Source organism: Microbacterium sp. NPDC012755 (assembly GCF_042901325.1).
GTDB lineage: Bacteria > Actinomycetota > Actinomycetes > Actinomycetales > Microbacteriaceae > Microbacterium > Microbacterium natoriense.
Map to the genome: position 1 here is coordinate 503,439 of NZ_JBIBCT010000001.1, position 114,376 is coordinate 617,814.

The window sequence follows — 114,376 nt, forward strand, 5'->3', positions numbered from 1 at the left end:
GCCTGCACCGCCAGCAGGCACTCGTCGATGAGGCTCGTGATGTGCTCGACCCGGTCGCCGCGGAGCGGGAAGGGCGCGTGCTGCTCCGCTCTGACGACGCCCATCGGGTCGACGAGCGCGACGTGCGCGGCATGGTGGTCGACGTGGACGGCGGCGGCCACGCCGAGTCGGGGATGCAGCGCCACTCTGCTCGCCGCGGGTCCGCGGGTCTCGCGGTCGACACCGGCGGGGACGACGGCGCCCGCACCCTCGAGCATCCGCAGCACCTGGGTGACGGCGGTGCGCGAGAGGCCGGTCGCGGCCATGAGCTCGGCGCGGGTCTGCGGCCCTCTGCGCCCGAGGGTCTCGAGGATGGCCCGCCCGTTGAGCGTGCGGAGCAGAGACTGCGGACCTGCGATCGGCCTGGCCATGGTGATCCCCCGGGAGTCGACTTCGCCCAGCCTGACACATCGCGTCGTACTTGTCGACGGGTGTTGCGCCCGCCCGATCCGGCCTCCATTTAGGGTGGACGGATGACGCAGCTGGTGATCCGCGAGGCTCAGATCGACGACGCCGACGAGGTCGCCGCCGTGCACGTGCGCTCCTGGCAGGTCGCGTACCGAGGGCTCATGCCGCAGGAGCTCCTCGACGGCCTCTCCATCGAGGAGCGAGCGGAGGGATGGCGACGCATCGTCGCCGATCCGCTGCCGACCGGCCTCGGCATCCTCGTCGCCGTCCGCGACGGCGCCGTCATCGGCTGGACCTCGTTCGGCTCGGGGCGCGACGACGATGGGCTGGCCGACGGCGAGGTGTACGGCATCTACGCCGACCCCTCCGCATGGTCGACCGGTGTCGGTCACGCCCTGCTCACCGCCGCGGAGAAGGTCATCGCGGATGCCGGGCACACCCGCGCCTACCTGTGGGTGCTCGACGGCAACGACAGGGCAGACGCCTTCTACGCGGCCCACGGCTGGATCGCCGACGGCGCGACCAAGGTCGACGAGCGTCCGTACGCGTCGTTCGCGGAGCACCGCCGCGTGAAGGACCCGCTGCGCTGAGCGGACGACGCCGGCGTCAGACGACCGGCGTCAGCGGGCTCGTCGCCGCGCGACCTTCTCCGCACGCGCCGCGGAACGGACCTCCGCCGCGGAGAGGCCGAGGTGCGGAGCGGAGCGGATCCACGCGTAGGTCGCGGCCTCCGAGGCGTGATCGCCGAGCGCCGCGAAGCACCCGGCGAGATCGAACGCCGACGCCCTGACGCGCACCATCAGGTCGGCGTCGGCGGTGCCCGCACCGATGTCGAGCACTCGGCGGTGTGCTCCGGCGGCCTCCGCCGTGCGCCCGAGCCCTCCGAAGAGGATCGCCTGGTTGCGGAGCGCCTTCGCACAGCGGAGCCGACCGGATGCCGTGTCGACCGACTGCCCGTGCACGGCGACGACGTGCTCGTAGGCGGCGAGAGCGCCGGCGACGTCGCCGATCTCGTCGATCATGATGGCGCGGTTGTAGACGCCCTGCTGGCGCGTCGTCGCCAGCTCTCCGTCTGTCTCCCCCTCGGCGAGCGCATCGAGCGCCTCGTACGCCGCGATCGCCCCTCGAGGATCCCCGAGAGCGCCGAGCGCCATGCCCAGCCGGAGGTACGCGCGGGCCTGCACGCGCTCGGCGCGGAGGTCGCTCCCTGCCCGGATGACGGTCGCCTGGCGCGCCAGCGTCGCGACCTGCTCCCAGTACTTGGCGTCCTGGAGCCAGCCCGCCCAGGCGTCCAGCGCCGCGAGCCGCAGCATCGCGACATCGACGTCGTCTGTTCCGGCGCTCTCCTCGACGACGCCCCTCCAGAGGCCCTCCGCCTCGGCGACCCGCCCCTTCTCGGCGAGCTCGTCGGCGGCGTAGAGACGATCTCGCAGCGACCGGTACCGTTCGGTCGCCGCATCACCGGACGCGGCATCCGCCCCCGGCAGCAGCGAGAGGATCCGGAGGTTCTCGCGGGCACGGCGGACCGTGTCCTGGATGCCGTCGTCGTCGGCGTCGCCGAAGCGGGCGTCGAGCGCACGGAGCAGGTCGATCGCCGCGCCTGTGCTCCCCTGCTCATGCGACTCCACCGCGTCGCCGAGCATCCTGGTCGCGTCGAGTCGGCGGATCCTCACGTCGGGGTCGTCGGCGAATCGTTCGGCGAAGAGGCGCCGCAGCTCCCTCGATTCGGTCTGCCCTGTGAGATCGGAGCGCCACGCCGACCACAGCGCGTTCGCCGCCCACCGGCGCACGTCGCCGGACGGGTCCGCGGAGAACTCGGCGAGAACCTCGTCGATCGCCTTCCGGGATGCGTCCTGCCGTCCGGCCTCACGGAGGAACCTGCTCTCCCAGTACCCCGCCTGCACGCGCTCCGACCTGGCGATGTCGCGCCCCGTCGCCCGCACGTTCGCGGAGAGTCGGGCGAGCGTCGACAGCGCATCGTCCCGCCCTCCGAGATCGGACTGCCGGAGCGCCCTGTCGAGGAGCAGCGCGGCCATCTTCGGCACCGTCTCGACGTCGTCCCAGAAGGCGGCGAACCTCTCCTCCACGGCGAGGGACGCGGCCACGGCCGCCACGGGGTCTCGCTCGGGAGACGAGGGCTCGCGCGCCGCCGTCGCTCCATCGGGATGGCCGAGCACGCTCGCGATGCGCGCCGCGACGCCGAACCGGGCGAGGGCCGACCGCGGATCATCGTCCGACAGGAACACCCGGTCGGCCTCGCGCAGCAGCGCAAGGCCGGATGCCGTCGCGTACGCGGTGGCGCCGACGTGGCGAAGGAGATCGGAGAGGACGAGGGCGCGCGCATCGGCGTCGGCGTCCGCTGCGTACCGCCCGAGGAGAGCAGACCACTCCTCGGCGGCGACGGCATCCCGATCCGCTCCGTCGAGACGATCGAGGATCTCCTCCAGGTGCCGGGTCTCGCGTCGCGCGCGCTGCACGCCTGGTTCCCCGAGCCCGTCTGCCAGCAGCCGCCTCACGGGGGCGACGGCCTCGAGCGCCGGGGCGCCCTCGGCGATCGCGATGTCGGCGAGGAGCAGCGCGGCGTCGAGGGCGAATCCCGCGGAGCCGGGACCGGAGCGCGCCTCTCGTACGACCAGATCGAGCACCTCGGGAACACCGGAGAGGTCGAGGTCGTTCTCGACGCGCAGCCGCGAGGCGGTGAACATCGCCTCGAGCCTGATCGACGCCGACCGCGGGTCGGCCTCTCCGCCGAGGCGGAGGGCGAGCTCGTCGAGAGCCACGGCGATGGACGAGGGCGACTGCCCCAGCCATTTGCGGATCATCTGCGCGGTGAGCGCGGCCTCGGCGGCTGCCCGCCGGACGCCCGCATGCGGGGAGTCTCGCCAGCGGGCGTCGAGGGCGACGGCGCGCTGGAGCACCTCCACGTGCAGCACCGGATCGACGTCGTCCAAACCGTGCACGAACTCGATCCGCGGGAGCTCCGCGTACGCCAGCGCCTCCGCCGTGCGCTCGTCGTCGACGCCATCGGTGAGAGCGGCCAGGCGTTCCAGGTGACGATCGATCGTCTCCGGCTGCTCGATCTCCACGTCGAGTCCGATGAGCAGCCCCGTCGCCTCGGCGAGAGCGCACGCCTCGTCGGCGCCGGTCGCGGATGTCGCCCCTGCGAGTCCTTCGACCAGCAGGGCGCGCGCCGCCCCCTGCTCGCCCTCGTCGATGCGCGCTCGCGCCTCTTCAAGCAGGCTGAAGATCCCCATGTCGACGCGTCCCCCTCCTCGCCGGCCGGCGGGTGCTCTCGGCCGGCGTTCCGCCACGACCGACAGTCTCGCACGGGCGTCGGTCACGGCGCCCGTGCGAGACTCGTCGGTGCCGTCGGAGCGGGCCTCAGTCGGCCAGCATCCCCTCGTCGGTGTACTCCGGCGCGGGGAGCGCCGACAGCTGAAGGCGCCGCATGATCTCCTTGACCTCGTCCTTCGGGCCGCGGCCGAGGTCGACGACGATGCCCTCCTCGTCGGGCTCGAGCGGCTCCAGGGTCGCGAACTGCGAGCCCAGCAGGCTCTGCGGCATGAAGTGGTCGAAGCGGGTGCTGAGTCTGTTCGCGATCGTCTCGCGCGTGCCGTCGAGATGGACGAAGGCGACGCCCGGTCCGCTGAGCCGGTCCCGGTAGACGCGGCGCAGCGCCGAGCAGGTCACGATCCCGGGGGTTCCGGATGCCGTGTGCAGCTGGATCCACGCGGCGATCCGCTCCAGCCACGGCCACCGGTCCTCGTCTGTGAGGGGCACCCCGGCGGCCATCTTGGCGACGTTCGCCGCGGGGTGGAGATCGTCTCCCTCTTCGAGGTCCCAGCCCAGCCGTCCGGCCAGCATGCCGGCCACGGTGGACTTGCCCGATCCGGAGACCCCCATCACGACCAGCACGATGGGCGGGTCCGGCGGGGTCTGCACGGCGTCCTGTCCGTTCGTCGACGTCATGATCAGACCACCAGATCCAGGAGCAGCACGCCGGCGAGGCCGACGACCGAGATCAGGCACTCCAGCACCGTCCAGGTCTTGAACGTCTGCGGCAGGCTCGTTCCGAGGTACTGCTTGACGAGCCAGAACCCGGCGTCGTTCACGTGCGAGAGGAACACCGAGCCGGAGCCGATCGCGAGCACGAGGAGGGCGACCTCCGGGCCGGGGAGCGTCGACGCGGCCGACGTCATGAGACCGGCCGCCGTGATCGTGGCGATGGTGGCTGAGCCCGTGGCGATGCGCACGAGCACGGCGACGAGCCAGCCGAGCAGCAGCACCGAGACCCCGCTCTCGAGCACGGCCCTGGTGATGACCTCGCCGATGCCGGTGTCGATGAGGACCTGCTTGAAGGCGCCGCCCGCACCCACGATGAGGAGGATGCCGGCGATCGGCGGGAGGCTGCTCTCCAGGGAGTGCGCGACCGTGGTGCGGTTCATCTTCCCGCCGGCGCCGAGCACGAAGATGCCGAAGATCAGCGTGATGAGCAGCGCGATCGCAGGGGTGCCGGCGAAGTCGAGCACGACCTTCCACGCATCCGTCGAATCGGGCGCGATGACCGCGGCGAGCGCCTTGCCCATCATGAGCACGACCGGGAGCAGGATGCTGGAGAGCGCGGCGGCGAACGAGGGGCGCGGGCGCTGCGTGACGTCCTCGCCCTTGTCCTCGGCGGTGAGGAACATGTCGGGCACGGGCACGGGAGCCCACTTCGCGGCGAACCCGCTGAAGACGGGGCCCGCGATGATGATCGTCGGGATCGCGATGATCACGCCGAAGGCGAGGGTGAGGCCGAGGTTCGCGCCGAGGGCGTCGATCGCGATCAGCGGTCCGGGGTGCGGGGGCACGAGGCCGTGCATCGCGGAGAGGCCGGCGAGGGTGGGGATGGCGATCTTCATCAGCGCGACGCCCGAGCGGCGGGCGACGAGGATGATCACCGGGATGAGCAGCACGAGGCCGATCTCGAAGAACATCGGCAGACCGATCACGGCGCCGACGACGCCCATCGTCCACGGCAGTGCCCTCTTGCTCGACCGCGAGACGAGGGTGTCGACGACGCGATCCGCGCCGCCGGAGTCGGCGAGCAGCTTGCCGAACATCGCGCCGAGGGCGATCAGCACGCCGACGCCGCCCATCGTCGAGCCGAAGCCGTTGGAGAAGCTGGTGAGCGCCTGGCCGGTGGCCATACCCGCGCCGATGCCGACACCGAGGGCGCCGATCGTCAGGGCGAGGAAGGGATGCACCTTCAGCCAGGTGATCAGGACGATGATCACGGCGAAGCCGATCAGTGCGGCGGTGATGAGCTGGGCGTCCGAGCCGACGGGGACGATCGGGGCAGGGTCCGCCGTCTTCAGCAGTGTCAAGGGAACCATCATTGTTCCTCCCATGGGGGAAGCACTGTCCGAGAGCCACGGCGCTTCCGTCTGATATTTACGAGTACGGTACCTAAATAATCAGACTATTTCAAGATCTGTGCGGGATTGTCTGCTCCGCTGGCGCGAGCGGATGCAAACATCGGGTCTTTCCCCTACCATGAGGCCATGCCTCAGAACGCTCTGCACGATGTGATCGTCGAGCGCTGGGGTGCGGACATCGGCGCCGAGCGCCGCACCCCCGGCAGCCGGATCATCATGGACGACGCCGTGGCCGAGTTCGGCGCCTCACGCAGCGCGATCCGCGAGGCGGTGCGCGTGCTCGAATCGCTCGGCATGGTCGCGTCGCGCCAGCGCGTCGGCATCATCGTGCAGCCGCCGGAGACGTGGAGCCCCTACGACCAGCGCGTGCTGCGGTGGCGGCTCGACGGACCGCGGCGCGCCGAGCTGCTGCAGAGCCTCAGCGAGCTCCGCAGCGCCGTCGAGCCCGTCGCCGCCCGGCTCGCCGCGTTGCACGCGACCCCGGCGCAGTGCGGTGCGCTGACCGCCGCGGTCATCGGGATGTCGTCGACCTCACGCGCCGCCGACACCGACGAGTACCTCGCCCACGACATCGACTTCCACACCACGCTGCTCCAGGCCTCGCACAACGTCATGCTCAGCAGCCTGTCGCCGATCGTCGTCGCGGTCCTCGAGGGCAGGACGCACCACGACCTGATGCCGGACGTCGCGGATCCGGAGGCGCTGCGCCTGCACGGCGAGGTCGCCGCCGGAGTGCAATCGAGGGATGCCGAGCGCGCCGAGTCGGCCATGCGGGCGATCGTCGCCGAATCCGCGGAGGCGATGGAGCAGACCACCCGCGCACTGCGCCAGTCGTCGAACGACTGACCCGCTCGCACCTCACCGCGTTTCGTCTCGCTCCGCTCGCTCAACGACCCGCGGGGCCACCACACCCGCGGGTCACCGCCGCCCGGTCGGGGTACCGCCACCCGGTCGTTGAGCGAGGACGCGCAGCGACCGAGCGCCGTACTGAGCGAGCGCAGCGAGTCGAAGTGACGAAACGCTTCATGATCCGCACGACTCCAGCCGAAGCCGCGCACACCTCACCCCGTTTCGTCTCGCTCCGCTCGCTCAACGACCCGCGGGCGCGGGATCAGTCGAGCGCGGTCATGACGTGCTTGATGCGCGTGTAGTCGTCGAAGCCGTACTGCGACAGGTCCTTGCCGTAGCCGGAGTGCTTGAAGCCGCCGTGCGGCATGTCCGACACGAACGGGATGTGCGTGTTGATCCACACGCAGCCGAAGTCGAGGTCACGCGAGAACCGCATGGCCCGCGCGTGATCGGTCGTCCACACCGACGACGCGAGCGCGTAGTCCACGCCGTTCGCCAGCGCGAGCGCCTCCTCGTCGGTCTCGAAGGACTGCACCGTCAGCACGGGGCCGAAGATCTCTCCCTGCACGGCCTCGTCGTCCTGCTGCATCCCCGACACGATCGTGGCCTCGAAGAAGTACCCGGCATCCCCCTGCCGCTTGCCGCCGACCTCGATCTTCGCGTGCGCGGGGAGCCGGTCGACGAAGCCCTGCACCTGCGCGAGCTGCGCCGCGCTCGACAGCGGCCCGTAGAGCACGCCCTCCTCGCGCGGACCCCCGGTGCGGGCATCCGTCTTCGTCTTCTCCACCAGGGCGGCGACGAGCTCGTCGTGGATCGACGAGTGCACGAGCACGCGGGTCGCGGCGGTGCAGTCCTGCCCGGCGTTGAAGAAGGCGCCCGTGACGATGCCGGCTGCCGCCTTCGCGATGTCGGCGCCGGGGAACACGATCGCCGGGGCCTTGCCGCCGAGCTCCAGGTGCACGCGCTTGACGTCGTTCGCGGCCGACCGTGCGACGGCCATGCCCGCGCGCACCGAGCCCGTGATCGCGACCATCTGCGGAACAGGATGCTCGACCAGGGCCACACCGGTGTCACGGTCGCCCAGCACGACGTTGAGGGTGCCGCCGGGGGTGTGCATCGCCACGATCTCGGCGAGCAGCAGCGTGGTGAGCGGGGTCGACTCTGCAGGCTTGAGCACGACCGTGTTGCCCGCGGCGAGCGCGGGGGCGATCTTCCACACCGCCATGTTGAGCGGGTAGTTCCACGGGGTGACCTGACCGATCACGCCGACGGGCTCGCGCCGCACGAAGGACGTGTGGCCGGCCATGTACTCCGCGGCGGCGCGCCCCTCGAGGCTGCGGGCCGCTCCGGCGAAGAAGCGCAGCTGGTCGATCGACTGCACGATCTCATCGGCCACGAGGCTCGCGCGCGGCTTGCCGGTGTCCTGCGACTCCAGGTCGGCGAACTCCTCCGCACGTGCCTCCATCTCGTCGGCGATGCGGAACAGCGCCAACTGACGGTCGGCGGGCGTGGTGTCGCGCCAGAGCGGGAAGGCGGCGGATGCCGCGGCGTAGGCCGCATCGACGTCGCTCGCATCCGACAGGGGCAGCTGCCCGTAGACCTCCTCGGTCGCGGGGTCGATGAGCGGCAGGTGACCCGCTCCGTTCACGGGCACGTAGCGGCCGCCGATGAAGTTCTGCAGCGTCGCGGAGTTCTTCTCTGAGGACATGGCGATATCGTACCGGCATCCGTGCGGATTCTGAAGCTCTTTCTCCCTCGAAACAACTGAATCAGTTGCATGGGCGTGTTCAACCTGTCAATATCGACACATGAGCAGCACTCCGAAGCACCCCGCCCTGGACGACGTCTCGAAGAGGATCGTCGAGCTCCTCCAGGAGGACGGCCGCCGCCCCTACGCCGAGATCGGCCGCGCGGTCGGGCTCAGCGAGGCCGCCGCACGCCAGCGGGTGCAGCGGATGACGGAGGCGGGCATCATCCAGATCGTCGCCGTGACCGATCCGATGCAGCTCGGCTTCCACCGCATGTCGATGATCGGCATCCGCGTCGACAAGGATCCGCGGTCGATCGCGCAGGAGCTCACCAAGATCACCGAGCTGGCCTACGTCGTCGTCACGCTCGGCACCTTCGACATCCTCGTCGAGGCCGTGTGCGAGAGCGACGAGGACCTCATCGACCTCATCGCGACCCGCATCCGCACCATCCCCGGCGTCGTGCACACCGAGAGCCTGCTCTACGCGGGCCTCTACAAGGACCTCTACAACTGGGGCACGCGCTGACGCGCGCCCCGATCGCAACGGAGTGATCATGGGAACCACCGTCTTCGAACGCCAGAAGCCCGCCGAGTCGGTCATCGACGCCTCCCTGCGCGACACCGCGCTCGGGGTGTTCTGGCTCGACGACGTCGAACGCGTCGAGCACCCGACGCTCTCCGCCGACATCACGGCCGACCTGGCCATCGTCGGAGGCGGATACGCCGGCCTGTGGACGGCCGTCCGCGCCAAGGAGCGCGATCCCGAGCGGCGCGTGGTGCTGCTGGAGGCCTCGCGCATCGCCTGGGCGGCGTCGGGTCGCAACGGCGGCTTCTGCGAGGCCAGCCTCACCCACGGGCACGAGAACGGCGTGAACCGCTGGCCTGAGGAGATCGACCGGCTCGAGGAGCTGGGGCTCGAGAACCTCGACGCGATCGAGGCCACGGTCGCGAAGTACGACATGAAGGTCGACTTCGAGCGCACGGGGCAGCTCGCCGTCGCGGTCGAGCCGCACCAGGTCGAGTGGTACCGGGAGGAGCATGGATACCTCGACGAGTCCGCGGTGCAGGCCGAGGTGCACTCCCCCACGTTCCTCGCCGGAGACTGGGACCGCGAGGGCTGCGCGATGGTGCACCCCGCGAAGCTCGGGATGGAGCTGGCCCGCGTCGCCGTCGAGCTCGGCGTGGAGATCTACGAGCACTCCATCGTGCGCGGCGTCGAGGGCGACGGAGCTGGTCCGATCACTCTGATCACCCCCGGCGGGCGGGTGACGGCGGATGCCGTGGCGCTCGCGACCAACGTGTTCCCGTCGCTGCTGAAGCGCAACCGCCTCATGACCGTTCCCGTGTACGACTACGTGCTGATGACGGAGCCGCTGAGCGACGAGCAGCTCTCGTCGATCGGCTGGTCGAACCGTCAAGGCCTCGCCGACAGCGCGAACCAGTTCCACTACTACCGGCTCACCGCCGACAACCGCATCCTGTTCGGCGGGTACGACGCGATCTACCACTTCGGCGGCAAGGTGCGCCCGGAGTACGAGGACCGCATGGAGAGCCACCGCAAGCTCGCCTCGCACTTCTTCACGACGTTCCCGCAGCTGGAGGGGCTGACGTTCACGCACCGCTGGGCGGGGGCGATCGACTCGTCCAGCCGCTTCTGCGCGTTCTTCGGCACCGCGCGAAAGGGCCGCGTGGCGTACGCGACCGGCTTCACCGGACTGGGCGTCGGCGCCGCGCGCTTCGCGGCCGACGTCATGCTCGACAAGCTGTCGGGTGAGGAGACCGAGCGCACCGAGCTGAAGATGGTGCACGAGAAGCCGATCCCGTTCCCGCCGGAGCCCGCCGCCGCGATCGGCATCAACCTGGTCCGAGCCGCGATGAACCAGGCCGACCACAACGACGGGAAGCGCAACCTCTTCCTCAAGGCGCTCGACGCCGTGGGCATGGGGTTCGACTCGTGAGCGCGCTCGACGCCGGGTCAGGGATCGACGCGGGGTCCGGGCTCGATGCGCGCGCCGTCGATCTCCCGCACGAGGCGCTGCCCGCGGCGACGGTCGTGTCCGGGGCGCCGACCGCGGCGCTGCTGCCCCTCGCGACCGTCGGGGACACCGAGGTCGGCATCTGGGAGATGACCCCCGGCACGGCATCCGACACCGAGGCCGACGAGGTCTTCGTCGTGCTGTCGGGTCACGCCGTGATCGAGTTCGTGTCGCCTCCTCTGCCGCCGCTGGAGGTGGGCCCCGGCTCTCTCGTGCGTCTGGCCGAGGGCATGCAGACCGTGTGGACCGTGACCGAGACGCTCCGCAAGGTGTACGTGGCCTGAGCCGCCGTGGCGGGCCGGTTGTACTGACCTCGTCCCGGCATCCGTAGTCGTCCTGTCGGCGCGAGACACCGGATGCCGGCGCAGCCCCGGCGCGTCAGCCGGCTCAGCGTCCATGGCGCCGACAAAGTGACGGCCGCGGCCCTGATCCTCACACGACGGGGACGGGCACCGAGTCGATGAGCAGGCGGGTGTACTCATGCTGCGGATCATCGAGCAGCTGCGACGTGGGTCCGGCTTCGACGATGCGCCCGCGCTTCATCACGATCGTCTCGGCGCACACGCGGCGCACCACGGCGAGGTCATGGCTGATGAACAGCAGCGTGAGTCTCTGCTGCTGACGGATGCCGGCGACGAGGTCGAGCACCTGCGCCTGCACCGAGACGTCGAGCGCGCTGGTGGCCTCGTCCATCACGAGCAGCTCCGGCTCCACCGCGAGCGCCCTGGCGATCGCGACGCGCTGGCGCTGGCCCCCGGAGAGGGTGCGGGGTCGCGCGGTCAGGTGCTCCTCGGAGAGCCCGACCGCGACGAGGAGTTCCAGCGCCCGTGCGCGCGCCGAGGCGCCGGTGCGCCCCGTGTGCAGCGTCAGCACGTCTTCGATCGCGCGCCCGGCCGGGATGCGGGGGTCGAGTGACAGGTACGGGTCCTGGAACACCATCTGCACGCTCTTGGCGCGCTCCAGCCGCTCCGCGCGGGTGCGGGGGATGCCGGCCATCGAGCGGCCGCCGATGCGGATCTCCCCGGCATCCGGCTCCTCCAGCCCGACGATCATGCGCGCGAGCGTCGACTTGCCCGAGCCCGACTCGCCCACGACGGCGAGCGAACCGCCTCGGGGGATCACGAGCTCGGCGTCGACCACGGCGGCGACGTCGCTGCGCCCCCGCCGACGATAGGTCTTCCCCACCCCGGTGACCACGAGCTGGGCGTCGGCGGAGGTCTCGGGCGCCACCGTCACCGCGCCGGTGAGCTTCGGCGTCGCCGCGACCAGCCTGCGCGTGTAGTCCGCCGCGGGCGCGGTCAGCACGGATCGGGCCGGGCCCTCCTCCACGACGGCGCCGTCCTTCATCACGACGAGACGGTCGCACAGGGATCCGGCGAGGTTGAGATCGTGGGTGATGAACAGCATCCCCATCCCGGTCTGCGCGCAGAGGTCGCGCAGCACCTGCACGATCTCGGCCTGGGTGGTGACGTCGAGCGCGGTGGTGGGCTCGTCGCACACCAGCAGCTTCGGTGACGCGCTCAGCGCCCCCGCGATCATCACCCGCTGCAGCATGCCTCCGGAGAGCTCGTGGGGATGCTGCTCCAGGTGCTCGCTCGGCGCGGGCAGCCGCACGGCGGTCAGCAGCTCGACGGCGCGGTCGCGCGCCTTCCCCGCGGGCCAGCCCTCGCACAGCCGCAGCGCCTCGGTGACGTGATCGCCGACCGTGCGCATGGGATTGATGCCTGCGCGGGGGTCCTGGAAGACCATCGCCGCCTCGTGCCGACGGATCTCCTGCCGATCGGCCCCTGCCCGGAGCGGCGAGCGGCCGTCGACCGTCACGGAGCCTCCGACCACGGCGCCGTCGGGCAGCAGACCGAGCACGGAGCGCGCGGTGAGGGACTTGCCGGAGCCGGACTCGCCCACGAGTCCGACGGTCTCCCCCGGCGCGACGCTCAGCGAGATGCCGTGGAGCAGGCGGATGCCGTTCGGCAGGTCGAGCGTCAGGTCGCGGATGTCGAGAAGGGTCATGCGAACTCCGATCCGCCGATGCGGTCCGACAGTTCCTCGCCGATGATGTTCACCGCGACGACCACGATCACGACGATCACGGCCGGGGCGATGGCGGGGAGGAACTGTCCTGAGGCGACGCCCGACTGGGCCTCGTTGATCATGCCGCCCCAGTCGGCCGTTGGCGGCTGCACGCCGAGGCCGAGGAAGGAGAGGCCGGCGAGCTCGGCGAGCACGTAGCCGAAGTTCAGCGTCGACTGCGCGCCGACGATGGGGGTGATGTTGGGCAGCACGCGGCGCAGTGCGATCCACGCGCCGCCGAACCCCTGCACCCGATAGGCCGAGACATAGGGTCTGGTGCGCTCGGCGGCGACGAGCGATCGCGTCAGCCGCGCGACGAACGGCGCGTAGGCGATGCTCATCGCGATCACCGGGGCGAGCAGCCCCTTGCCGAACAGCGCGACGGCCATGATCGCGATCAGCAGCGAGGGGAACGCGAAGAGCACGTCGAACACACGGCCGAGGACGGCGTCGATCCACCCGCCGCGCCACCCCGCGAGGAGGCCGAGCAGGATGCCGAGCACCGTGGAGAACAGCACGACGGCGAGCGGGCCGATCAGCGCGGTGCGCCCGCCCCAGATGATGCGGCTGAGGATGTCGCGGCCGAGCGCGTCGGTGCCGAGCCAGTGCGCGGCGGACGGCAGGGCGTAGAACGCGGTGAAGTCGACGGCATCCGGGTCGTAGGGGGAGATCCACGGGGCGAGGACCGCGGCCAGCGTGACGACGACGAGCACGACGGCGCTGATCGCGAAGAGGATCGGCGGCCGGGGAATGCGCGGCGCACGCAGCACGCGCACCGCCAGCGTGGGGGTCGAGGAGGTCATCGGGCACCAGCTCCTGCGGCGGATCGGGGGTCGATCCAGGGTTCGAGGATGTCGACGATCGCGTTGATGACGACGAACGCCGCCACCACCAGCAGCACGATCGCCTGGACGACGGGGAAGTCCAGGCGGTCGACCGACTGGACGAGCAGCGAGCCCACGCCCGAGAGGCCGAACGCGGCCTCCACGATCGAGCTCGCGACGATGAGTCCGGCGACGAGCACGCCGCTGACCGTGAGGATGGGGCCCAGCGCGTTGCGCAGCACGTGTCGGCGTACGACGATCGAGCGCTTCACGCCGCGGCTCGTGGAGACCTCGACGTGCTCCCGGCTCAGCTGCTCGACCATCGCGGAGCGCGTCACCTTTCCGACGAGCACGATAAACACGATCGCCAGCGCGATGGAGGGCAGCACCAGGTGGCGGACGGTGTCGAGGAAGCCCTCCCCCGACCCGAACGAGGGGAACCAGCCGAGCTGCACCGAGAACACCGCGATGAGCATGATTGAGCCGACGAACGACGGGATCGCCCCGAGCACGGTGAGTCCGATCAGTACGACGCGGTCCAGGAGCCGGCCCCTGTTCAGGGCGGCCACGGCTCCGAGCACGAGCCCGACGACCGCGATGATCGCGCCCGCCATCACCACCAGGGTGAGCGTGACGGGCAGCCGCTCCCCGAGCACGACGCTCACGTCCTGCCGGAACTGCAGCGAGCGGCCGAAGTCGCCCCGCACCGCGCCGCCGATCCAGCGGAGGTACTGCTCGATCGGCGAGCGGTCGAGGCCGTACTGGGCGGTGACCTGCGCCACGGCCTCGGGGCTGGGTTTGCGGCCCCGCAGCAGGAAGCTCACGGGATCCCCCGGCACGAGGAAGCGCGAGAAGAAGACGAGCAGCGAGGCGAGGAACAGCGTCAGCAGCAGTCCGCCGAGCTTCCCGGCGACGCGTCGAGCGGCATGCATCGGGTGATCTCCTCAGGGTTCAGGGGTGAAGGGCGTCAGCGTCGGGAGAGGGGTGGATGCCGCGCACCGGGCGATGCGCGGCATCCGACCTCAGCGAGCCCCGACCTCGGCGGCCCAGGGGTAGTAGAGGAAGGCCATCGACGGGGAGATCCCGCTGATGCGCTCGCCCTGGAAGAGCGACAGCGGGCCGGTCGACAGCGGCAGCCACGGCAGCTCGGCATTCGCGATCTGCTGCGCCTTCGCGGTGAGTTCGCTGCGGGCGGCAGGGTCGTCGGTGGCGATCGCCTGGTTCACGACCTCGTCGAACTCGGGGTCGGACCAGCCGCCGTAGTTGCTGAACTCGCCGGTGCGCAGCACCGAGTACATCTCGAGCGCGTCGGGGCTGGAGAGGTACCAGCTCGTGTAGAAGAGGTCGACCCCTTCCCTGGCGCTCGGGTCGGAGAACAGCGCCGTGTACGCGGCGGGGCTCACGGACTCGACCTTCACCTTCAGGCCGATCGACTGCGCGGCCGCGGCCGTGGCCTGCGAGATGACGGCGAAGTCGTTGCCGATCGGCGCCGTGACGTACGTGAGGGTCTCCCCTTCGACTCCCGCTTCGGCGATGAGCTTCTTCGCCTCCTCGAGGTTCTGCTCGTAGTGGGTGATGTCGTCGAAAGCTGTGGTGCGGGCGGCATCCGATCCGTCTCGCCAGACCGACTCGGTGGTCATGACGTCGGTGACCTCGCCCACGCCTCGGGCCGCGGCCTGCACGATGCCCTGGCGGTCCATCGCCAGCAGCAGCGCCTTGCGCACCCTGAGGTCGCCGAGCGGGCCGTCGAGGTCGCTGATCACGATGTTGCCGACGGCGGTGGAGGGGCCGAACAGCACGTCGCCCTTGCCGGAGGCGCGCAGCTGCGGCACGGCCTCCATCGGGATCATCCAGCCGCCGTCGACGCTGCCCGACTTCATCGCGTTCACCCGCGCCGTGGAGTCGCCCATGAAGACGAACGTCACCTCGCCCGAGCGTGCCCGGAGATCCTCGTCCCAGTATCCGTCGTAGCGCGTGAGGGTGATCGACTCCCCCGACTCCCACGTCGTGAAGGAGAACGGCCCGGTGCAGTTGACCCCTCCGGTCGAGTTGCCGTAGTCGGCGCCCTTCTCGGCGAGGGTCGCCGCGGATTCGATCACACCCGCAGAGCCGCCCATCGAGAGGTTGAACTGCGAGTCGGGACCCGACATGGTCACGGTGACCTGGTTCTCGCCCGTCTGCGAGATGTCGACGACATTTTGGTACACCGAGAACCACGACGATCCGACCGCGGGGTCGAGGTGGCGCGACATGGAGGCGACGACGTCGGCGGCGGTCAACGGCGTGCCGTCGTGGAACGTCACGCCCTGGCGGATGGTGTAGACCCACGTCTCCGGCGTCGGGTGGTCGACGGACTCGGCGAGGGCCGGCGTGAGCGAGAAGTCGGGGTTCAGCCGCAGGAGCGACTCGCAGACGTTCGCGAGCACCTGGTTGTCGGAGTAGTCGAAGGCGTAGGCGTAGTCGAGCGAGTACGGCTCGGAGTAGCTCGCGAAGGTGAACGAGTCGATGTCGCCGCTGGGAGCGGCGGTCGTCGAGGTGATCTTCCAGTCGATCGGCTCGTCGGCGCCTCCTCCCCCGGCTGCGGGCGAGCAGGCGGCCAGGGCGGCGACCGAGAGGATGCCGGCGACGGCGACGGCGCCGCCACGGAGGAACATGCGCGACATCAGGACTCCTTGCGGGTGGTGGCGGATTCGGCTTCGTACACGGGCTGCCCCTCGATCCAGGTCGAGGCGACGCGGGTGCGGTGGATCTCGGATGTCGGACCGGCGAACGGGTTCGGGTCGAGCACGACGAGGTTGGCGAGATAGCCCTCGCGGATGCTGCCGGTGTCGCCCTCTCGACGGTTCACGTACGCGGTGCCGGAGGTGTACGCGGCGAGCGCGGTCTCCAGGTCGAGACGCTGGTGCTCGCCGCCGAGTGGGCCGCGGGCGGAGCCGGGCACGGTGCGGTTCACGGCGATGTGGATGGCCGCGATCGGGTCGGCGGTCGACACCGGCCAGTCGCTGCCGGCGGCGAAGCGGACGCCCTCGCGTGCGAAGTCCCCGAACGGGTACTGCCTGGCCTCCTGCCCGTCCTGGAGGAAAGGGAGGGTGAGCTCGTCGAGCTGGTCCTCGTGCGTGGCCCACAGTGCCTGGATGTTCGCGATGGCGTCGAGCTCCGCGAAGCGGGGGACGTCGTCCTCCGCGACGATCTGCAGGTGGGCGAGGTGGTGCCGGCCGTCGGTCGCGCCGTTCACGTCGTGAGCATCCTGGAGGGCGTCGAGCGCCTCGCGCACCGCCCGGTCGCCGAGCGCGTGCATGTGCACCTGCTGCCCTGCGGCATCCAGGGCAGTGACGTAGCGGCGCAGGTTCTCGGGGGCGATGAAGCTGAGGCCGTGGTTGCAGGTGTCGTGCCCCGAGCCGTCGCGGTACGGCGTGAGCATCGCGGCCGTCTGGTTCTCGGCGACGCCGTCGACCATGATCTTCGTGGTGCCGAGATCGAGGCGGCGGTCGGGATGAGCCGCGGCTGCCGCCTCGCGCCGGGCGATCATCCGTTCGACCTGCTCGATGCCTCCGTCGCGCACCCACCACTGGGCTCCGACCACGTGCACCTTGAGGGTTCCCTCCTCGATGGCCCGCTCGTAGGCGCCGAGCGGATCGGCGATGCCGGCGACCCCGGCGCCGACCATCGCGTCCTGCCAGCCGGTGATGCCGAGGGCGATGAGCTCGTCCTGCGCGCGCAGCAGCCCCTGGTAGGCGAGCTCGTCCGAGGTCGCGGGGCGCACGTGGGCGAACAGGTCACCAGCTCCCTCGTGGAAGGTTCCGGCGGGGTACCCGTCGGCTTCGCGGACGATGCGGCCGTCTTCGGGATCCGCCGTCTCGGCGGTTATGCCGGCGCGCTCGATGGCCGCGGTGCTGGCCCAGGTGCTGTGGTGGTCGCGGCTCTGCAACAGCACGGGCCGTCCGCCCGCCGCCTCGTCGAGCAGCTGCCGGGGCGGGTTGCCGCCCGGGTAGTGGTCCATGCCCCAGCCGCCGCCGAGAACCCATTCGACCTCGGGGTTCTCCGCGACGTAGGCGCGGATGAGGGCCGCGGTCTCCTCGGCGTTCTCGGCATCCGTGAGGTTGCACTGCAGCAGCTCGATGCCGCCGCCGACCGGATGGATGTGCGCGTCCTGGAACCCCGGGCTGAGCAGGGCTCCGCGCAGGTCGATGCGGCGGGCATCGGATGCGGCGGCGAGGTCGGCCTCGGGGACCACGGCCGCGATGCGTCCGCCGCGGACGATGACCGCGTGGTTCTCGAGGGGTGCACCGCTTCCGGTGAACACGGGACCTCCGTGGAAGATGATGTCGCTCGTCATCGCGCGCCTTTCTTCGTCGTCGAAGCTGCAGGATCGCGATAAAGCTATCCGCCGTCATCGCCAATGTCAACACTGTTGTCATGGCTGTTGTGCAGCCGTAGTCTGCTGAGGAGATCGCGCCGCGTCATGGCACGATGGAGCGAGGAAGACCGGAGAGACGATGGCGAACGACAAGGCATCAACCCGCGTGCGGCTGGATCGCGCGGTGATCATCGAGGCCGGCATGGAGCTCGCGGCGACCGGGGTCGCGTCGATCTCGGTCCGCGACCTCGGCGCACGGCTCGGTGCGGACCCCACGGCGATCTACCGGCACTTCGCGAGCAAGGAGGCGCTGATGGGCGCGCTCCTCGACGAGCTGAACGGCCGCGCCGCCGCATCCGTCTCCCTGCCCGTCGAGGAGTGGGCCGGCCGCCTGCGCGCACTCGCCGAGGAGACGCTCGCGCTGTACGTCCGCCACCCCGCGATCGGCACCGAGGCGACCACGCTGACCACCCACGGTCCCGGCGAGCTCGCCGCCATCGAGCTCATGCTCGAGGCTCTGCATCAGGCGGGGCTCCGCGGACAGACTCTCGTGCATCACTACGCGCTGCTCGCCTCGCACGTCCTGTCGGTCGCAGCCGGCATCGCCAGGGCGCGCGCGGTCGCCGAGGACGACGGCGCGGACAGCCCGTGGATCGACTCTCCGCTCCTCGCCGATCCGCGGCAGTTCCCGCTGATCGCGGAGCACAGCGTCCTGCTGTCGGACCTGCAGGATCGGGAGCTCTTCCTGCTCGGGGTCGACGTCATCCTCGAGTCCGCCGCCCGCACGGCCGCCCAGGACTGAAGCCCCTCTTGCGCCCAAACTAGTTTTGTTGCAAAACTATCCCCGGCGCCCACGGCGGGCGCGAGAGGGAGAGATCGATGAAGATCATCGTCGTCGGCGCGGGCATCGGCGGGCTCGCCGCCGCGATCAGCCTGCATGAGGCCGGCCTCACGGACGTCACCGTCTACGAGCGCAGCACCGGCATCCGCGGACTCGGGGTCGGCATCAACCTGCTCCCGCATGCGGTGCGCGAGCTCACCGAACTGGGCGTCGCCGAGACGATCGCCGCGCTCGGGGTCGAGCCGCGCACGCTCGCGTACTTCACGCGCTTCGGGCAGGCGATCTGGGACGAGCCGCGCGGCGTCGCCGCCGGGTACCGCTGGCCGCAGCTGTCGGTGCACCGCGGGCGGCTGCAGCTGGCCCTGCGCGATCTCGCCGACGCGCGGCTGGCCGAGCCGAGCCGTCTCGGCCACCGCCTCATCGGCATCCGCTCGAACGCCGACGGCACCGAGACCGCGCGATTCGCGACGGCCGACGGCGAGGTCGAGGCGACGGCCGACGTGGTCGTCGGGGCCGACGGCATCCACTCCGCCCTGCGCGCCCTGCGCTATCCCGCGGAGGGCGCTCCGCCCTGGAGCGGCCTGACGCTGTGGCGGGGGGTCACCCGCATCCCGGCGTTCCTCGACGGTCGCACCATGATCATGGCCGGTGACGGCGAGCAGAAGTTCGTGGCGTACCCGCTGCAGGAGGCGGATGCCGACGGCCGGGTGCTCGTGAACTTCATCGCCGAGAAGCGCGTCGGGGGCTCGGGCGACGCCGACTGGAACCGGGCGATCGACCCGGCGCCGATCGCGGAGCTGTTCCGCGACTGGAGCTTCGACTGGCTCGATGTTCCGGGGGCGATCGCCGCAGCCGAGGAGATCCTGGAGTATCCGATGGTCGACCGCGACGCACTGCCCCGGTGGACCTTCGGCCGCACGACGCTCCTCGGCGACGCCGCGCACGCGATGTACCCGAACGGCTCGAACGGCGGCTCACAGGCGATCCTCGACGCGCGCACCCTCGCGTTCCACCTCGCCACGGCCGACTCGATCGACGTGGCGCTCACCCGCTACGAGGACGACCGCCGCCCCGCGATGACCGCCCTGCTCGCCGGCACCAGGGCCACCGGCCCCGAGCGGGTGATGCTCGTCACCGCCGAGCGCGCGCCCGAGGGTTTCGCCGACATCGACGACGTGGTGCCGCGCGCCGAGCGCGAGCGGATCGCCGCCGACTACAAGACCGCGGCGGGCTTCCTCCCGGAGACGCTCAACGAGCGTCCGTCGCTGAGCGCGAGGGCGGACCGATGAGCGCTCTCGACGCCGCCCGCCTCGCCGGCGTGATCTCCCCGCTGCGGCGGGCACTGCTCGCGGCGACCCGTGCCGAGGCCCGCCTCCCCGAGCTCTCCGAGGCGCAGATCGACGTGCTCCGCACCCTCCCGCGCGGTGTCGCGAAGGGTCCGGCCGAGATCGCGGCGACGCTGCGTCTGAGCCGTCCGACGGTGAGCAACCTGCTCGGAGCCATGCAGGCCGATGGTCTCGTCGAGCGCACACCCGACCCGGCCGACGGTCGCCGCGTCGTCGTCCGCGCCTCGGCGCGCGCGCTCGATCTGTTCGACCGCTTCGACGCCGCCCACTCCGCGCTCGTGGCACGCGCGGCCGATGCCCTCGACGAGGAGGAGCGCGCGGTGCTCTCCGCGGCGGTTCCGGTGCTCGAGAGGCTGTGCACCGTGCTCACCGGAGCGGATGCCGCGGCATCCGCTCCCCACGACCCGAAGGACGACCGATGACCCTGCCCGTCCCCACGCTCACCCCCGCCTTCGACGTCGAGGTCGCGCTCGGCCCGCTGGAGGACCACCTCGGCACCAGCGCCGGCCACCGCAGGGTCGTGCCGATCCTCGGCGGACAGGTGAGCGGAGAGGTCGACGCGGAGGTCCTGCCCGGCGGCGCCGACTGGCAGCTCGTCCGACCCGACGGCACGATCGAGATCGACAGCAGGTACTCGGCGCGCACGGCATCCGGCGACCTCCTGCTGCTCCACGCCCGCGGGCTGCGCACGGGACCACACGAGGTGCTCGCCCGGCTGCGCCGCGGGGAGGACGTCGATCCGGCGCTGTACTCCTTCCGCACGACGGTGACGGTCGAGACCTCGGCCCCGGCGCTCGCCCACCTGCAGCGGAGCCTCTTCCTCGCGTCGGCGCAGCGCCTGGCCAGCGCCGTGCACTACCGCGCGTACCGCGTGGGGTAGCGCCGCGCGGCGCCACCCCACGCCGTACCGGGGCTCAGCGCTCAGCGGCCGAGGAAGGTCGCCTTCCGGGCCCGATCCCGACGCAGCCAGGGCTCGAACGCCCACCAGAGCAGCAGCGCGACCGCCGCGCCTCCGATGAGTCCGGCGAGCGTGTCGCTGAACCAGTGCGCGTTGATGAGCGTGCGCTGCCAGACGATGCCGATCGCGAGCAGCACGCCGACGACCGTCCAGATGCGGCGCATCCACACCGCGGATGCCGGAATCAGCGCGAACACCGTCACGATCACCGTCGCCGTGCTCACGGCGTGCCCCGAGGGGAACGATCCGTGGTCGACCATGACGAGCGGCCCGAAGAGACCCGCGGCCTCGTCGGCGGCGGGGCGGGGTCGATCGACGAGGTTCTTCGTGAGCTGCGAGAGCAGTCCGGGGCCGGCGAGCTGCACGGCGATCACGAAGAGCGCGGAGCGCCAGCGCCCGATCGCGACGAGCGCGAGCGGCAGCACGATCATCATGAGCGCGAAGCCGGGCAGGGCGCCGAGGTTCTGGAACAGCTGGGCCACCGGACCGGCCGGCAGCGCCGACTCCGGCCCTACTCCGAGCAGCGCCCGCCACGCGTCGTCGAGCCCCTGCGTCCACGGAGACGACGGCGAGGCGAGCACGCCGACGCCGAGCAGCACGAACACGACGAACAGGGCGACGGCGATCCACAGCAGCGCACGCGGGCGCGACGGACTGGCGGGAGGGGCCTGCCCCTCCCGCACGGATGCCGCGGTCACGACACCGGTTCCAGCAGCGCACGCACCGACGCGTAGCCGTCGACCACGTCGCTGACCGGCGTGTCCCACACGCGGACGACGCCGCGATCGCCCTCGTGGACGGGCCAACCGGGGTCGCCCGCCTCGATGAACGAGGTCGCGGCCGCGTGCATCTGATCGGCGAGGGCCTGGGGCGGATTCGGGCCGGCGAGCGGCACCATCGCGGGGCCGTCGAGGCAGTCGAAGAAGAAGGGCACGTCGAGGCAGTGCTCGGCGAACCCGAACGTGCCGGACGGCCAGGAGAACCGGTACAGCCAGGTCGGAGCGTCCCCGCGGTCCTCGGCGATGTTCAGCACGGCGGTGCGGAACATCCTGTCGGTGAGCAGACGCCCGGCGATGCCCGCGGTGCCGCGCTCCAGGGCGTCCTGGTTGGCGGCCAGGTAGGGGCGCATCGCGCCCTTCGGCATCCCGAGCCTGTTCAGCAGGAACGCCTTGGGCACCCAGCGCAGCTTCTTCGCGACCCCCGAGAAGGCCATCGTGAACTCGTCGTCGGTCGCGCCCATCACCAGCGGCTTGTCGGCGCCGACGCCCGCCCGCAGCGACTCCCGCGTCGGACGCACGAGAAGGTCGCCGTCGACGGACGGACCCAGTGGGAGCCCCTCTTCGACGATGCTGCCGAGAGAGCTCGGGCCCAGCTCCGTCGCCTTCTTCTGGAGCGCGATCACGCGCTCCTCGTCGAGAGAGGAGAAGCCGGCGACGGTCGGGGCGACCCCGCCGGCCGCGGCCAGCCCTCGGCCGAACTTCTCGGCGCGCTCCGCCGAGACGTCGGCGAGCGCACCCGAGATCGCGTAGACGCCGTGGAACAGGTGCTGCGCCTTCTCCATCCCGAGCAGGGTGAGCACCGCGCCGCCGCCGGCGGACTGCCCGGCGATCGTGACGCGCGAGGGATCGCCGCCGAAGGCCGCGATGTTCTGCTGCACCCACTCCAGGGCGAGCAGCCAGTCGCGGATGCCGCGGTTCGACGGGGCGTCCTCGATCCACCCGAAGCCGTCGAAGCCGAGCCGGTACGAGATCGACACGGTGACCACGCCGTCGCGGTTGAAGTTGCGGCCGTCGTACCAGGCGCTCGCGGGGGACCCGGCGAAGTAGCCTCCGCCGTGGATCCACACGAGCACGGGCAGGCCGGCCGCGTCGGGATCGGGCGTGAAGACGTTCACGTTCAGGGTGGACTCCCCCGGCACGGACGGCTCGGGGATCAGCGTCACACCGGGGTCGCCACGCTGCGCGGTGGCGGCGAACTCGAGCGCGTCGCGCACGCCCTCCCACGGAGCCTTGGGCACGGGCGCCTGGAATCGCAGCGGCCCGACGGGGGCTTCGGCGAACGGGATGCCGAGGAACGCCGCCGACCGCGGCATCCGCCCGGTCCCCGTCGTCGGGCGCCAGCGTCCGCGCACCCGCCCTGCCGCGGTGTCCACCTCTACGAAATCGGTCATGGTCGTATTCTCGGTCATCAGCGGACTCCCTTGATCGGTGCGGTGGCGATGGCGGCGAGGATCACGAAGACGATCGCGAAGCCGAAGAGCATGGCGTAGCCGCCGAAGGACGTGATGATCACCGCGGCGATCGCGGGGCTCATCGCCTGCGGGATGTTGGTCGCGACGTTGAGGATGCCGAGATCCTTGCCCGCCGCGGTGCCCTCGCTCGGCAGGACCTCGGTCATCAGCGCGGCGTCCACCGACATGTACAGACCGAACCCGATGCCGTTCACGACGCTCATGATGATCATGCCCGTCATGTTCGGCAGGAAGATCGGTACGGAGAGCCCCGCCACCATGACGACGGAGGCGACGTAGATGAACACCTTGCGGCGTCCGAGCCTGTCGCTCAGCCACCCGGAGAGCACGATCGCGATCAGCGTCGGCACCAGCGGGATCAGCGTCAGGGTGAGGGTCGCTCCCTGCGCCTCCACGAGCGACATGCCGATGTAGTCGGTGAGCAGGTAGAGCTGGTAGGTCGCGACCACGAAGTAGCCGAGGATGAGGAGGAACCTCGCCCCGAACGCCCAGGCGAAATCGGGGTGCTTGCGCGGGTTGATCCAGAAGCCCTTGAAGAAGGCGCCCCAGCTGAAGGGCTCGACCAGAGCGCTCTTGGACGACCAGTCACGGTTGAGGAGGACGAACAGGACCGTCACCACGATCACCGCGATGCCGAAGGTGGAGTAGCCGATCCCGATCTGCGAGCCGAGTGCGGCCGCGATCATGACGCCGACCGTCATCCCGAGCTGCGTGCCGAGTCCGATCATCGCGCTCGCGCCGCCGCGCTTCGACCGCGGGAACCGGTCGGCGGTGATCGTCGTCAGCGGCGCCTGGAGGAAGTTCAGCGCGACCTGGATGACGACCCAGAACACCGTGATCCACAGGATGTCGGTCAGCGACCCCAGGCCGAAGAGGAAGATGCCTCCGACGATCGCGCCCATGACCATCCACGGCGCTCGGCGGCCGAACCGCGAGCGCGTCCTGTCGCTGAAGGCGCCGGCGAGGGGCTGCGCGAACAGCGTGAAGACGAACGACACGGTCGTGACGATCGCGAGATTCGCGACCTTGTTCTTCTCGTCCAGCAGCGCGATCTGCGAGGGCAGCAGGATCGCGATGAGGCCGCCGTAGGTGGCGAACAGGGTGAGCGACGAGATCAGCATGCTGGGCAGCAGCCGCCGATTCGCGGGCGGACTCGCGGCGGGAGAGCCTGCGGACGGCGGTTCGGTGGCGATGACGCCGGTGGCCGCGATCTCGGCGGCCGGGTCGAGCGGGGAGAGAGACATGGGGGCTCCTCGTTGAGCGGTTTCAGGACCAATACCAAACATCATTCGGTATTCATGAGACATGCTCGCAGATCGGATGTCGACCTCGCAAGCCATTCACGAACTTCGTTCGGTTTTCGCGATCGGCGCCGCCGGTTTACGCTGGGGTCATGGCGACTCGAGGGGCATACGCGAAGGGCGTCATCAAGCGCGAGGAGATCCTCGAAGCGGCGCTGTCCGTCGTCGCGGCGCATGGATACCGCAAGGCGTCGGTGCGGGAGATCGCGGATGCCGCAGGCCTGAGCCCCGCCGGACTCCTGCACTACTTCGGCACCAAGGAGGAGCTGTTCGTGGCCATCCTCCGCGCCCGCGACGAGCGCGACGAGCTGGAGTACGTCGGGGAGGACACCACCGAGGCATTCCTCGCCGTGATCCGACACAACGCCTCGGTGCCCGGCCTGGTCCAGCTCTACTCCCAGCTCGCGGCCGAGGCCGGAGACCCGGAGCACCCGGCGCACGCCTACTTCCGCGCCCGCACCGCCACCGTCGAGAGCGCCGCGATCGCCGGGGTCATCGAGGCGCAGGATGCCGGCGGCATCCGCGCCGACCTCGACCCCGCCTGGGTCGTCCGCTCGCTGCACGCCCTCGCCGACGGCCTCCAGTCCGCGTGGATGCTCGACCCGACGCTCGACATGGCCGCCGACATCGAACGGTTCATCGCGCTGCTGCGCCCGTAGCCCGGTGGCGTCGGCGCAGGCCCCGCCTGCCCTGCCCGCCTGCACTGCCCTGCCCGCTCGCCCCCGCCTGCCTGCCTGCCTACCTACCTACCTACCAGCTCTGCAGGTCGACATGTCGGTGCGAAGTTCGCGCTGCCGGTCGGATCTGCCTGTTTCGGCCGACGAACCGAACTCTCCGCCGGCAGAACGATCGGCCTGACTCAGTCGACCCGCGTCACCTCGGCGTGCGGCATCCGCTCGCTCATGACCCGGATCGCCTCGGGGTTGTCGTCGACGAGCACAGCATCGCGCCCCAGGGCCGACGCCACGGCCCCCGTCGTGCCGGATCCGGCGAAGAGGTCGAGGACCCTGTCTCCCGGACGACTCGACGCCGTCACGATACGGCGCAGGATGCCGGCGGGCTTCTGCGTCGGATACCCGGTCTTCTCTCGCCCCGTCGTCGGCACGATGGTGTGCCACCACACGTCGGTGGGGAGCTTGCCCCGTGCGGCCTTCTCGGCCGTGACCAACCCGGGGGCCATGTACGGCTCCCGGTCGACGTCGTCGGAATTGAACACGTACTCGCGCGGGTTCTTCACGTAGACGAGGATCGTGTCGTGCTTGGTGGGCCAGCGGCGGCGCGACTTCGCGCCGTAGTCGTAGGCCCAGATCAGCTCGTTGAGGAAGCAGTCCCGCCCGAAGACCGCGTCGAGCATCACCTTGGCGTAGTGCGCCTCGCGGTAGTCGAGATGCAGGTAGAGCGTGCCGTCGTCGGCGAGCAGCCGCCAGGCCTCCTCGAGCCGCGGCATGAGGAAGTCGCCGTAGTCGTCGAAGCGGTCGTCGTAGGCGCGGAGCATCCCGCGCACCCGCTCGTACCGGTGACCGTGGAAGCCGTGCCGCACCTCGGTCTCGGGCTCGGGCTCCGGTCTCGCCGGTTCAGAACTCCTCACATCCGCAGCCTCCGCCGGGCCGCCCTCGCGGGATTCCGTGGCACCGTCATCGTCGGCACCGGATTCTTGAGGAGTTGTGGACATCCGCGTGGCGGTCATCACCCGGCGTTCGCGCGTGCGCCCCGTGTTGAACGGCGGATCGAGGTACACGAGCGTGAACGATCCGGAGGGGAGCGTGGCGGCGGCCACCAGATTGTCGCCCTCGATCACGGTCACCGCACCCACGGTCGCCGCACCGTTTTTCGGAGACTGGTCCGTTTTTCGGATGGATGCCGCAGAATCTTCCGAGATTCCTGCATCCGTCCGAATTCCTGGAGCGGCTGCCGCCCCGGGGTCCTCCGAGGGGTCGGTCACGGAACCCTGTGCAGCCACGCGTCCGTCGCGAACTTCGACGCGACGAGGGCCTCGGCGTCGGCGTACTCGTCGGCCGTGATCGCACCGTCCTCCGCGGAGGTGAGCGAGCGGAAGGTGTCCTTGAAGCGCTCGATGATCTCGGCGCGGGGCAGGCCGGTCTGGCTGCGCAGCGGGTCGACGCGCTTGGCGGCGGACGTCGTGCCCTTGTCGCTGAGCTTCTCGCGGCCGATGCGCAGCACCTCGGTCATGACCTGTCCGTCGATGTCGTACGACAGGGTCGCGTGGTGCAGCACCCCGCCGTTGGCGAGGCGCTTCTGCGCGGCGCCGCCGATCTTGCCCGACGAGGAGGCGATGTCGTTGAGGGGCTGGTAGACCGCGTCGATGCCGAGGGAGCGCAGCGCCTGCAGCACCCAGTCGTCGAGGAACGCGTAGGAATCGGCGAAGGTCATCCCGGCGACGAGGGATGCCGGAACGTAGAGCGAGTACGTGATGATCTGCCCGGCGGCCATGAGCATGGCCCCACCGCCGGAGATGCGGCGGACGACGTCGAAGCCGTGCTGAGCCGCACCCTCGGGGTCGACCTCGTTGCGGTACGACTGGAACGAGCCGATCACCACGGCCGACTGGTCCCACTCCCAGATGCGCAGCGTGGGGCGTCGGCGGCCTTCGCCCACGCGCGAGGTGAGCACCTCGTCGAGCGCCAGGTTCATGCGCGGGGAGACGGCCTTCTCGTGCACGATCTCCCAGTCGAAGTCGCGCCATCCGGGGGCCGTGACGAGCGCACGACGCACCGCGGTGCCGACCGCGTCGGGGGTGAACCCGAGCAGCTGCGCGCCGTCGGGCAGCGCGGCGCGGACGGCGGCGGCGATGGCCGTGGCATCCGCCTCTGCGGGGAGGCCGTTCACCGCGGCGTTGATGTCGTCGAGCGCCGAGTCCGGCTCGAGAAAGAAGTCGCCGGCGAGGCGGAATCCCGCGAGCCTGCCGTCCTCTACCTCGACGTCGACGACGACGAGCTTTCCTCCGGGGACCTTGTATTCACCGTGCACCCCTCCAGCTTAAGGCGCGAGGAGCCTCACCGGCCGAGGATCACCGCCCGCTCGCCCGCGCGGATCGATGCCGTGTAGCGGTTGCCGGCCGGGGGCAGCGGGCACACGAACTGGTCGGAGAACGCGCACGGCGGCAGATACGCCCTGTTGAAGTCGATCCAGGCGCTCCCGTCCGCCGCGGGCTCGTCGACCGGCAGGAACCGGAACCGGTACGTCTCGATGCCGTTCGTGGCGTCGGCGAACACGGCGCTGAGCGCCCCCTGCGCCCCGCGCGTCACCGTGAGGGAGAGAGGGATGCCGTCGAGCGTGAAGTGCAGCCGCCCGGCGACGGGAGAATCCTGCTCCTCGCCGTCGACCGCGGTGATCGTGATGCTCTCCCCCGGCGTCTCCTCGAAGACGGCGGGTACCCGCCAGCCCTCCCGCGGCGGGTAGGCGTCGATCGCGCTGAAGCGCTGCCGCTGCGGCCGCTGCGGGTTGAACACCCGGAGGCCGATCGTGCCGTTGCGCTCGAACACGCGCAGCTCGCGCCTGCCGAACCTGATCGTCTCGGTTCCGCGCAGGGTGACGCTGGCCCCCGCCGTTCCGAGGTCGCTGCCCCGGATGCCGCCGTCGCCGGTGAGCGCCCAGAGCCCCGGGACCCCGTCGACCGCGGCGGGTTCGGTGATCAGCCAGTTCGTCGATTCCAGCGCGGACGGCCCGTACTCGGCGCCCGCGTAGCTCTCCCGCGACGCGTGCCAGCTGCGCCAGTCATCCTCGAAGCCCATCGGAGAACCTCCCTCTCGCCGCGAATCTACGGGGAGGCAGAGGGGCGGCGCGCGCGCATCGTCATCCGGTTACACCCGGCGTAACGTCACGACTCCGAGCGAAATGTTTCGGGGCCGAGGGAATGCGCGGCTCAGCGTCGGGCGATGTGCGCGTCGAGCCAGGCGAGGACGTCGGCGCGCACCTCCTCCTGCTGGAGCTCCTTGAAGATCTCGTGCCGGGCGTCGGGGTAGACGAGCGTCGTGACATCGGTCAAACCAGAGCGCGAGCGGTACTCGTCGGCGAGCTTGTGCACGCTGCGGGGGCCGCCGACCGGGTCGTCGCGGCCGACGAGGAGCAGCATCGGGATGTCGCGGCCGAGGTCCTTGCGCGGGCGGCCGTAGAGCTTCGCAGCCTCGATGGGGCCGAACAGCTTCAGCAGCGGGACGTCGGTGGTGAGGGGGTCCTCGTCGAACTCCTTCCAGACCGCGGGGTCGCGGCTGAGCCACTCGAGTCCCGTCGCCCCCTCCCCTGCCCACCGGGCGTTCAGCGGGGCGGCGTTCAGCGAGGTCGGTGTGCGCAGGGCGGAGCCGGAGAGGATGACGGCATCCCACGCCTCCGGGTGGTCGTTGACGAGCATCTGCGCGAGGAACGATCCCCACGAGTGCCCGAGGAGCACGAGGGGGAGATCGGGGTTCTCTTCACGGATGATGCCCGTGAGCTGCCAGATCGCCTCCTTCGTCGCACGGATGCCGCCCTTGCCGAGGTGGCCGAGCCCTGCAGGTCCGTCGTGCTGGCGGATGCCGGTGCGCCCGTGGCCTCGGTGGTCGTCGGCGTAGACGATGAATCCGGCGTCGGTGAGGGCGGCGATCAGCGCGCCGTAGCGGCCCGCGTGCTCGCCGACTCCGTGGAGCAGCTGCACCACCCCTCGCGCGACACCCGCCGCGGGGTGCACGTCGTAGACGATGGCGATGCCGTGGGCATCCGTGAACTCACGCGTATCCGTCACGCCCCCACCCTACCCACGGGGTGCGGGGGCCGCGAGGGCGATGGCTCAGGCGAGAGCGGCGACGAGGGCGCGCGCGGTGGCGAGGTCGGTCACCTCGTAGCCGCCTACGCCGTCGGCCGCCGATCCCATGCGCACGCCGCCGTCTTCGACGACGCTGCGCTTGGCGGAGAAGTGCAGGGCGTCGACTCCGGTGGCGGCGAGCGCTCTGGCGGATGCCGCGGTCACCCCGCTTCCGACCATGATCTCGATCGCCCCCTCAGCCTCGGCGACGAGGGCGCGCAGGGTGTCGATGCCGTCGACGGCCGCCGAGGCGCCGCCGGAGGTGAGCACCCGGCGCAGCCCGAGTTCACGGGCGGCGCGGAGAGTCGCGAGCGGGTCGGGTGTCACGTCGATGGCGCGGTGCAGGGTGACGGATGCTCCGCCCGCGGCGTCGCGCAGCCGCGCCATCGCGTCGAGGTCGAGGACGCCGGACGCGTCGAGGGCGCCGATCACGACGCCGTGCGCCCCCGCGTCGACGGCACGGCGGACGTCGCGCTCGGAGACGGCGAGCTCGTCGGCGTCGTAGTGGAAGCCGCCGGCGCGGGGGCGGATCAGGACGTGCACCTCGGGCCCCGCCTCTCGGGCGGCCTCGATCGAGAGCTCCAGGGTGGCGGGTGACGGCGTGAGTCCGCCGAGGGCGAGGGCCTGGGCGAGCTCGACGCGGGCGGCGCCGACGGCTCCGGCGACGCGCACTCCGGCGGGGTCTTGTACGGCGATCTCGAGGGCGAGGTTCTGCGGCATCCGTCCATTCTCGCGCGCCGAGCCGGCATCCGCGCTTCCCTCCGGCCGAAGAATTACTTAGACTGTCTAAGTAATGTCTGCGTCTGATGAATCCCTCCACCTCACGGCGACAGAACTGCGCATGGCCACGTTCCGGTTGGCGAGGCGCCTGCGGTGCGCTCGCGCGATCGACGCCATGAGCGATGCGCAGCTCGCCGTCCTGTCCACCCTGCGCATGTACGGCCGGCGCACGATCACGTCTCTCGCCGAGCGCGAGCGCGTGACCGCCCCGTCGATGACGAGCATGATCAACGGCCTCGAAGAGCAGGGGTTCGTGACCCGCACCCCCGATGACGAGGACCGCAGACGCGTGCAGGTCGACATCACGGATGCCGGGGTCGAGATCGTCGCCGAGACGATCCAGCGCCGAGACGAGCTGCTGTTCGACGCGATGCGCGAGCTCGAGTTCACGGAGGACGAGCTGAAGATCCTGCACGACGCCAGCGTGCTGATGCGGAGGGTGGCCGAGCGATGAGCGCGATGTTCCGTTCCTTCTCCAATGTCAACTACCGCATCTGGTTCGGCGGGGCTCTCGTCTCGAACGTCGGCGGATGGATGCAGGCCACCGCCCAGGACTGGGTCGTGCTCACCGAGCTGACGAACAATGACGCCGCGGCGATGGGCGCCACGATGGCGCTGCAGTTCGGGCCACCCCTGGTGCTGGTGAGCCTCACCGGCTGGGTCGCCGACCGCTTCGACCGCCGACGCATCCTGCTCACCACCCAGACCGCCCTGCTCGCCCTGGCGGTCGCGGTGGGAACGCTGCTGCTGCTCGGCGTGATGACGCTGCCGATGATGTTCTGCTTCGCGGCGGGGTTCGGTGTCGTGAACGCGTTCGACGCCCCGGCCAGGCAGACCTTCGTGTCCGACATGGTGTCGGCGAGCGAGACCTCCAACGCCGTCGCGCTCAACTCGGCGTCGTTCAACCTGGCGCGCATGATCGGCCCCGCCGTGGGGGGTCTGCTCATCGTCGCGATCGGCTCCGGGTGGGTGTTCATCGTGAACGCCGCCACGTTCCTCGCCATGATCGTCGCGCTGATGCTCATGCGAAGGAGCCAGCTCGCACCGCGCCCCAAGCACCGCAACCGCGGCGGCCTCGCCGCGGGCTTCCGCTACGTGTGGGGGCGCAGCGATCTGCGCGTCGTGTTCGTGACGGTGTTCCTCATCGGCGCCTTCGGCATGAACTTCCCGATCTTCGCGTCGACCATGGCGATCGAGTTCGGCGCGGGCGCCGACGGCTACGGCATCCTGAGCTCGATCCTCGCGATCGGTTCGCTCACCGGTGCGCTGCTGGCCGCACGCCGTGACCGCGCCAGGGTGCGGGTGGTGATCTTCGCCGCCGGCGGGTTCGGCGTGTTCGCGTTCATCTCTGCGGCGATGCCGACGTATGCGGCGTACGCCGTGACGCTCATGTTCACCGGATTCACGATCGTGACCCTGCTCACCACCGCGAACGGCTACGTGCAGACCACCACCGATCCCGCCCTGCGCGGACGGGTGCTCGCGCTGTACATGGCGGTCATCATGGGGGCGACTCCAATCGGCGCGCCGATCGCCGGATGGGTGGCCGACACGTTCGGGCCGCGCACCGCGATCATGCTCGGCGGTGTGGCCGGACTCGTCGCGTGCGCGATCGGGGTGACCTGGGTGCTCACGAGCGGGCGTCTGCACCGCGACGAGAACCGGCGGTTCCTGATGACACTCGACGAGACGCGTCCGCTGAGCGTGATCGACGAGGTCGACCCGGTCGAATTCAGCGACGAGGCGGCGGCGACCACGCCGATCCGCACGGCGAAGAAGTCGAGCTGACCCCGCCGAGCGCGGGCCTCCCTTCGCCGGGTGCGGTCGCCCGGAAGGACTCCGGCGTGATCAGCCGCCCGCGGCATCCACGCGAGAACGCCACTCCTTCCAGAACCGGCGCCATCCTGCGGCATCGGACTCGTCGTCGGGCAGCGCCCGAGGCACGGAACGGGAGTAGAACGCATCGATCTGGCGGGCGAAACCGAGAACAGCTTCCCTCCACTGCGCACGCGTCGTGGTCGCGATCGTCGTGTCCCGCCGGAGCGTGACAGACTCCCCCTCCGTGACCACCGACATGTCGACGCCCATCGGGCAGCCGCTGATGAAGCATCCGCCGCTTCCATCATCGATGACGAGATGCCCACAACAGGGGAAGAGCTGGTTCCCACCCGTGAGCAAATCACCCGGCAGGTGATCTGCGTCCAGCGTCCGCAGCAGGAACAAACCGGCAGCCGAGACCGTGACTTCCTCGTCCTCCGGTCCGACCAGCACGAGGTCCCCCACGTCCAGTCGAACCAGACCGTGCGCGCACTGGTCCTCCCCAGCATCTGCATCTCCAGCGAGCCATCTCAGCCCCGTCGCTTGCAGGGTGACTTCCACGTCCGTTCCTCTCGAGTTCATGTCGCCACTCCGATCAGCTTCCGTACTCATCGCAATCGAGGCTCGCCCCGATGCGGACCAGGAACGGCAGGCTCCAGCCCCCATCCGAGCAACTGATGCTGGCCGGGCAGCTTGGTGAGGATCTCTCCGTCCGGGGTCACGATCTCGTCGAGGACTTCGTCCTCTCCGTCTCTCGCGTTGAAGTCGCGAACGATCTGTAGCCTGGCGGTGACGTCAGTCGTCTCGACGAGAGTGACTATCGGTTCGACCAGCGGGCGGACACGTCCGAGAACACGTTCGATCTGCTCGTCGATCGTGAGGCCCGGCTCGTCGCAGCGCACCTGCCACGAATGCTGGATCGGAATCGGCGGCTCTGATCGTCTGCTCGCCCGCACGGTGAACCGGTCGGGTTCGCTCGCGAACACACCGCTGATGTCTGCTGCGGGCACAGTCTCACTGTCCAGAGCGAAGTACAAGTACACCCACACTCTCGTGGACTCCGATTTGCTTAGATCAAATCGCTCCGAGTCTTCGACTCCAAGCAATCGCATGACATCAATCGCATCTACCGGGGCCTTTTCCGCGAGTCTGGTCAGCATCCGATCAGACACACCAGCTCGCACAGATCTTCGTGCGTACTTCACCGCGCTCGAGGGCGAAACAAGGCCGAGGGCCACGCCCACTCCAAGATCAACGCCAGTTAGAGAAACACCGGACTCGCTCAACCATGTTTGGTCCAGTTCGAATCTCATCGGCCCGTCCTCTTCCTCACCCGTTAGCGCAGCCTAGCGGGTGAGTTATCAACTCAAGTCAAGAAATCCAATTTTGTAAGTCTTCGTGGAACTCATTCGTGATATAGCGAGAAAAGTTGGCCTTTTCTCCCGGCGAATGAATATTCGGAAGGGCCCATTTACCAAGATTGAAAGCAAATTTTGATCGTACCAGACGATCGCCTGCCCTACCGAGGCCTTCTGCATCCAGGAATGCACAAGGAGCCACGCCACGAAGCCTGCTGGAATAAGAATCCACAACAAGACACCACGGATAATCAGCACAAAAAACCATGCCAAACCTTCAAAGAAGATCACGGGGCACCTCCAAGAAATCCTATGATACCTGACGTGAAACTCGGGAGAATGCCCATTACTACATCTCCAGCGAAATTATCTACTGTACTTTCAACGAAAGGCTTCTCTGTCGCCTCGGTGATCTGACCCGCACCTCGAACCGCCCTAAAAAACCCAGTGACTATTTGGTAAGCGCCTATCGCGGCCGCCGGAATTCCAACTTCAGCGCCTGCAATAGTGAGGGTGGCCCCTGTCCCAAGAATCAAAGTTGCGATTCCTGACCCCATCTTCGACGCTCCCCAAACCAAGTTTATAGTCCCAGATATCCATTTCGGGTTTATCAGGTTGTACTTTTGGGTTATCTTCCCAGGCGTGCACTCAATATTCTGCCATGAACAAATAGGCTTACCATGCACTGCGGAAACAAAGTTCTTGGATCGATCCGCGGGCGTGCGAATACCGTCTTTCATCGGAAGGCCGGCGCCCCTTAAGCCTCCTGACGCCCCAATCCTTGCATCCCGCGACGTGTCGGAACGACCTAGCGTATCCGCTTTTGCCTTACCGTTCAGGGCGGACACGATGGTGCTAGCCCGGCTCTTCGCGATCGCCTTGCCCGCGACCGCAGAGCTTCCCCCGTCCGACATCCGCATCGCTTTGATGACGTACCCGAGGTGGTCGCTGAAGGCGACGGGGGTGTTCTCGATGTACGCGTACCGGTTCAAGGACTGGGGCCGCTGGAGCAGGCCCCGCCATTCGTCGGGTTGGACCCAGGTGCCTGTGGTGGTGTCGTAGTCGCGGGCGTAGTAGTTGTCGAGTCCGAGGGTGGGGTCGCCGGGTTGCTGGTCGTTGCCGACCAGGCTGGACCATCCTGTGGATTCGTAGTCCGCGCCGCCGAAGTCGGCGTAGTCGACGAGGTCGGTGATCGCGCCGTCCGCCCCCGCGGTCGCGGTCGCGTTGCGCTGGTCACCGAGAACCCACTCGTTCCCGTACGGGCCGTCCTGGAACGCGACCGCACCATACGGGTCGCGGAACAGGTCGGTCGCCCCGTGCAGGTCACTGGACGTCGCGGCGGGGTCGAATCCGTCCCAGACCGTGCCGGTCGTATTCGACCCGTACTCGGTCTGGTCCGTCACCTGGGTGCGCCGGTCCAGACCGTCATACGCGTACGACGTCGACCGCCCATCCGCCTGGGTGCCGAGGAGGCGTCCGGCGGGGTCGTGGGAGAACGACGTCGACTGCCCGTTCACTGTCTGCGACGACCGGTTCCCCGCCCCGTCGAACGCATACGACGCAGACCCTGCACCAGCACCCGTCGTGGTCGTGCCGGTCAACTGCCCCGCCGCGTTGAACTGCGCCACCAGCTCCGACTCCCCCGCCGGAGTGCCGGAGGTGGTCACACGGGTGCGGTTGCCCGCCGGGTCATACCCGTACTCGTTGACCTCCCCATCCGACGCCGTCGACGACGACAGCCTCCCGACCCGGTCATACGTATACGCATGCTCGAGAACCTCCGGCACCACAGCAGCAGGCGTCGGAACCACCGGAGCCTCCACGGCAGGCACCTCACCCGCCGGAACCTCCGGAGTCACCGGCGTCTCCGGCTCGGCCAGCTCGGGGCCGTCGATGGTGCGGACCGTGTCGGTGACGTTCCCCGCCGGGTCGTACTCGTAGTCGTACTGCAACGACGCACCCGCCGGAACCGGAGACACCGGCTCCGGGAGCGTACGACGGTTCAGATAATCCCACGTCTTCACACACGGCTTCTGCCCACCCGCCGCGGGGATATCCCGATCCTTGTAGTAATCGGATGCCGCGCACTGCTCCGCCGTCATCTGCAACGGCACCACCGGCTCCACCGCCGGCGGGGCCACCGTCGCGGGCTGCGGGGTCTCGTGCCGCACCTGCGTGACCCGACCCGTCACGTCATACGCGACAGACGTCGTCACCTGATTCGGGCGCGTCACACCGGTCAACCGATTCGCGGCATCCCACGCGTACCCCAGGTCCCCATCCGGGGTCGACTGAGTCACCGGGTTCCCCGCCGCATCGAACGTGTACCCCGTCGTCGCCCCATCCGGATACGTCAACGACTCCCGCAACCCCGCCGCCGTATACGTCGAGGTCAGGGTCTGGCCGTGCGTGTCCGTCTGCTCCACCAGCCGGCCGACCTCGTCGTACACCCACCCGGTGGTGCCGGTCGGGTCGTCCATCACGATGGGCTGCTGCTCCCCGTCGTACTCGAACGACACCTCCCCATCCGCCCGCGACAGGGTCGCAACGTCGCTGCGCGCGTCATACGCGTACGCCGCGACAAGACCCGCAGGATTCGTGACCCGAGCCACCCGCCCCGCCGCGTCATACGCGGTCGTCGTGGTGATACCGGTCGGACCCGTCTCCAACGTCGGACGACCCGCCGCGTCATACGCGAACGACGTCACCGCATCCAGCGGATTCGTGATGCTCTCCAGCAGCCCGGTCGGCGTGTACGCGTACGCGGTCTTCACGTTCGTGTCCGCCGACACCGGCTCCCCGGATGCATACCCCTCGATCACGCTCGTGAGCTGACCGGCAGAGTCGTACCCGAAACGCGTGGTCTCCTCCCGCGGATCTGTGACGGACGTCTGCCGCCCCGCCCTGTCGTACGCGAACGACGACACCGCGCCGAGCGCGTCGGTCGCCGACACGACACGCGACGCCCTGTCATACGCATACGTCGTCGTGGCGCCCATCGGGTCGGTCATCGACAGCATCCGCCCCGCCGCGTCATAGGCGTACTCCGTGCGCGCCCCACCCGGAGCAACGATCGCGGTCTCCTGACCGTTGCGGTCGTACTCGATGCCCGTGACTCGTCCGTCGGCATCGGTGATGGAGACGATGCGCCCGGCGGGGTCGTACTCGAAGCTCGTGACCGCCCCGGTCGCATCCGTCTCGGTCAGCACCTGCCCCGCGGCATCCACCTCGTACAGCGTCGGGTTGCCGTTGCGGTCCACCATCCCGATGAGGAACCCGTCCACGTCGTACAGGTACGTGGTCTCGAAGCCGGCCGGGTCGGTGACCTTCGTGACCCGGTCCATCAGGTCGTACGTGTAGGTCGTCTTCCCACCCGCGGCGTCGGTCTCCGACACCACTCGGCCCGCGCTGTCGTACGCCACCTTCGAGGAGGCGCCGGTCGCATCGGTCGTCGTCGTGGGACGGCCGGCATCGTCCACCGCGAACGTCGTGGAGGCGCCGAGCGGGTCGGTCGAGCCGGTCAGGATGCCGGTCGGATCGTAGGTCCGCTTCCACTCCCCGCCGTTGGGGTCGACGACCCCGACCGTGCGGTACGTATCGTCGAGAAGGAACTTCGTCGTCCCGCCCTCCGGGTCGACCGTCCCGGTGAGGTTGTCCTCCGCATCGTAGGAGAACGACGACTCCCCACCCTCAGGGTCGGTGACCGTCACCAGACGTGCCATCGAGTCCCACGCATACGACGTCACCGCACCGGTCGGGTCGGTCGCAGACGTGAGCTGCCCGTTCGCGTCATACGCGTACGCCGTGACCCCGCCCTCGGCATCCGTCGACGCGGTGAGGCGGTCAGCGGCATCCCACGCGAACGAGGTGACACCGCCCGCCGGGTCGGTCACCGACGTGAGCCTGTTGCCCGCGTCGTAGGCGAACGTCGTGACGCGGCCGAGCGGGTCCGTGGACGTGACGAGGTTGCCCCGGGCGTCGTACACGTACGCGGTCGCAGACCCTGAGGGCAGGATGCTGCGGGTCAGGTCACCCGCCGCGTCGTACTCGAACCGCACGGTCGTGCCATCGGCCTGCTGCACCTCGGTCACCAGACCCCGCGCGTCGTACACGGTCGTCTCCGTGCGGTCGCCGTCGAGGTCGGTGACCGTCGCGACATCGCCCTCGGCGGTGTACGTGTACTCCACGACTGCGCCGGTCGGATCGGTCTCCGTGAGGAGGTTCCCGTCGCCGTCGTACGTGTAGGTCCAGGTGCGGCCGGCCTCATCGGTGTGAGACTTCACTTCGCCCGTGGACGTGAACGACCACTTCGCCGTCTCACCGGCGGCATTCGTGATGCCGGTGATGCGGGACTTGTCGTCGAACGCGAAGACCGTGTCCTGGCCCTCGTTGTCGGTGTACGTGGTCTCCCCGTCGCCGTACTCGAACGTGCGGACGTTGCTCTCCGCATCCAGCTGCTTCGTCACGCGACCCGCGTCGTCGTACTCGTTGACGAGGTACGTCACGCCGTTCGGGTCGACGGCGGTCAGCATCCGATGCGCCGCGTCGTACGTGAACGACCGGGTCGTCCCATCCGGGTACGAGAGTGACGTCAGGTCGCCCGCCGCGTTGTACGCCAGCCCCCACGTGCGACCGTCCGGGAGGGTGAACCCTGTCACACGTCCGACGCCGTCGCTGCTGACGGAGACGGTCTGCCCCGCGGCATCCGTGATGGAGGTCAGCGGGGTGAACTGGTGGACGTTCCGGTCCGCCGGCCCATAGGTGAGCGTCGTCGCATTGCCCTGCCGGTCGACATGGCGGACGAGCTCGCCGATGCCCCAGACATCCGCCGCGTCGAACACCCACGTCTCACCCGTGTCACTGTCCAGCCGCAGCTGCCCGGCGCCGGCCTCGGTCAACGTCAGCCCCAGGCCGTCCTCACCCGTGTATCCGCCGTTCCCGTCGGGAGCGAACACGAACGACGCCCCGTCACCGCGCACGACCATGACCGAGTCGTCGTCGAAGCGCTGCGCTCGCGCTCCCAGCCCGAACGTCCACCCCGCCCCGACGCGCGACAGCCGCCCGTCCTGCGAGTTGTAGACCAGCGATGCGCCGATGCTGCTCTCGCCGGGGCCCGTGAGGTCGAAGAGCGGGAAGGACTCGACGAGGTTGCCCGTCGAGAACGACACCGGGTCAGCCCCGTAGGTCTGGTAGTTCTGGTAGCCGAGCTGCCGCCACCGGGCGAGCTCCGCCTGCGACGGCGGCGACGGCCACCCGCCCACCACCGGGTCGGTGCAGTCGAACCCCGCACCCTCCAGATACCCGCCCAGGCTCCGGAACGCCCCGTCGACGATGGACGGGAACCCGTTGTCGATGACCGGGCGGTCGAAGTTGCCGTCCAGGAACAACGTCTCGATGTGCGCGTACGCCCCGGGAAGACCCGCGTACTGAGAGAACGGGAAGTTCGCGTTCGACGGCTCCGCATTCGCCGGCCGACCTGTGTACGTCGGCATGTGCGTCAGGAACGAATCCCGCAGCGCATTGTCCGCAGCCCCTCCTCGGGAGAAGCCCATCGTGCCGCCTTCCGACACCGTCCCCCACGCGTGCCCCTGGTTCGTCGCGAAACCGAACCCCACCGTCGCGACCGGGTTCGCCGCCGCGGCGACCCCCGCACGAGTCGCGCGGGACACGAACGGAACCCCTGCCGGGCGGGTGACGACGACCTGCGCGTTGCACTGGAGGGCCAGGTACGCGCTCAGCCCCTGCACGAGATTCCAGTTGTACGGGAACTCCGTCGCCGGCGACGGAGTCGTGACGATGCCCTCGTCGTTGTCCGGGTCGAGAACGACCACCGGGCCAGGGGGAACGGGGAACGGGGTGCCGATGACGACGAACTGCGACAGGTGATCCGACTCGCCCTTGACCGTCTTCGTCTTCGCGTCGAAGTACGACGGCAGTTCCGTCCACTCCTCATCCGGCGTCGACCGCGTGTAGATCCGCAGCGTCGACGTCGCCACACCGGCATCCTTCACCCGGTCCATGTCGACATCGAACGAGAGGCTGATGCCCGGGATGACGTCCTTGACCACCGGGCCGTGCTCGGGGTCCTCGTCGGGAACGTCGATGAGCTCCGCGGGGAACGACGTGACCTTGTCGCCGTCGCCGTTGCGGGCGATGATCTCCACCGGGTCGCTCACCACGACCCCGGAGGTGTCCACCACGGCCGACCGGCGCGCCTGCGCCTCCGCCGGCGCCTCCGTGAGACTCAGCGTCACCGGCGCCGTCACCTCATGCCCGGAGAACACCGCCTCCACGCCCAGCGCATCGGACGACACCGTCGCCTGCTCACCGGGGCTCAGGTCGGCATCCGTCGCGGCCGCGATCTTCGCGCCTGCCACCGGCACCGACGACAACCCGCCCGGAACAGCGGGCGTCGACTCCGGCTCGGGCGTGGCCGTCGCCTCCGGCTCCCCCTCCGCGTTCAGACCCGCAGCGGCGTAGACACGCTGCAGCACCTCATCGCGCGCAGCCTCCATCAACTCGGCCGCGGTCATCGGAGCAGGCGCGACCGCGCCGACACCGAGCACGAGCACCGCCGCCGTCGAGGCGGCCAGCGAACGGAACCACATCAGAGAACAGCCTCGGTCGAGTCGGCATCCGCCACCTCAGCGGCAGCCCGGCGCCGACGCCACCACCACAGTCCTCCGCCACCACCGAGGAGGACCACCGCGAGGATGATCAGCCCCCAGGCGATCTGCCCGCCCGTGATGGCGAGATCATCGATGCGCACCACGCACGCCGCGAGCTCCGCCGCATCCGAGACGCCGTTGCCGTCGAAGTCCTCACTGCCGTCCGCGCACGTCCGCGTCCCGCAGATCACGAACTCGACCCAGTCGCCGATGCGGTCGCCGTCGGCATCCTCCTTCGACTTCGAACACGTGTCGGTCCCGCACACCAGACGCTCCGCGAAGTCGGGGATGCCGTCCTTGTCACGGTCGGCCGTCACCTTCGCGCACGTCGTCGAATCGCACGACAGCACCTCGGTCCAGTCGGGGATGCCGTCGGTGTCCCGATCCTCGGTGCCCACCGCGCACGTCGCCGTGCCGCACACCTCCCGCTCCACCACGTCGGGGATCGTGTCGCCATCGACATCCTTCTCCGACGCCGCCAGCGGCACCAGCACGCCCGCCGGAGCCGCCAGAGCCTGCACTCCGACCTCCGGACCGGCCGGCAGCACTCCGGCCGACGCCACCTGCGGCACCAGCATCATCGACAGCACAGCCACGACACCGAGCACCATACGAGCCACCGCTCGCCTCACACCACGACCAGCCACAGCGATCCCCCCGGACGCTCACAGGCGCCTCACAGGCGCCGACACTGCCACCCAGAATGGCGGCATACACAGGCCCGCTGCAACCCCGAAGACGGAAAAATCCCCCGTTCAGGGGAACTTCTCACAGTCGCGTAATGAAACCGCCGATACGGTGTCTTGTTAACCTCGAAACCGCGTCCGGGCACGCACGAGCGCGGCGAAGAACAGCCCAGGCGGTCTCTACGCCCCGAGCTCCGGCCACTCGTCGAACCGGTAGACGCGAGCGGGATCGAGCGGCTCCCGGTCTCCGATGGCCTCGCCGATGTCGTAGTCGTAGCCCCACCAGTGCGGGCTCGTGACCTCGACGATGATGTCGTCTCGCACGACCTCGACACGCAGCGTGTATCCCTGCGCGTCGGTCGCCTCGAGGCGGCTTGTCGCCTCGACATCCCAGCCCTGAGCACGCAGCGACTCGACGATCGACTCCAGGTCCGACGCCCCCGACGTCGAGGGGACCGCGAACTCCGCGGCGAACGCGTAGCACTCGGCATCCGCGATGCGGCACGCGTTCGGGGTTCCGGTGAAGCCGCTCGCCCTCACGGTCCACCCGTCCGGAGCGATCAGCTCGCGCACCGCCGATGCCCGCTCCTGCGTCGCGGTGAAGTTCTCCCGCGCGCGATCGGCCTGCTCCCGCAAGGGCATCGCCGCGACCTCCGCGACCGTGAACCCCGCGGAGTCCCGCTGCTGCGGGGTCAGCGAGACGCCGAGCACGATCACCCCGATGAGCAGGGCAGGGACGACGACGGCGGATGCCCACGCCGCGATGCTCCACGTGCGGGTCTGCTGCGACGGGTGCGGCTTCAGCACGCACGCGAGCACGAGGACCACCACCCAGGCGGCCACCGCGGTCAGAACGGCTCCGCCGAAGAGAGTCCCCTCGTAGTCACGCGCCAGCGGGGCCGTGACGAACATCCGGAGCATCGAGGGCAGTGCGCCGTTGTCCCCGGATCCCTCCATCGTGAGGGTGAACGTCACCCACCCCCACCAGTTGAGGAAGAGCAGCGGAACGATGACACCGGGCGCCGTGCGGTGGCCGCGCCTGCGGAGGATGAAGCGGGGCAGGGAGCCGAGGAGTCCGAACGCCGGGACGATCACGGGCGAGCCGACGAGGAGCATCAGCGACTCCCAGCCGCCGACGCTGCCGATGCATCCGTGCAGCACGAGGAACACCGGCAGGATCCAGTTCATCCACGGCCAGACCGCCCAGACGAAGCCGAGGATCCCGGTCGGTCCGCCGCGGCCCGAAGGCGGCGCGGAGAAGGCGTCGATGCCGACGCGCATGTCCGTTCGCTGCTCGATGCGGACCACCCCCTGGATGGTCAGCCTAGCCCGACGCCGCGACTCCGCACGCGAACCGCTCCCCGGTGCTCGGCGGGGAGCGGTTCGATGCGATGGACTACTCGCCGAGCACGAGACGGAGCTGCTCGACCGCCCAGTCGAGCTCCGTCGCGCGGATCACCAGGGGCGGTGCGATGCGGATCGTCTGGCCGTGCGTGTCCTTGACGAGCACGCCGCGGTGCATCAGCTTCTCGGAGATCTTACGCCCCGTTCCGCGAGCGGGGTCGATGTCGACGCCGGCCCACAGGCCCGCGATGCGCACCGCAGTGACGCCGTGCCCGATCAGCGGCTCGAGGGCCTGCGCGAGGTGGGCGCCGAGAGCGCGGGCGCGCTCCTGGAACTCACCCGACTCGAGCATCTCGACGACGCGGAGCCCGACGGCCGCCGCGAGCGGGTTGCCGCCGAAGGTCGAGCCGTGCTCGCCCGGCTGGATGACGCCCAGCACGTCGGCGTTCCCGACGACAGCCGAGACCGGAAGGATGCCGCCGCCGAGCGCCTTGCCGAGCAGGTACAGGTCGGGCACGACCTCCTCGCGGTCGCACGCGAACGTCTCGCCCACGCGGCCGAGACCGGCCTGGATCTCGTCGGCGATGAACAGCACGTTGTTCTCATCGCAGATCTCGCGGATGCGTCGGAGGTAGCCCTCCGGCGGGATGACGACTCCCGCCTCGCCCTGGATCGGCTCGATCAGCACGGCGGCGGTGTCCGGCGTGATCGCGGCGGCCACGGCATCCGCATCTCCGTACGGGACGACGTCGAAGCCGGGCGTGTACGGGCCGAACCCCTCGCGCGCCGACTCGTCGTCGCTGAAGCTCACGATCGTGGTGGTGCGACCGTGGAAGTTGCCCGCCGCGACGATGATCCGGGCCCGCCCGTCGGCGATGCCCTTGACCCGGTAGCCCCAGGCGCGGGCGACCTTGATGCCGGTCTCCACCGCCTCGGCCCCGGTGTTCATCGGCAGGACCATGTCCTTCCCCGCGAGCTTCGCGAGCGCCGCGGCGAACGGCTCGAGCCGATCGCTCATGAACGCGCGGCTCGTGAGCGTGACCCTGCCGAGCTGCTCGGTGAGCGCGGCGACGAGAGCCGGATGCCGGTGCCCGAAGTTCACCGCGGAGTAGGCCGCCAGCAGATCGAGGTAGCGCTTGCCCTCGACGTCCGTCACCCAGGCGCCCTCACCGCGGGCGATGTTGACGGGCAGCGGGTGGTAGTTGTGCGCGACGTGCGGCTCGGCCGCGACGTCGACGCCCGCGGAGGTCACTCGGCACCGCGCAGTTCGAGGGTGCAGCACTTGATGCCGCCGCCGCCGAGCAGCAGCTCGGACAGGTCGATGAGGATCGGGTTGTAGCCGCGCTCGCGCAGCTGCTTCTCGAAGCCCTTCGCCCGCGGCGAGATGACGACGTTGTAGCCGTCGCTGGCCGAGTTCAGCCCGAAGACGGCGCCGTCCTCGTCGGAGACCAGGATGGCGTCGGGGAAGCGCTCGGCGAGCACCTTCTGCGAGGCCTCGTCGAAGGCGTGCGGCAGGTACGCGATACCAGCGGTCCGTCCTTCGTCGACCACGGGGTCGAGCACGGTGAGCGCGGTGTCGAGGTGGTAGAAGCGCGGGTCGACGAGGGTCAGCGTCACGACCTCGCGGCCGAAGACCTCGCTCACCTCGCGGTGGCTGTCGCCGGCGGAGCGGAAGCCGGTGCCGGCGAGGATCACATCGCCCGCGAGCAGGAAGTCGCCCTCGCCCTCGTTGATCTCCTTCGGCATCACGGTGTCGAAGCCGTGCGCGCGGAACCAGTCGGCGAACGCGGGGGACTCGCCCTGACGCTGCTCGTAGTAGAACGAGGGCACGTAGGCACGGCCGTCGATGAGGAAGCCGCCGTTGGCCGTGTAGACCATGTCGGGGTAGCCGGGGAGCGGCTCGATGAGCTCCACCTCGTGGCCGAGCTCGATGTAGAGGTCGTACAGCTTCTGCCACTGCGCGACGGCCTTGGCCGTGTCGGTCGGGTTGGCCGGCTCCATCCACGGGTTGATCGAGTAGTTCACCGTGAAGTGCTCCGGCTTGCACATCAGGTAGCGGCGGTGATGCGCGGTGCGAGTGGACGTGACGGCGGTCTCAGGCGTCGACATGGTGCTCCTTGGGGACACAGGTGCGGCGGACGCTGTCCAGGGGCCCGGCGGTCCTTCGACCCACGCCGCTCTGTCAGAGTCGGCGCCCGGGGAAGATGCGACTCGGGCACGCCAGCATCCATTCTGTCACCGCTGGCTGGGCGTCGCCAGGGATGCCGCGGCCGCCCGCGGCTCAGGAGCCGCGGACCACGAGCTTGCCCACGACGTGCCCCGCTTCGAGCCGCTCCAGCGCCGCACCGGCATCCACGAAGTCGTACTCCTGCGCGATCACGGGCGCGAAGCGTCCGGCGGCCAGCAGTTCGAGCATCTTCGTGAGCACCTCCGGACGGTTGCTCGCCGCGAGCGAGCGGATGCGCGGCCCCGACCCGATCGACAGCAGCGCCGCCCTGATCATGCGCGGGATCGGCCCCATCACGTGACCTCCGTCTCCGGTGACGAGCACGATCACGCCGTCGCGCGCGACGAGCCGCTGCAGGTCGCGCAGGTCGATGCCTCCGGCGATGTCGACGACCGCGTCGAAGTGGCCGCCGGGGATCGCCGAGAGCGGCTCGCGACGGTGATCGAGAGTCCGCACCGCTCCGAGGCCCTGCACGAACGACGCGTTGCGCTCGGAGCAGCTGGCCCACACCTCGGCGCCGCGCAGGGCGGCGAACTGCACGGCGAAGGTGCCGACCCCGCCCGAGGCGCCGATGATCAGCACCCGCGCGGGGCGTTCGCCGAGGCCCACCCCGGCGAGGTCGAGCGCCTGCCACGCGGTGCCACCGGCGACCGGGAGCGTGACCGCGATGCGTTCGTCGATCCCCGGCGGCAGCGGCTGCACCCGGGTGGCCGGAACGCTCACGTACTCCCCCAGCCCTCCGCCGCCCTGCATCTCGCCCAGGACGACATCGCCGACCTCGACGCCGATGACACCGGGGCCCGCCGCGACGACCTCGCCCACGGCATCCATCCCGCGGATCGGATACTTCGGGCGGGTGAGCCCGAACACCGGACGCACCAGGAGCGGATCACCGAGCAGGAGCCGCACGTCGCCCGCGTTGAGGGACGTCGCACGCACACGAAGCAGCACCTCGCCGGCGCCGGGCTCGGGGATCGGCACCTGCTCCAGCGCCACCCCCGCGGCCGGCCCGTACGTCTCACGACGCCAGGCCCTCATCGATTCAGTCATTGCGCACCTCCGGGTACTGGAAGAGTTCGTCGAGCCCGACGCCGAACGCGCGTGCGATCTGGAACGCCAGCTCGAGAGTCGGGGAGTACTTCTGCTGTTCGATCGCGATGAGGGTCTGCCGCGTCACGCCGACCGTGCGGGCGAGCTCGGCCTGCGTGAACCCCGCAGCCTCGCGATGAGAGCGGATGCTGTTGGACACCAGCGTCGGCTTGACCATCAGACGAGCCCCCTGCGGTAGGCGACCACCCTGGCGATGCCGCCGACGAACGCCGCGATCGCGAAGCCCGCGAACATCGTGTTGGCGATCCAGAACACGTCGGCTCCGACCGCGCAGAGGGCGATCACGCCGAGCCCGGCGATCGTGACGAAGCCCTGTTCGACCCGTCCGCCCAGCTGGCTGATGTCGCGGTCGCGGATGTCCGACGCCATCGCCGACTCGCGATCGCCGCGGCTGCCGATGATGCCCCACGCGATCGTGAGCACGATGCTGAGCACGATGCCGCCGCCGATGGTCCACAGCATCAGCGGGAGCCAGTCGACCTGCTCCAGAGGTCCGCCCGCGGCATCCCGCAGCACGAGCACGACATAGGCGACCATCGTGACGACCGAGGTGATGAGCCCCGACCAGGCGAAGCGCTCGTGATAGACCATGTCAGCCTCCATGTAAAAGATTCTTGACACGAGCGTACGCCGCCCCCTCGTCACATGTCAAGAATTCTTTACACTCCCACCGTTGCCTCTCCGCTCAGCCCCGAAGGTGGAGGCTCAGATGACGTCGCTGAACGTGGAGTCGGGGTTGCCGTAGCGGTGCGCGGTGATCGTGATGGACTGCTCGTGCACGAACGTGAGCAGCTCGATGCGACCGGCGGACGTGACCTCGCCGGCGTAGACCGCGAGGTCGGGGTCGCCCTCCACGGCGACGGCCAGCACTCGATGCAGCGCGGCCACCGATGCGCGCTGCCCGACGAGCCGCACGCGGTCGGGCCGCGGCGCCGCGTCGGCGAACGGGTCCGCCTCGGTCGCATCGCGCACCCGCATCCGCTCGATCCACTCCTCGTCGGTCTCCATGAACACGACCGCGCCGAGGTCGCCCAGGGCGTGACGAACGGCCGACGGCAGGCCCACCGGGGTCGACAGGGTGAAGCCGGCCCCCGCACGCACCGCGGCGATGACGACCCGCAGCAGCTCCTGCCATCCGGCATCCCCCGTCGCCCGGATCGCGACGGGCACCGGGCGGTAGCGGAACAGGTTGCGCTCGACGCCGAGCCTCGACACGTCGCGCACCCTGCCGAACTCGCGATCCCAGGCGAGGACGTCGGACAGCGCCGCCCGCCGCAGCCACTCGAAGGCCTCGTAGTCGAGCGACGGCTGGGCGGCCTCGATGAGAGCAGTGATCCGGGCGTCGAGACCGCGGAGGTGGAGTGTGCTCGACACGGCGCCCGCCTGCTGAGCACGCCAGGAGCCGAGGCCGATGAGGTAGTTCGGGCCTCCCGCCTTGGCACCGGGTCCGACCGACGAGCGCTTCCAGCCGCCGAAGGGCTGCCGTTGCACGATCGCGCCGGTGATGCCTCGGTTGACGTAGAGGTTGCCCGCCTCGACCCGGTCCAGCCACAGCGCGAGATCGTCGGGGTCCTGCGTGTGCAGCCCGGCGGTGAGGCCGTAGGCGACCGCGTTCTGCAGCTCGATCGCCTTCTCCAGCGTCGGCGCGTGCATGACGCCGAGCACCGGCCCGAAGAACTCCTCCCGGTAGAAGCGCGAGCCCGGCTGCACGCCGACCCGGATGCCGGGGCTCCACAGCCTCCCGGACGGATCTCCGCCGACCAGCCGGGGGCGGATCAGCCATTCCTCGTCGGCCTCCAGTTCGCTCAGCGCCCAGGCCAGCTTGCCCTGCGGCTTCTCGATCACCGGACCGACCTCGGCGAGCGGGTCGGACGGCCAGCCGACGTGCAGCGACCGCGCGGCATCCGCCAGCTGCCGCGCGAACCGCTTCGACCGCCCCACGGGACCGACGAGGATCGCGAGGGATGCCGCCGAGCACTTCTGCCCCGCGTGCCCGAAGGCGCTGCGGACCAGGTCGGATGCCGCCTGATCGAGATCGGCCGATGGGGTGATGATCATCGCGTTCTTGCCGCTCGTCTCGGCGAGCAGCGGCAGGTCCGGGCGCCACGATCGGAACAGGGCGGCGGTCTCCCACGACCCGGTGAGGATGACGCGGTCGACGGCCTCGTGCGCGATGAGCCGCTGACCGAGACCGTCCTCGTCGATGTCGATGAGGGCGAGCGCGTCGCGCGGCACCCCCACCTGCCACAGCACCTCGGCGATGGCGGCGGCGCAGCGGCGGGCCTGCGGCGCCGGCTTGAAGACGACACCGGAGCCCGCGGCGAGCGCGGCGAGCACTCCCCCGGCCGGGATCGCGAGGGGGAAGTTCCACGGGGGCGTGACGACCGTCACGCGAGCGGGCTCGAAGGCGGCGCCGGAGACGGCATCCAGCTCCCTCGCCTTGGCGGCGTAGTAGCGGGCGAAGTCGACCGCCTCGCTCACCTCGACGTCGCCCTCGGCGAAGACCTTGCCGGTCTCGGATGCCGCGATCTCGATGAGCTCGCCCCGACGCCCCTCCAGAGCGGCCGCGGCACGCAGCAGGACCTCGGCGCGTTCCGCCGCCGACCGCGACCCCCAGCGCGAACCGGCCTCCTGCACCCCGGCGATCACGCGATCGAGCTCATCGGGTCCGCTGATACGAGGAGGAACCGCGTGCTCCGCGGAGCCGATGCGGCCGATCACGGTGCGCGCCCAGTCGCGGTTGGCCGGCAGGGAGGGGTCGCTGTCCGCGGTGTTCACGAAGCCGGGGGCTCCGCCGGCATCCGCACCGACCTCCGCGGCGGCCAGCTCCCGGTCGGAGTAGACGGCGGTCTCGAGGAACGCCTCATCGTCCGAGCCCCGGGTGATGCCGAGCACCGCCTTGGTCAGCTCCTCCTCCTCGCGCGGAGCGGCCGGTGCGGGTCGCGCCGACTCGTGCACGGGAGAGAGTCGGTTCTGCGAGCGCCGCGGGCCGGTCCGCAACGTCGGCGACGTCGAACGGCGCAGCGCATCGAGGAAGCGATCCCGTTCGCGGTCGAAGAGCGCCGGGTCCTCGTCGAGGCGGAACGCGGCGGAGAGGAAGTTGTCCGACGACGCGTTCTCCTCGAGACGGCGGACCAGGTAGCTGATCGCGACGTCGAACTCGGCGGGCTTCACGACGGGGACGTACAGCAGCACCGGTCCGACCTCGCGCGACACGGCCTGCACCTGCCCCTGCGCCATGCCGAGCAGCATCTCGAACTCGACGCCGTCGCGCACGCCGCGCTCCCCCGCGAGCAGCCACGCGTGGGCGATGCCGAAGAGGTTGTGCCCGGCGACGCCGATCCGCACAGCGTGGGTGCGGTCGGGGTGCAGCGCCCAGTCCAGGCAGCGCAGGTAGTTCGCGTCGGTGTCGAGCTTGGTGTCGTAGGTCGCGGGCGTCCAGCCGTGCATGGTCGCGTCCACGCGCTCCATGGCGAGATTGGCGCCCTTCACGAGGCGCACCTTGATGGCCGCGCCGCCGTGCAGCACCCTGTCCTGCGCCCAGGCGCTGAGCTCCTGCAGCGCGGGGAGGGCATCGGGCAGATAGGTCTGCAGGACGATCCCCGCCTCCAGACCCTTCAGGCGCGGGTCCTCCAGGATGCGCGTGAACACCGCGATGGTGAGGTCGAGGTCGCGGTACTCCTCCATGTCGAGATTGATGAACGTGCCGTCGGCGGACGCCGTGAGGTAGAGGGGCAGCAGACGCTCGACCACGCTGTCGACGACCTCGTCGAACGCCCACATGGAGATGTGGCTGATGATCGACGACACCTTCACCGACACGTAGTCCACGTCATCACGACGGATCAGCTCGTGGATGCCGTCGAGCCGCCGCTTCGCCTCCGTCTCGCCGAGCACCGCCTCGCCGAGCAGGTTGAGGTTGAGCCGCGCGCCGGTCTCGCGGATGCGCGCGACCGCGGCCCCGAGTTTCGCCGGCCGGGCGTCCACCACGAGATGACCCACCATGTCGCGCAGCATCCGCCGGGCGATCGGCACCACCGGCGACGGGAGGATCGGAGCGACGCCGCCGCCGACGCGCACGGCTCCGCGCAGATACCAGGGCAGGAACTCGGGCACGAGGGGCGCGATCCGGTGCAGTCGGGATGCCGCGGCGCCGAGGCTCTCCGGCCTCATCACGCCGTCGACGAAGCCGAGGGTGAACGGGAGCCCGTTCGCGTCCTGCAGGACGCCGGCGAGGCGCTCGGCCGCGGGATCGACGTCCGCCGCCGCGGCTTCGGACACCCATCGCCGCGCGAGCTCCACCGCCCGCTCGGCGAGCGTGGGGGAATCGGACGACAACGGCTCTGGCATGGCTTCAGCCTAGGCGCGGCAGGGGCGGCAACCGGGTCGGACGGTGGCGCGTTTCCCGGACGGTCCGGCCGCGTCGAGGCGAGAAACCGCGCGGTCTCCGCAAAGGGACCGCGATCGAGCGCCGATGACCGTTCTATGCTGTCTGCGTGGGGGAAGAGAAGGCGTCAGGAGCCGCCGAGGCGCGCGCGAACGCGAGCGCCAGGGCGAAGGTGCTCGGGTGGGCGCGGCGCACCGTCGACCTCATCCCCACCGGATGGCTGATCACGGGCGCCGGCGCCGTGCTGCTCACCACGACCGCCGCGTTCGGAGGGCTCGCGACCGCGCCCGTCGCCCCCGTTCCCGAACTCGCCGTGGGAGACCCGTACACCGGCTCGGGTCTCGAGCTGTCGGTCGTCGGTGTCGAGCTGCGCGAGGACCAGGGCAATACCGCCATCTACCCCGATCCGGAGAGCGGCGAGAAGGTCCTGGTCGTGACGGTCGATGTCACGAACAGGTTCGAGAAGCCGCGCTTGGCCTCGGGCAGCGAGTTCGACGAGGGGTCTGCGGGCGCCATCCGGGTCGGCGAGCTGGAGGACGCCCCGTTCCTCACCTACGCCGACGACGGCGGCACGGCCACGACGCTGCAGCCCGACGTCCCCGTTCGGCTGCTGCTCGCCTGGAGCGTCGGCCCCGATGACTTCCACGACGGCGACGCCGTGACGCTGACGCTGCCGGCGTCGACGCACCGGGTCGGCGACAACGTGCTGCGCGGAACGGACCTCTGGGAGGACCCCCGCGTCGGCGCGACGATGACGGCGACCGTCGAGCAGGTGAGCGCGCCGTGAGGTCGGATGCCGTGAGGTCGAAGATCCTGCCGTGGCTGCTCACCGCGGTGCTGCTGGCCGGCGCCTGGGTGATCGTGAAGGCCACCCTCCCGGTCGACGCCGCTCAGGAGCCGTTCGTGACCACCGCGACGCTCGGCGAGGCGGCATCCGCCCGCAACCTCGTCACCACGGTCACGGATGTGCACGCCGCACGCTCCGTGACCGATGCCACGGGCTGGTCTGCAGACGGCGACTGGCTCGTGATCGACCTCGAGGCCGCGGCGCAGGTGACCCAGGAGGGGGCGTCGCTCCGCACCGCGACGCTGGTCATCGGGGACCGCACGTTCACCGCGACCGAGCGCGGGACGACGTTCCTCAACCAGGCTCTCGTGACCGGGGTGCCGCGCTCGGGGAGCCTCGCCTTCCAGCTCCCCGACGACGCATGGACGGAGCACGCGACGCTCCGGCTCGGGCTGGGGACCCCCGTTCTCGACGGTGTGATCGAGATGGGCATCGACCTCTCCGACCTGCCCTTCGAGCCCGAGGTCTCCTTCGAAGAGAACGGCTGGGCGCGATGACGATCCCCGAACCGCCCCGACCTTCTTCCTCCTCCGCGAACTCCGGGGCTCCCGCACCGTCGAGCATTCCCCCGGTCCCCACGCCATCCGCGGATCCCGCAGGCGATGCGGCTGGCCCCGTATCGGCGGCGTCGCCCTCGTGGTGGCGGCGCAACCGACTGGGTCTCGCCGCGACCGCGGTGCTCCTGCCCGCGACGCTGTTCGCCGTCGGATGGCAGCACTGGCACCTGATCTACGACTTCGGCGCCCGCCCCGTCGACCCGATCATCGTGGCGGAGGATGACAGCGCCGAGCTGGCGGGCGCGTCCTTCGGCCCCGTGCGCAGCGCGGTCATCGAAGATCTCAGCGGTCTGGACGTCCCCGACGGCACGAGGGTCATCGCCGCGGCTGTCCCCGTCGAGCCCGGTCCGGAGGGGGTGTCGTGTCGGCGCCCCACGCTGACGCAGCAGTCGTCGGGGCGGCAGTGGGCGCTGCAGAGATCGGAGATCGGCGTCCCCTACAACGCCGACGAACCCGAGTTCTGCTCGTCTGACGAGCTCGGCGACTACGAGCTCATCGCGCCGTTCGTCCTCCCCGATGACGTGGAGGGCCCGTTCTGGCTGGACGTCTGGCCTCAGGACTCCGGCGGGACGTTCCTGAGGTTCTCGATCGACCCCTGACCCCCGAGGACGTCGCGGTCGGATGCCGACACGACCGCCGCGGCGACGGCATCCGCAGAACTCGGCAGAAGACCCGCCGCATCCGCCACCGCACGGATCTCCGCCTCCTCCGACGTGGTCCCTTCCGACCGGAGATCCTGCTGCCTGCGGCGCAGCCGGCCCAGCGTGGCGTCGTAGGCCCCGCTGATCACCGCGATCCGCAGCGGCTCGACGATCAGCATCGGGATGAGCGTGACCACCGGCAGCGCGATCGACCAGAAATCGAACTCGTGCGGTCCGATCAGACGGGTGACGCCCAGGTCGAGGTAGGAGCCCAGCGCCTTCACCGCCACGAAGAGAAGCGCATAGGAGGCCACGAGCACGGGGCCCGCCCGCCACATCAACAGGAGAGCGCGGCCGATGGGGCGGAACCGGGCGCCGAGCTCATCGCCCAGATCCTTCAGCCGACGCACCAGCGGGTTGGGGATGACCTTCGCGTGCTCGCGGATGCGGGTGATCAGCTCGCTCTCCACGCGCAGCTTCTCCGCGACGATCGCCTGGCCGAACACGACGCCGGCGATGGTCAGCCACGCGAGCGGCGCGAGCAGCACCGGCCCTGCCTCCGAGAGCATCCAGCCGATGCCGTCCCACAGCCAGCGCAGCGGCGCGACCGCGGCGAGGATCTGCTCGCGCGTGTCGTCGAGGAGCACCATCACGGCGCGGCCGTCCACCCACGCGCGGACGGACTCGAAGAGATCGCCGAGCAGGATCACCGAGAAGAAGACCCAGACGACCTCGAAGTACACCGCGACCGGCGAGAGCCACGCGGCGAGCCGGTCCGACCACTTCGACCAGGCCCAGCGGCCGGCGAAGGCGAGCACGATGATCGAGACGGTCCACACGTTGAACGGGAGGTTCTGCACGGAGTCTTCGCTGCTCAGCGGCCCGTCGCCGTTCGCCGCAGCTATCCAATGGAGGTCCGTGCGCACCTGCAGCGCGCGAGCCGAGTAGTCGATCACGTCGTCCCGCAGCAGCTTCTGCGCCCAGTACACCGCGAAGAAGGGGAGGATGCCGGCGAGCAGCGCCGAGAGGAACGTGCGCCGCCGCTCGGCCGGGGACTCCGGCAGAGGAGCGACCTCCTGCAGATTGCGCAGGCCGTCGCGCAGCACGAGGAACATGGCGACGTAGCTGATGAGCTTCGCGAGGATCGCGACGGGCAGCACGAGGAACCCGACGGTCGCCGTGTAGGCGCCGATGATGCCGGCGAACTGCAGGATGACGTAATGCACGAGGATGCCGCCGAGGTACCACGCGAGCATCGCCGGCCAGTGCCGCCACAGCACCCGGCCGGCGGTCGTCAGAATGTCCCCCACGTCCCCAAAATAGCGCGTCGCACCGACACCGGGCGAGGTCGCGTCGCTGCATCCCCCTCCGGGGCCGAGTGACCCGTTCTCAGGTCCAGAGGCTCGGCGCGCTCTTGCGCACCGGCGGGAGAGCGGATGCCGCGGCCCAGTCGTGCACCCACTCGTCGATCTCCGGCACGCCCTCGGGCTTGCCGACCGCGGCGAACAGCTCCTCGTTGCTGACCGTGCCGCCGGAGCGACGCAGCATCCGGGCCCTCACGATCGCCCTCGCGTAGATCTCGCCGTCGACGACGGCGCGGTGCTCCATGAACACGGCCTTGTCGTCGTGGCCGATGAAGCGCGACTGCACCTCGAACCGCTGCCACAGCTGCAGCGACTTGCGGAAGGTGATCGTCTCGCTCGACACGACGGCGTACCAGCCGCGCTCCTTCATGGCGTCGAAGAGGCCGGTGCGGATCAGCTGGTCCCAGCGTCCGAGGTCGAACAGCGACAGGTAACGGCCGTTGTTCATGTGGCGGAGGATGTCGATGTCGGTCGGCAGCGTCGTCAGACGGATGGTGCCGACGGCGGACGGTTCGAGGGCCTTGCCCTGCCGCACGCGGCGGCGGGCGCCGAGGATCACGAGGAGGGTGCGCCAGATCACGTTCACGATGTCCGATCGTAGCCATTCGCGAACGATCCGCGAACATCGTTGTACGGATCCTCCATCGGCGTCGGATGCCCTGTTGACGACATCCACTCGATTTCCGGTTCGCCGACGCCGCGCGTAGAGTCGCGGCATGAGCGCCGAAGCCCAGCCCCAGATCTCCGTTCGTCCGGTCCGCGACGTGGATGCGGAAGCCCTAGGCCGCGTGCACGCGCAGTGCTGGCACGAGACCTACGACCACCTGATCAGCAAGGCCGCCCTCGAGAAGGTGTCGCCCCGCCGCATGGCCGAGCTGTGGACGCACTGGGCCTCGCAGGGGCCGGAGTTCAAGATGAACGCGGCCCTCGTCGATGGCGAGATCGTCGGCTTCGTCGGTTCGGGTCCCGCCCGCGACAAGGATGCTCCGGCGTTCCGCGAGCTCTACTTCATCTACCTGCTCGACGCGTACCACGGCACCGGCATCGGTCAGAAGCTGTTCGACGCCGCCGTCGAGAAGGACGAGCCGCTGTACCTCTGGGTCGCCGAGGACAACCCCCGCGCGCACCGCTTCTACACCCGCAACGGCTTCACCCTCGACGGCGCCAGCCACACCGAGCCGTTCCTCGGCGAGACGCTGACCGAGGTCCGCTTCACGCGCTGAGCCCTCCCGCTTCGCCCGAGCCGCTTCGCCCGAGCTGAGCCGCTCGAGCTGAGCCGCTCCGGCTGAACCGCCCCCTCGGGCTGAGCCGCTCGTTTCGGCTCCAGAACTCCGGAGAAGAGGTCGCCATCCACGGATGGCGGCCTCTTCTGCATCCGCACGCGGCAGATCTCCGGGATTCTGGAGCACGGCCGAGCAGCACCGCGTTCACAACTCCGCACAGATCGGCCCACGAGCCGCCCACACGGCCGGATCTGCGCCGGATCTGCGGCGGATCACCCGGTTTATGAGGAGTTGTGAACGTAGAACCCTCGCCTCAGGGTTCGGCGGCACGGGGACCGCACGAGTCAGGGGGCGGCGCGGAGCCCGCGCGACCCAGCGGGCGATGCGGAGCCCGCGCGACTCAGCGGCCGGAGACGGTCCCGAAGAGCTTGGCGATCGGGGCGATCACCAGCGGGCGGGCGGCGGCCCAGCCGGCGGCGATCACGGCGACGGCCGCGACGAACACCCAGAAACCCGTCCACGTGACCGCGTCAGAAGACGCGAACATGTGGTTGAGGTTCGCGAGGAAGCCGGTGAGGAACACCAGTGCGACGTGCGCGATGATGAACAGCACGAAGTACAGCATCACCGGGAAGTGCACGGCGCGGGCCCACTCGATCGGGTAGGCCTTCGACAGCCGCTCCGCCTTCTTCGGCCACAGCCCCGACATCCGGAACCCGGTGACCGCGGCCAGCGGCGCCGCGAGGAAAACGGTGACGAAGTAGGCCAGCTGCTGCAGGCTGTTGTAGTTGTTCCAGCCGTTCTCGTGCGGCCAGTTGAACGAGACGTACTGCAGAGCCGCCGACAGCGCGTTCGGGAAGACCTCCCAGCTCGTCGGCACGATCCGCGCCCAGTGCCCGGTGACGAACAGCAGGACGACGAAGATCACGCCGTTGACGAGCCACAGGATGTCGAGTGCCTGGTGGAACCAGATCGTCAGGCTGACCTTGCCCTTCGGGTTGTTCTTGGGCGTCCAGAACGCGGTCGGCCGCTTCTCGCGCCGGATGGTGAGCCCCGATCGGATGATCAGCACCATCAGGAACATGTTGAAGAAGTGCTGCCATCCGATCCATGGCGCGAAGCCCGGCTCCACGTGCACCGCGGGCGCATACTCCCCGGGGAAGGCCGCGAGGAAGTCCTGCAGCGGATCCAGGCTCAACAGCGTCCGGACGAGGGCGACGGCGGCACCGGCCAGCACTCCGAGACCGGCGGCGGCCATGAGCGCGGCGATCCCCTGCGTCCACGTCGGACGACGGCGGTCGGATGCCGGTGCGGCAGGGAGATGCCGGGGCGCACTGCCGTTCCACACCGTGCGCGCGCCCCGCAGGGGGACGCTGAGGTCGGCGCCAGGCACGACGGCGGATGCCGCGAACGGAGCGACAGCGGATGCCGCGGAGACGGTGCCCCCGTCGCCGAGGGCGGATGCCGCAGAGACGGATGCCGCCGCAGATGCGGAGTCGACGCCCAGACCGCCGGGGGCAGACGGCGCGGCGGTCGCCCGGTCATCGGGCGAGGATGGCGCCCCGGCCTGAGTCGTCGCTCCGACCGGCGACACGGCTGCCGGCACGAGTCCCGCCGGCGGCCAGGGCTCGCCACCCGCGGTTCTCGGAAGTCCTCGGCGCATGACGCCGTCGGCAGTCGCGCCCTCGCTCTGCGCGGACGGCCCCGTCGATGCGCGCGCTCCGTCGGGCGCCGACTCGGACGACTGCGCCCGCTCCGGTGCTGCGACCGCGCTCGGGACGGTGGTCGGCGCGACGGACGAGACGGACGACGGCGCGACAGACGAGGAGTCCATCGGCGCGACGGTTGAGGCGGTAGACGAAGTGTTCGGCGCGACATCCGCCGGGGGCCACGGCTCACCGCCCGGCACACGCGGGAGTCCGCGACGGATGCGAACCGCAGCGGCGGAGGCAGCAGCGGCGACAGAGGCAGCGGCGGCCGAATTGGCAGCGCGCGCCTCGTCTCGTTCTACGCGCTCGACCGACGCAACAGCAGAAACACCGGAACCGACAGCCGCATCTCCCGAAGCGGCCGCCGCGTCTCCCGATGCGCCCGCGGCGGCGCCCGAAACACTCGCCTGCGCCGCAGCTCCGGACTCCGCACCCGGATCCGTCGCAGCATCCGCCATCGCCTCCGCATCGGCGCCGTCGCTCACACCCGCGGGAGGCCAGGGCTCTCCGCCCGGTACCCGCGGGAGTCCGCGTCGCAGCGTGGCCATGCCTACTTCTTCCGCGCCTCGAGAGCGGCGATGACCTGCGGCACGATGGTGAACAGGTCGCCCACGATGCCGAAGTCGGCGACGTCGAAGATGGGAGCCTCGGCGTCCTTGTTGATCGCGACGATCGTCTTCGAGGTCTGCATGCCCGCGCGGTGCTGGATGGCGCCGGAGATGCCGAGCGCGACGTAGAGCTGCGGCGACACCGAGACGCCGGTCTGGCCGACCTGGTGCGACTGCGGGATGTACCCCGCATCGACGGCGGCCCTGGATGCGCCCACGGCTGCACCGAGCGCATCGGCGAGCTCTTCGACGAGCACGAACTTCTCCTTCGACGCGAGCCCGCGTCCGCCCGACACGACGCGTGCGGCGCCGCGGAGTTCCGGGCGCGAGGACGCCTGCTCGACGGCGTCGATCGTCCCGGCGGTCGCGGCGACTCCGCTCACCGGGAATGCTCCGGTGGCCCCCGTGAACACGGCGTCGTCGATGCGCTCCGCGCGTGCGTCGATCGCGCCCTGCCGCACGGTGATGACAGGAGTCCCGAAGGTCGGGGCGGAGTCGGTCAGGTAGGCGCCGCCGTAGACGGAGTGGTGTGCGACGATGCCCTCGTCGTCACGGGAGACGCCGACCGCGTCGACTGAGAGCGCGAGCTTCGCACGCACGGCGAAACGGCCGGCGACATCGCGGCCGGCGATCGAGTTCGAGATGAGCACGGCATCCGGCCGCACCCGCTCGTATGCCCGCTGGAGCGCGTCGACGATCGGCACGGTGAGCAGCGCGGCGTCGCCCTCCTCGGAGATGATCTCCGCCGCGCCGGCCTGGGCGGCCTGCTCCGCGGCATCCGCAGAGCCGCCGACGATCAGCGCGACCGGCCTGCCGATGGTCGATGCCGCGCCGATCAGCGCAGCGGTGCTGGACGCGACGTCTCCTGCGGGGTCGACGTCCACGAGGACGAGGATCGGGTTCTCGGACGAGCTCATCTCACACCAGCCTGTTCTGCACGAGGTACTCCACCAGCTTGTCGGCGGCGTCTCCCTCATCGACGATCTTCACGCCCGCTGCGCGCGGGGGCTTCTCCGCGACCGTCGTCATGATGGTCCGCGGCGCGAGGGACGGGTCGGCGGAGACGCCGAGGTCTGCGAGGGAGAGCACCTCGAGCGGCTTCTTCTTCGCCGCCATGATGCCCTTGAAGTTCGGGAAGCGCGCATCCGGCAGTGCTTCCGTGATCGAGATCACCGCCGGCAGGCTCGCCGACACCGGCTGGGATCCCGCGTCGGCCGCCCGCGTGCCCGCGATGGCATCCGCGCTGATCTCCACCGAGGAGAGCGCGGTCGCCTGCGCCCAGCCCAGGTGCTCCGCGAGCATCGCCGGGATCACACCGCCCGAGCCGTCGGTCGAGAGGTTGCCGGTGATGACGAGGTCGGGCTCTCCGCGACGGATCGCGGCGGCCAGCACCTCGGCGGTCAAGGTGAGGTCGGCGCCGGCGAGCTGCTCGTCGGCGACGTGCACGGCGGATGCGGCACCGATCGCGAGCGCGCGACGGACGGATGCCGTGGACCCCTCGGGCGCCATCGAGAGGGCGACCACCTCGGTGCCCTCGTTCTTGTCGGCGTAGCTCAGTGCGACCTCGAGCGCGCGCTCCGTGATCTCATCGAGCACCACGTCTCCGGCGGCGCGGTCGGCCAGACCCGTCTCGAGATTCAGCTTGCGATCGCCATAGGTGTCCGGCACCTCTTTGACCAGGACGAAGATCTTCATCGATTGCTCCTCACGACTGGCTCGATTCTAGTCCCTTGAAACTGAGTGCCAACTTTTCTGCAACTGAGACTCAGAGCATCCGATGGCCTACCGTAGAACCTGTGACCCCGTCCCGCCCGTTGCCCGTGGATCCGCTCGCCGAGGCGAAGCGGCAGTGGCTCGCGCACGGGTGGTCGGATGCCGCAGACGGGATGACCGTCGTCACCTCGGTGATGCGTGCGCAGCAGTTGCTGCTCGCCCGCGTCGACGCCGCGCTCAAGCCCTTCTCGCTGTCCTTCGCGCGCTACGAGGTGCTGCGGCTGCTCGCGTTCAGCCGCGCAGGGCGTCTGCCGCTGTCGAGCGTGGTGGCCCGTCTCCAGGTGCACGCGACGACGATCACGAGCACGTCCGAGCGTCTGGTCCGCGACGGTCTCGTGATCCGCGAGCCGCATCCGCACGACGGCAGGGCCGCGCTCCTCGCGCTCACGCCGGCCGGGCGCGACCTCGTCGATCGCGCGACCACTGCCCTGAACGCCGACGTGTTCGCGAACCCCGGCCTCAGCGCCGACGACGCCGCGGAGCTCGTCGCGATCGTCGCGCGCATGCGCAAGGCCGCGGGCGACTTCACCGACCCGCGCCCCCAGCCCGAACCGCTCTGACATGGCGGCGTTCGTGCTCGAACGGGTGATCGCGGCGCCGCCGTCTGCCGTGTTCGCGGCCTCCCTCGACCCCGGCCTGCACGTGCGCTCGATGGCGCGATACGGGGAGACGATGGTCGAGGCGCCCGCGGGCGGAGCCTTCACCGAGGGATCGACGGTCACCTGGCGGGCGCGGCACTTCGGCATCCCTTTCCGGCTGCGATCCGTCGTGTTCGACATCGACCCTCCGCATGGCTTCAGCGACCGACAGCTGTCGGGGCCCTTCAGGGACTTCCTCCACGAGCATGTGTTCGAGCCGGAGTGACGGCCGCCCGGGGCACGGGGCGCGGTGCACCCGATGCCGAGGTCCGGACGACCCCGCACCGGGGCTGCCTCGGCGTGACCGCGCGCACCGCCCGGGCGTACGCTGTCGGGATGACCGAACTGCACCTGCACACCGTCCTCGCGGGGTCCGGGCCCGCGGCTGCCATCGTGCTCACCGATGAGCAGGTCGCCGCCTTCGGCGCGGGCAAGGCTTTCCCCGTCGCCGTCACGATCGGCGGGCGGACCGCCCGTCTGCGTCTCTCCCGCATGGGCGGGAAGAACATGATCGGCTTCAGCAAGGCCACGCGCGCCGAGCTCGGCGTCGAGATCGACCAGGAGGTCGACGCCGTCATCGCCGTGGACACCGCCGAGCGCACGGTCGAAGAGCCTCCCGAGCTCACGGCCGCCCTCGACGCGGAGCCCGCCCTGCGCGCCGCCTTCGAGAAGCTCCCCTACACGCACCGCAAGGAGCATGCCCGCTCCGTCGCCGAGGCGAAGCAGGAGGCCACGCGCGACCGCCGCATCGCCAAGGTCGTCGAGGCGATGCGCGGCTGAGAGCTCACCTGTTCCGGAAGTCGGGCGCACGCTTCTCCCGGAAGGCCGACATGCCCTCCTTCTGGTCCTCCGTGTCGAACAGCGCGGCGAACGCGGCCTTCTCGTGCGCGAGTCCTTCGGCGAGTGTCGTCTCCATCGCGGCGTCCAGGGCGGCCTTCGCGGCGTAGACCGATGGCAGCGACTTCGACGCGATGGTCTCGGCCAGCTTCTCGGCCTCGGTGAGCAGGTCGGATGCCGGCACGACGCGCGACACGAGACCGGAGCGCTCCGCCTCCTCGGCGCCCATGAAGCGCCCGGTGAGCACGAGCTCCGCCGCCTTGTAGTAGCCGACCGCGCGGATGAGCCGCTGCGTGCCGCCCATGCCGGGGATGACGCCGAGATTGATCTCGGGCTGACCGAACTTCGCGGTGTCGGCGGCGAGGATGATGTCGCACATCATCGCCAGCTCGCAGCCCCCGCCCAGGGCGAAGCCGGACACCGCGGCGATCACCGGGGTGCGCACCGCGGCGAAGTCGTACCAGATGCCGAAGTGGTCGGTCTCGAGCATCTCGGCGGCCGACATCGCCTCCATCTCCTTGATGTCGGCTCCGGCGGCGAACGCCTTCTCGGAGCCGGTCAGGACGATGGCGCCCACGCCCTCGTCGGCGTCGAAGGCGACGGCCGCCGCCGTGACCTCCTCGGCGATGCGGCTGTTCAGAGCGTTGAGCGCCTGCGGGCGGTTCAGCGTGATCCAGCCGACCCTTCCGCGCTGCTCGACCAGGATCGTCTCGTACTCGGTCATCGTGAAGGCCCTCTCCGTCGTGGTCTTCTCAGTATGTCCCGCGTCCTCAGACGCGACCGTCGCGGATGTCGGTGATGATGCCGGAGAAGTCGCGCGTCGCGCCGTCTCCCTCGGCGAAGGCCGCGTACAGCTGCTGCGCGAGCCTGCCCATCTTCGCGTCGGTGGATGTCTGCTCGATGGCCTGCAGCGCGAGCCCGAGGTCCTTGGCCATGAGCGCCCCCGCGAACCCCGGCTGATAGTCGCGGTTGGCGGGGCTCGTCGGAACCGGGCCCGGCACGGGGCAGTTGGTCGTGATCGACCAGCACTGGCCGGAGGCCTGGGAGACCACGTCGAACAGGGCCTGATGCTCGAGGCCCAGCCGCTCGCCCAGCACGAAGGACTCCGCCACGGCGATCTGCGAGACCGCGAGGACCATGTTGTTGCACACCTTCGCGGCCTGGCCGAGTCCCGGCCCTCCGCAGTGCACGATCCGCCTGCCCATCGCCTCGAGCAGAGGGAGCGCCGTAGCGAAGTCCTCGTCGGCCCCTCCCACCATGAAGGCGAGGGTGCCGTTCTCTGCGCCGACCACTCCGCCCGACACGGGCGCGTCGACGTTGCGGTGCCCCGCGGCGATCGCGAGCTCGTGGGCTGTGCGGGCCTCGTCGACGGCGATCGTCGAGGACTCGATGAACAGTGTGCCGGGGCGCGCCGCGGCCAGCAGCTCGTCCTGGTAGGCGGAGATCACGTGGCGTCCGGCGGGGAACATCGTGATGACGACATCCGCATCGGCGACGGCATCCGATCCGCTCGCGGCGACCGGGATGCCGGCGGCCCGCGCGGCGTCGATGGCCGCAGGCACCAGGTCGAAGCCGTGCACCTCGTGCCCGGCCTTCACGAGGTTGACGGCCATCGGGAGGCCCATGTGCCCCAGCCCGAGGAAGGCGACCCTGCTCATGACGCGCTCCGCGTCTGGCTTCCGCCGCTGCGCTGAAGCGAGGCCGACCCTGCGGGGCGCAGCATCTCCCGCCCGACGATGAGTCTCATGATCTCGTTCGTCCCTTCCAGGATCTGGTGCACCCGCAGATCACGGACGACCTTCTCGATCCCGTAGTCCTGAAGGTACCCGTACCCGCCGTGCAGTTGAAGGGCCCTGTTGGCGACGTCGAAGCCGGCGTCGGTGGCGAAGCGCTTGGCCATGGCGCAGCGCATCGTGGCGTCGGGCGCGTGCTCGTCGACGGCCTGAGCTCCGTCGCGGACCATGAGCCGCGCGGCCTGCAGGTCGGTGCGCATGTCGGCGATGGCGAAGAGGATCGACTGCTTCTCGGCGAGCGGCTCGCCGAACGCCACACGCTCGTGCACGTACTGCACAGCCCGGTCGAGCGCCCACTGCGCTCCGCCGAGGGAGCAGGCGGCGATGTTCAGCCGACCTCCGTTGAGGGCGGACATCGCGATCGCGAAGCCCTTGCCCTCGTCGCCCAGCATGGCCGAGGCCGGCACCCGCACCCCGTCGAAGATGACCTGGCGCGTGGGCTGCGCGTGCCAGCCCATCTTCTTCTCGGGTGCGCCGAAGCTCAGTCCTTCGGCGTCGCCCGCCACGAGGAAGGCGCTGATGCCGCGGGCCCCGGGTTCGCCGGTGCGCGCCATGACGACGTACACGCCCGCCTCGCCTGCTCCGGAGATGAACTGCTTGACGCCGGTGAGCACGTAGGCGTCGCCGTCGCGGACCGCGCTGGTGGCGATGTTCGCGGCATCCGATCCCGCTCCCGGCTCGGTGAGGCAGTACCCGCCGAACTGCTCCATCGCGGTGAGCGCGGGAAGCCACTCGCCCCTCTGGGCGTCGTCGCCGTAGGTGTCGATCATCCAGACGACCATGTTGTGGATCGAGATGTAGGCCGCGACCGCGGGATCGGCCTTCGCGAGCTCCTCGAAGATCGCGACGGTGTCGGTGCGGCTGAGCCCCGTGCCGCCGAACTCCTCGCGCACGTAGATGCCGCCGAGTCCGAGCTCGCCGGCGCGGCCGAGGCTCTCACGCGGGAACAGGTGCTTCTCGTCCCGCTCGAGGGCGTACGGGGCCAGCTCGGTGTCGGCGAACTCGCGGACGGCGTCGAGGATCGCCTCGCGCTCCTCGGCGGTGGTGGTGACGGTGGTGAGTGTCATGGGGATTCCTTGTGGGATGGAGGCAGTCGCTGCTCAGTGCATGGTGGGGTAGTCGCTGCTCAGTGCATGATGGGGATGACGAAGCTCGCACCCTCTGCTGGTTGTTCGGCGCCCGACTGGCGGATCCCGCTGGGCCAGCGGCTCGTCACCGTCTTGGTCTTCGTGTAGAAGCGGAACGCATCGGCGCCGTGCTGGTTGAGATCTCCGAAGCCGCTGCGCTTCCAGCCGCCGAACGTGAAGTAGGCGATCGGCACGGGGATCGGCACGTTGACGCCGACCATGCCGACGTCGACTCGCGCCGCGAAGTCACGCGCGGAATCGCCGTCGCGCGTGAAGATCGCGACGCCGTTGCCGTACTCGTGCTCGTTCGCCATGCGGAGCGCCTCCTCATAGTCCGCCGCACGGGCGATCACGAGCACGGGGCCGAAGATCTCCTCGCGGTAGATCGCCATGTCGGTCGTGACGTGGTCGAACAGGGTCGGACCGAGGTAGAAGCCCTCCTCGTGGCCGGGGACCGTGAAGCCACGACCGTCGGCGAGGAGCGTGGCGCCCTCGTCGACGCCCTGCTGGATGTAGCCCTCGACCCGTTCGACCGCGGCCCGCGTGACGAGCGGGCCGTAGTCGACGTCGGCGGCGAGGGAGGGGCCGATGCGGAGCTGTGCGACGCGTTCGGTGAGCTTCGCGGCGAGAGCATCCGCGGTCTCCTGCCCCACGGGCACCGCGACGGAGATCGCCATGCAGCGCTCGCCCGCGGAGCCGTACCCCGCGCCGATCAGCGCGTCGACGGCCTGATCGAGGTCGGCATCCGGCATCACGATCATGTGGTTCTTCGCTCCGCCGAAGCACTGGGCCCTCTTGCCGTGGGCGGCGGCGGTCGCGTAGATGTACTCGGCGATCGGCGTCGAGCCGACGAAGCCGACGGCACGGATGCGGTCATCGGTCAGCAGCGTGTCGACCGCCTCCTTGTCGCCGTGGACGACGTTGAGGACTCCGGCGGGGAGACCCGCCTCCAGGAACAGCTCGGCGAGACGCACCGGCACGGACGGGTCGCGCTCGCTGGGCTTGAGGACGACGGCGTTGCCTGCGGCGAGGGCGGGACCCGCCTTCCACAGCGGGATCATCGCGGGGAAGTTGAACGGAGTGATCGCGGCCACGACGCCGAGGGGCTGACGCATCGAGTACACGTCGATCCCCGCGCCGGCGCCCGCGGAGTACTCGCCCTTCAGGAGGTGCGGCGCCCCTGCGGCGAACTCGATGACCTCGAGTCCGCGCTGGATGTCGCCCTTCGCGTCGTCGACCGTCTTGCCGTGCTCGCTGGCGAGCAGCTCCGCGAGCGACTGCATCTCGCGCTGCACGAGGTCGAGGAAGCGCAGCAGCACGCGGGCGCGCTTCTGCGGATTCGTCGCCGCCCATCCGACCTGAGCAGCCTCAGCATCGGCGATCACGTTGCGCACCTCGTCGGCGGAGGCGAGCGGCACCCTGGCCTGCACTGCTCCCGTGCTCGGATCGAACACGTCGGCGAAGCGCCCGTCTTCAGGGGTGAGAAGCGATCCGCCTACAAAATGCGGAATGGTACGAGTCATTGTGTGACATCCCTTCGCGCCTTCGTTGGCACATTGTCGATGTTACTCGGGTCTCCGGATATTTACTAGGACGCCCTTGTATCTGTCGGCTCACAGGATATCGTCGAGGTGGAGCAGACGCACTCCCCGGTCGTGCAGGATGAACTGCGCACGCAGCGGCACCCTGAGCGCGAACGCCGCATCGCGCATCGCCCTTGCCCACTCGCGGTCGTCGACGCCAACGACCGGCGGGCCGATACGTTCCCAGACGATGACGACGGACTCGCTGGAGGTCACCTCGCGCAGGAGGTCCGCGCGCTGCACGAGCAGCTGGGCCTCGGTGAGCTCGCCGAGATCCTCCGTGCGCGTCAGCGCGTTCGGATCTTCGGGATACCCCTCCATCGGGATGAGCGGCTCACCGAGGCATCCGCGCGCATCGATGAACATGAGCCACACCTGGCGCCGACTGGCGCGTTCGAGCGTTCTTTCGAGGAGGGCGCGGAGGTCGTCGTCATCGCGCAGCGGGCGGTCGTTCTTGGGGGTGTTCTGATCGGTCATGCCCCTGATGCTGGCGCGATCGCCACCCCTCGTTCCGCGGCATCCCCCGGACTTCCGCGACACCGTGGACAACTTCTCCCCCACCATCCCCTGGGGACGAACAGAGGGCCGGCCGCCGAGTGCACCGCATCGCGCCGAGTGCACGGGTCGTCGACGTGGACGACCCGTGCACTCGGCGACAACCCGTGCGCTCGGCGGCGGGGCGGGCCGCCAGGACTCAGTAGGCGATCACGGGGAGCGGGAGCCAGGAACGTGAGTCCGTGTACGGCTCGGTCCCCTCGAACCGCGCCGTGATCAAGTGGATGCCGCGGGTCACCTGGGGCACGGTCACCGTGACCCTGCCCCGATCGGCGGTGGTCAGCTCGACCGTCGCGACGACCTTGCCGTTGTCGCGCACCGTGACGGTGCCGACGGCGGCGCTGCGGTCGTCGGCGGCGACCGTGACCTTCACGATCGCGTTCCGGCCCGCCTTCACGACGACGTCGGACGAGCTCAGCCGCACGGACGTGTCGATCGGCTGCACCTGGTCGTCGACCAGCACGGCGACCGACCGCGCGGGCACCGTGACCGTGCCGCTCGCGGCATCCCACGTCGTGCTCTTGACCACCGCATCCGCTCCGTTCGCCTGCGCGGGCGTCAGAGCGAACGAGCGACCGGCGAGCCCCGCCACCGTCTGCGTGACGGGTGCGGGCGACGCGTTGAACACCACCAGGGCTCCGTCGAGCTCGGGGTCGACGTCGGCCCCGACCAGATCGTCGATCTGCATGAGGATCACACCGGGCGCGGCCTCCGCTCCGCTGTTCGGGAACGTCACCTTCTGCTCGATGAGATCCGCCGAGCCGAGCCGCAGCAGGTCGACCTCGTCACGCACCCGCAGCAGATCGAGGGCGGATGCCTCGGCCGACGCCATGTCGGAGGCTCCGGGCTTGAGCGCCGGATTCTCCAGCAGCGGCGCCATGAGCGGCCACTTCTCCTGGTTGTCCGCCGCGGTCGGCAGGCCGGAGCCGAAGGTCGACTCCTGGCCTGTCCAGTCGATGCGGTTGAACCAGTCGCCCGAGTTGTAGCTGTTGCGGTCGAGCGACTTCGAGCGCAGCAGCTCGGTGCCCGCGTGCCAGAACGACGGCGACTGCGAGAGCGTCACGGTCGCCAGTTCGAGCGTGTTCATGCGCACCCGGTCGGCCATCGACGTGCCCACCGGCAGCTTGAACACCGACAGGTCGTACAGCGTCTCGTTGTCGTGGGCGTCGACGTAGTTGATGACCTCGTCCGGCTCCTGGGCATAGCCTGCGGCCGAGCCGCGGTAGTCGATGCCGGAACCGGCGGTGACCTTCCCGTCGCTCGTCACGAACGTGAAGTCGCGCAGGTTGCCCGCGAGCCCCAGCTTGACGAGATCCGTCTCATGGCCGAGGTCTGTGAGCGCCTGCTCGGTCGTGCCGTTGATCGGGTTCCCGTTCGGGTCCGTGCCGAGACCGGTGCCGAAGCCCTGTCGGAACGTCGAGGAGCCGTCGACCGGGCTGCCGCCGTGCACGGCATCCCGCAGCCTGTCGTTGAACGTGCCGATGCCGGTGCCGCCGAGCTGGCCCTGCGTCGCCTGCTCGAACAGCGCGTTGTTCGCGACCTCGCCGAAGTTCCAGCCCTCGCCGTAGAGGTAGATCGCCGTGCCGTCGACGCCGTCCTTCTTGAGGGTCAGCGCGTCGAGCGCATCGCGGATCGCCCGCATGTTGGTCGTGGAGTGGTGCCCCATCAGGTCGAACCGGAAGCCGTCGACCCTGTAGTCGCGCGCCCACGTCACGATCGAGTCGACCATGAGCTTCTGCGCGGCGAGATGCTCGGTCGCGACGTTCTGGCAGCAGGTCGAGGTCTCGACCGCTCCCGCCGCGTTCAGCCGCTGGTAGTAGCCGGGCACGACCTGATCGAGCACCGATGTGCCCGCCTGACCGGATGCCGCGGTGTGGTTGAACACCTGGTCGAGCACGACCTGCAGCCCCATGTCGTGGAGCGAGCCGACCATGGTGCGGAACTCGCCCACGCGCGCCCCGCCGTTCGCATCGACCGCGTACGAGCCCTCGGGCGTCGAGAAGTGGTACGGGTCATAGCCCCAGTTGAAGCCGTCCGCATCGGCCACGGCCTGCACGCACGCCTGCTGCTGATCGGACGCCGGGCCGAACGATGCGAGGTCGCAGTCCGGCACGGCCTGGGCCGCGCGGTCCTCCTCGATCGTGGCGAGATCGAACGACGGCAGCAGGTGCACGGTGTTGATGCCGGCATCCGCGAGCTGGCGGAGCTGATCGGTGCCCGCGCTCTTCTCGTCGAAGGCGAGGTAGGTGCCCCGTTCTTCCGCGGGCACGGTCTCGTCGCTGATCGAGAAGTCGCGGATGTGCAGCTCGTAGATCGCGCGATCGACCGACTTCTCCACGACGGGGGACTTCGTCTTCTGCCAGATCTTGGGCTGCCATGCCTTGTCGTCGAGGTCGATCGCGACGGAGCGCTCCGAGTTCAGCGTGAGGGCCGTCGAGTACGGATCGGTGACCAGGTTGGTCTCGATCTTCCCCGTGGTCGGCGCGTAGACCTTCACCTCCCACAGGAATTCATCGCCCTTGAGGTCTTTGCCGCCCTTCACGGTCCAGGTGCCGGATGCCGCGTCCCATGCCGCGTCGTGACGCACGGGATCGCCGCTCGCCCCGGCGTTCCAGGTCAGGAGGGCCGCGCTCTGCGCCGTCGGCGCCCACAGCCGGAAGGTCGGCTTCTTGCCGCTGAAGGTGACACCGAGGTCGACCTCGTCGAGTGCTGCGGCGTAGAGGTCGTCGAGCACCCCGGGGATCTGCACGCCCGTGAAAGCGGTGAGGGCGCCTGCCGTGTCGCGCTGGGCGACGGCGAGCTGCGTGCGCACGAGCGCCGCGGCATCCGCATCCTTCACCCTCAGCGCGAGGTAGCCCTGGAGAGCGGGGAAGCGCGCGAGCTGAGCGTCGGTGAGACCGCCGTCGATCACGGTCAGGGCGATCGGATCCGCACCCGAGACGTCGCCGTCGGCCACGGCGAGCGCGGCGTCGGATGCCGAGTACAGCTGGTACGCGGCCCTGTCGGGCCTCCCGAGCGTCGCGGGCCACGCGATGGTCGTCGCGTCGGTCCAGTACGCACGCAGTTCGCCCGTGCCGGGGAGCGGCGGGTCGACGCTCACGACCTCGAGGATGTGCGTGGCGAGCGTGTAGCGGAAGGTCGTGACCTTGCCCTCGGTGGCGCTGAACGAGATGTTCGCCCCTCCAGGCGCTCCGTCCGCTCCGTAGTTCTCCGTCCAGCTCAGGCCGTGCGCGACCTTCAGCTCATAGGCGCCGGTCGGCAGCTCGTCCGTCGCGAACTCGTAGACGCCGTCGCGGTCGCCGTCGGCCATGAGGGTCGCGAGGCAGTCGGGCGACCAGTCGGCCGCACAGCCGAGCTCCGACTGCTGCGAGCCGGGGAGCGTGACGATGGGGCCCTCCGACGTGGACTGCACGATGTTCGTGCGCGGATCGAAGTAGAACGTGATCGGTCCGCCCGCGTGGTGCACGGCGATGTTCGAGCCGTCGGGTGCGCCGTTGGCGCCGTAGTTGATCGCCCAGCTGCCGTTGATCGCCGCCTTGTACTCGTAGTCGCCGGCGGGGAGGTCGAACGTACCGGCCCACACCCCGTCTGCACGGAGCGTGAGCGCGGCCTTCTCGCACGCCGGATCCCAGTCGCCCGCGCATCCCATCTCGGAGTTGACGCTGCCGGGGACGGTCACCATGTCGATCGGGGACTCCGGCTCCTCGGCCTGCTCGAGCGTCACGGCGTTGCCGACCGAGGCGTAGGTGGATGCCGCGGAGTGGTGGCCTGCGGCATCCGTCGTCACCGCCCGGTACTCGACCAGCGTTCCCTTCGCCAGGCCCCGGATGTCGTGGAAGACGCGGGGATCGGTGTCCTCCGCCGTGCCGAGCGCGTGCCACTCGTCGGACCCGACGACGCGGTACGCGAAGCTCGTCTGCGCCCACTGGTCGGCGATGGTCGCCTGCACGGCGGACTGCCCGGCGAGGCCGGCGCCCGCGGCGGGAACGCTCAGGGTGACCGGCGCGGCCTCGGCGGGAGCGGTGACCTTGCGATCCGCCTTCCACACCACCGCAGACAGTGCGGGCACCGTGATGCTCGTCGCCGCACCGGCATCCGTCGTCAGCGCCGCGCCGTCGCCGTAGACGGCGCTGTAGCCGGCGTCGGCGGTGAGCGTCTTCAGGTCGACGGTCTGCGCCGAGGAGGCGTTGTTGACGGCGACGAGGTACTCGACCCTGTCGTCGGCATCCACCCGGGAGAACGCATACACGCCCGCACCGGATGCCGTGTACCGCTCGATCTGCGCGCCGTCGACGAGCGCGGGGTGGGCCCCGCGGAGATCGGACAGCGCCGCGATGCTGCGGTACAGCTCGCCGTCGGTGCCGTAGCGGTCCGTGGAGCCGACCTGCTCTCCCGTGATGAGGTTCTGGTTCGCGTACTCCGCCACCTGCGTGGCGAAGAGCGACTGGCGTGCGTCCTTGTCGCCGCCGGTGCCGGCGAAGCCCTGCTCGTCGCCGTAGTAGACGACGGGCTGCCCGCGGGTGAGGAACATCAGCTCGTGCGCGAGCTCGTCGCGCTGCACCGCGGAGTCCGTGTTCCGCAGGAAGCTCCCCACCCGGCCCATGTCGTGGTTGCCGAGGAAGGTCGGCAGTGCCGTGGCCGAGGAGTCGGAGGTCGTGTAGCGGTCATCGCCAGCGAACAGCGACTGCAGCCCCTTCGCGGAGTTGCCCGAGGCGTAGCTGACGGCCGAGGACTGGAATGTGAAGTCGAGGATCGAGTTCATGTCGGTGTCGCGCACGTAGGGGGCGAGCTTCACCGGATCGGCGTCGTAGACCTCGCCGAACATGAAGAAGTCCTTCTTGCCCTTCGCATGGGCGTAGTCGAGCACGTCCGTCGTGAACCGCTGCCAGAACTCGAAGTTCACGTGCTTGACGGTGTCGATGCGGAATCCGTCGATGCCGAGGTCGATCCACTTGTCGTAGACCTGCACGAAGCCGTTGACGACGGTCGGATGCTCGGTCATGAGGTCGTCGAGGCCGCTGAAGTCCCCGTAGGTCACGGACTCCCCGGACCAGGTCGAGTCTCCGCGGTTGTGGTACAGCGTGGGGTCGTTGAGCCAGGACGGGACCTTCACGTCCTTCTCGGCATCCGCCACCACGGGCGTGTACGGGAAGCTCGTGGCGGGGTCCAGGGCGGGGAAGTCGCCGGTGCCGGCATAGTCGCCGGGGTCGAACGCCTTTCCGTCGGCGTCCCGGTACGGGCTCGTCGCCTGGTCGATGTAGTCGTACTTCTGCTGCGTGTAGTCGATGACGTCGGCGGTGTGGTTGGTGATGATGTCGAAGTAGACCTTGATGCCGCGATCGTGCGCCTCGGCGATCAGCGCCTGCAACTCCTCGTTCGTGCCGAGATGCGGATCGATGCGGGTGAAGTCGGTGACCCAGTAGCCGTGATAGCCGGCGCTCGCGTTCGCCCCCTCTCCCTGCACGGGCTTGTTCGCGAAGCTGGGGGTGAGCCAGATCGCGGTGGTCCCCAGTCCCTCGATGTAGTCGAGCTCGTTCCGGATGCCGGCGATGTCGCCGCCCTGGTAGAAGCCCTTATCGGTGGGGTCGAATCCGGTCGTGAGCCGGTCGCCGTCCAGACCGCCCCTGTCGTTCGACGGATCGCCGTTCGCGAAGCGGTCCGTCATCACGAAGTAGAACTGCTCCCCCGCGCCCGGCTGCCGCACCGGTGCCGCGATGAGCGCATCGTCGTCGCTCGTGTAGCCGCCGCGAAGGTCTTCGACCTCGACGCCGATGCGGTGGCGGGTGTCGTCGTAGGTGAACCGGAGGGTCGCCGGGCCCGCGACCGTCAGCGGGATGTTGTCCCCTCCGCCGTCGAGTCCGTACGCCTCATCCCACCCGTCGTTGAGAGCGACCTTGTACTCGTAACTGCCGGCGGGCACCTCGAACTCGGCGCTGTAGATGCCCGGCGCACCCGTGGGGGTGAGCTCGGTCGCGGCGCAGTCGGGCGCCCAGTCGGCGGCGCAGCCGAGCTCGGACTGCAGGTCACCCACGAGCGCCGCGGTGCGCTCTGCGGCGGATGCCGCGGGTGCGGCCACGGCCGCGAGCCCCGCGGTGATGAGCGCGGTGACGGCGAGGAGTGCGGTACGGCGTGCGGTGGTCGTCTTCGACACGGATGCTCCCTGGGGATGGAGAGGACACGACGGCGTGCCCGGATGCTGTGCGTGCGAAGCTATCAGTCCGCTGGGAGAAACTGCAAGCGCTTCCAGCACTTCTGTCGCGTAATATTCCAGCCTCGTCCGGCCGAAGAAGCCGATAACGCAAGCGCTTTCAGGAGACGCCCCTCCCCCGATCCGCGAGTTCTCCCCTCGTTCACCGTCCGGTCACCTCCACCGGCTACAACTGCAGATGCGCGGACAGAGACTCAGACCGGATCGGGTAGTCACAGCTTCCGCGCCAACGGTGAGCGTCTGCTCCCGTCGCGGTGCCCACACCGCGAAAGACCCCCGCCGAATCGGGTCGGCGGGGGTCTTCTCCGTTCTGCGGCGCGCTCCGGAACGGGTCGCCGCGGCTACAGCCTCTCGATGATCGTGGCGTTGGCCATGCCGCCGCCCTCGCACATCGTCTGCAGTCCGTAGCGCCCGCCGACGGCGTCGAGATGATCGACGAGGGTGCCGAGCAGCCTCGTGCCGGACGAGCCGAGCGCGTGCCCGAGGGCGATCGCCCCGCCGCGCGGGTTGAGCCTGGCGGCATCCGCCCCGACCTCGGCAGCCCAGGCGAGCGGCACCGAGGCGAATGCTTCGTTGACCTCGTAGGCGTCGAGGTCGTCGATGCCGAGGCCCGACCGTTCGAGGATGCGACGGGTGGCCGGGATGGGCCCGGTGAGCATGAGGAGCGGGTCGTCGCCCACAGCGGCGAACGCATGGAACCGTGCGCGCGGCGTCAGCCCGAGCGCGGCGGCACGGTCGGCGCTCATGATCAGCGCGGCGGAGGCGCCGTCGGTCAGAGGAGACGAGTTGCCCGGTGTGATCCGCCACCCGAGCTCGGGGAAGCGCGCGGCGAGCGCGTCCGTGCGGAACGCCGGATTCAGGCCGGCCAGCCCCTCGGCCGTCGTCCCCGGCCGGACGGTCTCATCGGTCACCGCATCCGGCGCCTCGTCGACCGCGACGATCGTCCTGTCGAAGAAGCCCTCCGACCAGGCGGATGCCGCACGCCGATGCGACTCCGCGGCATAGGCGTCGAGCGCGTCGCGGTCGAGGCCCCAGCGCTGTGCGATGAGCTCGGCGCTCACGCCCTGGTTGACCAGACCCTCCGGGTAGCGTGCGCGCAACCGCGGCGACATCGGCGATCCTCCGGCGAGTGCGGCGCCGAGCGGCACTCGGCTCATCGACTCGACCCCGCCGACGATCACGGCGTCGTAGGCCCCCGCCATCACGCCCTGCGCCGCGAAGTGCACCGCCTGCTGACTGGATCCGCACTGCCGATCGATGGTGGCCCCTGGTACCGACTCATCGAATCCGGCGGCGAGGAGAGCCTGGCGCGCGATGTTCGACGACTGATCTCCGACCTGACTCACGCAGCCGAGCAGCACATCGTCGATCTGCGCGGACTCCAGCCCGGTGCGCTCCAGGAGCGCGGAGAGGACGCCGGCGGCGAGGTCGACCGGGTGCACGCCCGAGAGCGCTCCCCCTGGCTTGCCCCGGCCGACGGGAGTGCGGACGACATCGATCAGGACGGCTTCGCTGCGCGTGCTCATGGCTCCATTCTCTCCCCGCGATGGCCGCCACGGCGCGGGTCAGGACTCGGACTGGACGAGCCCGTCTTCCACCGCGCGGCGGAAGAGGTCGACCTTCGTCGGCGCGGGACGTCCTGCCGCGGCGTACTTCGCACGAATCCGGCGGATATGGTCGAGCACGGTGGCGCGCGAGACGTAGAGACCCTGGGCGACGCTCTCGGCCGTGTTGCCCGCCGCGTAGAGCGCGAGCACCTCGGCCTCTCGCACGGAGAGACCGGCATCGGCCACCTCGGGCACCGCGCGGCTCATCTCCGCCAACCACTCGGCCCCGGCGACGACCTGCCCGCGGGCGGCCGCGCGGATCGTGGCGATGATCTGCGGGGCGTCAGCCGACTTCCTGATCAGTCCGACGGCGCCCGCCCGCGCCGCCTGTCTCAGCATCGGCGGCGGCTCCTCGGCGACGAAGGCCAGGATCCGCGCTCCCGTGCGCGACAGCGCCGCCATGTTCTGCGACGGCGTCGACCCGTCTGACAGCGTGAGGTCGAGCAGGATGACGTCCATGCGCTGCTGGAGCGCCAGCAGCTCGGCCACGGTCGTCCCCACCGCGACCACGTGCAGGCCCGGATGCCCGTTGATGATCGCCGTCGTTCCGAGCTGCATGACCCGATGATCGTCCACAATCCCCACGCGAACGATCGAGTTCACTCCGGTCCCCACTAATTCACACCACTTTCCTCGGCGCGAGTCCCCAGTAGATGCGCCGACACCCCGTTTCACGCTGCAGTACAGCTGCGGGGGTGACGTCGCCCCCGCAGCTTGAGAGGGACTCTGGGGAGGAGAGTCACCTCGTGGCGGACGAACCGCTTCTCTAGGGTTGCCGGTAGTCCCTCCGCTCACAAGGAACGGGACGTCTTTCCCCCGTAAGTGGGGGACGCGTCATGCGTCGGCACGCGAGAACTCCTCTCGCTGCACGCTGCCGTCCCCCCGCTCACGCACCACCGTCACCACGGAACCGCCGTCGCGATGCACCTCCCTGACGGTGACCGCGACCGCCCCCTTCTCCGCGACCAGTCGCGCGATCGACGTGGCGAGCTCACCGGGAAGGCGGTGCCTCATCGCCGTCTCCTCGCCGAGCAGCAGCACATGCACGCCTCTCCGGCGTGCGCCATCCACCGCCGCGACCAGTGCCGGGTGGTGCAGGCCGGGAGCGCGGATGCGGTCGCGGATGCTCCCCTCAGCCGCGGCGAGCTCCCCGATGAGCGCGTCGTCGATGTCGGCGCCCGAGGCGAGCGCGGTGAGCAGGGGCTGGGCGGTCCTGCGGATGCCGGACAGCTCCCGCCGTGACGACCACCGCTCGGCTGCGGCGAAGACGGTCGCCGATGCGGCCTCGACAGCGGCGGCGCGGACGCCGTACTCGCGCACGGAAATCCTGCTGACGCCGATGAACCACGTGACGCCGACCAGCAGGGAGACCACGGTCGGCGTCGCCATGGCCACGACCCCGATGGCGGGCTGGCCGGTCGCGGATCCCCACGCGGCGACGAGCCCGACGAGCAGGACGGCGCCGACGCAGCCGGCGGCCGGATTGCCGCGCGCCGCCACGAGAGCGACGAGGTAAGAGGCGAAGGTCAGCAGCCACACCTCGCCGGCGGGAGCGTCGAAGATGTCGGCGTAGGCGAGCACGCACAGCGCGACGATGACCGCGCATCCGATGACCGCCGCCGCCTCCGCGCCGCGCAGCCTGCCGGGATGCTGCGCCGTGACCATCAGGGCGCCGAGAAGGGCCACCAGATAGCATCCGATGCCGACGGCGGGGTTCGGAACGGGAAAGAGATCGATCAACAGGCTCTGCACGATCCCCGTCACCCACAGCGTGGCGACCGCGACCCGTGCGATCCGAGTGGACAGTCCGGAGTCGATCACCCTCGCCGCAGCGCGCCGCCATCCCAGCTCGACGCGTGTGCCGCCCGCGCCCGAGGTCACGTCCGCCGTGCCGCCGGGGAGGTCGCGCATGCGTTGCAGGATGCTGTTGCGCAGCCCCATCCGCTCGGGAGCCACGTCATCCGGATCGAAGCCCGGTCCTCGGTCGGAGACCACGAGCGTGAGTTCGTCTCCCCCGACGTCGACCGAGACGGCCGGGCCCCCGTTCCGCGCGTGGAGGACGCTGTTGCGGAGCGCCTCCCCCAGCGCGAGCGACGAGCGCTCCAGCACTGCGGCAGGGACCGTGCCCGCCCTCATCGCGATGCTCAGATCCGCGTCGGCGGCGATGCCGTGCGCCACTCGGGCCAGAGCCTGTCCGGCGTCCTCGGCCTCCAGCTCCCGCTCGACGTCGATCTGGGTTCCGGGGTGCATGCGCATGGCGGTGCGGAGCGCCTCCAGCCCCGCCGACGCCGCCTGCCGCACCTCCGGGAGCGCCGGCCCGGGAAGACGCATCGCCGCGGTCAGCACCGACAGCACCTCGTCGTGGACGATCCTGGCCACCGCGCGCTGGCTCCTCAGCCGCTCCTGCGCCCTGTCGCGCCGCGACTCGAGACGCCGGGTCGACTCCTCGGCGCGCTCCAGGCGGAGCAGTCGCGCCCGCGCGCCCATCACCGCCGCGAGCACGGCGATGTTGCCGACGTGGATCGGGGTCATCGCGAGCGCCGTCGCGGGCACGACTCCGAGGAACACGAGTCCCGACAGCACCATCGCGAAGGGGATCACCGCCGCGAGCGCGACGGCGGCGACGGCGGAGCGCACGAGCAGCGGCATCAGGCACACGGCGATCGGGCCGAGAACGCCGATCCACGGACGCAGTCCGTCGGGGTCATCGCCACGGTAGCCGAGGAAGACCGTCACCTGAGCGGCCGTGACCGAGAGGATCGTCGTCGCCCAGAGCACGCGGCACGCGGTCGCCGAGAGCGTGGCTCCCGCGACCGCGAGGACCACGATCACGAGCACGGGCACGGCGGCGAGGAGGGTCCACCAGGGGGCGAACTCGGGCATCTGCGGGAGGATGCGAGACCATGCGGCGACGGTGCTCAGGATGCCGCACCACGCGATGATCCGGCCCAGGCGTCGATCGACGAGCGTCAGCTCGTCGCGCAGCGAGGTCATTGATCCGGCGCGACGAGCCCGTCCTCGATGGCGCGACGGAACAGGTCGACCTTCGTGGGAGCGGCGCGGTCGACGGCCGCGTACTTCGCGCGGATCCGACGGATGTGATCGAGCACCGTCTCCCGCGACAGGAACAGGGACTGCGCCACGCGGTCGGCGGTCTCCCCCGACGCATAGAGGGAGAGCACCTCCGACTCCCGCGGGCTCAGCCTCGCCGACACGAACTCGCGGTCGGCGTCGAGCGCCGCCGCCCAGTCGGGGGACGCGATGACCTCGCCCCGGGCTGCGCGACGCACCGACTCGACGATCACCTCCATGCGCTCGGACTTGCGGATCATCCCGGAGGCGCCGGCGCGCGCGGCCTCGCGGACGAGACGCGACTGCTCACCGGAGGTGTAGGCGATGATCTGCGCTCCGAGCGGCGCCAGGGTGCGGATGTTCTCCGTCGGAGAAGAGCCGTCGGAGAGCGCCAGATCGAGCATGACGACGTCGAGCTTCGACGCCTTGGAGAGGAGGTCCGGAGCGCGCGATCCCGTCGCGGCGACGACGATGTCAGCGTGCTTCCGGAGTATCGCCACGGTGCCGAGCACCGTGGCAGGGTGATCCTCGACGATTCCGACGAGAATGGGCATGAAGAAATCTCCCTCGGGTGGGCTCTCCCCACAGCTGAGCATAGCGCTCGTGCAGTATTCCGGTCACTCCATCGGAACGTCGTCTGAGATCTGCGGATCGGTACGCTGAGTGCTCCATTCCGTCAGGCGGTGCGTCAGCGGCGGGGATGGCCCGCATCCCCGCCGCCTCGTGCGCCCGCCGCCATGCACCCCTGCATCAGCAGGCGCACGGGCCCGGGGCGGCGACACTCCAGTCCCGCCCCGGGGTCTTGTGGATCACGACTTCGCGATCAGGCCTCCTCAACACATGTCGCATCGAGAAGACCTTTCTGGGGGACCGAGCTCGTGGCGCAGCCTATGCCCCCGCGTGCACGATTCCGTCCTCGATGGCCCTGCGGAAGAGATCGACCTTCGTCACGGCTGGGCGACCCGCCGCGGCGTACTTCGTGCGGATCCTCCTGATGTGATCCAGGACCGTCTCGCGTGTGATGAACAGCAGGCCGGCAACCGTCTCTGCAGTCTCACCTGAGGCATACAGACCGAGCACCTCAGCCTCTCGTGCCGACAACTCCACGTCGCGGGCGGAGTCGGGAACGGAAGCGGATGCCGACGCTCGGTGAACGGCCGCGCGGATCCTCGTCGCCAGGTGAGACCCGTCGTCTGATCGGCGCACCGCTCCTGAGACGCCGGCCGGCAGAGCGCGCACGCGTCCGCCGGGTATCGTCTCGTCGACGAGCAGCAGCACACGCGCGCCGATGGCGATGAGCGATGAGACATCGGCTTCCACGGGCGCCCCGAGCGATGACTTCGCATCGAGGAGGACGATGTCCATCCGTCGCGACACCATCATGAGCTCGGCGACGGTACGGCCCGCGGCCACCACGTGGAACCCCTCGCGGGCGTTGATCATGGCGGCCATCCCCACGAGGATCGTGCGATGCGTATCGACGATCCCCACTCTGAGCACAGTCCCCCGAGTGCCGCGCATCGCCCCACCTTCCGTTCCACTCATCTCGATACGGTGTCGGAGAACGCACCCCCTTGCGCTCTCCGACACCTCCGTGCGTGCTCTCCCCCTCAGACAGGCTCCCCAGCACTGTTCCAGAACACACAACCCGGAGCGCGACGCCGTTGCCGCGCACCGAGGCCTCGAGGGTGCAGGTTCTCCCCTGGCCACTCACTGTCATACGGTAAGAGACCGGTCGCGGGCCTGATCCTCACGCGACATCACTCAGAACCCCTAGAACTGAGGGGCGGCAAGGAATCCGTCGTTGCAGATGCCCGTTTCACCTGTTGCTGCTCAGCAACGCAGTGTCAGCGGGGTCCGCTGGTCGGAGACACGTCATTCGCCTCGTGTCTCCGACCACTGGGGCGTCCCGCCCACCAGGCGTACACCGCGATGGCGACGAGCGCCGCCCCGTAGGCGACCGCCCACCAGGGGAAGCCCGCCCCTTCCGCGTCCTGCGCGGCGTCATGCATCGCCGCTGGCGGCGCGGGGGTCTCCCGCTGGCCCGTCACGAGGATCCGGTGAGAGTTGACGCCCAGAGGAGTGCAGGTCACCAGGGTGACCAGATCCTCACCCTCCACCTGCCTCAGGGTCTCCGTGTCCTCCGGAGCCACGACCTTGCGCTCAACGATCCGGTAGGTGAGAACTTCGCCGAACGTCGTGATCGTGAATACGTCTCCGATCTCGAGGCGGTCGAGGTCGGTGAAGAGCGTCGCCGTCGGCAGTCCACGATGCCCGGTGAGCACGGAGTGGGTGCTCGCACCGCCGACCGGCAACGAGGTTCCCTCCAGGTGGCCGATCCCCATCTCCAGCGTCGCCTCGCTCGTACCGTGGTAGATAGGGAGATCGAGATTGATGTCGGGGATCTGCAATCGCGCCATGACCCCTGTCGACGTCTTCAGCATTCCGAAGTAGTCGAATCCGCCGTCGGATGCCGACATCCCCTCCGGAACATTCGCGTTCGCGGCGAGCAGCGCGCCGGACGAAAGCGCGGAGTTGTACGCGCGCGCCTCCCTGATCTGCTCGGCCGCACTGGGTTCGGCGTCGTTGACCGATATCGCGTAGTCGTTGACGACCTGGGACTGGTTGAGAGCCGAGATCCAGCTGGCCGCGCTCGAGTACGTGAGCACGGTGACCCCGACGACGGCGCCGACGACGGTGAGCATCAGCAGGAGATTGGGAGTCCAGCGACGGCCACGAGCAACGGGCTTCACTTCCACTGACCGTACCCGGCGGTCGCTCCTGGTCACCATTCGTGTTCCTCCTCAAAAAGGCCTCCCGAGCGGTCACCCGCCCGGGAGGCCTTGCCCGAGATTACTCAGGCGTCGATGGACTGCCGACGCCGGCGAGCGACGAGGACGCCACCGACCGAGAGAAGGACGAGCGCACCGCCCACGACCGTCAGAGCCCGGGCGCCGTCTGCACCGGTCAGCGGCAGTCCGGGAACGAGCTGCTGGTCGTTCCGGACCGAGAACGACGGCACGGTGACCGCCGAGTCCGCCTGGACGTTGACCGCGGTGAGCGCGGCGTCACCCGCAGGAAGAACGTAACCCGCAGGCGCGACGATCTCCTTCAGGATGTAGCAACGGTTCGATACCGGAGCATTGGTGTCGCCGACCCAGAGGCCCGGAACGACGATCGTGCCGTCGGGCTGCGACGTCACCGTCGTCACCGCAGCGCCCACAGCGGTCGTCGCGGGAATCGCGCACGTCCCGTCGGTGTCGGCAGTGAAGTACACCTCGAATTCAGCGCCACCCAGGTTGGCGTTGCCGTCGCGATCGGTCTTGAGACCCAGGACGTTGCCCCACCGCGTCACCGTGGGGTTGGTGGGGGTGCCGGGTTCGCCAGGCGTGACGTTGAGGTCGTTGACGTTCACGTACGCGGTGTTGGAGATGACACCGGTGGCGTTCGCCTTCGCGGTGAAGTCCACGGTGAGCACGTCATCGGCCTGGAGCGCGCCTCGGGCGGTGGCGCCGAGCGTCACGGTGATCACGTCACCGGTGGTGCTGAGAGTGTAGTCGGAGATCGTCGTGCCGTTGACCCTGACCACGACGGTCCCCGCCACGAGGTCGAGCTTCGCATCGAGCGTGTCGGTCACGACGACCTTGCTGTAGGTCTGTCCCGTCTGCAGTGCGGGGATCACCTGGCGGATCGTGTAGTCGATGTCATCGCCGAGCACGACGCCGTTGGTCGGCTGGTCACCGAGAGTCTTGGTGGGCGCCGAGTTCCTCGTGTTCTTGGGGTACACGTTCACGTCGTACTCCCAGTCGCCGGTGTTCGCGGCGCCGCCGGTCGTGTCGGCCGGGGTAGGCACGGTCACGATGAAAGGCGCACCCGCCGTGACGCCGGCTGGCACCACGGTCTCGTGCACCCAGTAGGCGCCGACGGGGAGGTTCGTGATCGCCGGAGCGGTGCCGTTGGCGGCTGTCGTCACCGTCGTGCAGCTGCTGAGAGGGAAGGTCGTCGTCCCGTCGACGCCGTTGGTCGTGCCCGTGAGCGGCGTGCTCGGGCTCGCCGAAGACGTCGCGCTGAGGCCGTTCACCTGCGCCCAGCCGAGGTTGCTGGTGTTGCCGAGGGAGGTGACGTTGTTGATCCGGCAGACCTCGAAGGCGACTCCGCCGATCGGGTTCGTCGGATCAGTGCCGGTGCCGGAGGGATTCTGCGATCCGTCGGCCGGATAGGCGTACTTGTGGATCGTGAGCGAACCCATCCGGGTGTCGTCGACCGGGCCGGGGACGGGCGCGGCATTCGCCGCCGTCGCCGCGATCGTCGCTCCGAGGAGGCCCAGCGACAGGGCGGCGATCGCCGCCACTGCGCGGCGGCCACTGGCCGGCGTCGAATTCTTGCGGAGCATTGGACTTCTCTTTCTGTAAGTCACGTCGAGAGCGACGCGAACGGGTGTGTGCGACCGGGAACCCGGCGACGCGGAATCATGACCGAGAGGCTCCCGGTTCATGTGAATCTCCGCCGTCGGCGCTGCCAGAGGGCGAAGCCGACGGTGAGGAGGAGGACGGAGGCACCAGCGATCAACAGATGATCGCGCCCGATCCCTCCGGTGAGCGGGATGGTGGGAACGGCCTGTTGCCGGTTGGCGATGGCGCCGAGCGACACGGTGAGCGAAGCCGGCGCGGTGACTCCGACCTGGAATGCGCGGGGCGTCGCGTCGAGCACGTACCCGGCCGGCGCCTTGGTCTCGACGAGGGAATAGCTCCCCCAGTCGAGGCCGGTCACGCTCAGATAGCCGGGACGCGCATCGGTGTCCGCCCCTGTGCAGGTGGCGACGATGCAGTCATCGACCGTCCGCACGGCGCCTGAAGCCCCGGGGCCTGTGATCGTCCAGCTCGAACCCTTCAGCCGGGTGCCGTCGCCATCGACCTTCCCCCACGTGACGGTTCCGGGCTGCGGCCTGTTGACGAAGGTGCACGCGACGGAGTCACCGGGCGCAATCCCCGTGAGGGTCGTCCCGGCCGCACTTGCGATCACCTGATCGCGCACGGCGCCTGTCAACGAGGTGACCCTGCAGGTGCCGCTCACGAACGTCCAGCCGGGCTGCTGCGTCTCCGACACGGATACAGAGGCCCGCGAAGCCCCGGTACCGAAGCCGACCGTCCACGGCGCCGTGCCGTTCGCTGGGGTCACCTGCGTGGCCGCGGCCGGACTGGCCGTGGCGGTGCCGGCCGTCGCGGTCGCGGTCATGCCCACGGTCCATCCCTGGCCTGCGCGCTCGTTCTGACCGCTCACGTCCTGCACGCGCTTCGACACCGACACGGATGCCGGCGGGATGGTCTGGTTGTACACGACGCACTCGAGCGCGACCCCTGCGGTCGCCGTCGCCGTGAAGCCGGGATTGCTCGACGCTGTGGTCCCGACGTTCGTGACGTTCACGCGTGTTCCTGTGTTCGCGTCCTCGCAGTAGGCGTTCTGTCCGCCCGCCTGGATGAGGAGGTGCCCCGCCTGTTGCCGCTCCGCGATGGTGACTGCCCCTGATGTGGCGGGTTCTGCGAAGGCGAGCGGGACCACGACGGAACCGTCGGCACCGGTGGTGAACACGGTCGTGCCACCGGGAATCGACGTCGGGGAGGTCGCCGACGCATCGAAGGTCCAGTTCGGCGCGAGAGTGGAGTTCGCGTCGAGCTGCGCCTTCGTCGCTCCGGCCGTGTCGAACCCCGGGTTGACCACGCGCTTCTTGAGCACGACGCTACTCTGGCAGTTGTCATTGGCGAACTCCGCCAACTGCTGAGCCGCCGCAGTGTAGTCGGCGGAGATGAAGAAGTCACTACCGAGGGTGGGCCCGGAGATCAGACGCAGGTTGTTCTGCAGATTGACCGTCGGGGCAGTTCCGACGAAGAACGGTACGACCCTCGCCCCCTCTGCTTTCACGGCGTTGGCCGAGAACGTGGACGCCTCAAGGCTGCGTGTCGTGACGTAATTGCCCCAGGTGCCCGTATCGGTCCACTCGCCGTCGGAGTGGATGGTCGGATTCCCATCGGTGATGAAGACGACCACGTCATACCGGGGCGACGCCGCCGCGACTTCGGCAAGCGCTTGGTCCCAGTTCGTCGAACCGAAGATCTGCCAACCTGCGTAGATGGCCTTGACGACGGCGGCCTCGGCGGCTGTCCGGACCGGCATGAGGGTCGGATAGTTACTGAGCGTTCCTCCGGCGGTAAGCGCGGGACTGTTGGTGTTGAAGTTGAAAAGCGCGACGTTGCTCGGCGTGCCCCCGAGGCTGTTGATGAGCGTATCCAGTGCTCCCTTCGCTGCGGGGAGCTGGGCGCCGATCGACGACGAGAGATCCATCACGACGGCGACATCGAGGCCACACGACTCCACCATCGGCGGATTGTCTCTCACGACCATCCAGCGCCCATTCGATGACGTCACTTGGCTGCCTACGGGGTCCGCCGAAGCCTTCATGAAGGGCGAGAATGTGGTCGAACGATAGGTACTCCCGGCAGTGACGGTGGTTGCTAGACGGAAGACGTACGACGTCGTGGTTACGCCGGTGACGTAGAGCGGAACGGGTGCGAGGTGCCAGCCGGAAGTGTTCTCGCTGATCTGATGCACATAGGGCTGCTGATTGACGTTCATCCCCGCGGCCGAGGTTGCGCCGGCCTGCACCGGAACCACGAAGTTGCAGTCACCCTGGGCATCGGAGACGCACGTCGCCCATCCGAACGCACTCCACGTGTTCGGCGCGGAGGCCGCATTGGACAGTCGCAACGTCACCCCAGCGACTCCCGTGGCGTCCACGTCGCTCATGCCGCCACCAGGCAGGCGGTCTCCACCGACCTTCACGCTGATCACGATCTGGTTCGGCCCAGGCACCGGCACGCTCATCGGCGTGATTCCGGCATCGATCGCCTCGGCCCGGGTGATCGTGCCGTCGATCTGGCCCTCCACTGCGGGCTCGACGGCCTCCGCAGACGTGCCCACGGCACCGTCTGCCGACTCCGCGTCAGCCGTCGCCGGGTCGGTCTCGCCGCCCGCTGCATTCTCCTCAGAGGCCGAGTCGGGTGTCGTCACCGCTCCGACTTGCGCGAGCACCGGCGCCGTCGACTGCATCGCAGTGAACGCCAACAGCGACAGCACCGCTGCGAACGCCAGCACGCCGATGCGTGCTCTCCGCCGTCTGCGTCGGGCAGCCTTGCGCCCGCGATAGGGCGCGCTCTGCTCATGCGACATCTTCCACCACCATGCTCTCGAAGTCCGTACGATCACGCAGCGAGCTTCACCAGGCGCGCAGAACGTGTCACCCTAGAGAATCGCGTGGGGGCACTTTCATCACGGTCTAACCGGCATATCCCTCACAAGTGGGGGTCCCAACCCGTCGATACGGCGGCCCTATGAGAGTCCGACGTGAAATCGAAGCGAGCCGTCTGCTCAGGAGATCGGAACTGGGGGAGCATCCCGCTCCCCCAGTTCGCGCAGCGCGCGGAACATCGCGGTTTCAGAGCCGAAGCCGACCGCGCGGACGACGGCCGTGGCCGACATATGGGGCTGAGACCGCCTGAGCGCCCTGGCCGAGCGCGCGCGGATGTCGCGCAGCATCCCCCTGACGGTGAGCTCCTCCTTGGCGAACGCCGCCTGCAGGGTGCGCGGCGACACGTCCAGCCGGTCGGCGAGGGATGCCGTCGTCAGCCTCGGATCGTCCGACTCCGCGAGCATGATGTCCGTCGCCCTCGTCACGATGCAGCGTCGATCGGTGAGGCTGCCGCCGACCAGCTCGATCATGCTCCGAGCGACGCTCCGTGCCGCCGCGTGCAGCGGCGACGCGTCGAGGTGCTCGGCGTCGTCGACCGCGGTGACCCCGTCGATGAAGCCGATGAACGGGCGCAGCGCATCCAGGCTGATCGCGGGAGACGCCGGCCGCGCGCCCGCCGTCGTCAGCATCCCCGGGTCGGGCACCGACATCGCGAAGAACTCGTTGCGTGAGGCCGTGAAACGGATCCGCGACTCCGCCGTGGCGGCGGGGATCACGACGACGCGCGTGCTGCTCCGCCCCGCAGGGAACACGGGCTCGACCATCATCCGCCCTGAGACGCACATCACGAAGAGGAGCCGGGTCGTCGGAGCGGGAGACGGCCACTGCATCTCGATCTCCGGGGAGGCGACGTGCCAGAACCGGATGTCGCCGACCCGGGCGACCCGCGCCCTCAGCGGGGCGCCGTCGTCGACCCCGATCACCCTGGTGTCCACGCGGCGGAGGTACTCCCCGGTGACCTCGCACCCTTCGAGCGACCGGATGCTCGGAATCGGGAAGTGCACGCGGCGCACGGAGGTGTTGCCGCTGCGGGCTGCGCTCGTGCTGGTGCCGGGCATCCGTGTGCTCCTTCCCCGTTGCTGCGGGCCGAGCATCGCCGACGACGCCGACCGGAGGAGACCGGGGGCCGTGCGATGTCACGTCACACAGTAACGCCGGCAGAACCCGGATGGGGCTCCGGGTCCTGCCGACCGGCGACGGGTGGGGGCCGCCGCCAGGGCCGGAGGGGACCGGCCTCTCCGCGCTGGGGGCGCGGACTCCGACTCCCCGCGAGAACCGCGGGAGATCGGGTGCTTCATCCATCACACCAGGCGAGGCAGCGGCCGCGTCGGGTTCTGCGGGAACCGGCTGCCGCTCTTCGTTCTCCGGCAGCGGACGCCCGCGCGACGCCTCCCCTCGGCATCCGAAATAGAATCGACGAGGCGCCGCCACCCTGGCGCATCCCCCTTCCGACGTGCCCGCGATCCGGGCCGCGCACCCCTCCGAGGACCCACCATGTCCAGCGAACCCATCACCGTGTCCATCCGCCGCGAGGTCGACCCCGACCACGTCGCCGAAGCGACGGCCTGGGCGCAGACCGGTGTGAACCTCGCGCACAGGTATCCGGGGTTCCTCGGGTCGGGCTGGGTGCGCGACGGCGAGGACTCGAACGTCTGGCACATGCTCTACCGCTTCGCCGACGAGGAGACCCTCGTCGCGTGGGAGCGCTCGGGGGAACGCGAGTGGTGGCGCTCGGCCGGGGAGGGCTTCGTGCGCAGCGAGCGCGCGAAGCGGCGCACCGGCATCGAGGGATGGTTCGACGACCCGAGCACCGACACCATCACCATCCCCCGCGCCGACGGCACCACGGCGACCGTCTCGGTGGTGCGCACCCCGCCGCGGTGGAAGCAGGCCGTGTCGATCTGGCTCGGGTTCTTCCCCGCGAACGTCGCCTTCGCCTACGCGCTCAGCCCGGTGCCGGGGTGGAACGAGCTGCCGATCTGGCTGCGAGTGCTGTGCACGACCGTCGTGCTCACGCCGATCATGACGTACTGGGTGCTGCCGTGGGTGACGAGGACGCTGCGGGGCTGGCTCGCCCGCTGAGGCTCAGAAGCCGGAGACGGCGGCGCGCAGAGCAGCCTCGACCGTGGCCGCGTGCGGGGACAGCGCACCGGGGCGACGCACCAGGAACAGGGTGTTGATGGGCGGATCGTCGGTCGGCCGGAGCACGATCAGTCGCCCGTCCGCGAGCTCGTCGGCGATCAGATAGCTCGGCAGCACCGTCACGCCCGCTCCCCCGACGGCGGCGGCTGCGAGCGCCCGCAGATCGGGCACGACCAGCGCCGGATCGCGCTCCAGTCGGATGCCGAACACATGCCGCCAGTACCGCCGCAGGATCGGCAGGTCGTGCGCGTAGGCGAGCAGCGGGATGTCTGCGAGCTCGGCGGCCGACAGCTCGGCGGAGGGAGCGATCCCGCGCGACGGCGACGCGACGAGGACGAACTCCTCGTCGCACAGCGCTGACGCCGCCACCGACCTCCCGCGAGGGCGCACGGCGGAGACGACGAGGTCGAGCGATCCTGTGCGCACGGCGTCGAGGAGGTCGTCGGCCAGGCCCGCGGTGACGGAGAGACGGAGACCCGCGGCGACGGCGGGCGCGAGCGCGGGGAGCGCCACCCTGGCGAGGAACTCGGCCGCCCCGCCGAGCCGCAGCACGGGCGCCGCGGCGGTCGAGTCCTGCCCCACCGCTGAGGCGAGCGCGTCGAGCGGGGCCGCGAGCCGCGCGGCGAGCTCGTCGGCGCGAGGGGTCGGACGGATGCCGCGTGCGAAGCGCTCGAACAGGGGCTCTCCGGTGCTCCTCTCGAGGGCCTGGAGCTGAGCGGTCACCGTCGACTGCGCGAGTCCGAGCGTGCGCGCCGCGGCGGAGACCGAACCGGCCCGGTAGGCGGCGAGGAACGTGCGCCACAGCGGGAGGTCGCGCAGACCATCGACATTCCGATCGCTCATATCGAGAATGTATCGGAATCACGCACCATCGGCATCCGTTCCCCCCTGATGCACCCCGATCACTTCGACCGCATTGGAGACACCATGTCCACCGTCCTCTTCGTCGTCACCGGCGCCCGCACCTGGACCCTCGCCGACGGCACGGCGCACCCCACCGGCTTCTGGGCCGAAGAGCTGCTGACGCCCTACCGCCTGCTCACCGCGGCCGGTCATTCCGTCGCGTTCGCGACCCCCGGCGGGGTGACGCCGGTCGCCGACGTGGCGAGCCTCGGAGAAGGCGATGTCGACGCTTTCGCCGCGATCCCCGGCCTCTCGTCCCCGCTGGTGCTCGCCGATGTCGAGCCCGCGGCCTACGACGCCGTCTACTACCCCGGAGGGCACGGGCCGATGCAGGACCTCGCGACCGATGCCGCCTCCGCCGCGCTGATCACGGCGACGGTGGCGGGCGGACGCCCGCTCGCGGCGGTGTGCCACGGGCTCGCGGCTCTGCTCCCCGCACGCACCGCCGACGGACGGCCGATCGTGGCCGGCCGTCGCATCACGGGGTTCTCCGACGAGGAGGAGCGCCTCGACGGTCTCGCCGATCGCGCGCCCTTCCTGCTGGAGACCTCGCTGCGGGAGCTCGGAGCCGATGTCGACGTGGCGCAGCCTTGGAGCGATCACACCGTGGTCGACGGGCTCCTGATCACCGGGCAGAACCCGCAGTCATCGGCATCCGCCGCCGAGGCCCTGGTCTCAGCGCTGTCCTGACCGGCGCATCGCGCCGGGCCCGTCACAGCGCGCGGATCCGCCAGGATGCCGCGTGCTCCGCGCCCGGCGCGAGCACGACGAGATCGACGCCAGAGGTGAAGGCGTCGGGCGGGCACGTCATCGGCTCGACCGCGAGGCCGATGCGATGGATGCCGTCGACGCCGGGGTTGTCTGCGGTGTGCACCTGCACCCACGGACAGCGCTCGTCCCAGGTCATCGCGACGCCCGTGCCGCCGGGCGCCGTCAGACGCACCTCGGCCACGCCGCCTGCACGGGTGAGGCCGGTGAACGCGTGGTCGATGAACACGTCGCCGATAGGTCGCGGTGCCCGGAAGTCCCACTCGGGGTGCGCGGACACGGGTTCCACGGCCACGGGGCTCAGCCGATCGGGCGTGACCGTGAGCACCTCGGACGCGGGAAGCGTCAGGGTCCACTCGTCGACGCTCCGCTCAGGGCCGGCCACGAGGTACGGGTGCGGACCGGTGCCCCAGGGGGCGGCATCCGTCCCGAGGTTGCGGGCGGTGACCGTCTGGGCGAGACCGTCGGCGTCGAGCCGGTACTCGACCTCGACCTCGATGCGGAACGGATAGCCGGACTGCGGTTCGATCACGGCGGCGAGCACGATGCGGTCGTCGAGCACGAGCCGGTCGTCGAACTCGGTCCAGCACAGCAGTCCGTGCAGCGCCTGCCCTCGCGACGGCTCCGTCAGCGGGAGCTGGTGCTCGACGCCGGCGAAGACGTAGCGTCCGTCGACGATGCGGTTGGGCCAGGGGGCGAGGGTCGCGCCGCGGTAGCCGGGGCGCACCTCGTCGGCCTCGAAGGGCACCACGAGGTCGCGCCCGTCCTTCTGCAGCGTTCGCAGGGATGCGCCGACGCTCGCGATCACGGCCTCGTATCCGCCGCTCGCGATGCGCAGCTGCCTGCCCGACCTCGGAATGCTCATCACGCCTCTATCTTCACAGGCCCTGCGCGAGGCGGTAGTACGCCTGGTTCCAGCGCACCTGCTTCTGGAACTCGGGAAGCGTGGTCTCCTCGTCGATAACGAGCAGCTCGACCTCGGCCATCTCGGCGAAGTCGCGGAACGCCTCGATCCCGACCGCCGTCGACATCACCGTGTGGTGCGCGGCACCGGCCGTGAGCCACGCGGCCGCGGAGGTCGTGAAGTCTGGCGCGGGCTTCCACACCGCGCGGCCCACCGGCAGCTTCGGCAGCGACGCCCGCGGCGGCACGTTCTCGACGACGTTCGCGGTGAGGCGGAACCGGTCGCGCATGTCGCTGAGCGCCACCACGACGGCGGGTCCGGGGTCGGCGGTGAAGACCAGGCGCACCGGGTCGTCCTTGCCGCCGATGCCGAGGGGGTGGATCTCGAGCGTGGGCTTCGCGGTGGTCAGCGAAGGCGAGACCTCCAGCATGTGCGCGCCGAGGATCAGCTCGTCGCCGGGAGTCATGTCGTAGGTGTAGTCCTCCATGAGGCTCGCGCCTCCGGGGAGGCCCGAGCCCATCACGTTCGCGATGCGCACGAGCACGGCCGTCTTCCAGTCGCCCTCCGCGCCGAAGCCGTAGCCCTCGGCCATCAGACGCTGCACGGCGAGGCCGGGGAGCTGCGTCAGCGCACCCAGGTCCTCGAACGAGGTCGTGAAGGCGCCGAAGCCGCCCTCCTCCAGGAACGAGCGCAGGCCGATCTCGATCGCGGCGCCGTCGCGCAGCGAGGAGTGCCGGTCGCCGCCGCGACGCAGCTCGGGGGCGACCTCGTACAGCTCCTCGTACTCGGCGACCAGCGCGTCGATGTCGGACGCGGACGCCGCGGCCACGGCGTCCGCCAGCTCGTTGACGCCCCACGTGTTGACCTGCACGCCGAAACGCAGCTCGGCCTCGGTCTTGTCGCCCTCGGTGACCGCGACGAAGCGCATGTTGTCGCCGAAGCGCGCCAGCTTCAGCGAACGCGCGGCGGCGAGACCGGCGGCGGCGCGCTGCCACGTGCCGAGCTCGCGGCGCACGCGCGGGTCGCTCGCGTGGCCGACGATCGTCTTGCGCGGCACGCCGAGCCTGGTCTGGATGTAGCCGAACTCGCGGTCGCCGTGCGCGGCCTGGTTGAGGTTCATGAAGTCGAAGTCGATGTCGGCCCACGGGAGCTCGACGTTGGCCTGCGTGTGCAGGTGCGCGAGCGGCTTCTGCAGCGCGTCGAGACCGGCGATCCACATCTTCGCGGGGCTGAACGTGTGCATCCACGCGATCAGTCCGATCACCCTGTCGTCGGCGTTCGCCTCGAGGGCGGTCCTCTTGATGGAGGCCGCGTCGGTGAGGACCGGCTTCCAGACGATCTTCACCGGAACCTCGCCCGCCTCGTCGAGGATGCGGGCGATCTCCTGCGACTGCTCCGCGACCTGCGCGAGAGTCTCGGGGCCGTAGAGGTGCTGGCTGCCGGTGAGGAACCAGACCTCGAAGCCGTCGAGGGAGGTGGTGAGCGTGGGCATTTCTGGCCTTTCTGTTTCCGTTCGTTGAGCGAGGAGCGAAGCGACGAGACGAAACGTGGTGTCCGACGGGAAGCTGCGTTTCGTCTCGCTCCGCTCGCTCAACGACCGGGAGGGAGTGCGGTGATGGCGGCGGACTCGATGGCGAGGCCGGCGCGGTAACGGTCGAGGTAGGCGGCGAAGCCCGCGACGTCCTCCGGATCGGGGGCGACGGTGCGGAGGGATGCCGTGGCGAACACGCTCTCGTCGAGATACGCGTCGAGGGCGAGGTCGTCGGCGTGAGCGAGGTACGACGCGAGCACCGCGATGCCCCACGCCCCGCCCTCGGAGGCGAGATCGCCCACGGCGACCGGGGCGCCGAGCGCGCCGGCGAGGAACCGCTGCGCGACGCCCGCGGTGCGGAACATGCCGCCGTGCGCGAACATCCGGTCGAGCCCGACGCCCTCGGCGGCGAGCACCTGCATGCCCAGCGCCAGGGTTCCGAACACGCCGTACAGCTGCGCGCGCATGAAGTTCGCGAGCGTGAAGGCGCTGTCCGGGGTGCGCACGACGAGCGGTCGGCCTGCGGTGAGCCCCGCCAGCGGCTCACCCGCCAGATGGTTGTAGGCGAGGATGCCGCCGGCATCCGCCTCCCCTCCGAGCGCCTCGCGGAAGAGCGCGTCGAACGCCGCATCGTCTCCGACGGGGTGGCCGGCGGATGCGGCGAAGCGGATGAAGAGCCCCGCCCAGGCCGCGAGCTCGCTGGCGCCGTTGTTGCAGTGCACCATCGCCACGGCGTCTCCGACCGGGGTCGTCACGAGATCGAGCTCGTGGTGCACCTCGGCGAGCGGACGCTCGAGGACGACCATCGCGAAGATGCTCGTACCCGCGCTGACGTTGCCCGTGCGCGGTGACACCGAGTTCGTGGCGACCATTCCCGTGCCCGCATCGCCCTCCGGCGGGCACAGCGGGATGCCGGCGGGCGTCGCACCCGTGGGGTCGAGCAGCAGCGCACCCTCTGCGGTGAGTGATCCGGCCGGGGCCCCCGCGGGGAGCACGGCCGGGAGCAGCGCGCCGAGCGCCGAGGGGAGGCGGTCGCCCGCGAGCGCGTCGTAGGCCTGCAGCATCCTCTCGTCGTAGCCGCCGGTCGCCGAGTCGATGGGGAACATGCCCGAGGCGTCGCCGACGCCCAGCACGCGGGCGCCCGTGAGCCGCCAGTGCACGTAGCCGGCGAGGGTCGTGATGAAGCCGATGCCCGGCACGTGGGGCTCGCCGTCGACGACCGCCTGATGCAGGTGCGCGATCGACCAGCGCAGCGGGATGTTGACCCCGAGCAGCGCGGTCAGCTCGGCCGCCGCCGCACCGGTGTTCGTGTTGCGCCACGTGCGGAACGGCACCAGCAGCTCGCCGTCCTCATCGAAGGCGAGGTAGCCGTGCATCATCGCCGAGACGCCGATCGCGCCGAAGGTCGCCGGTCGCACTCCGTAGCGGTCGTGGGCATCGGCCACGAGGTCGGCGAACGCCGACTGGAGCCCCGCCCACACCTCGTCGAGCCCGTACGTCCACAGTCCGTCCTCGAGCCGGTTCTCCCAGGAGAACGAGCCGGTGGCGAGCACCTCGGAGGCGTCGGCGCCGATCAGACACGCCTTGATGCGGGTGGAGCCGAACTCGATGCCGAGGCTCGTGCGTCCGTGGGCGATGTCGTCGCGACCGCTCATCGGCGGGCGTCCGCGCTCTGGCCGTACACGTTCTGGTACCGGTCGTAGAGCCGGTCGATGGCCTCCTGCGGCAGCGGGATCAGCGGACCCGCCTCCCTGGCGTGGTGCACCGTGCGGGCGACGTCCTCGACCATGACGGCGGCCTTCACGGCATCCTTCGCGTCGACGCCGATCGTGAACGGGCCGTGGTTCTGCATGAGCACGGCACGGCTGCGGTGACCGCGGAGGGTCTCCACGATGCCGCGGCCGATTGAGTCGTCGCCGATGATCGCGAAGGGGCCGACCGGGATCGGCCCGCCGAACTCGTCTGCCATCGCCGTGATCACGCAGGGGATCTCCTCGCCGCGCGCGGCCCAGGCGACGGCGAACGTCGAGTGGGTGTGCACCACGCCGCCGATCTCCGGCATGTTCCGGTACACGTAGGCGTGCGCCGCCGTGTCGCTGGAGGGGCTCCGGTCGCTGCCGGGGGTGCCGGGCACGACCGTGCCGTCGAGGTCGCAGAGGATCATGTTCTCGGGCGTCAGGTCGTCGTAGGAGACGCCGGACGGCTTGATCACGAACAGGTCGGCGCCCGGGACCCTGCCCGACACGTTGCCGCCGGTCCAGACGATCAGGTCGTAGCGCACGAGCTCGGCGTGCAGGCGGGCGACGTCCGCGCGGACGGCGCGGATGGACGCCTCGACCTCGGGGGTGAATGCGGTCATCGGCTATTCCTTCTTGCGGGTGACGGCGCGCTGCAGGAGCACGAAGACGAGGAGGATCGCACCGGTGATGATCGTCGTCATCTCGGGCGGGATCTTGCCGTCGCGGGTGATGAGCACGTTCATGAGGCCGAGCACGAGCGCGCCGACCACCGAGCCGAGCACGTAGCCGTAGGCGCCGGTGAGCACGGTGCCGCCGATCACGGCCGCCGCGATCGCGTCGAGCTCCCAGCCGATGCCGGTGATGTTCTGCGCGGTGCCGAGACGCCCCGTGTAGAGCACGGCGGCGATGCCGGCGAGCGTGCCGCTGATCACGTACACGAGCACCTTGGTGCGCGGCACCGAGAGGCCCATGAGCGCCGCCGAGTTCTCGGAGCCGCCGATCGCGTACACGGTGCGGCCGGTGCGCGTGCGGTGCAGGACGAAGAACGCGACGATCACGACGAGCAGAGCCACGATCACGGCCGGGGTGATGACGAGGTCGTTGACCTTCGGCCCGTCGACGACCTTGATCTGCGTGCCGATCCAGCGCAGCGGGGAGTCCTCGCCGAGCCGCTCGGGGACCGTGCTGAGCAGTGACGCGAGACCACGACCCAGGAACATCATCGCCAGCGTCGCGATGAACGGCTGCACGTTGAAGTACCGGATCAGGATGCCGGAGACCAGGCCGAACAGGGAGCCGGAGCCGATCATCACCACCAGCACGGCGAGCGGATGCCACCCCGCGTTCGACAGCATGACGCCGGCGACCGAGGAGAACGCGATGATCGACCCCACCGACAGGTCGATCCCGCCGGTGAGGATGACGAAGGTCAGCGCCACCGCGAGCACGATGAGGTGCGTGTTGTTGATGAGCAGGTTCGACAGCGTGTTGGCCTGCACGATGCGGCCGTACGCGATCTCCCCGTAGACGACCATCGCGATCAGGATGGCGACGGCGGCGACGGTGGGCAGGGTCGACGGGTTGGTCGACACGAGCCGGCGGATGCGGGTCATGACGCCGGTCGCGGCATCCGTACGGGCCGGAGCCTCGGTCAGGACGGTCATGCCGTCACCTCCTCTTTGCGGGCTTCGACTCTCGGCGCGGTCGGGAACACGGCCTTCGGGCGGCGGGTGAACCAGCCGCGTACGCGGTCGGACTGCAGCAGGCACAGGACGACGATCACGATCGCCTTGAAGGCGGGGGTGGCCGACGAGGAGATGCCGAGGAACACGACGGTCTTGTCGAGCGTCGCGATGAGCAGGGCGCCGACGAAGGCGCCGCTGAGCGAGAACTTGCCGCCGGCGAGCGAGGCCCCGCCGATCACGACCGCGAGGATCGCGTCGAGCTCCAGCTGATACCCGGTGCGCGAGATGTCGACCGTCATGACGGTGCCGACGGACATGATGCCGGCGACCCCGGCGAGCAGACCGCTGAGGATGTACGTGGTCAGCAGGAGGCCGCGCGGCTTGATGCCGGCCATCCGGCTGGCCTTGGGGTTGATGCCGATCGCCTCGATCATGAGCCCGAGCGCGCTGCGCCGCACGACGGCGGCGACGACCAGCACGATCAGCACGGCGAACAGGAAGACCACGGGGATGCCGACGACGTAGCCGTTCGCGATCCAGCGGTACGGGTCGCTGGACGCGGCCGTGTTCTGGCCGCCCGTGATGACCTTCGCGATGCCGCGGCCCGCGAGCATGAGCACGAGGGTGGCGATGAACGGCTGGAGTCCGACGTAGGCGACGAGGATGCCGTTGACGGCGCCGAGGACGCCGGTGATCAGCAGCGTGAGCCCTATCGCGGCCAGTGCGACGCCGACGGAGGTGGAGTCTCCCGCCGCCTTCAGGAACTCCATCGACACGGCGCCGCCGACCGCCATGAGCGATCCGACGGAGAGGTCGATGCCCGCGGTGGCGATGACGAGAGACATGCCGAGCGCGATCATCATGACGGGGGCCGCGGCCTTGAGGATGTCGACCAGGTTGCCGACGAGGTTGCCGTTGTTCGGGTTGACCGAGATGGCGAGGTACGTGGGGTCCTTCAGCACGTTGAGCGCGAGCAGTGCCACGAGGGCGACGATCCCCCAGAACCACGGCTTGCGGATCACCTCCCTCAGCCAGGCGGTGGGGCGGGATGCTGCGGCGCTCATCGCGTCTCCTCTTCTGCGTCTGCGTCGACGGGCTGGGCTTCTCCGCCCGGCGCCTCGTCGAGGCTCTCCGCGGCGCTCTCCACGCCGTGGGCGGCGATCACGTCGACGACCGACTGGGCGGTGACGTCGGGGCCGTTCTGGATCTCGCCGATCTTCTGGTGGTCCTTGAGCACGACGATGCGCTCGGACAGGCGGACGACCTCCTCCAGCTCGGAGGAGATGAACACCACCGACATCCCCTCTTCGGCGAGCTGCGCCACGGCCTCCTGGATGTCGGCCTTGGCTCCGACGTCGATGCCGCGGGTGGGCTCGTCGAGGATCAGCAGCTCGGGCTCGGTGGCGAGCCAGCGTCCGAGGAGGACCTTCTGCTGGTTGCCTCCGGAGAGGTTCTTGATCGGGCGGTTCGGGTCGGCGGGGCGGACGTTGAGCTCGGCGATGTACCTGTCGACAATCTCGTCCTGCTCCTTCTTGGGGATCGGCCGCGCCCAGCCGCGCTCCGCCTGGAGGGCGAGGATCATGTTCTCGCGCACCGTGAGGTCGGCGATGATGCCCTCGTCGCGGCGGTTCTCGGTCGAGAACGCGATGCGCTTCGCGAGGGCGTCGGCCGGGGACTTGATGTCGCCGACGACGCCGTTCAGCTCGACCGTGCCCTCGTCGGCGCGATCGGCGCCGTAGAGCAGGCGGGCGAGCTCGGTGCGCCCTGAGCCCAGGAGGCCGGCGAAGCCGACGACCTCTCCGCGGCGGATGTCGAGGTCGGTGGGCTGCACGGATCCGCGGCGTCCGAGTCCGCGGGCGGACACGACGGGGGCCTCATCGGCGGTGCGGGCGTCGGTGCGGCGGTTGCCGCCGAGCGCCGAGAGCGCGTCGAGGTCCTTGCCGATCATCTTCGAGATGAGGGCATGGCGGTCGAGCTCGCGTGTGAGGTACTCGCCGACGTACTGCCCGTTGCGCAGCACCGTGAGACGGTCGCTGATCGCGTAGATCTGGTCGAGGAAGTGCGAGACGAAGAGGATCGCGACGCCCTGGTCGCGAAGGGTCCGCATGACGCGGAAGAGGCCGTCGACCTCGGCGGCGTCGAGGCTCGAGGTGGGCTCGTCGAGGATGAGCACCTTGGCCTTGATGGCCATCGCCCGGCTGATCGCGACGAGCTGCTGCATCGCGATCGACAGGCTCGACAGCGGCTGATGGGTGTCGAGGTCCTCCAGGCCGAGACGGGTGAGGGCCTCGGTGGCCGCACGGTGGGTGGCGCGCCAGTTGATGCCGAAGGGGCCGCGCACCTCGTGCCCCAGCATGACGTTCTCGCCGATGGAGAGGTTCGTGACCAGGTTGACCTCCTGGTACACGGTCGAGATGCCCGCGGCCTGCGCGTCGCTCGTCCCGCGGAAGCTGCGCTCCTGGCCGGCGACGACGATCGAGCCGGAGTCGATGCCGTAGACGCCGGTGAGGGCCTTGATGAGGGTCGACTTGCCGGCGCCGTTCTCGCCCATCAGCGCGTGCACCTCGCCCTGGAAGAGCCGGAAGTCCACGCCGTCGAGCGCCTTCACGCCGGGGAACTCGATCGAGATCCCCCGCATCTGGACGATGGGCAGTTCTTCGTTCATTGCTCTGACTTCCGGTCTCTGTGTCTCTCTGCGGAGGGTGCCCGGGCGGCGCTCGGCGCGCCGCCCGGGCGGGTGGTTCAGTACTTGCGGTCGGGCAGAGCGGCCTTGGCGGCCTCGGCGGAGTCGAACGCCTTGCTCGGGACGACGATGTACGAGTCGACCTTGTCGCCGTCGAGCGCCTTCTTGACGACGTCGAGAGCGGTCTCGCCGAAGAGCGGGTTGTACTCGTGGACGTAGCTGAGCTTGCCGTCGGCGAGCGCCTGGATGGCGTTCTTGGTGCCGTCGATCGTCGCGATCTTGACGTCGGTGCCGACGGTCAGACCGGCCTCTTCGACTGCCTGGGATGCGCCGAGGCCCATCTCGTCGTTCTGGGCGAAGATGAACTGGATGTCGTTGTTGTTCGACTTGAGCAGGGTCTCCGTGACGCTCTTGCCCTCTTCGGTGGACCAGTTCGCGGTCTGCGCCGCGACCTTGACCAGCGAGGAGTCGCCGAGGCCCTCTTCGAAGCCCTTATTGCGCTCGTTCACGACGCCGACGCCGGCCGGGCCCTCGAGGACGATGTAGTTGCCGCCGTCGGGGAACTCGGCTGCGGCCCAGGTGCCGACCTCCTTCGCGACCTCGACGTTGTCGGGCGCGATGCGGGTGACGTAGAGGCTGGTGTCGTCGGGCTCGATGCCGCGGTCGAGGAGGATGACGGGGATCTCCGCCTCCTGCGCGCGCTTGAGCGAGTCCTCCCAGCCGGTGGCCTCGGTGGCCGAGAGCAGGATGACGTCGACGCCCTCGTCGACGAACGACGTGAAGTTGTCGATCTGCGACTTCTGGTCGAGGTTCGCGGCCGGCGCGTACTTCAGGTCGTAGCCGGCATCCTCGGTGAAGGTGTCCTGGATGTTCTTCTCGTTGGCCTGACGCCAGCCGCCCTCGGGGCCGACGGCGACGAAGCCGACCGTGATGAGGTCGCCGGAGCCGGAGCCCGCGTCGGATCCGCCCTTGTCGTCCCCGCCGCCGCTGCAGCCCGTCAGGCCCAGCGCGAGAGCGCCGGCGACGCCGAGTCCGATCATTCCGAGCAGTCGCTTGGATGTAGCCATTGTTGTCTCCTCCTTGAGTGCCTCCGGCGGTTCGCCGTCGGGTAACGCGTCCGCCGTGGACGACGTGTGTGGTGCTGTGCTCACCCAATTGTGCGCGGTAACAAAACTTTGCGCAAGTCCGGATTCCCCGTCGTTACGCCGTCGTGACGAGAGGGGCGCCGAGGACGGTCTCCCGGCCTCGACGCCCCTCCGTCGGCGATGGGTCAGCGCGCCGCGCCGCACCCGCCTGCCGGAAGGACGGTCTGCAGGGTGCGCTCATGGTGCACCCCGTCGACATCAGCCCTCAGCACGATCTGCGCGCTCCCCGCCGGGACGACGGCGAGCCTCGTCGACTGCGCTGCGGACGCGCTCGCCTGCGGGGAGAGCCCCGAGAACGCCCTCGAGCCGTACGGCGTCGTGACGGTCACGTCGGTCGCGACGTCTCCGGTGTTGGTCACCGTGAGGACGAGCTGCGCCTTGCCCGCCACGCAGCGCACGCTGCCGACCAGCGTCGCATCGAGCGTCGGGCCGACCCTGTCGACGAAGGCGACATCGTAGGTGCGGGACGCGCCGGAGGGCGCCGTGACGAGCACCGTGGTGGCGACCCCGGAGTCACCGGCCTGCGTGACCGCGACGGCAGCCGCGCCGTCGGTCGCGACCGCGCGCAGCACCGGACGCTGCTCGCCCGCGGGCCACGGCACCTCGTACGCGGTCGTCGCCGATGCGAAGCCCTGCAGCGGCACGCCGTCCAGGGTGATCGCGGAGAGCGTGTCCACCGAGGAGACGCCGGGGGCGGATGCCTGCAGCTCGACCTCCGACACGATCATGTGGGTGGCGGCGCGGGCGTTCATGACCACCCTCACGGCATCGGCCTGCACGGAGCCCAGCGGCACGTCGACCACAGGAGCGGAGCCGTCCGCCGGGACGGGGACGTCGACGAGGGATCCGACCGTCGTCCAGGCGCCGGCGCCGAGGCGGTACTGCACGGAGAGCGACTGCGGCCAGCTGTTCGACGAGCCGTCCTTGTAGAAGAAGATCCTGGCGCTCTTCATCGTCTCGGTGCGGGTCAGCGCGTAGGTCAGCGTGTCCTGCGTGTTCTTCGTGCCCGACCTCCAGTTCGACCATCCCTTGTCCGTGGTGAGGCCGTTCTTCGTGCGGTCGGCGCCGTAGCTGGAGCTCTCGGTGAAGGTCGCGGATGCCGTGCTCGCCGGGGCGACGTTCCGCGTCGACGGGACGGTCACGATCACCGACAGGGTCGCCGTGAGCGCTCCCCCGCCCGGCGCGCGTGCCGACCCCGGCACGGTGACGACGCCGGGAGTGGCGAACGAGGAGTCGGCGACTCCACTCCAGTCCCAGGTGACGTCGACGGGCAGCCGCTGGTCGGTGGCTCCGATCACGGCGGGCGCCGTCGCCGGCGCCGCGGCTCGCACCGAGGACAGCGGTGCACCCGCGTACGTCGTGACGGACACCGGATCGGTGATCGTCACGGACCCGACCTCGACGATCGCCGTGGCCGTGAAGGCCGCGCCGAAGAGGTCGACGCCCGTCCCGTCGATCGTCCTGGTGCCGGGCGCCGACCAGTCAGCCCCCGCCGTGTTCCACGTGACAGCGGCGGTGCGCTCGACACCACCCCGGTAGGTCAGCGCCACCGTGGAAGGAAGTGCCGGGGCCGTGCCCTGCACCGCACCCGTCGTGACCTTCTGCACCTCGACCAGTTCGGTGTCGGCGAGCGTCCAGCGCTGGTTCGCCCCGTCGTTCGAGGTCCACAGCCCCACGCTCGCGCCATCGGCGGAGCTCTGCCCGTTCACGTCGAGCACGCGCTCGCCCGAGACGCTGAGCAGCGAGAACGTCGAGCCGTCGGCGGTGGACGAGATCCACTGCAGGGCGGGATCGGATGCCGCCTGCTCCGGCGTGGCGGAGACCACGGTCGCCCCTCCGCCGGACTCGGCGAGGAATCTGCCGTCACCCGACTGCAGGGCGAAGCGGTGCCGATCGGTCCCTTCTCCCGACAGGGTCCGCACGGTCCAGGTCTGGGCGGTCGCGGCATCCGCGGTGGTGGCGGGGGTGCGGATGACCGCCGCCGTGCCGTTCGCGGCGAGCGCTTTGCCGCTCTGCACGCCGAACAGCTGGTAGCTGTGGCCGTCGCGCAGCGAGGCGGCCTCGTCGGCGACGCCGGAGACCCCGGAGATCACGAGCGTCGTCACCGACTTCGCGGGGACGGTGATCTTCGCGGTGCGGGTGGCCGCGTCGACCGCGACGGGCGCTCCCGCCACGAGCGCGTTGCTCGTGGGGTTCGCGGCCGTCGACTGCGTGGTCACGATCGGCGTCACGGTCGCCCCTGCCGCCACGGCGCCGAAGCGCGAGAGGTCGAGCGTGAGCTCACGCGCCGAGGACTCCGTGTTCACGTGCACGAGGGTCGCGGCGTCGCCGGAGGCCGAGACGGCCGCGGTGGTCTGCGCGTCGCCCGACGGGATGAGGGCATCCCCCGGACGGATGTAGTGCGTGAAGTTGCGCACGGTGTTGAACTTCGCGTTGGTCTGCACGCGGCAGCTCGGGTCGGCCTCGCCGTCGGCGATGCGCCGCACGGAGTCGCCGTCGGCGTTGCAGTCGAAGTCGACGAACACCGATCCCCAGTTCTTGTTCTCGACCTTCTGCATGTTGTAGGTGTCTTCGACCGGCTGCCAGAACACCCAGGCGCTCGGCTCCAACTCGCGCAGGTCGTCGACGATGCGACCGGCCATCCCGAGGCCGTTCTCGATGTTGGTGAGGTTGTAGCCGGTGCCGTCCCAGTCACCCTCGACCTCGCTCATCCACAGCGGCTTGTCGGCGCTCTTCGCGATGTCCCTCACCACGAGCCGCCCTGAAGTGCCGTAGGTGTGCACGTTCAGCTGGTCGACCTCGGACTTGGACTCGTCGCTCCACGCATTCCAGTTGGTCGCGAAGATCGACGGGTTCGTCTCGTCCATCGCCGAGATCGGCACGTCGGTGGCGGTGCCGGGCTCCGCCAGGCGGTCGGCGAGGACCTTGATCATCGCGTCCTGGGCGGCCGGTCCGATGTGCGCGCCCTCCTGCCTGCTCGCCGAGGTGGGCCAGCCGTCGGGTCCGAGAGTGGTGGACCAGTAGTTCGTGTTGGGCTCGTTGAACGGATCGAGGCTGGCGAAGTCGATGCCGTGCTCCTGCTCGAGGCGCTCGACGACCGTCACGAGGTAGTCCGCATACGCGTCCATGTCGGCGGCGGACAGCTGCTCCGCGTTGCCGTTGCCGATGCCGCCCGACACGTAGCCGCTCTGGGTGAGGAAGTAGGGCGGCGAGTTGCTGAACGCCTCCCAGTGCGTGATGCGGTCCTTCAGGGCGTCGATCCACCAGCGCTGGGTCTCATCGGCGTCGAAGTCGTAGCTCACCGGGTCGTCGCCGTCCCAGGCCGCACGGTACTCCGCGCGGTCGGCGTACGTCGAGCTCGCGAGATCGGGGTTCCACCAGCCCTCCACGGCGCCGCCGGGGCGCAGGTACCCCGGCACGTCGGTCGCGTTGCCTCCGCCGATGTTGTACCGGGCGATGTTGAGGTTGAGCCCGTCCTCGCCGAAGACCTTGTCGAGCAGATCCTGCCGGACGTCATCGGGGTAGCCGCCCGTCGCGTTCGCGAACCAGACGAGGCTGGTCCCCCATCCCTCGAACGGGGATGACGCGTAGCCGGGGTTGGGGGTGATGGTGAGCGGGATCGCAGCCGCCTGCGCCGCGGGGGCGCCGGTCACGAGCGCGCCGGCGCCGAGGGCGCAGATCCCGAGCGCGGCAATGGTTCTCTTCGACTTCATCGTCTGTCCTCAGAGTATGTGTTGACGTCAACAGTGAGCGGTAACAGTGAGCATAGGGACACCCCGCTCCCACGTCAACAGGCGCGTCGCCTCAGGGGACACCCCGGGCCGTCGCCGAATGGCCGCACCGCGATCCGGCGCCTCGATGAGCGCGAGAGGAGTCGGCTCAGCTCCGCGGAGCGGCGGTCGACGCGCGCAGCTTGAGCTCGGGCTGGATCAGCTCGCGCTCCTCCGTCTCGCCGCCCTCGATCGCCGAGAGCAGCTCTCCGATGACGAGCCTGCCGAGCAGCGCGAAGTCCTGACGAACCGTCGTGAGCGGGGGCAGGTAGTGCCGAGCATCCGGCACGTCGTCGAAGCCGACGACACTCACGTCGTCTGGCACCCGGATGCCGCGCTCGGCGAGGCCGTGCATGAGCCCGAGGGCCATCTGGTCGTTCGCGACGAAGACGGCCGTGGCGTCGCCGAGCTCGACGCTCGTGCCGAACGCGTACCCCGAATCCGACGACCAGTCGCCGATCATCGGCTCGGCCACGGGAAGACCGGCCTCCTCGAGCACCGCGCGCCAGGCCTCGGTCCGCGCCTTGGCGTCGAACCAGTCCGGCGGACCGGCGACGTGCAGGATCGAGCGGTGTCCGAGATCGATCAGGTGGCGCACCGCCGCCGTCGCGCCCGCGCGCTGATCGACGGATGCCGTGTGCATCTCCTCGTCGGGCTCCTCCTTGACGACCAGCGTCGGCACGCCGATCGACTGACGTCGCAGCAGGTCGAGGGACGAGGCGCGGGGGGCGATGACGCACAGGGCGTCGACGCCCTGGGTGATGAGCTCCATGACCCCGGCGTCGACGCGGCGGTCCTCCCCGTCACCCACGGAGAACGAGCTCACTGCGTAGCCGTACTCGCGCGCGGCGACCTCGATCGCGCGCAGGGTGCTGCTGGGTCCGAAGTAGCCGGGGTTGTCGATCAGGGCGCCGATGCGCATGGTGCGGTTGGTGGCGAGGGCCCTGGCGATCGAGCTGCGCGTGTAGCTCATCTCGGCGATCGCGTTCATCACCTTCTCCCGCGTGGATGCGCGGATGTTCGGGTGCCCGTTGAGCACGCGCGAGACGGTCATGTGCGACACTCCGGCGCGATCCGCCACATCGTAGATGCTCGGCTTGCGCGGCCCGCCTCCGTCTGTGCTCACGCTTTCCCCCTGACCATGTGACCGGCAACAACACGACATTACTGCGCGGGGCGCAGAAACACGGAGTTTCCGCCCGCGGGTCACCCCGCGGGCGGAGACTCCGTCGGTCCTGCCGGTGTCAGCCGCAGCTGCGCGCGACGTACCCGGCCGTCGCCGCGACCGAGCGCCCGTCGACGGTCGCGGTGACCGACACCGTCCCGGCGGGGATGCCGGCGAGACGGGTCGACAGCGTCTGCGAGGTCGACGCGTCGACGGCCACGGATTCGACCGCCCGCGTGCCGTAGGCCGTGGCGAGTTCGAGGGCGACGGGGGTCTCCCCCGTGTTCTTCACCTGCACGACGAGCGTCACCTTGCCTGCGGTGCACCGCGTGGTCGCCACCACCGACACCTCCGGCATCGGCGCCTGCGGTTCGATCAGCTGCGGAGCGACGCTCTCCAGCGTCGGCACCACCGCCGTGATCAGGCCGTCGGCTCCGAACTCCACCCTGTCGATCGTGGTCTCGCGGTTGTTGCCGTTTCCGCCGGGGATGGCGAAGCGGTGATAGGCGATGTACCAGTCGTCGGTCCCCGGCACGTTGATGATCGAGCTGTGGCCTGGGCCCTTGATGCCGAGGGAGAGGTCCTTCTGCAGGATCACTCCGCGGTACGTCCACGGTCCGGTCATGCTCGTCGCCGTGGCGTAGCCGACGCGGTAGTTCTCCGAGCCGGTGTCGTCGATCGCGTACGTCAGGTGGTACAGACCGTTGCGATAGTTGAAAAAGACGCCCTCGCGGAAGTCCGTCAGTCCGCTGATCCGCTGATAGGTGCCGGCCTTGATGGAGATCATGTCGTCGTTCAGCTCTGCGAGCACCGGGGAGCCGTTGCCCCATCCGAGGTACCACTTGCCCGTCACGGGATCGTGGAACGCCGCAGGGTCGATAGCCTGCCCCGAGGTGACGGCCTCGTTGTTGAGGATCATCGCCTGCGGCTGCGCGACGAACGGCCCGTACGGGCTGTCGGCGACGGCGACGCCGATCGTCTTGCGGTTCAGGGCCGCGTTGTGGCCGCTGAAGTAGAAGTAGTACTTCCCCTCCCGCTCGATGATCGTCGGAGCCCACGCGTTGCCCGTGGCCCACGGCACGTCGCCGTTCGCCCCGTCGAGAGTGAGGAAGGGCTCGTCGGAGCGCGTCCAGTCGACCAGGTTCTTCGAGCTCCAGACGTAGAACTCCTTGCCGCCCCAGCCGGCGTAGCCGTCGGAGGTCGCGTAGATGAAGTACGTGTCGCCGAACACCGCGATGTTCGGGTCGGCGTACAGCCCCGGCAGCACCGGGCTGTTCACGACGGTCGCCGTGATCGTCCACGTCGTGGTCGCTCCCCCTGGTGCGGTGAGCGTGTACGTCTTCGGCGTGCGCAGGTCGACGACCGTGCCGGATGCCGGAGACACCGTCACCCCGGCCGCCGTGCCGAACGTCGGAGCGAGGGCGGCGAGGTCCGTCCCCTTGACGACCGGAAGCGTCGCGGTGTGCGCGGTTCCGTCCACCAGCGGCGCGACCTTGAGGGCGGCGGGGTCGGCGAGGGACACGTTGATGAGCTGATCGGTGACCCCCGCGTTCCCGAGGATCTCGGTGTCGCTCAGCGCGCGGTTGTAGATGCGCACGTCGTCGAACCATCCCTTGAAGTACTCGTCGGCCCCGTAGAAGGATCTGCCGAGGTAGCCGGAGAGGTTCGAGCCGAGCTGCTGCACGGTCGCCCCGAGCGTCGAGTTCTCGCCCAGCTTGACCCCGTCGGAGTACACCTTCATCGTCGTTCCGTCGAAGACCACGTCGATCCGGTGCCACTGGCCGGCCGAGACCGTCCCGGTGACGGCCGACTCGTTCTGCCAGGAGCTCTGGGTGATGGCGCTGCGGACGTCTCCTCCGCGTACGCGGAGGAAGTGGTACCTGGTGGTGTCCGCCCCCATCGCGAAGGTGAAGAAGTTGCCGCTGGTCTTCTCCGACTTCACGTCCATCGACACCGTCATGGTGCTGCGGCCGTCGAAGAAGCCCGTGGGGAAGGCGGCGTATCCGCCGGAGCTGCCGTCCAGGCGGAGCGCCTTGCCCTTGACGGCATCCGTCGCCACCGCCGCGGTGCCGAAGGCGGTGAGGTCCGCCGTCCCGGCGGAGTCCTTCAGGGTGCCGTCGTCGAAGGTGTACTCCGCGATGGGCTGCTCCTGCGGCTCCTCCGGCTCGACGCGATCGGGGCCGTAGGCCGCGAGCAGCCTCTCCTCCTCGGCCTGTGAGAGGCGGATGACGGAGCCGTGACGGAACTTCTGGTCGAAGGAGTACTGGTTCGCGCCGGCGCCGCTGCTCAGCTGGGTGAACTGCAGGCTCGCGAGCGTGTCGGCGGTGTGGCCGTAGTACGCGTTCTGGTCGCCCATGACCGACCAGCGTCCGTCGGGCAGCTGATAGACCGTGAGCCCCTCCATCGACGCCCGCAGGCCGTGGGACGCCGCCTGCCCCGAGGCGATCACGGTGGTCCACGGGCCGTCGAGACTCGTGGCCGTGTCGACCACGGTGTTCCAGTCCGAGGTGGAGAACCGGTAGTAGGTGTCGCCCTCCTTGGCGATCGTGGAGTCGATGATGTTCGGTCCTGTCGCACCGTCGCCGCGGGCGTTCAGGGAGGCCCAGATCTCGGGCTCGGTGAAGGTCACGAAGTCCCGGGTCTTGGTGAGGTAGACGCGCAGCGCCCAGTCGTTCGTGCCGTCGTCGCGCTGATCGCGGGCAGACCAGTACACGTAGTACTCGCCTGTGGCGTCGTTGTAGATCGCCTCCGGCGCCCAGACGCACCCCGCCTTGTCGAAGCCGGCGAAGACGATGCGCTGATCGCTCCAGGTGACGAGGTCGGTCGACTCCCAGACGACGATGCTCTGGCTCGCGGTGAGCTGGTTCCAGCCCGAGCCGCCCGCGCCGCCGCCCTCGGCGTGCAGATCGGTGCCGATGATCCAGTACTTGTCGCCCTCGGGAGCGCGCACCAGGTGCGGATCGCGCACGCCGAGGTCACCCGCGAGGTTCGCGAGGATGGACTTGTCGTCGTTCAGCTTCGACCAGTGCAGGCCGTCGTCGCTGTGACCGAAGAAGATCTTCTCGTAGCCGCCCTCCGTCGCGAAGTGCGTCCAGAGATAGCCCGCCGTGTAGTCCCGGTCGAGCACTGCGGGGGCCGCGGTGACGGTCACCGCGAGCGAGCGCTGCGCCGTCGTCCCCGGCACCGTCGCGGTGAGGGTGACCGCGGTGTCGGCGCTCCCCCTGGTCACGACGCCCGGCGCCCTGCCGTCCTGCGCGGTCGTGGAGATGACGCCCTGAGGCGACGCGGACCACACGATGCTGCTGCCGTTGACCGCGCCCGTCGACGGGAGGGTGATGTTGCCGCGGATGTCGTCGGCGTTCGGGATCGTGATGCCGTCGAGGTCCGCCTGAGCGAGGGCGTCGCCGCCGGGCAGGGGGAGCACCGTGGCGTCGAACGTGCGCGTCGTGGTGGAGGCCCCGCGGACCACCGTCGCGGTGAGGACGACGTGCGCCGACGCGCTGCCGGCCGCCGGGCGGGTGACGACGCCGCTCGCGCTGATGCGCGCGGCGTCGCTCGACGCCCACGAGATCGTCGACCCGTTCGCCCCCGTGCTCGGAAGAGCCAGGTCGGCTGCGACCTGCGAGAGGTCGCCGAGGGAGAGCCCCGCGGCATCCCGCTGCATCCTGATCGCGTCGGTAGGGACGAGAGCGGCGACATCTCCCGCGCTCAGCGCGCTGCTGTAGATGCGCACGTCGCGGAGGCTGCCCGCGAGGGTCCTGTCGGCGTTGTACACCGATCGACCGAGGTAGTTCGCGGTCGTCACGCCGCCCCCGATCGCCGCGGGGGTCAGCGTCACCGCGGTGTTCTGCGCGACCTGCACCCCGTCGAGGTAGATGCGGGCGGTGTCGGTGGCGTCGTCGAGCGTGTAGGTCAGGGTCTTCCAGACGTCGCGCTGCAGGTTCGCGCCGGATCCGCCGACCGTCTGCTCCGTCGACCAGTTGCCGCTCGCGATGGAGGCCTTGTACGGGTTGCCCGTGGAGTAGAGGTAGCCGTTGCCGACCCCGGAGGCGTCGGTGTTGCCGAAGCCGTAGATGAAGTACGGGGTCGCCTGGGCCTGCCGCACCAGGACCTCCGCGCTCACCGTGATCGAGGTGAGTCCGGCGAGGAGGTTGTCGGGGAGCTTCACATGGTCGTCGACCCCGTCGAGGCGGACGCCCTCTCCCCCCGCGAGCGTCGGCGCGCCGACGTAGGTCGCGTTCCGACCGGAACCGGAGGCGTCGGCCGCGACGGTGCCCGTCGTCTCGCTGAGCGGGTAGTAGGCGACGAGGGTGTCGGCCGCGGATGCCGGCGAGGCGGCGACCACGGCGCCGCCGATGCCGAGAACGAGGGTCGCCAGGCCTGCGACGGCCCTGGCGGCGAAGCGTTGCGTCATTGCATCTCCTTCTGTGCGGCCGTCGTCGGCCATGGTCTACGGGGCGGTCGGCGTCGGCCGCCCCCTGTGAGGTCAGTCGCCGTGACGGCGACGGCGGACGAGGAGTCGAGCGATGAGGAGGGCGATGCCGATCCCGACGAGCAGCGCGCCGACGAGCAGGATCGCGCCGGGCACGTCGGCGCCGGTGCCGGAGAGCTGACCGCCGACGCAGGCGCCGACGCAGTCGAGCGGAGAGATGTCGACGTGGATCTGCACGCCGCGCACGCCGTCGGCTGCCGAGTCGCCCTCGGCATCGACGGCCGCTGCGGCGCCCGCGACCCCGGCGAGGATCGATGCGATCACCGCACGGCCTCCTCTCGGCGGGCCTCGTCGAGCGCCTCTTCGCGTCCGCGCTCCCGCGCGGTGCTGAGGAGCGCCTCCATGCGGCGCCGGGAGCGGATGCGGTTCCAGAGGAGCGCGAGGACCAGCAGGGCCGCACCGGCCACGAGGCCGAGCTGCGGCCACGGCATCGCCCAGACCGTGACGGACGTGGTCGAGGCGTCGACCGCGAGGGGGTCGCCGTCGAGCGTCGACGACGACGGGGTGATCCGCAGGTCTCCGCCGACGGCGACGAGCGGCCACACGTCCGGCACCGTGATCGTGAAGGTGCGGCTCTCGCCGGGAAGGATCTCCTGGCGGCGCTCCCCCTCGGCGGGGAACGCGATGGTCTGTCCGGCGATGCTGAGCTCGCCCGCGGCATCCAGTCGGGTGTTGCCGGTGTTGGCCACGTCGAACGACACGGTGGCCGACCCCGCTCTGAACGGATTCCAGGTCATCTCGTAGTCGGCGCTGAGGTTGCGGACCGCGAACGCCGGGGCGATCTCGCCGGTGACGCGGGTCATCACCTTGATCCCGACGCGGCTCTCGACGCCGACCCCGGTGCCGCCGGCGTCGTCCTTCTGGATCGACAGCACGGATGCCGCGACTCCCGCCGCGTGGTCGCCGGGTTCGGCGTCGTCGGGCACCTCGACCGTGAACGGCACCACGACGGCGCCGCCCGCGGGGACGGAGACCTCGTCGGGGAGCGTGATCCAGGTACCTGCGGCTACGGACTCCTGGTCGGAGGGCAGCATGTCGAACCGGCCGGCGGGCGTGTAGTAGCCGTCTGCCGCGGCGAGGTGGAAGACGACGTCGGCCGAGCCGAGGTTGCGCACGACGATGTGGTCGTCGACGCTCTCGCCGGGGTCGAGCTCGTGCTCGACCGAGGTGCGGCCGTCAGGACCCGATTCGTCCGCCGGTGACACCGACCACGAGACCGCGTCGCTCGGCGCCTCCTCGGCCTGGGCGACCGAGGGGACTCCGAGCACGCCGAACGCGGCCACGAGGACGGCGGCGCACAGTGCGAGCGGGGTGGGGGTGGGAGAGGTCATGGCGTCACCGGCAGACGATGGGGGGATCAGTACGCGTCTTCGAAGAGGGACAGCGTGAGCAGCGAGGTGTACGACCCGGGTGCCACGGTGACCGGGGTCTTCAGCACGAGGTTGGCGTTCGCGGTCCACTGCCCGGAGACGGCCTTGGCGTCGGCGGAGTCGAGAGCCAGGTAGAGCAGCTCCTGACCGGCGAGGCCGACCGCGTTCTGACCGGAGTCGAGCGAGGTGTCGACGACGTCGCCGGGTGCGACCTCGCCGTCGTTGGCCGTGACGACGGCCGGAGCCCAGCCGAGGTGGTCGGGGGTGATGTTCGGCTGGCCGGCGGTGCCGACGAAGTCCCCTGCCTGACCGACGACGTACCAAGCGACCCCGGCGGGGACGTCGGTGCGGGTGTCGGTGACGGTCACGTTCGGCAGGGCGCCGGTGAACTGGCGGAAGGATGCCGTCGTCCCGCTCTCGGTGAGAGTGGTCTCGGTGTTCGCGACGGTGAGGCTGAGCGCGCCGTTCGCGGTGGGGGCGATGTCGACCTTGACGTCGACGCCGTCGGTGTCCTCGGCGTCGGGGAACTCGGCGAAGGCGGCCGAGCCGACGCCGACGAGCAGCAGCCCGCCCAGGATTCCGGCTGCGCAGCGTGCTGCGGTGCCCTTCTTCATCATCTTCGTTTCTCCAGTTCCTCGGCCGGCGGATGCCGCACCGAATCGGCGATCAGCCGAGGAGCTGTCGGGTGCGCTCCTCGGATTCGGGCAGGAACTGCATGGGCGTCCTTGCCGCTTCCACTCCCAGCAGTGGGCGTGGCGTCTACCGATCACTGTCTGTTACCGGTAACGGGCCGACTGTAGCATACGGTCGTGCGCGCACGCCAGCATCGGATTCCCCGGTCGCAACCATTTCGTCGACCCCTGTCTTTTCGGTGTTGTGTCCGCTAACATTCCCCGAGGAAGCCCACCCGAGGGCTCACCAGGCGCAGCCGGAGCCCTGCCGCACGCCCGTCAACGACGACAAGGAGTACCGCCCATGAGCGCACCCACCCGACCACCTCGACGCCGCCGGATGCTCGCCGCCGGCGTGATCGGCTCGCTGGCGGCATCCGTCTGCGCGTTCGCGCCCTCGGCGGCGTTCGCGGCCGACGTGCCCGCACCGGCCGCGCACTACGACATGTCGCACTCTGGCCAGGCGCTGATCGACGTGTCGGGCAACGGCCGCAACGCCGCGCTCACCGGATTCACCGACGCGTCGTTCGTCGACGCGTCGGGCGACGCCGTGCTGAGGTTCAAGAAGGACGGGTACGCGAGCCTCCCCCAGGGGCTCGTCACCGGCGCCGACAACGACTTCACCGTCGAGTACACCGTGGCGACGCAGACCGCGACCAACCAGTTCGGATGGGTCATCGGCGACGGCGTCGGCGCGTGGAACACCACCCAGCTCGGCAACCACGTGTTCGTGAACCCCCGCTCCGCGGAGGGCTCCTACGCGAACCAGGTGCTCTCCGGCATCCGCGTGAAGTCGGGAAGCAGCAACGGCGAGGTGCGCCTGCCCGCCGGCGGCGGGCTGAACCCCGGCTTCACCACCCTCACCATGGTCGGCAGCGGCAGCACGCTCACCCTGTACCGCGACGGCCAGGTCATCTCGACCGCCACGCACGCGTACAACCTCAGCTCGATCGTCCCCACAGGCAGCACGCTCGGCTACCTCGGACGCTCGCTCTACACGGGCGACGCGCTGCTGCAGGCCGACGTCACCGACGTGAAGTTCTGGGACACCTCGCTCACGGCCGCGCAGGTCGCGGCGAGCATGCCCACGTCCGGCCAGAAGGCCGCCACCACGCAGGGCCTGCTCCGCTCCGATCTGCTGCCGATCATCGTCGGCGCGAACAGCTCCCTCGACGCCGTGCGCAGCAACCTCGTGCTTCCGGCATCCTCCAACGGCGTCGCGCTCACCTGGTCGTCCTCGGCCCCCGCGGTGATCTCGAACACCGGCGTGGTGTCCCGCTCCGTCACCTCCGACACCGCCGTGACCCTCACCGCGACCCCCGCCCAGGGCTCGCCGATCACGTTCTCCGTGACCGTCGCCGCGGCATCCGCCTCCGCCGACCTCGACGCGCTCTCGATCGCCCCGCGCACCACCGAGAACCTCCCGCTCGTCACGAAGGGCGCCGTCGACGGATCGACCATCACGTGGACGTCGTCCGACGCCGCCCTGGTCACCCCCACCGACCCCGCCTACGCGGCCCCCGCCGTCGGCATGGCCGACCCGTACCGCGGCGGCGGCCTCGTCGAGCGCCCTGCATACGGCGCCGGCGACCGCGAGGTCACCCTCACCGCGCACGCGACCCTGAACGGCACGACCGTGCAGCGCGAGTTCGCCGTGACGGTCGCCGAGCACGGCCGCACCGCACCGGATGCCGGCTACGCCAGCGCCTACTTCAAGTCCGACAGCGACGAGAAGATCTACCAGGCGGCGACCAGCGGCAACGACTTCTTCACGTTCTCCCCCGTCAACGGCGGCAACCCCGTGATCGCCTCCACCGCAGACACCAAGGGTCTGCGCGACCCGTACATCCTGCGCTCGCACGACGGCGACAAGTACTACATGATCGCCACCGACCTCTGCATCGGCTGCGGAACCGGCTGGGGCCCCGCGCAGTCGCAGGGCAGCCTCAAGGTCGAGGTCTGGGAATCGACCGACCTCGTGCACTGGGACCGCACCAACGGCGAGAACACCGGCATCACGATCAACCAGCCCGAGGCCGGCATGACCTGGGCCCCCGAGGCGTACTGGGACGACGACCTGCAGTCCTACGTCGTGTTCTTCGCCTCGCGCCTGTACTCCGACGCCTCCCACACGAACACGGACAAGCTCTACGCCCGCATGTTCGCCGTGCTCACCCGCGACTTCCAGACGTTCACCTCGCCGCCCGCGAGCTGGCAGGACACCGGGTACGCGCGCATCGACTCGACCGTCACGAAGATCGGCGACTACTACTACCGCTTCACGAAGAACGAGGAGTCCGGCGCCGCCGGCACCCTCGAGGCGGGCAAGGACATCTTCCTGGAGCGCTCGAAGGTCCTCACCGCGCCGACCACCTCGTCGAGCTGGAGCGCCGACCCGACCCAGACCTGGCAGCTCACCGACACCCGCATGACGAGCCTCGAGACCGGACAGGCCGGAGAGGGCCCCGAGATCATCAAGCTCAACGAGGGCGACCCGAACAACACGAGCGGCGACGGCTACGTCTTCCTCGTCGACAACTACGGCGCCGGCGGCTACCGCGCGTTCGTGACCACGGGCGACGAGATCGCCTCGAGCAGCCAGTCGAACCGCCTCTCGCAGCGGTCCACCTGGAACGTGCGACCCCAGGGCGGACTCCCCGCGAGCCCGCGGCACGGCGCGTTCGTCAGCGTCCCGCAGACCGTGCTCACCGCGATGCACGACTGGACGTCGATCGCGGCCGTCTCCTCGTCGACGGCTCTCACGGTGAACGGTCGGCAGGCGACGGCATCCGTCACCGCCGCAGACGGCGGAGACGTCGCCGGCGCCGTGACCTTCGCCGGCGGATCCTGGAGCACCACGGTCGCGCTGAGCGACGGCACGGCGACGGTCACCGTGCCCGCCGGGGTGACCAGCGTCACCGCGACGTACGACGGCTACCGCGACGGGCTCGTCTCGACCTCCGCCTCGGCCGCCGCCCCCGTGGACGGCCTGACGATCACCGCGAACGCCACGCTCCGCTGCGTCGCCGGCAAGGCGCAGGTCGTCGTCGCCGTGCACAACGCCTCGGCGGTCCGCGCCGACGTGGCCGTCGCGACCCCGTACGGCTCGAAGACGGTCTCGCTCGCGGCAGGCGCCTCGACGTCGGCGTCGTTCGCGAGCCGCCTGGCCACGGTCCCCGCCGGAACGGTCGCCGTGACCGCCACGGGCGCGGACGGGCAGACCTACGGAGCCACCACCCCCACCCCCGCCGGCGCCTGCGGCTGATCGGAGAAGAGAACATGACGACCCTGCTCTCCAGGAGCATCAGGAAGACGGCGGCCATCGTCGCCGCCACGGCGACCATCGTGGCGATCGGAGCGGTGTCCACGCACACCACCTCGGTCGCCGCGGGCGGTCCCGCGCCGCTCATCCACTACACGTTCGACTCCGCCACCGGCGGCACCGTCGGCGACGCATCGGGCAACGGCTACGACGGCGTGATCAAGCAGACCGGCGCCACCGTGCAGAACGGGCAGCTCACGCTGCCCGGAGGCGCCAGGGCCACCGCGGGATATCTCGAGATCCCGACGGCCGGGCTCGTCGGGGCGCAGCAGCTGACCGTGTCGACCTGGCTCACCGGCCGGTCGGGGGCCGCCAACACCGCGGCGGCCTTCATCGGCGCCCCCGTCGCCTCCGGTGCGAGCTACTCCAGCGGATACTGGCTGCTGAACCCGACGAATCCGAACGGCTACGTGAAGTCGGTCGTGACGAACGCGACGAACGCCTCGGCGCCCTGGGGCACCGAGCTCGGAGCCGGCGCCACGAACGCGGCGAGCAGCGGCATCCGCACACCCTCGGGCCCTGCGCTGTACACGACCGTGATCGACGGCGCCGCCGGCACGCTCACGACGTACGTCAACGGCGCGCAGATCTCGTCCGTGCCGATCGCGCGCTCCGTGGCGTCGTTCGGATCGTCGCTCGTGTCGTACCTCGGCCGTTCGACCTACAACGACAACGGGTGGGCGGGCGATGTCGACGACTTCGCCGTCTACTCCACCGCTCTCAGCGCGGCGCAGGTGCAGCAGGTCTTCTCCGACCAGGCGCTCGACCGGGCCGTCGCAGCGGTCTCGGTGCCTGGCACGGCGACCGCGTCCTTCACCCTGCCGACGAGCAGCAGCGGTGTGGCGATCTCGTGGGCGTCCGACGACGCCGCCGTGCAGGTGTCGGGCGGATCCGCCACCGTGACGCGACCGGCTCCGGGCTCAGCCGATGCCGTCGCCACCCTCACCGCGACCTTCACGCTGGGCGGGGCCACGACGACCCGCACGTTCTCCGTGACGGTCCCGGCCGAGCTGTCGGCGCAGGCGAAGGCGGATGCCGACATCGCCGCCGTCTCGATCGCCGGTCAGGACGACGTCCGCACGTCGTTCTCGGTTCCGACGAGCGGGGCCCACGGATCGACCCTGGACTGGACCGTCGTGTCCGGTGGTGCCGCGGCGACCCTCCGCGAGGGCGTCAAGGCCGGCGTCGCGACCGTGTCGATCACGCGCCCCGCAGCCGATGCCGCCGCCGCGACCGTCGTGCTGTCCGCGACGGCGACGAGCGGAGCAGCCACCGCGAGCCGCCAGTTCACGCTGACCGTGCGCCCGCAGCCGGCGGACGCCGGAGACCCCGAGGCGTACGTGTGGGCGTTCTTCACGGGTGAGGGGGCGGGCGCCGAGCGCGTCAGCCTCGCCGCCTCGAAGGGCGACGACGCGCTGCGCTGGAACACCCTGAACGACGGGGAGCCGATCTTCGCGTCCTCGCAGGGCACGCAGGGCCTGCGCGATCCGTTCATCATCCGCTCGCACGAGGGCGACAAGTTCTACATGCTCGCCACCGACCTGAAGATCGACGGCCTCGCCGGCGGCTTCACGACCGCGCAGATCTCCGGGTCGCTGTTCATCGAGGTGTGGGAGTCCACCGACCTCGTGAACTGGTCGGCGCAGCGCCACGTGCAGGTGTCGTCTGCCTACGCCGGCAACACCTGGGCGCCCGAGGCGTACTGGGACGATGAGCTCGGCCGCTACGTGGTCTTCTGGGCGTCGAACCTGTACCCGACGACCGACGCCGCGAGCCGCACAGCGGTGACCTACAACCGCATGATGTACGCGACCACCGACGACTTCGTGACCTTCTCGGAGCCGCAGGTGTGGTCGGACGTGCCGCGTGGCACGGGCAAGGGCCTGATCGACTCCACGGTCGCGAAGCAGGACGGCGTGTACTACCGCTTCACGAAGGACGAGGCGTCGATGACCCTCCGCGAGGAGAAGTCGACCGACCTGCTCGCGACCATCACCGGTGCGCTGCCCGGAACCTCCGGCGCCGCAGACCAGTGGACGCTGGTCAAGGAGCAGATCGCGACCGGACTGCCGAACGGCGAGCCGGGAGGCACGTACTCCAGCGGCGAGGGACCGAGCATCTTCCCCGCCAACCCGGGAGACGTGAACGGCTTCGAGTGGTACCTGTTCATCGATCAGCCGAACTACCACGGCGGGCCGAACCACTACATCCCGTTCGGGTCGGACGACATCGCGAACGGATCGTCGTGGCAGCCGCTCGGGTCCATCCTGCGCGCGAACCTGCCGCAGAACAGCGACGGAGGAAAGCCGCGCCACGGCACGGTGATCCCGGTCACCCGCGCCGAGTACCAGACGGTGCTCGAGGGCTTCGCGCCGGAGATCGCGGTGACCGAGGTCGCCCCGATCACGGCATCCACCACCGCCGGTCGCGCACCCTCGCTGCCGAAGGCCGTGCTGACGACCGCGAGCGGCGCGACCTCCACGGTCGACGTCGCCTGGGCGGGAGTGGACCCGGCCGACTACGCGTCCCCCGGCGCCTTCACGGTGCGCGGCATCGCGCAGGACGATTCGCGGATGCCGGTCACGGCCACCGTCACGGTCACGCCGGGCGTCGGTCTCGACGTGTCGTCCCGCTGCGTCGCCGGCAGGGTCGTCGTGACCGCGAAGGTGACGAACGCGGCGGCCTCCCCCGTCGAGGTCGCCCTGGCCTCGCCCTACGGCGAGCGCATCGTGGACGTCGCCGGAGGCAAGAGCACGACCGTGACCTACACGACCAGGGCGGCCTCGATCGCGGCCGGTCAGGTGCAGGCCTCGGTCGGCGGCGTCGCCGCGGCATCCGCCTCGTTCGCCGGGCGCACCTGCTGACGCCGTCGCACTCGCGGGCGTGAGCCTCGTCGGGGGGGGGGGGGGGGGGGGCCCCCCCCCCCCCCGCGGGGGGGGGGGGCGCCGCGGGGGGGCCCCCCCCCCCCCCGCCCCCGGGCGCCCGGCGCCCAGGCGGGCGCGGGCCGCGGGCCCGCGC

87 protein-coding genes (1 of these 87 running past the window's edge) are annotated in these 114,376 nt (G+C 70.1%); 23 read left to right on the forward strand and 64 right to left on the reverse strand.

Annotation, left to right across the window (positions count from 1 at the left end; translation table 11 throughout):
- Positions 1-410, reverse strand: partial view of an ROK family protein gene (locus tag ACFY5A_RS02495; RefSeq protein ID WP_387231590.1) — the 5' end (the start) only. Its footprint begins 724 nt before the window's first position; the window shows 410 of its 1,134 coding nt (coding positions 1-410); it begins with the start codon at positions 408-410; its stop codon lies off the left edge, out of view.
- 102 nt (positions 411-512) lie between these two features.
- Here ACFY5A_RS02495 and ACFY5A_RS02500 point away from each other — a divergent pair, with 102 nt between their 5' ends.
- Positions 513-1,037 (forward strand): GNAT family N-acetyltransferase, encoded by a 525-nt coding sequence (locus ACFY5A_RS02500; protein WP_341941240.1) that lies wholly within the window; start codon positions 513-515, stop codon positions 1,035-1,037.
- A gap of 30 nt (positions 1,038-1,067) precedes the next feature.
- On the opposite strand, the gene ACFY5A_RS02505 is transcribed toward ACFY5A_RS02500, so the two are convergent.
- From ACFY5A_RS02505 to ACFY5A_RS02515, 3 genes are all read right to left on the reverse strand, one after another.
- Entirely contained in the window at positions 1,068-3,701 is a 2,634-nt protein-coding gene (locus ACFY5A_RS02505; RefSeq protein WP_387231592.1) for a hypothetical protein, read from the reverse strand.
- A 127-nt stretch (positions 3,702-3,828) separates the two neighbouring features.
- A complete protein-coding gene (locus tag ACFY5A_RS02510) occupies positions 3,829-4,416 on the reverse strand; it encodes a gluconokinase (protein WP_341941238.1) in 588 nt (195 codons plus the stop codon).
- 2 nt (positions 4,417-4,418) lie between these two features.
- Positions 4,419-5,822 carry a gluconate:H+ symporter gene (locus ACFY5A_RS02515; protein ID WP_341941237.1) on the reverse strand — a complete coding sequence of 468 codons (1,404 nt, stop codon included), beginning with the start codon at positions 5,820-5,822 and terminating at the stop codon, positions 4,419-4,421.
- 168 nt (positions 5,823-5,990) lie between these two features.
- Between ACFY5A_RS02515 and ACFY5A_RS02520 the strand changes: the two genes are divergently transcribed.
- The gene (locus ACFY5A_RS02520; RefSeq protein WP_341941236.1) at positions 5,991-6,710 is read left to right on the forward strand and encodes an FCD domain-containing protein; all 720 of its coding nucleotides are present in this window, start codon (positions 5,991-5,993) and stop codon (positions 6,708-6,710) included.
- Between the two features lie 265 nt (positions 6,711-6,975).
- Here the strand turns inward: ACFY5A_RS02520 and ACFY5A_RS02525 are convergent, their stop codons facing one another.
- The gene (locus tag ACFY5A_RS02525) at positions 6,976-8,421 is read right to left on the reverse strand and encodes a gamma-aminobutyraldehyde dehydrogenase (RefSeq protein WP_341941235.1); all 1,446 of its coding nucleotides are present in this window, start codon (positions 8,419-8,421) and stop codon (positions 6,976-6,978) included.
- 100 nt (positions 8,422-8,521) lie between these two features.
- Here ACFY5A_RS02525 and ACFY5A_RS02530 point away from each other — a divergent pair, with 100 nt between their 5' ends.
- The 3 genes from ACFY5A_RS02530 to ACFY5A_RS02540 are packed head-to-tail and all read left to right on the forward strand — an operon-like array spanning position 8,522 to position 10,783.
- Entirely contained in the window at positions 8,522-8,989 is a 468-nt protein-coding gene (locus ACFY5A_RS02530) for an Lrp/AsnC family transcriptional regulator (protein ID WP_105675177.1), read from the forward strand.
- Positions 8,990-9,017: 28 nt separating this feature from the next.
- Entirely contained in the window at positions 9,018-10,421 is a 1,404-nt protein-coding gene (locus ACFY5A_RS02535; RefSeq protein ID WP_341941234.1) for an FAD-dependent oxidoreductase, read from the forward strand.
- On the forward strand, positions 10,418-10,783 hold the full coding sequence (locus ACFY5A_RS02540; RefSeq protein ID WP_341941233.1) for a cupin domain-containing protein: 366 nt from the start codon (positions 10,418-10,420) through the stop codon (positions 10,781-10,783). The genes ACFY5A_RS02535 and ACFY5A_RS02540 overlap by 4 nt, the downstream gene beginning before the upstream one ends.
- Before the next feature lie 148 nt (positions 10,784-10,931).
- Here the strand turns inward: ACFY5A_RS02540 and ACFY5A_RS02545 are convergent, their stop codons facing one another.
- From ACFY5A_RS02545 to ACFY5A_RS02565, 5 genes are all read right to left on the reverse strand, one after another.
- Entirely contained in the window at positions 10,932-12,509 is a 1,578-nt protein-coding gene (locus tag ACFY5A_RS02545) for an ABC transporter ATP-binding protein (RefSeq protein WP_341941232.1), read from the reverse strand.
- The gene (locus tag ACFY5A_RS02550) at positions 12,506-13,372 is read right to left on the reverse strand and encodes an ABC transporter permease (protein ID WP_387231596.1); all 867 of its coding nucleotides are present in this window, start codon (positions 13,370-13,372) and stop codon (positions 12,506-12,508) included. Before ACFY5A_RS02550 ends, ACFY5A_RS02545 begins: the two co-directional genes overlap by 4 nt.
- Positions 13,369-14,325, reverse strand: coding sequence for an ABC transporter permease (locus ACFY5A_RS02555; protein ID WP_387231598.1), 957 nt, complete (start codon positions 14,323-14,325; stop codon positions 13,369-13,371). The genes ACFY5A_RS02550 and ACFY5A_RS02555 overlap by 4 nt, the downstream gene beginning before the upstream one ends.
- 90 nt (positions 14,326-14,415) lie before the next feature.
- Complete coding sequence (locus tag ACFY5A_RS02560) at positions 14,416-16,056, reverse strand: ABC transporter substrate-binding protein (protein WP_105675167.1); 1,641 nt, start codon at positions 16,054-16,056, stop codon at positions 14,416-14,418.
- Positions 16,056-17,729: an amidohydrolase gene (locus ACFY5A_RS02565; protein WP_341941229.1), complete on the reverse strand. Its 1,674-nt coding sequence runs from the start codon at positions 17,727-17,729 to the stop codon at positions 16,056-16,058. The genes ACFY5A_RS02560 and ACFY5A_RS02565 overlap by 1 nt, the downstream gene beginning before the upstream one ends.
- Before the next feature lie 160 nt (positions 17,730-17,889).
- Here ACFY5A_RS02565 and ACFY5A_RS02570 point away from each other — a divergent pair, with 160 nt between their 5' ends.
- The 4 genes from ACFY5A_RS02570 to ACFY5A_RS02585 all read left to right on the forward strand — a co-directional run bounded on the left by ACFY5A_RS02570 (position 17,890) and on the right by ACFY5A_RS02585 (position 20,817).
- Complete coding sequence (locus ACFY5A_RS02570) at positions 17,890-18,552, forward strand: helix-turn-helix domain-containing protein (RefSeq protein ID WP_341941228.1); 663 nt, start codon at positions 17,890-17,892, stop codon at positions 18,550-18,552.
- A gap of 77 nt (positions 18,553-18,629) precedes the next feature.
- Positions 18,630-19,880, forward strand: a complete 1,251-nt coding sequence (locus tag ACFY5A_RS02575) for a flavin-dependent oxidoreductase (RefSeq protein ID WP_387231601.1) — start codon at positions 18,630-18,632, stop codon at positions 19,878-19,880.
- Positions 19,877-20,359: a MarR family winged helix-turn-helix transcriptional regulator gene (locus ACFY5A_RS02580; RefSeq protein WP_387231603.1), complete on the forward strand. Its 483-nt coding sequence runs from the start codon at positions 19,877-19,879 to the stop codon at positions 20,357-20,359. The genes ACFY5A_RS02575 and ACFY5A_RS02580 overlap by 4 nt, the downstream gene beginning before the upstream one ends.
- Complete coding sequence (locus ACFY5A_RS02585; RefSeq protein WP_387231605.1) at positions 20,356-20,817, forward strand: DUF3237 domain-containing protein; 462 nt, start codon at positions 20,356-20,358, stop codon at positions 20,815-20,817. Before ACFY5A_RS02580 ends, ACFY5A_RS02585 begins: the two co-directional genes overlap by 4 nt.
- A 41-nt stretch (positions 20,818-20,858) precedes the next feature.
- On the opposite strand, the gene ACFY5A_RS02590 is transcribed toward ACFY5A_RS02585, so the two are convergent.
- Genes ACFY5A_RS02590 through ACFY5A_RS02600 form a run of 3 tightly spaced genes read right to left on the reverse strand, consistent with a single transcriptional unit; the run spans position 20,859 to position 24,390 of the window.
- Positions 20,859-21,593: a phosphatase PAP2 family protein gene (locus ACFY5A_RS02590; protein ID WP_387231607.1), complete on the reverse strand. Its 735-nt coding sequence runs from the start codon at positions 21,591-21,593 to the stop codon at positions 20,859-20,861.
- A complete protein-coding gene (locus ACFY5A_RS02595; protein WP_387231609.1) occupies positions 21,590-23,065 on the reverse strand; it encodes a carboxylesterase/lipase family protein in 1,476 nt (491 codons plus the stop codon). Before ACFY5A_RS02595 ends, ACFY5A_RS02590 begins: the two co-directional genes overlap by 4 nt.
- A 17-nt stretch (positions 23,066-23,082) precedes the next feature.
- Positions 23,083-24,390, reverse strand: a complete 1,308-nt coding sequence (locus ACFY5A_RS02600; protein ID WP_387231611.1) for an MFS transporter — start codon at positions 24,388-24,390, stop codon at positions 23,083-23,085.
- 149 nt (positions 24,391-24,539) lie between these two features.
- Here ACFY5A_RS02600 and ACFY5A_RS02605 point away from each other — a divergent pair, with 149 nt between their 5' ends.
- On the forward strand, positions 24,540-25,106 hold the full coding sequence (locus ACFY5A_RS02605; RefSeq protein ID WP_105675149.1) for a TetR/AcrR family transcriptional regulator: 567 nt from the start codon (positions 24,540-24,542) through the stop codon (positions 25,104-25,106).
- 200 nt (positions 25,107-25,306) lie between these two features.
- On the opposite strand, the gene ACFY5A_RS02610 is transcribed toward ACFY5A_RS02605, so the two are convergent.
- The 5 genes from ACFY5A_RS02610 to ACFY5A_RS02630 form a co-directional block, all read right to left on the reverse strand.
- Entirely contained in the window at positions 25,307-26,251 is a 945-nt protein-coding gene (locus tag ACFY5A_RS02610) for a site-specific DNA-methyltransferase (RefSeq protein ID WP_341941220.1), read from the reverse strand.
- A gap of 134 nt (positions 26,252-26,385) precedes the next feature.
- Entirely contained in the window at positions 26,386-27,435 is a 1,050-nt protein-coding gene (locus tag ACFY5A_RS02615; protein ID WP_105675148.1) for a biotin/lipoate A/B protein ligase family protein, read from the reverse strand.
- A gap of 26 nt (positions 27,436-27,461) precedes the next feature.
- Positions 27,462-28,199 carry a DUF1684 domain-containing protein gene (locus ACFY5A_RS02620; RefSeq protein ID WP_387231614.1) on the reverse strand — a complete coding sequence of 246 codons (738 nt, stop codon included), beginning with the start codon at positions 28,197-28,199 and terminating at the stop codon, positions 27,462-27,464.
- Between the two features lie 131 nt (positions 28,200-28,330).
- Positions 28,331-29,185 carry an alpha/beta fold hydrolase gene (locus ACFY5A_RS02625; RefSeq protein WP_105675144.1) on the reverse strand — a complete coding sequence of 285 codons (855 nt, stop codon included), beginning with the start codon at positions 29,183-29,185 and terminating at the stop codon, positions 28,331-28,333.
- A gap of 45 nt (positions 29,186-29,230) precedes the next feature.
- Positions 29,231-29,965, reverse strand: a complete 735-nt coding sequence (locus ACFY5A_RS02630) for a copper homeostasis protein CutC (RefSeq protein ID WP_387231616.1) — start codon at positions 29,963-29,965, stop codon at positions 29,231-29,233.
- Between the two features lie 73 nt (positions 29,966-30,038).
- Here ACFY5A_RS02630 and ACFY5A_RS02635 point away from each other — a divergent pair, with 73 nt between their 5' ends.
- Positions 30,039-30,479, forward strand: coding sequence for a MarR family winged helix-turn-helix transcriptional regulator (locus ACFY5A_RS02635; protein WP_105675140.1), 441 nt, complete (start codon positions 30,039-30,041; stop codon positions 30,477-30,479).
- Between the two features lie 5 nt (positions 30,480-30,484).
- Entirely contained in the window at positions 30,485-31,813 is a 1,329-nt protein-coding gene (locus tag ACFY5A_RS02640) for an MFS transporter (protein WP_387235871.1), read from the forward strand.
- A 60-nt stretch (positions 31,814-31,873) separates the two neighbouring features.
- Here ACFY5A_RS02640 and ACFY5A_RS02645 read toward each other — a convergent pair whose 3' ends face one another.
- The 11 genes from ACFY5A_RS02645 to ACFY5A_RS02695 all read right to left on the reverse strand — a co-directional run bounded on the left by ACFY5A_RS02645 (position 31,874) and on the right by ACFY5A_RS02695 (position 49,586).
- Positions 31,874-32,308, reverse strand: coding sequence for a hypothetical protein (locus tag ACFY5A_RS02645; RefSeq protein WP_387231618.1), 435 nt, complete (start codon positions 32,306-32,308; stop codon positions 31,874-31,876).
- A gap of 143 nt (positions 32,309-32,451) precedes the next feature.
- The gene (locus tag ACFY5A_RS02650; RefSeq protein ID WP_387231620.1) at positions 32,452-32,853 is read right to left on the reverse strand and encodes a DUF4279 domain-containing protein; all 402 of its coding nucleotides are present in this window, start codon (positions 32,851-32,853) and stop codon (positions 32,452-32,454) included.
- A 635-nt stretch (positions 32,854-33,488) separates the two neighbouring features.
- Positions 33,489-39,809: a DUF6531 domain-containing protein gene (locus ACFY5A_RS02655; RefSeq protein WP_387231622.1), complete on the reverse strand. Its 6,321-nt coding sequence runs from the start codon at positions 39,807-39,809 to the stop codon at positions 33,489-33,491.
- Positions 39,809-40,489, reverse strand: a complete 681-nt coding sequence (locus ACFY5A_RS02660; RefSeq protein WP_387231623.1) for an LPXTG cell wall anchor domain-containing protein — start codon at positions 40,487-40,489, stop codon at positions 39,809-39,811. Before ACFY5A_RS02660 ends, ACFY5A_RS02655 begins: the two co-directional genes overlap by 1 nt.
- Before the next feature lie 246 nt (positions 40,490-40,735).
- A complete protein-coding gene (locus ACFY5A_RS02665; protein ID WP_387231625.1) occupies positions 40,736-41,863 on the reverse strand; it encodes a hypothetical protein in 1,128 nt (375 codons plus the stop codon).
- Between the two features lie 88 nt (positions 41,864-41,951).
- A complete protein-coding gene (rocD, locus tag ACFY5A_RS02670; RefSeq protein WP_387231627.1) occupies positions 41,952-43,151 on the reverse strand; it encodes an ornithine--oxo-acid transaminase in 1,200 nt (399 codons plus the stop codon).
- The gene (gene ddaH, locus ACFY5A_RS02675) at positions 43,148-44,008 is read right to left on the reverse strand and encodes a dimethylargininase (protein ID WP_387231629.1); all 861 of its coding nucleotides are present in this window, start codon (positions 44,006-44,008) and stop codon (positions 43,148-43,150) included. Before ddaH ends, rocD begins: the two co-directional genes overlap by 4 nt.
- A gap of 172 nt (positions 44,009-44,180) precedes the next feature.
- Positions 44,181-45,176 carry an NAD(P)-dependent alcohol dehydrogenase gene (locus tag ACFY5A_RS02680; protein WP_387231631.1) on the reverse strand — a complete coding sequence of 332 codons (996 nt, stop codon included), beginning with the start codon at positions 45,174-45,176 and terminating at the stop codon, positions 44,181-44,183.
- Positions 45,169-45,393, reverse strand: a complete 225-nt coding sequence (locus ACFY5A_RS02685; RefSeq protein ID WP_105675110.1) for a helix-turn-helix transcriptional regulator — start codon at positions 45,391-45,393, stop codon at positions 45,169-45,171. Before ACFY5A_RS02685 ends, ACFY5A_RS02680 begins: the two co-directional genes overlap by 8 nt.
- A complete protein-coding gene (locus ACFY5A_RS02690; protein ID WP_223585812.1) occupies positions 45,393-45,839 on the reverse strand; it encodes a hypothetical protein in 447 nt (148 codons plus the stop codon). Before ACFY5A_RS02690 ends, ACFY5A_RS02685 begins: the two co-directional genes overlap by 1 nt.
- Before the next feature lie 102 nt (positions 45,840-45,941).
- The gene (locus tag ACFY5A_RS02695) at positions 45,942-49,586 is read right to left on the reverse strand and encodes a proline dehydrogenase family protein (protein ID WP_387231633.1); all 3,645 of its coding nucleotides are present in this window, start codon (positions 49,584-49,586) and stop codon (positions 45,942-45,944) included.
- 146 nt (positions 49,587-49,732) lie between these two features.
- Here ACFY5A_RS02695 and ACFY5A_RS02700 point away from each other — a divergent pair, with 146 nt between their 5' ends.
- Genes ACFY5A_RS02700 through ACFY5A_RS02710 form a run of 3 tightly spaced genes read left to right on the forward strand, consistent with a single transcriptional unit; the run spans position 49,733 to position 51,626 of the window.
- Positions 49,733-50,410 carry a hypothetical protein gene (locus ACFY5A_RS02700; protein ID WP_223585810.1) on the forward strand — a complete coding sequence of 226 codons (678 nt, stop codon included), beginning with the start codon at positions 49,733-49,735 and terminating at the stop codon, positions 50,408-50,410.
- An 11-nt stretch (positions 50,411-50,421) separates the two neighbouring features.
- Positions 50,422-50,967, forward strand: a complete 546-nt coding sequence (locus ACFY5A_RS02705) for a hypothetical protein (RefSeq protein ID WP_387231636.1) — start codon at positions 50,422-50,424, stop codon at positions 50,965-50,967.
- Positions 50,964-51,626 (forward strand): hypothetical protein, encoded by a 663-nt coding sequence (locus ACFY5A_RS02710; RefSeq protein ID WP_387231638.1) that lies wholly within the window; start codon positions 50,964-50,966, stop codon positions 51,624-51,626. Before ACFY5A_RS02705 ends, ACFY5A_RS02710 begins: the two co-directional genes overlap by 4 nt.
- Here the strand turns inward: ACFY5A_RS02710 and ACFY5A_RS02715 are convergent.
- Positions 51,581-52,978: a hypothetical protein gene (locus ACFY5A_RS02715; RefSeq protein WP_387231640.1), complete on the reverse strand. Its 1,398-nt coding sequence runs from the start codon at positions 52,976-52,978 to the stop codon at positions 51,581-51,583. The genes ACFY5A_RS02710 and ACFY5A_RS02715 overlap by 46 nt on opposite strands.
- Before the next feature lie 79 nt (positions 52,979-53,057).
- Entirely contained in the window at positions 53,058-53,618 is a 561-nt protein-coding gene (locus ACFY5A_RS02720) for an acyl-CoA thioesterase (RefSeq protein ID WP_105675096.1), read from the reverse strand.
- A 130-nt stretch (positions 53,619-53,748) separates the two neighbouring features.
- Between ACFY5A_RS02720 and ACFY5A_RS02725 the strand changes: the two genes are divergently transcribed.
- Positions 53,749-54,255: a GNAT family N-acetyltransferase gene (locus tag ACFY5A_RS02725; protein WP_341941198.1), complete on the forward strand. Its 507-nt coding sequence runs from the start codon at positions 53,749-53,751 to the stop codon at positions 54,253-54,255.
- Positions 54,256-54,655: 400 nt separating this feature from the next.
- Here ACFY5A_RS02725 and ACFY5A_RS02730 read toward each other — a convergent pair whose 3' ends face one another.
- The 3 genes from ACFY5A_RS02730 to ACFY5A_RS02740 all read right to left on the reverse strand — a co-directional run bounded on the left by ACFY5A_RS02730 (position 54,656) and on the right by ACFY5A_RS02740 (position 58,267).
- Positions 54,656-56,089 (reverse strand): cytochrome b/b6 domain-containing protein, encoded by a 1,434-nt coding sequence (locus tag ACFY5A_RS02730; protein ID WP_341941197.1) that lies wholly within the window; start codon positions 56,087-56,089, stop codon positions 54,656-54,658.
- A 425-nt stretch (positions 56,090-56,514) separates the two neighbouring features.
- Positions 56,515-57,489, reverse strand: coding sequence for an electron transfer flavoprotein subunit alpha/FixB family protein (locus ACFY5A_RS02735; protein WP_105675092.1), 975 nt, complete (start codon positions 57,487-57,489; stop codon positions 56,515-56,517).
- Position 57,490: 1 nt separating this feature from the next.
- Positions 57,491-58,267: an electron transfer flavoprotein subunit beta/FixA family protein gene (locus ACFY5A_RS02740; protein WP_387231643.1), complete on the reverse strand. Its 777-nt coding sequence runs from the start codon at positions 58,265-58,267 to the stop codon at positions 57,491-57,493.
- Between the two features lie 101 nt (positions 58,268-58,368).
- Between ACFY5A_RS02740 and ACFY5A_RS02745 the strand changes: the two genes are divergently transcribed.
- The 3 genes from ACFY5A_RS02745 to ACFY5A_RS02755 all read left to right on the forward strand — a co-directional run bounded on the left by ACFY5A_RS02745 (position 58,369) and on the right by ACFY5A_RS02755 (position 59,763).
- A complete protein-coding gene (locus ACFY5A_RS02745; protein ID WP_105675088.1) occupies positions 58,369-58,905 on the forward strand; it encodes a MarR family winged helix-turn-helix transcriptional regulator in 537 nt (178 codons plus the stop codon).
- 1 nt (position 58,906) lies between these two features.
- Positions 58,907-59,209: a hypothetical protein gene (locus ACFY5A_RS02750; RefSeq protein ID WP_387231645.1), complete on the forward strand. Its 303-nt coding sequence runs from the start codon at positions 58,907-58,909 to the stop codon at positions 59,207-59,209.
- A gap of 110 nt (positions 59,210-59,319) precedes the next feature.
- Positions 59,320-59,763 (forward strand): YdeI/OmpD-associated family protein, encoded by a 444-nt coding sequence (locus ACFY5A_RS02755; RefSeq protein WP_105675209.1) that lies wholly within the window; start codon positions 59,320-59,322, stop codon positions 59,761-59,763.
- A 4-nt stretch (positions 59,764-59,767) separates the two neighbouring features.
- Here the strand turns inward: ACFY5A_RS02755 and ACFY5A_RS02760 are convergent, their stop codons facing one another.
- The 15 genes from ACFY5A_RS02760 to ACFY5A_RS02830 all read right to left on the reverse strand — a co-directional run bounded on the left by ACFY5A_RS02760 (position 59,768) and on the right by ACFY5A_RS02830 (position 84,126).
- A complete protein-coding gene (locus ACFY5A_RS02760; RefSeq protein ID WP_387231647.1) occupies positions 59,768-60,544 on the reverse strand; it encodes an enoyl-CoA hydratase in 777 nt (258 codons plus the stop codon).
- 46 nt (positions 60,545-60,590) lie between these two features.
- Positions 60,591-61,478 carry a 3-hydroxyisobutyrate dehydrogenase gene (gene mmsB / locus ACFY5A_RS02765; RefSeq protein ID WP_387231649.1) on the reverse strand — a complete coding sequence of 296 codons (888 nt, stop codon included), beginning with the start codon at positions 61,476-61,478 and terminating at the stop codon, positions 60,591-60,593.
- On the reverse strand, positions 61,475-62,680 hold the full coding sequence (locus tag ACFY5A_RS02770) for an acyl-CoA dehydrogenase family protein (RefSeq protein ID WP_341941193.1): 1,206 nt from the start codon (positions 62,678-62,680) through the stop codon (positions 61,475-61,477). Before ACFY5A_RS02770 ends, mmsB begins: the two co-directional genes overlap by 4 nt.
- A gap of 59 nt (positions 62,681-62,739) precedes the next feature.
- Positions 62,740-64,263, reverse strand: a complete 1,524-nt coding sequence (locus ACFY5A_RS02775; protein WP_387231651.1) for a CoA-acylating methylmalonate-semialdehyde dehydrogenase — start codon at positions 64,261-64,263, stop codon at positions 62,740-62,742.
- A 90-nt stretch (positions 64,264-64,353) separates the two neighbouring features.
- Complete coding sequence (locus tag ACFY5A_RS02780) at positions 64,354-64,800, reverse strand: hypothetical protein (RefSeq protein ID WP_341941191.1); 447 nt, start codon at positions 64,798-64,800, stop codon at positions 64,354-64,356.
- Positions 64,801-65,017: 217 nt separating this feature from the next.
- A complete protein-coding gene (pulA, locus tag ACFY5A_RS02785) occupies positions 65,018-71,029 on the reverse strand; it encodes a pullulanase-type alpha-1,6-glucosidase (RefSeq protein ID WP_387231653.1) in 6,012 nt (2,003 codons plus the stop codon).
- A 398-nt stretch (positions 71,030-71,427) separates the two neighbouring features.
- Positions 71,428-72,612: a thiolase family protein gene (locus ACFY5A_RS02790; RefSeq protein ID WP_344012972.1), complete on the reverse strand. Its 1,185-nt coding sequence runs from the start codon at positions 72,610-72,612 to the stop codon at positions 71,428-71,430.
- Positions 72,613-72,651: 39 nt separating this feature from the next.
- Positions 72,652-73,488, reverse strand: a complete 837-nt coding sequence (locus ACFY5A_RS02795; protein ID WP_387231655.1) for a response regulator — start codon at positions 73,486-73,488, stop codon at positions 72,652-72,654.
- Between the two features lie 39 nt (positions 73,489-73,527).
- Entirely contained in the window at positions 73,528-75,687 is a 2,160-nt protein-coding gene (locus tag ACFY5A_RS02800) for a sensor histidine kinase (RefSeq protein WP_387231657.1), read from the reverse strand.
- Positions 75,684-76,319: a response regulator transcription factor gene (locus ACFY5A_RS02805; RefSeq protein WP_341941187.1), complete on the reverse strand. Its 636-nt coding sequence runs from the start codon at positions 76,317-76,319 to the stop codon at positions 75,684-75,686. The genes ACFY5A_RS02800 and ACFY5A_RS02805 overlap by 4 nt, the downstream gene beginning before the upstream one ends.
- A gap of 334 nt (positions 76,320-76,653) precedes the next feature.
- Entirely contained in the window at positions 76,654-77,256 is a 603-nt protein-coding gene (locus ACFY5A_RS02810; protein WP_341941186.1) for a LuxR C-terminal-related transcriptional regulator, read from the reverse strand.
- A gap of 356 nt (positions 77,257-77,612) precedes the next feature.
- On the reverse strand, positions 77,613-78,470 hold the full coding sequence (locus tag ACFY5A_RS02815) for a class C sortase (protein WP_341941185.1): 858 nt from the start codon (positions 78,468-78,470) through the stop codon (positions 77,613-77,615).
- Between the two features lie 152 nt (positions 78,471-78,622).
- Positions 78,623-80,158, reverse strand: a complete 1,536-nt coding sequence (locus ACFY5A_RS02820) for a SpaH/EbpB family LPXTG-anchored major pilin (protein WP_341941184.1) — start codon at positions 80,156-80,158, stop codon at positions 78,623-78,625.
- Between the two features lie 98 nt (positions 80,159-80,256).
- Positions 80,257-82,989: a VWA domain-containing protein gene (locus tag ACFY5A_RS02825; protein ID WP_341941183.1), complete on the reverse strand. Its 2,733-nt coding sequence runs from the start codon at positions 82,987-82,989 to the stop codon at positions 80,257-80,259.
- A 198-nt stretch (positions 82,990-83,187) separates the two neighbouring features.
- On the reverse strand, positions 83,188-84,126 hold the full coding sequence (locus tag ACFY5A_RS02830; RefSeq protein WP_387231661.1) for a helix-turn-helix domain-containing protein: 939 nt from the start codon (positions 84,124-84,126) through the stop codon (positions 83,188-83,190).
- A gap of 436 nt (positions 84,127-84,562) precedes the next feature.
- Here ACFY5A_RS02830 and ACFY5A_RS02835 point away from each other — a divergent pair, with 436 nt between their 5' ends.
- Entirely contained in the window at positions 84,563-85,150 is a 588-nt protein-coding gene (locus ACFY5A_RS02835; RefSeq protein ID WP_105676822.1) for an antibiotic biosynthesis monooxygenase, read from the forward strand.
- Positions 85,151-85,153: 3 nt separating this feature from the next.
- Here ACFY5A_RS02835 and ACFY5A_RS02840 read toward each other — a convergent pair whose 3' ends face one another.
- Positions 85,154-86,053, reverse strand: a complete 900-nt coding sequence (locus ACFY5A_RS02840; RefSeq protein ID WP_387231663.1) for a LysR family transcriptional regulator — start codon at positions 86,051-86,053, stop codon at positions 85,154-85,156.
- A gap of 84 nt (positions 86,054-86,137) precedes the next feature.
- Here ACFY5A_RS02840 and ACFY5A_RS02845 point away from each other — a divergent pair, with 84 nt between their 5' ends.
- On the forward strand, positions 86,138-86,803 hold the full coding sequence (locus tag ACFY5A_RS02845; protein ID WP_387231665.1) for a type 1 glutamine amidotransferase domain-containing protein: 666 nt from the start codon (positions 86,138-86,140) through the stop codon (positions 86,801-86,803).
- Positions 86,804-86,825: 22 nt separating this feature from the next.
- Here ACFY5A_RS02845 and ACFY5A_RS02850 read toward each other — a convergent pair whose 3' ends face one another.
- From ACFY5A_RS02850 to ACFY5A_RS02915, 14 genes are all read right to left on the reverse strand, one after another.
- The gene (locus tag ACFY5A_RS02850; RefSeq protein ID WP_387231667.1) at positions 86,826-87,746 is read right to left on the reverse strand and encodes an aldose 1-epimerase family protein; all 921 of its coding nucleotides are present in this window, start codon (positions 87,744-87,746) and stop codon (positions 86,826-86,828) included.
- A 13-nt stretch (positions 87,747-87,759) separates the two neighbouring features.
- Positions 87,760-89,277, reverse strand: a complete 1,518-nt coding sequence (gene araA / locus ACFY5A_RS02855; RefSeq protein WP_105676817.1) for an L-arabinose isomerase — start codon at positions 89,275-89,277, stop codon at positions 87,760-87,762.
- Positions 89,278-89,375: 98 nt separating this feature from the next.
- The gene (locus ACFY5A_RS02860; protein WP_387231669.1) at positions 89,376-90,971 is read right to left on the reverse strand and encodes a xylulokinase; all 1,596 of its coding nucleotides are present in this window, start codon (positions 90,969-90,971) and stop codon (positions 89,376-89,378) included.
- Entirely contained in the window at positions 90,968-91,675 is a 708-nt protein-coding gene (locus ACFY5A_RS02865; RefSeq protein WP_341941176.1) for an L-ribulose-5-phosphate 4-epimerase, read from the reverse strand. The genes ACFY5A_RS02860 and ACFY5A_RS02865 overlap by 4 nt, the downstream gene beginning before the upstream one ends.
- 3 nt (positions 91,676-91,678) lie before the next feature.
- Complete coding sequence (locus ACFY5A_RS02870) at positions 91,679-92,668, reverse strand: ABC transporter permease (protein ID WP_387235874.1); 990 nt, start codon at positions 92,666-92,668, stop codon at positions 91,679-91,681.
- Between the two features lie 47 nt (positions 92,669-92,715).
- Complete coding sequence (locus tag ACFY5A_RS02875; RefSeq protein WP_341941174.1) at positions 92,716-93,804, reverse strand: ABC transporter permease; 1,089 nt, start codon at positions 93,802-93,804, stop codon at positions 92,716-92,718.
- On the reverse strand, positions 93,801-95,405 hold the full coding sequence (locus ACFY5A_RS02880) for a sugar ABC transporter ATP-binding protein (RefSeq protein WP_341941173.1): 1,605 nt from the start codon (positions 95,403-95,405) through the stop codon (positions 93,801-93,803). The genes ACFY5A_RS02875 and ACFY5A_RS02880 overlap by 4 nt, the downstream gene beginning before the upstream one ends.
- 77 nt (positions 95,406-95,482) lie before the next feature.
- A complete protein-coding gene (locus ACFY5A_RS02885; protein ID WP_105676806.1) occupies positions 95,483-96,490 on the reverse strand; it encodes an ABC transporter substrate-binding protein in 1,008 nt (335 codons plus the stop codon).
- Between the two features lie 203 nt (positions 96,491-96,693).
- Positions 96,694-100,281, reverse strand: coding sequence for a glycoside hydrolase (locus tag ACFY5A_RS02890; protein ID WP_387231672.1), 3,588 nt, complete (start codon positions 100,279-100,281; stop codon positions 96,694-96,696).
- 166 nt (positions 100,282-100,447) lie between these two features.
- Positions 100,448-101,464: a LacI family DNA-binding transcriptional regulator gene (locus ACFY5A_RS02895; protein WP_386950516.1), complete on the reverse strand. Its 1,017-nt coding sequence runs from the start codon at positions 101,462-101,464 to the stop codon at positions 100,448-100,450.
- A gap of 118 nt (positions 101,465-101,582) precedes the next feature.
- A complete protein-coding gene (locus tag ACFY5A_RS02900) occupies positions 101,583-105,917 on the reverse strand; it encodes a family 43 glycosylhydrolase (protein WP_387231674.1) in 4,335 nt (1,444 codons plus the stop codon).
- Positions 105,918-105,989: 72 nt separating this feature from the next.
- Entirely contained in the window at positions 105,990-106,259 is a 270-nt protein-coding gene (locus tag ACFY5A_RS02905) for a hypothetical protein (protein ID WP_387231676.1), read from the reverse strand.
- Positions 106,256-107,326 (reverse strand): hypothetical protein, encoded by a 1,071-nt coding sequence (locus tag ACFY5A_RS02910; RefSeq protein ID WP_387231678.1) that lies wholly within the window; start codon positions 107,324-107,326, stop codon positions 106,256-106,258. The genes ACFY5A_RS02905 and ACFY5A_RS02910 overlap by 4 nt, the downstream gene beginning before the upstream one ends.
- 26 nt (positions 107,327-107,352) lie before the next feature.
- Complete coding sequence (locus ACFY5A_RS02915; RefSeq protein ID WP_105677078.1) at positions 107,353-107,982, reverse strand: hypothetical protein; 630 nt, start codon at positions 107,980-107,982, stop codon at positions 107,353-107,355.
- 358 nt (positions 107,983-108,340) lie between these two features.
- Here ACFY5A_RS02915 and ACFY5A_RS02920 point away from each other — a divergent pair, with 358 nt between their 5' ends.
- A complete protein-coding gene (locus tag ACFY5A_RS02920; RefSeq protein WP_387231680.1) occupies positions 108,341-111,301 on the forward strand; it encodes an immunoglobulin-like domain-containing protein in 2,961 nt (986 codons plus the stop codon).
- A gap of 14 nt (positions 111,302-111,315) precedes the next feature.
- Complete coding sequence (locus tag ACFY5A_RS02925) at positions 111,316-114,222, forward strand: immunoglobulin-like domain-containing protein (protein ID WP_387231682.1); 2,907 nt, start codon at positions 111,316-111,318, stop codon at positions 114,220-114,222.
- Positions 114,223-114,376 lie beyond the last annotated feature (154 nt).

Bases quoted from the DNA above. Each gene is read 5' to 3' on its own strand.
- ACFY5A_RS02755 (WP_105675209.1), top strand. From the start codon at position 59,320: ATGACCGAACTGCACCTGCACACCGTCCTCGCGGGGTCCGGGCCCGCG.
- ACFY5A_RS02535 (WP_341941234.1), top strand. From the start codon at position 9,018: ATGGGAACCACCGTCTTCGAACGCCAGAAGCCCGCCGAGTCGGTCATC.
- ACFY5A_RS02870 (WP_387235874.1), bottom strand. From the start codon at position 92,668: ATGACCCGCATCCGCCGGCTCGTGTCGACCAACCCGTCGACCCTGCCC.
- ACFY5A_RS02740 (WP_387231643.1), bottom strand. From the start codon at position 58,267: ATGAAGATCTTCGTCCTGGTCAAAGAGGTGCCGGACACCTATGGCGAT.
- ACFY5A_RS02530 (WP_105675177.1), top strand. From the start codon at position 8,522: ATGAGCAGCACTCCGAAGCACCCCGCCCTGGACGACGTCTCGAAGAGG.
- ACFY5A_RS02915 (WP_105677078.1), bottom strand. From the start codon at position 107,982: ATGATGAAGAAGGGCACCGCAGCACGCTGCGCAGCCGGAATCCTGGGC.
- ddaH (WP_387231629.1), bottom strand. From the start codon at position 44,008: ATGTCGACGCCTGAGACCGCCGTCACGTCCACTCGCACCGCGCATCAC.
- ACFY5A_RS02520 (WP_341941236.1), top strand. From the start codon at position 5,991: ATGCCTCAGAACGCTCTGCACGATGTGATCGTCGAGCGCTGGGGTGCG.
- ACFY5A_RS02605 (WP_105675149.1), top strand. From the start codon at position 24,540: ATGGCGACTCGAGGGGCATACGCGAAGGGCGTCATCAAGCGCGAGGAG.
- ACFY5A_RS02690 (WP_223585812.1), bottom strand. From the start codon at position 45,839: ATGGAGGCTGACATGGTCTATCACGAGCGCTTCGCCTGGTCGGGGCTC.
- ACFY5A_RS02850 (WP_387231667.1), bottom strand. From the start codon at position 87,746: ATGAGCATTCCGAGGTCGGGCAGGCAGCTGCGCATCGCGAGCGGCGGA.
- ACFY5A_RS02545 (WP_341941232.1), bottom strand. From the start codon at position 12,509: ATGACCCTTCTCGACATCCGCGACCTGACGCTCGACCTGCCGAACGGC.
- ACFY5A_RS02910 (WP_387231678.1), bottom strand. From the start codon at position 107,326: ATGACCTCTCCCACCCCCACCCCGCTCGCACTGTGCGCCGCCGTCCTC.
- ACFY5A_RS02620 (WP_387231614.1), bottom strand. From the start codon at position 28,199: ATGGGCTTCGAGGATGACTGGCGCAGCTGGCACGCGTCGCGGGAGAGC.
- ACFY5A_RS02600 (WP_387231611.1), bottom strand. From the start codon at position 24,390: ATGTCTCTCTCCCCGCTCGACCCGGCCGCCGAGATCGCGGCCACCGGC.
- ACFY5A_RS02685 (WP_105675110.1), bottom strand. From the start codon at position 45,393: ATGGTCAAGCCGACGCTGGTGTCCAACAGCATCCGCTCTCATCGCGAG.
- ACFY5A_RS02570 (WP_341941228.1), top strand. From the start codon at position 17,890: ATGGCGAACGACAAGGCATCAACCCGCGTGCGGCTGGATCGCGCGGTG.
- araA (WP_105676817.1), bottom strand. From the start codon at position 89,277: ATGCCCACGCTCACCACCTCCCTCGACGGCTTCGAGGTCTGGTTCCTC.
- ACFY5A_RS02805 (WP_341941187.1), bottom strand. From the start codon at position 76,319: ATGCCCATTCTCGTCGGAATCGTCGAGGATCACCCTGCCACGGTGCTC.
- ACFY5A_RS02550 (WP_387231596.1), bottom strand. From the start codon at position 13,372: ATGACCTCCTCGACCCCCACGCTGGCGGTGCGCGTGCTGCGTGCGCCG.
- ACFY5A_RS02655 (WP_387231622.1), bottom strand. From the start codon at position 39,809: ATGTGGTTCCGTTCGCTGGCCGCCTCGACGGCGGCGGTGCTCGTGCTC.
- ACFY5A_RS02845 (WP_387231665.1), top strand. From the start codon at position 86,138: ATGTCCACCGTCCTCTTCGTCGTCACCGGCGCCCGCACCTGGACCCTC.
- ACFY5A_RS02800 (WP_387231657.1), bottom strand. From the start codon at position 75,687: ATGACCTCGCTGCGCGACGAGCTGACGCTCGTCGATCGACGCCTGGGC.
- ACFY5A_RS02885 (WP_105676806.1), bottom strand. From the start codon at position 96,490: ATGGCTACATCCAAGCGACTGCTCGGAATGATCGGACTCGGCGTCGCC.
- ACFY5A_RS02920 (WP_387231680.1), top strand. From the start codon at position 108,341: ATGAGCGCACCCACCCGACCACCTCGACGCCGCCGGATGCTCGCCGCC.
- ACFY5A_RS02500 (WP_341941240.1), top strand. From the start codon at position 513: ATGACGCAGCTGGTGATCCGCGAGGCTCAGATCGACGACGCCGACGAG.
- ACFY5A_RS02730 (WP_341941197.1), bottom strand. From the start codon at position 56,089: ATGGACTCCTCGTCTGTCGCGCCGTCGTCCGTCTCGTCCGTCGCGCCG.
- ACFY5A_RS02560 (WP_105675167.1), bottom strand. From the start codon at position 16,056: ATGTCGCGCATGTTCCTCCGTGGCGGCGCCGTCGCCGTCGCCGGCATC.
- ACFY5A_RS02595 (WP_387231609.1), bottom strand. From the start codon at position 23,065: ATGACCGATTTCGTAGAGGTGGACACCGCGGCAGGGCGGGTGCGCGGA.
- ACFY5A_RS02555 (WP_387231598.1), bottom strand. From the start codon at position 14,325: ATGCATGCCGCTCGACGCGTCGCCGGGAAGCTCGGCGGACTGCTGCTG.
- ACFY5A_RS02770 (WP_341941193.1), bottom strand. From the start codon at position 62,680: ATGACACTCACCACCGTCACCACCACCGCCGAGGAGCGCGAGGCGATC.
- ACFY5A_RS02900 (WP_387231674.1), bottom strand. From the start codon at position 105,917: ATGACGCAACGCTTCGCCGCCAGGGCCGTCGCAGGCCTGGCGACCCTC.
- ACFY5A_RS02710 (WP_387231638.1), top strand. From the start codon at position 50,964: ATGACGATCCCCGAACCGCCCCGACCTTCTTCCTCCTCCGCGAACTCC.
- ACFY5A_RS02820 (WP_341941184.1), bottom strand. From the start codon at position 80,158: ATGCTCCGCAAGAATTCGACGCCGGCCAGTGGCCGCCGCGCAGTGGCG.
- ACFY5A_RS02865 (WP_341941176.1), bottom strand. From the start codon at position 91,675: ATGACCGCATTCACCCCCGAGGTCGAGGCGTCCATCCGCGCCGTCCGC.
- ACFY5A_RS02875 (WP_341941174.1), bottom strand. From the start codon at position 93,804: ATGAGCGCCGCAGCATCCCGCCCCACCGCCTGGCTGAGGGAGGTGATC.
- ACFY5A_RS02680 (WP_387231631.1), bottom strand. From the start codon at position 45,176: ATGACTGAATCGATGAGGGCCTGGCGTCGTGAGACGTACGGGCCGGCC.
- ACFY5A_RS02775 (WP_387231651.1), bottom strand. From the start codon at position 64,263: ATGACTCGTACCATTCCGCATTTTGTAGGCGGATCGCTTCTCACCCCT.
- ACFY5A_RS02580 (WP_387231603.1), top strand. From the start codon at position 19,877: ATGAGCGCTCTCGACGCCGCCCGCCTCGCCGGCGTGATCTCCCCGCTG.
- ACFY5A_RS02890 (WP_387231672.1), bottom strand. From the start codon at position 100,281: ATGAAGTCGAAGAGAACCATTGCCGCGCTCGGGATCTGCGCCCTCGGC.
- ACFY5A_RS02525 (WP_341941235.1), bottom strand. From the start codon at position 8,421: ATGTCCTCAGAGAAGAACTCCGCGACGCTGCAGAACTTCATCGGCGGC.
- ACFY5A_RS02505 (WP_387231592.1), bottom strand. From the start codon at position 3,701: ATGGGGATCTTCAGCCTGCTTGAAGAGGCGCGAGCGCGCATCGACGAG.
- ACFY5A_RS02585 (WP_387231605.1), top strand. From the start codon at position 20,356: ATGACCCTGCCCGTCCCCACGCTCACCCCCGCCTTCGACGTCGAGGTC.
- ACFY5A_RS02880 (WP_341941173.1), bottom strand. From the start codon at position 95,405: ATGAACGAAGAACTGCCCATCGTCCAGATGCGGGGGATCTCGATCGAG.
- ACFY5A_RS02815 (WP_341941185.1), bottom strand. From the start codon at position 78,470: ATGCTCACCGTCGTCGGCGCCGTCGTCGGGGTCACCGTGCTCACGTAC.
- ACFY5A_RS02510 (WP_341941238.1), bottom strand. From the start codon at position 4,416: ATGACGTCGACGAACGGACAGGACGCCGTGCAGACCCCGCCGGACCCG.
- ACFY5A_RS02790 (WP_344012972.1), bottom strand. From the start codon at position 72,612: ATGAGCACGCGCAGCGAAGCCGTCCTGATCGATGTCGTCCGCACTCCC.
- ACFY5A_RS02640 (WP_387235871.1), top strand. From the start codon at position 30,485: ATGTTCCGTTCCTTCTCCAATGTCAACTACCGCATCTGGTTCGGCGGG.
- ACFY5A_RS02515 (WP_341941237.1), bottom strand. From the start codon at position 5,822: ATGGTTCCCTTGACACTGCTGAAGACGGCGGACCCTGCCCCGATCGTC.
- ACFY5A_RS02840 (WP_387231663.1), bottom strand. From the start codon at position 86,053: ATGAGCGATCGGAATGTCGATGGTCTGCGCGACCTCCCGCTGTGGCGC.
- ACFY5A_RS02695 (WP_387231633.1), bottom strand. From the start codon at position 49,586: ATGCCAGAGCCGTTGTCGTCCGATTCCCCCACGCTCGCCGAGCGGGCG.
- ACFY5A_RS02925 (WP_387231682.1), top strand. From the start codon at position 111,316: ATGACGACCCTGCTCTCCAGGAGCATCAGGAAGACGGCGGCCATCGTC.
- mmsB (WP_387231649.1), bottom strand. From the start codon at position 61,478: ATGAGCAGGGTCGCCTTCCTCGGGCTGGGGCACATGGGCCTCCCGATG.
- ACFY5A_RS02735 (WP_105675092.1), bottom strand. From the start codon at position 57,489: ATGAGCTCGTCCGAGAACCCGATCCTCGTCCTCGTGGACGTCGACCCC.
- ACFY5A_RS02830 (WP_387231661.1), bottom strand. From the start codon at position 84,126: ATGCCCGGCACCAGCACGAGCGCAGCCCGCAGCGGCAACACCTCCGTG.
- ACFY5A_RS02760 (WP_387231647.1), bottom strand. From the start codon at position 60,544: ATGACCGAGTACGAGACGATCCTGGTCGAGCAGCGCGGAAGGGTCGGC.
- ACFY5A_RS02750 (WP_387231645.1), top strand. From the start codon at position 58,907: ATGGCGGCGTTCGTGCTCGAACGGGTGATCGCGGCGCCGCCGTCTGCC.
- ACFY5A_RS02635 (WP_105675140.1), top strand. From the start codon at position 30,039: ATGTCTGCGTCTGATGAATCCCTCCACCTCACGGCGACAGAACTGCGC.
- ACFY5A_RS02630 (WP_387231616.1), bottom strand. From the start codon at position 29,965: ATGCCGCAGAACCTCGCCCTCGAGATCGCCGTACAAGACCCCGCCGGA.
- ACFY5A_RS02575 (WP_387231601.1), top strand. From the start codon at position 18,630: ATGAAGATCATCGTCGTCGGCGCGGGCATCGGCGGGCTCGCCGCCGCG.
- ACFY5A_RS02835 (WP_105676822.1), top strand. From the start codon at position 84,563: ATGTCCAGCGAACCCATCACCGTGTCCATCCGCCGCGAGGTCGACCCC.
- ACFY5A_RS02860 (WP_387231669.1), bottom strand. From the start codon at position 90,971: ATGAGCGGTCGCGACGACATCGCCCACGGACGCACGAGCCTCGGCATC.
- ACFY5A_RS02780 (WP_341941191.1), bottom strand. From the start codon at position 64,800: ATGACCGATCAGAACACCCCCAAGAACGACCGCCCGCTGCGCGATGAC.
- ACFY5A_RS02565 (WP_341941229.1), bottom strand. From the start codon at position 17,729: ATGACGAGCGACATCATCTTCCACGGAGGTCCCGTGTTCACCGGAAGC.
- ACFY5A_RS02725 (WP_341941198.1), top strand. From the start codon at position 53,749: ATGAGCGCCGAAGCCCAGCCCCAGATCTCCGTTCGTCCGGTCCGCGAC.
- ACFY5A_RS02825 (WP_341941183.1), bottom strand. From the start codon at position 82,989: ATGTCGCATGAGCAGAGCGCGCCCTATCGCGGGCGCAAGGCTGCCCGA.